We start from the raw sequence: 112,946 nt of genomic DNA, 5'->3' as shown, positions 1-112,946 counted from the left end.
ACCACCGGGGACCACCGCCCGCTGCGCCGCCTGCTCCGGCTGCGCCCCGAGGTCGACGTCACCGCCCGGGGAGCCGACGTCGAACTCACCCACCCGTGGGGCCGCCAGCGCATCCACGCCCTCGGCGAGCGCACCGTCGCCGCACTCGCCGAACTCACCCGCACCGACGCCGACCTGGACGAACTCGCCCTCGACCAGGTCCGCCTGCTCAAACTGCTCGAACGCTTCCCGTACCTGGTCAACACCACCGTCACCGACCCGCTCGGCGACCCGCTGGCCACCGCGGTACCCATCGCCCGCTCCGCCGACCTGCCCGGATTCGCCCGCCCCAGCGGACAGTTGGTGCTCTCCCGGTTCGCCTACCTGCGCCGGCTGCCGGACGGCCACGGCGAATCCTGCGTCCTCGAATCGCCGATGGCACCGTTCCGGCTGGTCCTGCACCGGGCCGCCGCCGGCGCCTTCGTCACCGCACTCAGCACCTCCCGCACCGCCGAGGACGCCGCACTGCTCGCCGGAATGTCCGCCGGCGAGGGCGAGGCACTCGCCGGACTGCTGGCCGGCGGCGGCTTCCTGGACGCCGGACAGGGCGCCGAAGCCCCGCTCTGGGACTTCCACGACCTGCTGTTCCACGCCCGCAGCCGCCCCGGCCGGCACGACTACCCGTCCGGCGGCGTCTTCGCCCACCAGGACGTCACGCGACTGCCCGTCGTCTCCGGCCCCGGCACCCGCGAGGAGGGCACCGGCATCGAGCTGCCGATCCCCGACTGGGACACCGTGGTCGCCCGCGACCCCGCCCTCAGCGAGGTCCTGGAGGGCCGCCGCTCGGTCCGCGCCTACGCCGAGACCCCGGTGACACTCGACCAACTCGCCGAACTGCTCTACCGGGTGGCCCGGGTCCGCCGCATCATCCCCGGCGACCCCGCCGACCCGCACGGCTACGACGGCGTCGACCGCCCCTACCCGGCCGGCGGCGCCACCGGCGAACTCGAGATCTACCTCTCGGTGGTCCAGTGCGTCGGCCTGGAACCCGGCGTCTACCGCTACGACGCCGCCGCGCACCGGCTGCGCCCGCGCCCGTTCCAGGACCCCGGCGAGAAGGCCGCGTTCAGCGAACTCGTCACCGCCGCCTGGCGGGCCACCGCCTGCATCGTCGAACCGCAGGTACTGCTCACCGTCACCAGCCGGTTCGGCCGGCTGTCGTGGAAGTACAGCCAGATCGCCTACGCACTGACCCTCAAGCACGTCGGCGTGCTCTACCAGACCCTCTACCTGGTGGCCACCGCCATGGGCCTGGCCCCCTGCGGCCTCGGCTCCGGCGACACCGACGCCGCCGCCCGCGCCCTCGGCCTGGACTGGGCCGCCGAATCCTCCGTCGGCGAGTTCCTGATCGGCAGCCGCCCCGCCGACCTGCCGCGCACCGCGCACGGCTTCGCCGACGTGGTCTCCGCCGCCCGGGCCGGGGAGGGCCTCGGCGGGAACTTCTGACACAGGCCTGTACGCACGCACGCCTGCGACCCGTCAGCGGGAATCTGACGGGTCGTCGGCGGGGCCATTCATGGGGTGTTACAACCAGCCGCACTCGCGGGCGATCCGGATCGCGTCGCACCGGTTGCGCGCCCCGGTCTTGGCGATCGCCGCCGACACGTAGTTGCGCACCGTCCCCGGCGACAGCGACAGCGCCGCCGCGGCCTCCTGCACCGTGCTGCCCTCGGCGATCTCGCCCAGTACCGCGAGCTCCCGGCGGCTGAGCGGACCCGGCTGCCCGGTGGTCCGCACCACCTCCAGCACCAGCCGCGGGTCGTACACCCGCCCGCCGCGGGCCAGTTCACGCACCGCCGCGATCAGCGCCGGCGCCTGCACGTCCTTCAGCAGCACCCCCGCCGCGCCCTCCACCAGCGCCCGCCGCGCCTGCGCCGTCCGCGGCAGGGCCGGCACCAGCAGCAGCACCGCGGTGCCCGGCGCGGCATGCTGCAGGCGCCGCGCGGCGGCCGTCGGATCCGGCTGCTCCTCGTCCACGCCGAGCACCGCGACCGCCGGGCGCACCCCGGACGCCGCCGCCGCGGCCTCCTCCCCGCCGACCGTCTCGGCGACCACCGCGAGGTCCTCCTCCCGGTCCAGCAGCGCCCCCAGCCCCGAACGGAACAGGTGGTGCCGGTCGGCCAGCAGCACCCTGGTCGGGCTCGCCGCCGCTGCCGCGGCGAGCGGGAACTGGTGGGGCACGGCCCGCTGCACCAGCGGGCGTTCCAGTGCGGTGGTCATCCGGACGCCTCCCCGGCTCTGCCGCCCGGCCCGATCAGCCCCAGCCCCAGGTGTCGTTGTGCGGCGGCTCGGTCGAGGTCGGGCTGCCGGACGGCGCCGGGGTGGGCGTCGGCCCGACCACGATCACCTGCGCACCCGCGTCGGTCGGCGGCTGCGGACCGCCCGCGACGGTGCCGTCCGCCGTGACCACCGCTCCCGGCCGGCTCGGCCCGGCCAACTCCGCGGCGGTGGCGATGCCGCCGACCACCATCGCACCCAGAGCGGCAATCGTGACAAAACGGATGTTCAGCGTCATGGGAGTGCCCGATCCTCTCGCGTTCGGCCGATCCCCGGGCTGCCGCCGGGGCATGTGTGGTGAACCGCCGTCAGGTCTCCGGTGCGATCCGCGGCCCCGCCGGGGGCTGCTCCCGCGGTCTCGCACCGCCGTCCTGCCGACATCACCAAGAGTGGCCCGGACGGCACCCCCGCGTCAGCACCCGGAGCTGGCACCAGAGTGCCGTGACACCGAACGGCCAGCTTCCCGCCGAGAGGTCAACTCCGTGCTCGGGCCTGCAACATGCCGAGCGCGATCCACGGATCCGCCTCGCAGCGCACCACCGCCCAGCCCGGCAACGGCCCGCCCGGCTCCGTCAGCGCACCCGCGCCCACCTGCAACGCCCGCTCCGCGGCCAGCAACGACCCGGCGGTCAGGAAACACACCGCCGCCAACCCGTCCGGTCCGGTCAGCACCCGGGCATGGCAGACCCGGGCCCCGATCAGCGGCAGCCGCAGCAGGGCCAGCCGGACCGGATCGGCCTCCATCGCCGGACCGCCCGGGACGGGCCGCGGCGGGATCAGCTCCAGGCGGATCGCGTACACCCCCCCAGCGTGACGGACCCGAGCCCCCGCCGGAGGGCGTCACGGGTGACAGATATCCGCCTGGCAAGAAAATGACAGTTGCCCGGCACCCTTCACGGGTTGCCCACCCGTCCGCCAGAATCTCCGCAAGTCAGTTCCAGACCTGACTCGGGTGGCAATAACCTGACGCCCGATCAGGACGCTACCCGGGGGCAGCGCCGCGAACCGGCGCATGGAGGCCGAGATGAAAAGAGCGACGCGCACCGGCACCGGACAGGACATACGGAAGACCGAACGTTGACCGCCGGCGGCCCGATCGGGCTCGACGCGTTCGGCGAAGCCGTCTACCGGGCAATGCTGCTGCACCCCGACCTCGACACCGGCGGCCTCGCCACCCACCTGGACAGCACCGAGACCGAGGTCTGCGCCGCTCTCGACCGCCTCGCCGACCTCGCCCTCACCCGCCCCACCAGCTGCGGAACCCGCTGGCGCGCCGTCAACCCGGAACGCGGCCTGGCCGCCCTGCTCGCCCACCAGGAGGCCGAGGCAGCCCGCCGCCACCGCGAAATGGAACGCAGCCGCGCCGCGATGGCCGGCCTGATCGCCGAGTACGCCCACCTGCACTCGCCCGGCGAACAACGCGGCGTCGAAATGCTCTTCAGCCTCGACCAGGTCCGCGACCGGCTGATCCAGCTCGCCTCCGACGCCACCGCCGAAGTGCTCTCCTTCGCCCCCGGCGGCCCGCAGCCCGCCCAGGTGATGGAGGCCAGCCGCGCCCTTGACCAGGAGACCCTGGAACGCGGCGTACGGATGAGAACGGTTTACCAGGACAGCGTCCGCAACGACCCCGCCACCGTCCAGTACGCCCGCTGGCTGCACGGCCTCGGCGGCGCCGTCCGCACCGCACCCACCCTGCCGCTGCGCATGATCCTGGTCGACAACGCCACCGCCATCGTCCCGATCGACCCCGAGGACCCCCGCAAGGGCGCCGTATTACTCCAGAGCCCCGGCGTGGTCGCCGCCCTGCGCGCCCTGTTCGACCAGGTCTGGGACCACGCCCGCCCGCTCGGCGAATCCACCCAGCGCGACCCGCACGGCCTCACCGGCCAGGAACGCGAACTGCTGCGCCTGCTCGCCGACGGCCTCACCGACGAACGCGCCGGCCAACGCCTGGGCGTCTCCCTCCGCACTGTCCGCCGCATGATGGCCGACCTGATGGTCCGGATGGACGCCCGCAGCCGCTTCCAGGCCGGCATCCAGGTCGCCGGCCTCGGCTGGCTCGAGGCCGCCGAGGACGCCCCCGCCTGACGCCGCGAGGCGGTGTCCCCGGCCAGGGCCTGTCTCCGAGATCCCGCCCGCCCCACCGCGCGCGCCCGGCGTTCGGCCGGAGGCGTCTCCGGGCGAGGCCTTCCACCTGGCCCGCCGAGAGCACGCACCGGACACCGCCCGGCACCGACGGCGGACCCTAGCGGCGGTGCTTGCCCCCGGCGGCCGGGGCCGGCGTCGGGTACGGGATCCGCAGCTTGCGGGCGAACGGCGCCACCGACGCGCCCACGCCCAGCGGACGGGCCAGTACGAACAGCGACACCAGCACCGCGAGTGAGCCCGCCGCCAGCCCCACCAGGCTGCCGAACAGGTTCTCGCCGAACCGCCCCGCCAGCCAGTGCGCCGCGAACGCACCCGGCAGGCACGCCACGATCAGGCCCACGTGCAGGGTCACCAGCCGGAAGCCCTCCAGCCCACTGCCGCGCCGACCACCGCGCCGCACACCCAGATCCATGGTGGCGTTCGCCCCCGGCGAGAAGGCGTCGGTGCGCAGCACCATCGTCGAGTCCAGATCCCCGTTCGATTCCGGGGCGGGCGCGGCGGCCGGGGGAGCGCCCTTCGCCAGGCGGCGGCCCAGCGCGACGCCGGTCACCAGCACCGACAGGATGGCGGCCGCGGTGTGCGCCACCGCCATGCCGATCACCTTGTCCTGCAGCGGCAACACCTCGTACGCCACCCAGCACAGCGCGGCGTTGGTGCCGGTGGAGATCAGGGTCAGCCAGAACGGAGTCTTGGCGTCGCCCATCGCGTAGAAGCCGCGGGCCAGGCCGTACTGGGCGCAGAACGCGGGCAGTCCGATCGCGAAGGCCATCAGCAGTTGGCCCACCACCATGGCGTCGTCATGCACGGTCGGCCCCGAGCCGTAGCCGTACGCGGCCATCGCGATCTGCGAACCCAGCGCGAAGAACAGCACGGCGGCGGTCACCACCATCGCCGCCGAGGAGCGCAGCACCGCCGACAGGTCCTCGCCGATCTTCCGGTAGTCGCCCGCCGTCGCGGACCGCGCCATGCTCGGCAGCAGCGCCGTCACCAGCGACACCGTGATCACGCCCTGCGGGACCACGAACAGCGCGTAGGCGTTGTTGTAGGCGAAGATGCCGCGGCCGCCCAGGATGCCCGCGTCATGCGCCGCCTTGCCCGCACCGGTGCCCAGGCTGCTGATCACCGCGAAGGACAGCTGGGTGGCCGCCACCAGGGCCAGCGCCCAGCCCGCCGCGCGCAGTGGCCGGGTGAGGCCCGCACCGCGCCAGTCGAAGCGCGGACGGTAGGTGAAACCGGCCTTGCGCAGTGAAGGAAGCAGCGCGGCAGCCTGTACCACGATGCCCATGGTCGAGCCGAGACCCAGCAGCAGCGCGTCGCCGCTGCTCACCTCCTCGGCCGCGTACGCGTGGTGCCCCATCGCCAGGTAGCCGCCGAACACGCCGATCGCCACCACGTTGTTCAGCACCGGCGTCCACATCATGGCGCCGAACCGGTCGCGGGCGTTCAGTACCTGCCCGAGCAGGGTGAACACGCCGTAGAAGAAGATCTGCGGCAGGCAGTACCGGGCGAAGGTGATCGCCAGCTCGCGTTGCACCCCGTCGAACGTGGAATAGAGGTCGACGATCTGCGGGGCGAACAGCCACGCACCGAGCGTCAGCACCACCAGGATCGTCCCGCACAGGGTCAGCAGCCGGTCGGTGTACGCCTTGCCGCCGTCCTTGTGGGTCTGCATCGCGTGCACCAGCTCCGGCACGAACACCGAGGCCAGCACACCGCCGATCAGCATCATGTAGACGATGTTCGGCAGCGAGTTCGCGACGTTGAACGCCTCGCCGGCCGGGCCGATGGTCAGCGCCGCCACGATCACCGCGCTGCGCACGAAGCCCAGCGCACGGGACGCCAGCGAGCCCAGCGCCATGATCAGACCATTGCGCCCGGTGGACGCGGCGGGCTTGGCCGCCGGCGTCTCCGCCGCCTGTTCTCGCTCCTGCTCCTCGCTCGCCCGCGGCGCAGGCACCGGCACCGGGGCCTGCGGCGGGGGCGGCGGGTATCCGATTTGGTCGTACTCGCCGAACTGGTCGGGGATCCGGCTGAACTGCATGGTCGGCGGATCCTGCGGAACAGCCGGCGGATCCTGCGGAACGTACGGCCCGCGCTGCCGGGGGTACTGGCCAGCCTGCTGAGGGTGCTGCGGGCCGCCGTGCTGAGGATGCTGCGGGCCGCCCTGCTGGGGGTAGTGACCACCCGGCTGCTGGGCGTACTGGCCACCCTGCTGCGGGTACTGGCCGCCCTGCGGAACGTACGGACCACCCTGCTGCGGGTACTGGCCGCTCTGCTGCGCGTACGGGTCGTACGGGTCGGTCGGGCCGTCCGCGGTGTGCGTGGTCATCGGACCCCCCGTCGATCGGTGCCCGTGCGGCGTTGCGTGGGAATGTGCGGGAGTTCCGGTCCGGCCGGGCTCCATCTGCCGGTTGCAGGGTGCATCCAGCCGCAGAAGTCTGCCGTAATTCGGCACCCGATGGGGAGTCGGGTGCCGTTCGGGGGCCGATCCGGCCCGTCGCGGTGGGCGTTCGGAGGCCGTGGCGGGTCGTCTGCCGAGCGCCGTTTCCGCCCGGAAACATGCGGAATGCCGCCCACGTCCGTTCCCTCCCCCGGACGGCCCGGATGCGGAGTGTGACCTTGCTCACGAACCGTCAGGAACGGCCCGGGTCGCCGTCCGCCTCGACCGGCAGCGGCGGGGCCAGCACTCGCTGCACTCGGGGCCGCAGGCGCCAGTGCAGTCGGCGGACGTCCCGGCCGAGCCGGCCAGGCAGCCAGAGTTCGACCGCCAGCGTCACCCCGGCCAGCACCGCGGCCGCCGCCGCCCAGCCGGCCAGCACGTCGCTGGGGTAGTGCACGCCCAGTGCGAGCCTGGTCCAGCCGACGCCCAGCACGGTGAGCGCCGCGCCGGTGCCCGCCACCGCCCGGACCGCCCGGTCCGCCCGCGGCCAGAGCAGGACCAGCAGCGCCCCGCAGGCCACCGCCGAGGCGATCGCGTGCCCGGACGGGAAGCCCGCGCCGGAGCCCACCGCGACCGGGTCGGCGAAGTGCGGCCGGGCCCGGCCGATCAGCGCCCGGCCCGCCCCGCTGACCGTCCAGCCCAGCAGGCCGACCGCGACCACCCAGCCGGCCAGCACCCGGGCGCGCACGCACCACAGCCACAGCGCGGCGGCGCCGAGCAGGGCGCGCATCGTCCACGGGGCGCCGATGTCGGCCAGCGTCTGCATGGCCGCCGTCCACACCGGGTGCCGCAGCGCGTACCGGTGCAGCGCCGCCACCCAGCCGTGGTCCAGTCGGTCCAGCGGCGACCAGCCGGTTCTCACCAGAACCAGCAGCACCGTGAACAGCAGCAGACCCGTCAGCCCGATCCAGGCACAACGGAGCAGTGTCCGGCGTTGAACCGGAGAGCGGCGGCGGCCGGCCGGGGGCCGGTCGACCGACGGGGAGCCATCGGTGGACTGGTGCATGACAGACACCTTCCCAACGGCGGGAGACCAGTCGGCCGTCCGTCGATAGCGATTCGGCATCAGTTGTGCGGATGTGTCGCGAAGACTCCGCACCGGTTCGGTGGCGGCGGGTGGATGCGGGGTGTGCGAGCTGCGTCACGCTGAGTGTATCGACGGATGAAAATCGGCAGGATACTGCATGGCTCACGAAAAACTGAGCCACTTGGGAATGTTGTCCGATTTCTGTGCGTTGGATCGTTACGTGTGAGCCGGGAACTGGCCCACACGGTTGTGCCAGGCGGCGGAACGGAGCGCCCCCGGCCTCGTCAGTGAGGGAGCAAGCATGGCCACCCGTGCCGTCGTACGCGACAGGGCCGATCGGACTCGCACCGCCCGACCGACCAACCTCGAAGCCGACCGCGATCTGGTCGGCATGTACCTCGACGAGATCGCCAGGACGCCCCTGCTCGACGCCGCCGAGGAGGTCGAGCTGTCCCTGCGCATCGAGGCCGGAGTCTTCGCCCAGCACCTGCTGGACGAGGAGGAGCAGCTCGACGGCGCCAGCACGGAGGAGCTCCGCGCGATAGCCGACGACGCCGAGCGCGCCAAGGACGTCTTCATCCGCTCCAACCTGCGCCTGGTGGTCGCCGTCGCCCGCCGCTACCCGCGCAGCGGCCTCCCCCTGCTCGACCTGATCCAGGAGGGCAACGCCGGCCTGGTCCGTGCGGTGGAGAAGTTCGACTACTCCAAGGGCTTCAAGTTCTCCACCTACGCGACGTGGTGGATCCGCCAGGCGATCACCCGCTCGATCGCCGACCAGTCCCGCACCATCCGGCTGCCCGTCCACCTGGTCGAGGAGCTCGGCCGGATCCGCCGGGTGCAGCGCGAGAAGGCCAAGGAGCTGGGCCGCGAGCCCGAGCCCGCCGAGATCGCCGCCGAGCTGGACACCACCGAGCAGCGGGTCAAGGACGTACTCGACTGGGCCCGTGACCCGGTCAGCCTGAACATGGCGGTCGACGACGAGGGCGAGACCCAGTTCGGAGACCTGGTGGAGGACACCGGAGCCGTCTCGCCGGAGGACGCAGTGCTGGTGATGCTTCGCCGCGAGGAGCTGGACGGCCTGATCGGCCGCCTCGACGACCGCACCGCCTCCATCATCCGCAGCCGCTACGGCATGGAGGACGGCCGCGAGCGGACGCTGACGGAGGTCGGCAAGCAGCACGGCCTGACGCGCGAGCGGATCCGGCAGATCGAGAAGCACGCGCTGGCCGAGCTGAAGAAGATCGCCGACCACGCGGGCTTCGAAGCCGCGTGACCATCGACGCACAACCAGTCCTTCGGGCGCCCCTGCGGGGGCGCCCGTCGGTTCTAGAGTGGACGAATGACCGAGCAGGACGAGACGAACAAGCCCAAGCCGCGACTGGTCTTCAAGGACCCGTTCGAGCAGCAGACCAGTGACGACACCGACCGCGGCTGGGGTGAGTCGCAGGGCGGGCGGGGGCTGGACTGGTACCTCGACCAGCGGCCCCCGCACCACGGCGAGAAGTAGCAGCGCAGCCCTCAGCGGCTGACCAGCGCGTCGCGGATCTCGGTGAGCAGTTGGACCTCCTTCACCTCGGCGCTCAGTACCTCTTCCTCGACCGTCTTCCGCTTCTCCATGTAGTGGTTCATCGGCAGGACGATCAGGAAGTACACAACAGCGGCGATGATGATGAAACTGATCACGGCACTGATCACCGAGCCCCACAGGATGAAGATGCCGGAGGTCACGTTGCCACTCGCGTCCATCGAGCACGGCCCCCGGAGGCAGGACGCGTAGCTGTTCAGGTCCTTGGTGCCGATCAGCCCGAGGAGCGGGTTGATGATGCCCTTGACGAACGCATTGACGACGTTGGTGATGGCCGCACCGATGACGACGGCGACGGCCAGGTCCACCACGTTGCCGCGGAGCAGGAATTCCTTGAAGCCTTTCATGCCGCGTCGAACGGCGGCAGTACGCGTAGGTCACGGGTGAATCCACAGCCCTCCGGTTGACGCCCGGGGGCATCCGGCGGCTCCCGGACCGGGCGGGGGAGCGGGCCGCAGCGGGCCCGAGGTGAACGCGGCGGCCAGCGCCAGGCAGGCCACCGCGAGCAGGCCCGGACGCCGGCGCACGGCCTGCCGCAAGCGGTGGCGGCCCCGCGCGGTGCCCCGGATCGGTGGAAAATCGGGCACTTCGCGGCGCGGCGGCACCGGCGCGGCGGGCAGCGGGGGAAGCACGAAGGCGGTCATGGCGGCAGGCCCTTCCTCGGGAACGGCGGCCCCGACCGGGGTCGCGGCAGCCATCCTGCGCCCGCCCCGCGGCCCGCGCCCGCCGATATCCCCACCCTGTGGATAACCCGGCCCTGTGGAAAACCGCCGTCACCCGCAGGGCTGAACCGCTGCGCCGTTCGGAGCACACCCCGCAGGCGCCGCGCCCCGCCGTCCGGAGGAACCCGCGTAACCGCCCCGGACACGCCGGCAGGCCCCGCCCGGTCGGTACCCGGGCGGGGCCTGCTGCGCTGCTGCTTCAGGCGATCAGCTTGCGGCCGGAGCCGAGCTGCTGCTGGTCGACGACGAGGCCGACGAAGAAGAGGTCGAGGTGCTCGACGAGGACGACGACGAGGCCGAGGACGAGGAGCTCAGCGAGCTGCTGGAGCTGCTGCGGCTGTCGGTGCGGTAGAAGCCGGAGCCCTTGAAGACCACGCCCACGGCCGAGAAGACCTTACGGAGCTTCCCCTGGCAGACGGGGCACGTGGTCAGCGCGTCGTCGCTGAACTTCTGCACCGCCTCGAGGCTGTTGCCGCACTCGGTGCACTGGTACTGGTACGTGGGCACTTTCCGCTTCCTCCTGCACTCCCCCTGGCACTCTCACGCTACGAGTGCTAACGACGGTCCATGATGCGGCATTCCGCTGGTGGAGTCCAGCGGCTCAGCCGCGCAGACCCGCTCCGGCCGGCTCCTGACGGGCGTCGGCACCGTGAACCACCGTACGGCCGGGGGCGGCCGGAGCGAGCAGCAGGCCGCGCATCGTGACCATCGCCACCAGGCCGAGGCCGGAGCCGATCAGCGCGACGGCGAAGCCCAGCGAGGGCCCGGAGTGGTCGATCAGCTGGCCTGCGGCGGTGGAGCCGACCGCCAGTCCGAGGCCGATGGCGCCGGTCAGCCAGGTGAACGCCTCGGTCTCGGCACCGTCCGCGACCAGGGTCTCCACCAGGGTGTAGCCGGTGATCAGGGTGGGGGCGATGGCCAGGCCGCAGAACAGGCCGGCGATCGCCAGCGAGACCAGGTTCGGCATCGCCCACAGGGTGGAGCAGCCGATCACCAGCAGCGCGTAGCAGGCGAGCATCCGCTGCCGGGCCGAGCTGCGCCACGGGATCAGGCCGTAGAGCACGCCGGCGACCATCGAGCCGGCCGCGAACAGGCCGTAGACCGGTCCGCTGAGGCCGGGGGTGCCGGCGTCCTCGGCGAAGGCGGTGATGGAGACCTGGAGCGCGCCGAAGACGGTGCCGAGGCCGAGGAACCCGCCGGCCAGCAGTCGCACGCCGGGGGAGGCCAGCGCGGAGGCGCGGCGCAGGCCGGGGGCGGCGGGGCCGCTGGGGGCGGGGGCGGTGCCGCGGCGGGCGGCGAAGGCCAGGCCGCCGATCACGGTGAGGGTGGCCTCGGCGATCAGCCCGACAGACGGGTTGACCGCGGTGGCGATGCCGGTGGCCAGCACCGGGCCGATCACGAAGGTGAACTCGTCGGTGACGGACTCGAAGGCGAACGCGGTGTTCAGCAGCGCGGGCCGCTGGTTCAGCCGGTTCACCCAGCGGGCCCGGACCATGGCGCCGACCTGCGGCACGGAGGCGCCGGCCGGGGCGGCGGCGAGGAACAGCGTCCACTCGGGGGCGCCGCCGTGGGCGAGCGCGATCAGCGTGCCCACCGCGGCGGCGTGCACCAGGACGGCGGGGACCAGCACGGCGGCCTGGCCGTGCCGGTCGGCGAGCCGGCCGGTCTGCGGGCCGATCAGGGCCTGCGAGACGGCTGCGGTCGCGGCGACGGCGCCGGCCAGGCCGTAGGAGCCGGTGGTGTCGCGCACCAGCAGCACGATGCCGAGGCCGAGCATGGCGTACGGCAGTCGGGCGACCAGGGCGGGGAGCAGGAAGGTCCAGGCGCGCGGGGTGCGCAGCAGGGCCACGTAGCCGTTGGAGGTGGTGTCGTCGACCGGTCGGCGGGCCGCCACGGTCGGTCCTCTCTGCTGCCTGGTAGCGCGGGACCGGGCAAGCGAAAAGGAACCGGGACCGGCGCCGAGAGTCGTCCTCTCGCGCGTCGACCGGGGTTGTTACCGGGCCCGGGCGGTGCGCCTCGGGGCCCGGCCGCCGAGCGGTCGCGCCGACTCTGCATCAGGCAGATGATGCGGGGGAATCGGGGTTTCAGCCTTCAGCTTAGCGGTTCAGCCCGCTTTCCTTCTGGGAACGGAAGGTGAAGCCTCGGCATTGTGCAACCAGCCGGCCAGCTTGCCGCCCTGGTCGACGGCGCGCAGCCGGTGTTCGGCGGCCTCCGAGACCTCGTCCGTGGTGACCACCAGCAGTTCGTCGCCCTCGCGTAGCACCGTCATCCGCTCCGGGACGAAGCTGGAGCCCTCGCGGACCACCAGGGTGACGGCGGCGCCCTTGGGCAGGCGCAGCTCGGAGACCTCGACGCCGGACATCCGGGAGCCGGCGGCCAGCTGCACGGACAGCAGGTGGCCGTGCAGCTTCTCCAGCGGGGCGGATTCGATGTCCAGGTCCTGGCCCATGTCGCCCTCGCCGATCTTCAGCCAGCGGGCGACCATCGGCAGCGTCGGGCCCTGGAGCAGGGTGAAGACCACGACCAGGATGAACACCACGTTGAACAGCTGCTCGGCGTCGGCCGCGCCGGACACCAGCGGGATGGTGGCGAGCACGATGGGCACGGCGCCGCGCAGTCCGGCCCAGGACAGCAGGGCCTGCTCCTGCCAGGAGATCCGGAACGGCGTCATGCTGACCATCACCGACAGCGGCCGGGCGACGAACACCAGTACGGTGCCGGCCACCAGGCCCGGAATGATCGCCGAGCCCATGCTCGCGGGGGTGACCAGCAGACCGAGCAGCACGAACATGCCGATCTGGCCGATCCAGGCGAGTCCGTCGGCGAAGCCGCGCACCGCGGGGCCGTGCGGCAGCTTGGAGTTTCCGAGGACCACCGAGGCGAGGTACGCGGCCAGGAAGCCGGAGGCGTGCAGCAGCGCGCCGCCCGCGTAGGCGAGCACGATCAGCCCGAGCACCGCGATCGGGTACAGGCCGGAGGAGGGCAGCGCGACCCGGCGCATCGCGTACGCGCCGAGCTTGCCGACCGCGAGTCCGACGGCCGCGCCGATCGCCAGTTCCATGGCGATGGTGCCGAGCAGCACGTACCAGGAGTCGAGTTCGCCGGTGGTGGCGAAGGCCACCACCAGGATCACCACGGGCGCGTCGTTGAAGCCGGACTCGGCTTCCAGCAGGCCGGTGAGGCGCTTGGGCAGCGGGACCGTCCGCAGCACCGAGAAGACCGCCGCGGCGTCGGTGGAGGAGACGATCGCGCCGAGCAGCAGCGCGGTGCGCCACTCCAGGCCGACCAGCCAGTGCGCGCCGGCGGCGGTGACGAACACCGAGACCGCGACGCCGACGGTGGCGAGCACGGCGGCTGCCGGTACGACCGGTTTGATCGCCTTCCAGCTGGTTTTGAGTCCACCCTCGGCGAGGATGACCACCAGGGCCGCGTAGCCCAGGACCTGAGTGAGTTCGGCGTTGTTGAAACTTATGCCGATGCCGTTCTGGCCGAGCAGGACACCGATGCCGAGGTACAGCAGCAGTGACGGCAGCCCTGTTCGGGTGGAGAGCCTGACGGCGCCGACGGCGACGAGCAGGATGACGGCGGACTCGAGAAGCAGCTCGTTCAGGTGGTCAACGGTCACGCAGGGGCACCTCGGGGCAGGAAGGGCGGCTGACGGATCGTTACTCAGTCTAACATTTTACTTGATCTTTACGCTAGTCCCTCCTTTCATCCAGGCCCGATAGGGTCCGAACGGCACCGGCGAAGCCCTGCCGGTGTCCCCCGTGCACAGCTGCCGCTGCCGTCGCCCTAATGTGGTGACCTGTTACGGCTGCACGCTCCCTCATACAAGGACTCGGATGCCCCGCTCGAAGAAGTTCCGGCGCGCACGTCTGATCGTGATCCTGCTGGCCGTGCTGCTGGTGGCGGGTCTGGCCGGCGGCGGCTGGTGGGCAGTGGACACCGTCCGCTCGTCGTTCCCGCAGGTCAGCGGCACCGTCAAGGTGCCCGGCATGTCCGCCCCGGTGGACGTGGTGCGCGACGACAAGGGCATCCCGCAGCTGTACGCCGACACCGACGCCGACCTGTTCCGCGGCCAGGGCTACGTCCAGGCGCAGGACCGGTTCTGGGAGATGGACGTCCGACGGCACATCACCGCCGGCCGGCTCTCCGAGATGTTCGGCTCCGGCACGGTGGAGAAGGACAGCTTCCTGCGCACCATGGGCTGGCGTCAGGTGGCCCAGAAGGAGTGGGACACCACGCTGTCCGAGGAGACCAAGCGCAACCTGACCGCGTACACCGAGGGCGTGAACGCCTGGCTGGCCGAGCACCCCGGCGGGGCCGGCGCCTCGGTCGAGTACGCGCTGCTCGGCGCCGTCAACTCCGGCTACACGCCCGAGAAGTGGGACCCGGTCGACTCGGTGGCCTGGCTGAAGGCGATGGCCTGGAGCCTGTCCGGCAACATGCAGGAGGAGATCGACCGCTCGCTGCTAACGCAGAACTTCACCACCGAGCAGATCGCCCAGCTCTACCCGGACTACCCGTACGACCGCAACGGCACCATCGTGAAGACCGGCAAGGTCGTCACGGACGGCACCTATACCCCCGGCGAGGGCGCCACCGTGCCCGCCCAGCCCGGCAGCGCCGCCGCGGTGACCACCGCTCAGGCCCGGGCCGTGACCCAGCAGCTGCTCGGTGACCTGTCCGGCAAGATGGGCGAGATGCCGCAGCTGCTCGGCCCCAACGGGCAGGGCATCGGCTCCAACTCCTGGGTCGTCTCCGGCGCCAACACCACCACCGGCAAGCCGATGCTGGCCAACGACCCGCACCTCGGCCCCGGTATGCCGTCGATCTGGTACCAGATGGGCCTGCACTGCCGCGCCGCCTCCGCCGCCTGCACCTACGACACGGCCGGCTACACCTTCGCCGGCATGCCGGGCGTCGTCATCGGCCACAACAAGGACATCGCCTGGGGCTTCACCAACCTCGGCGCCGACGTCACCGACCTGTACCTGGAGAAGGTCACCGGCCCCGACACCTACCTGCTCGACGGCAAGGACGTGAAGTTCACCGTCCGCAAGGAGACCATCAAGGTCGCCGGCGGCTCGGACCGGACCATCACCGTCCGCACCACGCAGGACGGCATGCCGATGATCTCCGACCAGTCCTCCGAGGACCAGAAGATCGGCAGCTACGCGCCCGCCGGCAACGCCGCCCCCGACCGGGCGGCCGGCTACGGCGTCGCGCTGCGCTGGACCGCGCTCGTCCCCGGCAAGACCATGGACGCCGTCTTCAAGCTCGACAAGGCCAGCGACTTCACCACCTTCCGGGCCGCCGCGCAGGACTTCGCCGTCCCCGCGCAGAACCTGATCTACGCCGACACCAAGGGCAACATCGGCTACCAGGCCCCCGGCCTGATCCCGGTCCGCGGCAAGGGCGACGGCCGCTACCCCGCCCCCGGCTGGGACTCCACCTACGCCTGGAACGCGAACTACCTGCCGTTCAAGTCGCTGCCCTACGCGTACAACCCGCCCGAGGGCTACATCGTCACGGCCAACCAGGCCGTCGTCGACGACACCTACAAGCCGCTGCTCACCAAGGACTGGGAGTACGGCACCCGCGCCAAGGAGATCACCGACCAGATTCAGTCGAAGCTGAAGAACGGCGGCAAGATCTCCCTCAACGACATGCAGTCCATGCAGCTCGACAACACCAGCGTGCTCGCCAAGGAACTCGTCCCGCTGCTGCTCAAGGTCCAGATCGACGACCCGTACGTGCGCGAGGCCCAGGACCTGCTGAAGGACTGGAACTACCACCAGGACGCCGACTCCGCCGCCGCCGCGTACTACAACGGCGTCTGGCGGAACCTGCTGATGCTCTCCTTCGGCCAGAAGTTCCCGGCCGACCTGCGGGTCGAGGGCGACTGCCTGCTGGTCCGCCAGAAGCGCGACAACACGCTCCCCGACGACGCGCTCGGCGGCGCCGCGCAGGCCGTCACCGAGTGCGGCACCCGCAAGCCCTCGCTGGCCCAGCCCGACGGCGGCGACCGCTGGATGGAGGTCGTCCGCCAGCAGCTCGCCGACCCCAAGTCGCCGTGGTGGGACTACATCGACTCCAACCACCAGCAGCAGCACGGCCTGGACAAGCTGCTCGCCGAGGCCCTCAAGGACGCCCGCCAGGACCTCACCTCGCGCCTCGGCAAGGACATCTCCACCTGGAGCTGGGGCCGGCTCCACCAGCTGACCCTGCAGGAGCCCACGCTCGGCACCGACGACTCGTCGATCGCCTCCACCGCCGTCCACAAGCTGCTCAACCGGGGCCCGTACAAGATGTCCGGCGGCAGCGCCGCGGTCGACGCCACCGGCTGGAACGCCGCCGCCGGCTACGACGTCGACTGGATCCCCTCGATGCGCATGGTCGTCGACCTCAGCGACTTCGACGCCTCCCGCTGGATCAACGTCGGCGGCGCCTCCGGCCACACCTTCCACCCCAACTACAACGACCAGACCGACCTCTGGGCCAAGGGCGAACTCCTCCCCTGGTCCTACACCAAGGACGCCGTCACCAAGTCCGGGAAGAACACCCTCACCCTGACCGCCGGCTGACAGCCCCTGCCCCAACGGAGGCGGACCCCCAACGACAAGGGGGTCCGCCTCCGGCGCGTTCCGGGGCGGAACTCCGGAGAGCGGGGCACAGCGGCGCCGCGGACGGTGGCCGCCTGGGGTGGGCCGGCAGGCCGGCTTCCGGTGGAACGGCGGCCCTGCCGACCTCCGTGCCACCCTGCCTCCGGCGTTCCCCGCGGTCAGTCCGCGAAGCGGGTCACGCCGGCCGGGGTGACCACGGCGTGGACCGGGAGGTCATGGGGTTCGGCGGGGACGGCGGGGAGAAGCTCGTGCGGGTAGAGCAGGGTGGCCAGCAGCGGGTGGGCGCCGGCGCGGGCGAGGCGGGCCAGGACGCGGTCGTAGGAGCCGCCGCCGCGGCCGAGCCGGATGCCGCGGGCGTCGACGGCCAGGCCGGGGAGCAGGACGACGTCGGCCTCGCGGACGGCGTCGGGGCCGAGGCGGTCGGCGAGCGGTTCGAGCAGCCCGCGGGTGGCGGGTGCCAGCCGGGCCTCGCTCTCGTAGGGGGCCCAGTCGAGGTCGTTGTCCGGCAGCAGGACCGGCAGCAGGACCCGCGCCCCGGCGGCCGCCAGCGCGGCCAGCAGCGGGCGGGTGCCGGGTTCGGCGCCGACCGAGACGTACGCGGCGACGGTGCCGCCCGGCGGCACCAGCTCCGTCGCGTGCTCCGCCAGCGCCCGGGCCGCCGAGGCCCGCTGTTCGGCGGTGAGGGCCCGCCGTTCGGCGAGCAGCCGTGACCTGAGCGCCGCCTTGTCGTTGGACAACTGATCCGCAGACACCATCCGTATCCCTTCGGCTCCGTCATTCGCAGTGACACGAGCCTGACACGTCGAGGCCGCCGCATGCCCACCCCGCTCCTGCTCCAGGCCCTGGCCGTGCTCGGCGCGGCCGCCCCGGTCGCCGCCGGCGTCGCGGCGCTGCGCCGCCGCGGGGCCGGGGCCGCGCCCGGCGGCAGGGAGACGGAACTTCTGGCGAAGATCGCGGAACTGACGGCGGAACGGGACGAGTTGCGCCGCACCGCGTCCTGCGACCCGCTCACCGGGGTGTGGAACTACCGGCACCTCCAGCTCACCCTGGACCAGGAGATCGAACGGGCCCGCCGGGCCGAGGCCACCGCCGTCGACCCGCGCCCGCTGTCGGTGCTGATGGTGGAGCTCGTCGGCTTCGACGCGCTGGTCGCCGAGCACGGCCGCTCGCGCGCCAACGGGATGCTGCGCGACCTCGCCCAGCGGCTGGCCGTGGAGATCCGCAGCTGCGACACGCTGGGCCGATACGGCGGCGAGGAGTTCCTGGTACTGCTGCCCGACACCGCCCCGGAGGGCGCCGCCCAGGTCGCCGAGCGGCTCTGCTGGTCGGTGCGCCGGCACCGCCTGACCGACCGTCACCCCGGCGAGCCGGCCGACCCGGAGGCCCGCAGCGGGCTGACCGCCGCGATCGGCCTGGCCGTACTGCCCCGGGACGGCGCGCACGCCGCCGTCCTGCTGCGGGCCGCCGACCGCGCGCTCGCCGAGGCCAGGGCGGCCGGCGGCGACTGCTGGCGCCCCGCTCCGTCCGGCCCGCCCGCGTCGAGCGGTCCGGACGCTTCACCGGTGCCCGGTAAGGTGTTTTCCGGCCCCGGCGGGAACCCCCTCGCCCCGCCCGTGACCACCGTCGGCCCCCATACGACCGGTGACCGGCCCTGACCGACGATTCATCCGCCTCTCAGCGGGGTGGAGTTCCTGCCTTAGTAAGGTCGACGCATGACGAACAAGCACGCCCGCACGCCGGTCACCAAGGCAGTCGTCCCCGCTGCCGGCCTCGGCACCAGGTTCCTCCCCGCCACCAAGGCCACGCCGAAGGAGATGCTCCCGGTCGTCGACAAGCCGGCCATCCAGTACGTCGTGGAGGAGGCCGCCTCGGCCGGTCTGTCCGACATACTGATGGTCACCGGTCGCAACAAGCGTGCTCTGGAAGACCACTTCGACCGCGCGTACGAGCTGGAGGAGCTGCTCACCCGCAAGGGCGACCACGACCGTCTGCGCCGCGTCCAGGAGTCCGTGCAGCTGGCCAACATGCACTACGTCCGCCAGGGCGACCCGAAGGGCCTCGGCCACGCCGTCTCGGTCGCCGAACAGCACGTCGCGGGCCAGCCGTTCGCCGTCCTGCTCGGCGACGACCTGATCGACCCCCGGGACCCGCTGCTGGCCCGCATGATCGAGGTGCAGCAGGAACTCGGCGGCTCCGTGGTCGCGCTGATGGAGGTCGACCCCGCGCAGATCCACCTGTACGGCTGCGCCGCCGTCAAGCCCAACGGCTTCGGCGAGGACGTCTTCCAGGTGACCGACCTGGTCGAGAAGCCCGACACCGCCGACGCCCCGTCCAACTACGCGGTCATCGGCCGCTACGTGCTCGACCCGGCCGTCTTCGACGTGCTGCGCGAGACCCCGCCCGGCCGCGGCGGCGAGATCCAGCTGACCGACGCGCTGCGCGAACTCGCCACCCGCGACGAGAACGCCGGCGGCCCGGTCTACGGTGTGCTGTTCAAGGGCCGCCGCTACGACACCGGCGACCGCGCCGACTACCTGCGCGCGATCGTCCGGCTGGCCGCCGAGCGCGAGGACCTCGGCCCCGAATTCCGGACCTGGCTGCGGCAGTTCGTCGCCGCCGAGATGCAGGGCTGACCCACCACGAAGGCGAGCGTGAGGCGATGACCGGGAAGCACGACCCCTGCGGAGAGGGCGCCGGCTCCCCGGCCTCGCCGCGCCTGTGGAGCGTCGACGAACACCTCGCCGACGTGCTCTTCGCGGCCGCCCCGCTGCCGCCCATCGAACTGCGGCTGCTCGACGCCCAGGGCTGCCGGCTCGCCGAGGACGTGCGGGCCGGCGCCGACCTGCCGCCGTTCGACAACAGCTCGATGGACGGCTACGCGCTGCGCACCGCCGACACCGTGCGGGCCACCGGGCAGTACCCGTCGGTGCTCGCCGTGGTCGGCGACATCGCCGCCGGGGCCGGCGACCTGCCCAAGGTCGGCCCCGGCCAGGCCGCCCGGATCATGACCGGCGCCCCCGTCCCGCCCGGCGCCGAGGCCGTCGCCCCGGTCGAGTGGACCGACGGCGGCACCGGCACCGGGCAGGCCGCCGACGCGATGGGCGGCGCCGACGAGGGCACCGAGGTGCGGGTGCTGCGCCCGGTCTCCGAGGGCGCGTTCATCCGCCGCCGCGGCAGCGACGTCACCGCCGGGGACACCGTGCTGGAGGCCGGCACCGTGCTCGGCCCCACCCAGATCGGCCTGCTGGCCGCGATCGGCCGGGCCACCGTCCGGGTCCGCCCCCGGCCGCGCGTCGTGGTGCTCTCCACCGGCAGCGAACTCGTCCAGCCCGGCGAGGAGACCGGCCCCGGCCGGATCCACGACTCCAACTCCTTCACCCTGACCGCCGCCGCGATCGCCGCCGGCGCCGTCGCCTACCGGGTCGGCGGCGTCCCCGACGAGGCGTCAACTCTCCGCGCGGTACTGGAGGACCAGCTCGGCCGGGCCGACCTGATCGTCACCAGCGGCGGCGTCTCCGTCGGCGCGTACGACGTGGTCAAGGAGGTGTTCGCCGACTACGCCGGCGTGGACTTCCGGCGGCTGAGGATGCAGCCCGGCAAGCCGCAGGGCTACGGCCGGATCGGCGGCGAGCGGGGCGTGCCGCTGCTCGCGCTGCCCGGCAACCCGGTGAGCGCGTACATCTCGTTCGAGTTGTTCGTCCGCCCCGTCATCCGCACCATGCTCGGCGCCCCCGACGTGCACCGCCCCGTGGTGCGCGCCACCACCACCGCCGCGCTGCGCTCCCCGGCCGGACGGCGGCAGTACCTGCGCGGACGGTACCGCCCGGCGGACGGCACGGTCGGTCCGGTCGGTGGCGAGGGATCGCACCTGGTCGGGGCGCTGGCCCAGGCCGACTGCCTGATCACGGTGCCCGAGGACACCACCGCACTGCCGGCCGGCAGCCCCGTCGATGTGCTCCTTCTCACGGACTGACCCGCGCGGGGCGGTACGGTAGCGCGAGATTCGCACCGTGTTACTGGAGCCCATTCGTGACCGACACACCCCCCGGCGACCGCCTCACGCACGTCGACCACACCGGCGCCGCCCGGATGGTCGACGTCTCCGAGAAGGCCACCACCACCCGGGTCGCGGTGGCGGCCGGCCGCGTCCGGGTCGCCCCCCGGGTGGTCGAGCTGCTGCGCGGCGAGGGCGTCCCCAAGGGCGACGCGCTCGCCGTCGCCCGGATCGCCGGCATCATGGGCGCCAAGCGGACGCCCGACCTGATCCCGCTCTGCCACCCGATCGCGCTCACCGGCACCACCGTCGACCTGACGGTCACCGACACCGCCGTGGAGATCACCGCCACCGTCCGCACCGCCGACCGCACCGGCGTCGAGATGGAGGCGCTCACCGCCGTCGCCACCGCCGCGCTCACCGTCATCGACATGGTCAAGGCCGTCGACAAGACCGCCGCCATCGAGGACGTCCGGGTGCTCAGCAAGACCGGCGGCAAGAGCGGCGACTGGGTGCGGGAGGACGCCCGATGAGGGCGCTCGCCGTCACCGTCTCCAACCGGGCCGCGGCCGGCGTGTACCAGGACAAGGGCGGCCCCCTGCTGGTCGCCGGACTGCGGGAGATGGGCTTCGCGGTCGACGGCCCGACGGTCGTCCCCGACGGCGACCCCGTCGAGGCCGTGCTCCGCGAGGCCGTCGCCGCCGGGTACGACGTGGTGCTCACCACCGGCGGCACCGGCATTTCCCCGCAGGACCTCACGCCCGAGATGACCGCCCGGGTGATCGACCGCCCGATCCCCGGCATCCCCGAGGTGATCCGCGCGTACGGCCGCGAGCAGGTGCCCACCTCGGCGCTCTCCCGCGGCCTGGCCGGCCTCGCCGGACGCACCCTGATCGTCAACCTGCCCGGCTCCACCGGCGGCGTCCGCGACGGCCTCGCGGTGCTCGCCCCGCTGCTGCCGCACGCCGTCGACCAGTTGGCCGGCGGCGACCACCCGCGCCCCGCGGGCGGTGCGCACTGAACGCGGGCTGGCCGGTCGAACTGGCCGAGGGCGACATCGTGCTGCGGCCCATCCGCCGCCGCGACCAGGCCGAGTGGCAGGAGGTCAGCCGGCGCAACCGGGAGTGGCTGCGCCGCTGGGAGGCCACCGTCCCGCCCGCCCCGCCCGGCCGCGTCCCGCTGCCCCGGCCGACCTTCCGGCAGATGGTCCGCTACCTGCGCGCGGAGGCCGCCGCCGGCCGGATGCTGCCCTTCGTGGTGGTCTACCGGGGCCGCCTGGTCGGCCAGTTGACCGTCGGCGGGATCACCTGGGGCTCGATGTGCTCCGCCAACGTCGGCTACTGGGTGGACGAGGCGGTGGCCGGCCGAGGCATCACGCCCACCGCCGTCGCGCTCGCCGTCGACCACTGCTTCCGCGACCTGGGCCTGCACCGCATCGAGGTGTGCATCCGCCCCGAGAACCGGCCCAGCCGTCGGGTGGTGGAGAAACTCGGCTTCCGCGCCGAGGGAATGCGCCCCCGCTATCTGCACATCGACGGCGACTGGCGCGACCACCTGGTCTACGCGCTCACCGCCGACGAGGCCGCCGACGGCCTGCTGCGGCGCTGGCACTCCCTCAGGAGCGGTCCTCCGCAGGAGAATTGAATATCTGTTCGAATAGTAGATATCGATATGGCATCGGCGGGGCGCCGGAGCCGGGGCGAGCCGCCACAAATGGCGGCAAAATAGTCTGAGAATCAGCTTGATCGGACGACACGCCGTCCCAAATTGCTGCAGCGCCTTACCCCGCGCCCGTACCGTGTGAAACGTGAGCAGCAGTGGCCTTATCTACGCGGTCATCGTAGGGGCCTGGGCCGCCTATCTGGTGCCGATGTGGCTCCGCAGGCAGGACGAGCTCAACGAGTCGCGTCCGACGGAACGGTTCAGTACCGCGATCCGCCTGCTGGCCGGGCGATCGGCCATGGAGCGGCGCGCGGCCCGAGCCCTCGGCGAACAGACCGCAGACCAGCAGCACCCCGCCGGGGAGCCGGACGGGGTCCTCGCCGACCCCGCGGACGTCCCCACCCGGCCCGCCGGATGGGACGGCGCCGAGGCGGCCCCGGCCTCCGGGCCCGGGTCCGAGCCCAAGGCGCTGGCCGAGCCGGTCGCGACTGCCGAGGAGGCCGCGCCCGCCGCTGCCGTCCAGCCGGTCGCTCCCGCCCCGTCCGCGCCGCCCGCCTCGGCGGTTCCGTCGGCCTCCCCGGCCGGGAAGGGCGCTCGTGGCGAGCAGGACGAGCGGCGCTCCGCAGAGCGGCGGGCCCGGCTGCTGGCCCGGCGGCGGCGGATGGTCTCGATGCTCTTCCTCGCCTTCGCGCTCGGCGCGGTGGTCGCCGCGGTGGCCGGTGTCGCGTTCCTCTGGGTGCCGGCCGTGCCCGGCATCCTGCTCACCCTCTACATCGGGCACCTGCGCCGCCTCGAGCGGCAGCGCTACGAGGTCAAGTTCGACCGGGTCCGGGCCGCGCAGGCCGCCGAGCGGCTGCGGGAACGCGAGCGGGCCCGGACGGCCGACACCGCGACCGCGCCGCACGGCATCGACGTCCCGACCGAACCCGCCGCCCGGGCCAGCGCCCTCGCCGACGCGACCGAGCACGAGGAGTGGGTCGACGGAGTCCGCGCCCGCGCCGCGGCCGGACCCGACTCCTGGGAGCCCGTCCCCGTCCCGCTGCCCACCTACGTCACCGCGCCGGTGGCCCCCCGGGTCAACCGCGGCCTCGACCTCGCCGCCCCGAACACCTGGGACTCCGGCCGTCCCGCCGCCACCCCGCTGTTCGACCAGTACGGCGAGCCCGGCCACCAGGCGGCCCCCGAGTACCGCCCCCGCGCCGCCAACGAGTAGCCCGCACCTCCGAGCGCCCCGCCCATCGATCCAGGTGGCCGGGGCGTTCGTGTTTTTCCGGGCTTCGAACGTCCAGTCACGGCCGCCCGGCGACCATGGTCATGAGTACCCCTCCAGGGGTGATAGAGTTTCTTCTTGTTGGGGCTGTGGCGCAGTCCGGTAGCGCACCTCGTTCGCATCGAGGGGGTCAGGGGTTCGAATCCCCTCAGCTCCACCCAACAGAAGTCCCGCCCGGGTCACCCGGGCGGGACTTCTGCGTTGTGCCGGCGCCGGACGAGAAGCGGAAGGTCTACCCGCTGGACGCCGACGGGCTGCTCCCGTGGCAGGACGGTCACCGGCTGCGGCGGACGAAGCCCGCGCCCGGGCACACCTGGCAGCACGGGTCTACGGCGGGCTGTTCCCGCTCGCGGAGGTGCGGCACACCTTGGTGGAGGTGTTCGGCCGCGACCCGGAAAGCCACGACGGGCGGCTGGACAGCGAGGGCGCGCTGTTCGCGCTCACCGTGGACGACCCCGGGTCGGTGCTGGCCGATTCCACCGTCATCTCGACCGCGGCTGGGCGGTCGGCCGGACCGCTGCCGGGGCCGGGGGCCGGGAAGGCGTGCTGACGGAGGGTGGTGTGCAGGCTACCGTTGGGCGCGTCGGGTGGAGTGGGCGGAGGTCGTCGTCTTCGCGCACGGTACTGAGGGGTGGGGGCATGATCGATCCGCTGTCGGTCTCGGCGGTCGCGGGGGTGCTGGGCACGATCGGCTCGGCGATGGCCGGGGAAGCCGGGAAGTGGGCCTGGGAGTCGATCGGGAACCTGGCCCAGCGGGTGACCGGCCGTCAGCTCGCGGCGCCCTCCGGGGCCGAGGAGCGGGAGGAACTCGCCCGGTTGCTGGTCGAGGGGGCGCGGCGCGATCCGGCCCACGCCCGGGCGCTGGCCGCGTGGTTGACGGGCCTGGCCGACGGGGAGTCCGAGCAGGCCGACGCGGTGCCGCGGCTGCTGCCCGTCTCCACCCGGTACTTCACCGACCGCAAGGGGCCGCTTGCCGCGCTCGACAAGGAAGCCGGACGGAAGGCGGACGGTCGGCCCCGGCAGGTGCTGCTGCACGGCCCGGACGGCATCGGCACCAGCGCGGTGGCGATCCACTGGGGCGGCCGGGAGGCCCACCGGTTCCCCGACGGACAGCTGTACGCCGACCTGCGCGCCGGCGGACCGCAGGGCGCGGCCGACCCGGCGACCGTGCTGCGGCGCTTCCTGCAGAAGCTCGGCGTCCCCGCCGACCAGCTGCCCGCCACCGTCGAGGACCGGGCCGAACGGTTCGGACAACTGCTCGCCGGGCGGCGGCTGTTGGTCGTCCTCGACCACGCGCACTCGGCCGCCCAGGTGCGGCCGCTGCTCACCGCCGCCCCCGGCGTCGTCACCGTCATCACCGCGCGCCGCCCGCTGGCCGGGCTGGACGCGCTGAACCTCCCCGTCGGACCGCTCGCCGACAAGGACGCCCGCCGGCTGCTCACCGACCTGGCCGGCAAACACACCGTCAGCGCCGCCAAGGCCGCCCTGCCCGGGGTGCTGGACCGTTGCGCCGGCTCACCGTTCGCGCTGCGCGCCGCCGCCACCGTGCTGGGCGAGACCGCGCCGCGGGCGCTCGCCGGGCAGGTCTTCGCCGACCCCGTGGAGGCCGCGACCGCCGACCGGTACGCCCGCCTCGCGCCGAACAGCGCCTCGGTGTACCGCAGTTGCGCGCTGCGCCGATGGCCCGCGATCGGGCCGGCCGCCGCCGCGGCCGCCACCGGACTGACCGAGGCGGAGGCCGCCGAGGCGCTGGACGAACTCGCCGCCGCCGGACTGCTGGAGACCGCCCTCGACGGCCGCCACCGCTACCGCCCGGCCGTCCGCCGGCACGCCGAGGCAGCAGCCATTCGGGAGGACGGGCTCGCGGCCTGCGCAACTGCCGTGCGGCGCACCGTCGATCACTACCTGCGGCTCGCCGTCCGCGCCGACTACGCGGCGCTCCCGCAGCGCTGGCACCTCGGCCCGCTGTACGCGGAGCTCGGACCGGACGGCTACCTCGGCGAGGCCGAGGCGCTGGCGGCGCTCGGGACGGAACTGCCCAACCTGGTGGAAGCCGTGGGCGCCGCCGAGGAGTTCGCCGCCCCCGACCTGGTCTGCCAGCTGGTCGAGGCGCTGTGGGCGGTCCAGTTGAAGGCCGGCCGGCACGACGAACTGCTGCCCGCGCTGCGGGCCGGTGCGCGGGCCGCATCCGCCGTCCGGCCTCCGGTCGCGGCCCGGATGCACGTCCAACTCGCGCTGGCGCTCACCGAGTTGCAGGAGTACGGCGAGGCCGAGCAGCAGCTGGTGCTGGCCGCCGAGGTGGAGGAGTCGGACGGTCACCTGCGCGGGCAGGCCACCGCCGTGGAGACGCTCGGCCTGCTGCGGCTGCGCCAGTGGCGCTGGGCCGAGGCGCTGGAGTGCTTCGACCGGGCCGTCGGACTGCTCGACGGCATCGGGGACGGTGACAGCGGGCAGGCCGACCTGCCCCGGGCCCGCGCCCTGCTCGCCCGGCACCGCGGCCGGGCGCTGCGCGGACTGGGCCGGTTCGAGGAGGCCCGGGCGTCGATCGAGCAGGCGGTGGCGTTCTTCCGCGGCACCGGCGAGGCCTACAACACCGCCCGCGCGCTCACCGACCTGGTCCAGACGCTCATCGACCAGGGGCACGGGGCGCAGGCGCTGCCGCTGCTGGACGAGGCCGGGGTGCTGCTGGAGCGCGGCGGCGCGGTGTTCCACCTGGTGCCGCTCGCGGTGCTGCGGTCGCTGTGCGGCGACGCGGGCGAGTGACCGAGTCGGGCGTCAACGGGGGCGAGTGACCGAGCCGCACATCAGCGGGGCTGAGCGACCGTCACCCGGTGGATCGCGGCGCCGGTGCGGACGGTCGGGGTGCCGGTGGTCGGGCCGAGAGTGAGCCTCCGGCGGTGGGGGGCTTCGTTGGACGTGCGTGGCGGAGCGGTTTGTCGAGTGGTTGTCCTCCGCTGAGCGGCTCCGCGGTGGTCCACCTGGCGCAGCTCGCGGTGCTGCGGCTGCTGTGCGTCAGCGGGGTTGAGCGACCGTCACCCGGTGGATCGTGGTGGCGGTGCGGACGGTCAGGGTGCCGGTGGCCGGGCCGAGGGCGAGCAGGGCGGAGGCGGCGGTGGCCGGGTCGAGGCCGTCGAGGGAGGTCAACTCCAGGTTCGCGCCAGAGCGGTGGCGGGCCGTGCAGGTGGTCGGGCCGGTGATCTGGACGGCCAGGGTGCAGGAGGCGTGGCGGGACAGGGTGTGATCGGCCCAGGCGAGTGGCGGGTCGAGCCGGGGGTCGTCGAGGGTGCCGTGGCGGACGATGACGTCGGCGAGGGCCAGGGTGCCCGGGTCCAGGGTGTCCTCGTGGGCGACCAGGTGGGCCGTGCCGTGGCCCTCCGGCTCGTGGCGGGGAGCGGCGAACCGGCGTATCTCGACCGTGCCGTCCTTGCCGGCGTGGGCCAGCACCCGGACGGGTGCCGTCACCAGGGGCGGCTGGTGGACGGGCAGGGGCAGCAGGTCGAGCAGTGCGGGGGCGGGCGGTTCGGGGAGGTCGAGGAGGCGGTGGAACAGCGCGCGCAGCAGACCGGCGGACTCGCCCGGGCGGGAGCTGGTCAGCTCGGCCGGTCCGGCCGGTGCCGTGCCGCGGGCGAGCAGCTCCACCAACTGCGGGGCCAGCGCGGCGTGCAGGTCGAGCTTCGGGGCCTCGCGGACGAACGCGGCGACCTGGGAGCCGTCGTCGAGGACGGACGCGCCGGCCGCCGCCAGCACCACCGGGGTGCCGAGGGCCGCCGCGTAGTAGCTGACCGAGCCGAAGTCGCCGATCACGGCGTCCGCGGCGATCAGGGCCTGCCGCCAGTCCGCGACCGGGTCGACCAGCGTCACGCCCGCCCGGCGGGCCCCGTCGAGCCAGAGCCGGACCTGGCCGGGGCCGTGGCCGTGCCACACGTTGGGGTGCAGGACGACGGCGACCCGGTACTCGTCCAGCGGCAGCTCCGGCAGGCGGGAGAGCAGCAGCGGCAGGACGTCCTCCGCGCCGCCGTCGCCGAACAGCGAGGTGGGGTTCCAGGTCGAGTTGAGGACGATCAGGCGCTGCCCGGGGCGGACGCCGAACGCCCGGCGGAACGCGTCGCGGCGGGGGCGGGCCGCGAGGATGCGGTCGAAGCACGGGTCACCGCCGAGCACCGCCGTGCCGGCCGCCTCCGGGCAGGCCGCCGCGAGCCGGTCGAGCTGGTCGGGGTGGGACAGCACCAGTGCATCGGCGACCGGGACCCCGTCGTGGAGCAGCCACTCGCGCGAAAGCCCGAACACCGGCGCTCCGGTGTCCGGTGTCCGGTGTCCGGTGTCCGGTGTTGCCAGCTTCTTATTGTAGCCAACGCCGTGCGAGAGGACGATCAACCGGCTTTTGAGCTCGTGCAGTTGACCGCCGAAGCTGGCCGAGATCGCCAGCTCGGGGGCGAGCTCGAGGGCCTGCTCCCAGGGGACGACGGGGACGCCCAGGGAGTGGAGGAGTTCGGGCAGTCCGGAGCGGAACGGGGAGCTGCCGGGGCAGGTGGCGAGCAGTTGGACGCGCAGGTCGTCGCGGAACAGGCCGACCACGTCGAGCAGCCGGGTCGCCGAGGTGACGTTGTGTGCCACCAGCAGGACCCGCCGGCACTCGCCCCGGGTGGTCCACCGTGCGGAGTCGTCGCCGACCGGCACCCTGATCCACTCGTCCCGCAAACCGTTCCTCCGTGATCGTTCCACCACCGCCCCGGCAGCTTAGCGATCACGGGCGGGCGGCGGACCGGCTTCCGGGGACAGGCTCTGGCGACGCAGCAGCAGGCCGAGTCGCGGGGCGAGCAGCGGCCGCAGCAGGCGGGCCACCGGGGGAGTGGACAGCAGCAGGGCGAGTGCGGCGGCCCCTTGCCGATGGCGGGCGGCAGAGGCGGCGCGGGGGAGGGTTCGGCGAGCAAAGAGGCACTCCAGGTTCGGCGGTTTCCTCAGGACCCTACGAGCCCGACCGCGCGGCGCCAGGGCGTCAGCGCTTCAGATAGGCGAGGACGGCGAGCACCCGGCGGTTGGCGTCGGGGGTGTTGTCGATCCGGAGCTTGCCGAAGATCGCGGCGGTGTGTTTGGCCACCGCGCTCTCGCCGATGTGCAGTTCGGCCATCACCGCGGCGTTGGAGCGGCCCTCGGCCATCAGGCGCAGTACGTCGAGTTCGCGGGGCGACAGGTCGGCGGTGGTGCCGCGGGCGGTGGAGCGGGCCATCAGGCGGGCGATCACCTGCGGGTCCATCACGGTGCCGCCGGAGGCGACGGTGCGGACGGCGTCGACGAACTGCGCGGTGTGGGTGACCCGGTCCTTGAGCAGGTAGCCGACCGCGCCCTCCCCGTCGGCGAGCAGTTCCTGTGCGTACAGCTGCTCCACGTACTGGGACAGCACCAGCACCGGCAGGGCGGGCCGTTCGCGGCGGACGGTCAGCGCGGCCTGCAGGCCCTCGTCGGTGTGGGTGGGCGGCAGGCGGATGTCGACGACGGCCACGTCGGGGCGCAACTCGCGCAGGGCGCGCAGCAGTTCGGGGCCGTTGTCGACGGCGGCGACGACGTCGAAACCGTGTTCGGCGAGGGTGCGGCTCAGGCCGTCACGGAGGAGGAAGAGGTCTTCGGCGAGGACGACGCGCACGGGAGCTCCAGGGTCGCGGTGGTCGGTCCGCCCGGCGGGCTGACCAGGGCGAGGGTGCCGTCGAAGGCGGCCAGTCGGCGGCGCACCCCGGCCAGGCCGCTGCCGCGGGCCGGGTCGGCGCCGCCCCGGCCGTCGTCGGTGACGGTGGCGCGCAGCAGGCCGTCCACGCAGCGCAGTCGTATCCGCACGGTGCGGCCGCCGGAGTGCTTGCCGGCGTTGGCGAGCAGTTCGGCGACCGCGAAGTAGGCGGCGCCCTCGACGGCGGCGGGCAGCCGGCCGGGCAGGTCGGCGTCCACCTCGACGTCCAGGAAGGCGTCCAGGGCGAGCGAGCGGACGGCGTCGGGCAGGCCGCGGTCGGCGAGTACCGGCGGGAGGATGCCGTGGACCAGGTCGCGCAGCTCCTGCAGGGCCCGCTCGGAGCTGGCCCGGACTTCGCCGAGCAGCCGGCGGGCGGCGGCCGGGTCGCTGTCGACCAGCCGGTCGGCCTGGTCGAGGGTCAGGCCGAGGGCGACCAGCCGGGCCTGCGCGCCGTCGTGCAGGTCGCGTTCGATCCGGCGCAGTTCGGCGGCCTGGGTGTCGAGGGCGTCGGCCCGGCTGTCCGTCAGCTGGCCGATCCGGCGCTCCAGCCGGGTCGCGTACGGGTCGCCCAGCAGCTTGCCGGTCCACTCGCCGTAGCGGACCAGCACCGGGACGGTCAGCCACAGGCCCCCCGCGACGAAGGCCAGGCCGAGCGCGGCGGCGGCGAGCGCGGTGCCGGTGGACTCCACCGGGACGAAGGCGTACCAGTTGTCCGGGCCGAGGTACTGCCAGATGAACGGCTGCACCAGCGCGCCGAACAGACCGAAGCCGACCAGCGTCGGCGGGACGGCGACCAGCAGGCCGGTGCTCCACGGGCCGAAGCAGGACCAGGCGAGGTCGCGCCAGAAGGCGTGCGAGCCGAGCACCGCCACCGCCCGGCCGGTGACGGTCGGGGCGGTGGGCAGCGGTTCGGGATCGTCGAGCACGGTGCCCGTCCAGCGGGCGGTGCGGTCGCGTTCGCGGTCGCTGCCGCGGCGCAGCAGGCCGGCCGCGGACGGCAGGAGCAGCAGACCCAGGCCGACCGGCAGCAGTGTCAGCGCGCCGAGCGCCGCGAGCCCCCGCAGTGACGTCACCAGGGCGTCCAGCGAGAGTCGTTGGCAGCGGGCCAGGGCGACCAGTGGTCCCCGGAAGCGCATCTGTCGGTCCGTCATGTCGTCGCGAGCCTATCCGCACGGGCCGGGCGGCGGTCGGCCAGGACCCAGGGCAGCGCGACCAGCACGCTCGCCGCGCCGAACAGCAGCATCGGCTCCACCGCGCCGGACTCCTCGTCCAGGAACAGCAGCATGCCCAGGTTCACCAGGGTGTGGAAGCCGCCGGCGAGCAGCAGCCGGTGGGCGCCGATCCGCTCCCAGGCCAGGCCCAGCAGCACCGACATGGCGACCGTCGCCGCCAGGAACCCGGCCGCGTACGCCGGGGCCTGCGCGAACACCTGCACGTGCCAGGCGCCCCAGAGCAGACCGACCGCGGCGGACGAACCGAGCGGGCCGAAACGGGTGCGCAGCAGCGGCTGCAGCAGGCAGCGCCAGCCGATCTCCTCGCCGCAGGCGCCCACGAACTGGGCGACCACCACCACGCCGAACGGGGCGGCCAGCGAACCCGGGTCGCGCACCGGGACGCCGCCGTGCAGCAGCAGGGCGCCGGCCACCGCCAGCGCGGTGATCGCCACGGCGCTGAGCAGCAGTGCCCCGCGCGGGCCGCGCGCCCCGCCGGCCGTCAGCAGGCCCCATACCTGCGACGGCCGCATCAGGGCGACCGCGGCCACGCCCAACGCCGGGCCGAACTGGGTCAGTTGGAGGACTTCGTCGGGCAGTCCGGTGAGCGGCTGGACCGCGCCCAGCAGGCCGGCGGCCGGAAAGGCCACCGCGAGGAAGAGCGCGGCGGGGCCGAACCAGCCGGTCCGGGTGGCCCGGGTGTTCCGCATGGGAGTTCGCCTCTCGATCGGGATCGTCGTGTCACCCATGACGATCCCGGGCGGCGCTTCTCGTGCCATTGCAGCCACCTGCCCGGCCGGGGTGCACCTAGCTGCACCCCCTCGCCTCTTCCTAGGCGGCTGCCGGCGTGGGCAGCCGGGAGGCCAGCAGCGCGAGCTGGACCTGCGAGCTGACACCGGACTTGGCGCGGATCCGGCGCAGATAGGTGTCCACGGTGTGCGGGCTGAGCCCCAGCCGGCGGGCGATCGTCGCATAGCTGGCGCCCTCGCCGACCAGGTGCAGGACCTGGAGCTCGCGGCGGCTGAACCCGACGGCGGCAGCGGGGTGCTGGACGGTGGAGGTGTGCATGGAGAACTCCCGGAGGTCGAGGTGGCAGCGGGGGTCAGTTCCAGGGCTGGCAGAGGGGGGTCTCGCAGGCGCCGCCCCACGAGGTGTCGCCGCCCATCGGGGTGTCCGGCAGGTCGACCGTCACCTGCTGCTGCAGCGTGGTGGAGCCGGTCGGGGCGGCGGTGTCGGCGGAGGCCGGGGAAACGGCGGCGAACAGGGCCGCGGCGGTGACGGCGGCGAGGGCGAGGGCGCGCTTCATGGGGGCCTCCGAGGGCGGTTGTGGGGTGGGGAGCGGGCCGGTCGGGCGGTGCTGCCCGGTGCTGTTCGGCCTGCATCCAGCATGTCCGCCGGGCCACCGCCGGACCACCGGGTGGCCACCTCATCAACTGCGCTGGCAGCAAAGTGACCAGGGGGCGAAACGGGTCAAATCGGTTGAAAGGCCATGTCCTGCCGGAATGGTTGTACGGGGTCGGGTGTCACGCGATCTCGTGACTGTCCATCAGGTTTGAGAGCGGCCCAGGATGGTTCGGCGGTGCCCGAGACGGCTCGGCGCCCGCTCCGGAGGGGGCAGTCGTGCAGTGGTACGAAGGGGAGGACCGGCGGTCTCCCGAACCTGACGGCCAGGTCGTCGAGTTGGCGGCCTTCCTGCGGGGCGGCACCGCCCGCTCCGGGCCGGCGCTGATGTGGAGTGAGCAGGAACCGGCCCCGGACTGCTCCGCCGATGCGCTGGCCGCCGCCCTGGAACGGGAGTTGGCCCGCCCCGTCCTGGCCGTCCCCGACCGCCTTGCCGGACCGTGGCAGCACGGCCATGCCGCCGTGCTGCTGGTGCAACGGCGCGGCGCTGCGGCGGTCCAGCTGAGCCCGCCCCCCGGCTCCGCCGCCGGCCGCAGCACGCTGCGCCTGCGCGCCGCCCAGTGCCTGCTGGTGCCTGCCGACTGGAGCTACCGACTCGACCCCGGCAGCCCCGTCCGGCCGCTCGTGCTCGCGCTGCCCTGACGCCCCGGCAGTCCCGTCCGGCCGCTCGTGCTCGCGCTGCCCTGACGCCCCGTCGGCCTCTTCGGCGGCGGAAGATACCCTGCGCTTGGTGTACGAAGATCGAACTGCAGTTCGGGGCGTGCACGGCTCGGCCCGGACGACGTGAGGACCCTGGAGGCATTCGGATGAGCAACTGGCACCCACCGGCCCCGCCCGGCCTCCGTACCGGCCCGCTGCCGCAGCGCTCTGCGTTCGGGCTGCGGCTCCAGTTCGGGCTGCAGTGGTTCTGGCTGCCGATCCGGGTCCTCTGGGACTTCCTGGACGGCTCGGTGGCGCTCGACGGCACGGCCGAGCCCGGTGCGTCCAAGTTCGTTCTCACGCCGAGCCGTTACCGCCTGGAGCGGCACGGCACCCGCGAGGAGTGGGAGGCGTGGGCCGCGCGGGCGCTCGACCGGGGCATCGAACAGGAGCTGGCCAGGGTGCGGTCGCGGCTGGAGCACAACAAGAAGTACCGCTACAAGTACAAGGGCAAGGACTTGATGCCCAGGACGAGCATCCGGCGGCGTTACTACCGGGGCATCGGCCTCGGCGGGCTGGCCGCCCTGGCCGCAAGCCGCGGCTGGCAGGTCGACTGGAGCAGCGACCTGGCGGAGGCCCAGATCTTCCGGCCACAGACCTGACGGGCGGTGCGTCAGTCGTCCTCGAACGGTTCCTCGCTGAAGCGGAACCACGCCTGCGGCGGATCGATGTGCAGCAGGAACTCGGCGACCGGGCCGTCCGGGGCGTGCAGGGTGCAGTTCTTCGTCAGCGCGGTGTAGAACGGGTCCCACGCCTCCCACTCCTCGGCCTCGACCAGCCGAAGGCTCTCGGCGAACCCTGGCTCGGCGGCCGGCCAGCCCGGGCCGGGCAGGAAATCGCCGGACAGCCACGGGAAGTCGGCTTCGGTGATGCGGATCTCGGCGACCAACTCCTCGCCGCGCACCAGGCGCCAGGTCTCGTCGGTGAACGCCATGCGAGGCTCCAAGGGGCGGGGGAGGCTGGCGGTGACAGTCTGGCGGAGGGGTCGGACACTACCCAATGTCACGCGATCGTCCCCGAGTTCACTCGTACGAGTGGATTGTGGCGTCGGGGCGGCGGAGCCGGGTAGCGGTGACCGAGGGTCGGAGGGCTCGTTAGGCATCGCGCCGATCTCTGTCGTCGAAAAGGGGCGGGACCCAGTGGCTCAGCCGTTCGAACTGCCGGACTTCTACGTGCCGTACCCGGCGCGCATCAACCCGCACTACGAGAAGGCGCGGGTGCACACCAAGGAGTGGGCACGCGACTTCGGCATGCTGGAGGGATCGGGCATCTGGGAGGAGCACGATCTCGACTCGCACGACTACGCGCTGCTCTGTTCCTACACCCACCCCGACTGCGACAGCGAGGCACTCGACCTCGTCACCGACTGGTACACCTGGGTCTTCTTCTTCGACGACCACTTCCTGGAGATCTTCAAGCGCACCCTCGACCGGGAGGGCGGCAAGGCCTACCTGGACCGGCTGCCCGCCTTCATGCCGATGGACCTCGCCGACGGCTTCCCCGATGCCACCAACCCGGTCGAGGCAGGCCTGGCGGACCTCTGGCAGCGCACCGTCCCGCACATGTCGGCCGACTGGCGGGCCCGGTTCGCCGAGTCCACCCGGAACCTGCTGAACGAGTCCCTCTGGGAGCTCTCCAACATCAACGAGGGCCGGGTCTCCAACCCCGTCGAGTACATCGAGATGCGCCGCAAGGTCGGCGGTGCCCCCTGGTCGGCCGGTCTGATCGAGTACGCCGCACACGCCGAGGTGCCCGAGGCGGTCGCGTACTCCCGTCCGCTGCGGGTCCTGCGCGACGCCTTCTCCGACGGCGTGCACCTGCGCAACGACCTGTTCTCGTACGAGCGCGAGATCCAGGAGGAGGGCGAACTCTCCAACGGCGTCCTGGTGCTGGAGACCTTCCTCGGCTGCTCCACCCAGCAGGCCGCGGACGCGGTCAACGACCTGCTGACGTCCCGCCTCCAGCAGTTCGAGAACACCGCGCTCACCGAACTCCCCGGCCTGTTCGCCGAACACGCGCTGAACCCGGAGGAGATCGCCCGCGTCCTGGCCTACGTCAAGGGCATGCAGGACTGGCAGTCCGGCGGCCACGAATGGCACATGCGCTCCAGCCGCTACATGAACGGCGGCGGCGCGGCAGCCCCCGTCCTCGGCCCCAAGGGCCTCGGTACCTCCGCCGCCAACATCCGCCTCGCGGCGGGCATCCGCGGCCTGCGCAGCTTCGCCCACACCCCGCACCGCAGGGTCGGGCCCTCGCGGATGCCCGACTTCCCGATGCCGTACGCCGTCTCGCTCAACCCGCACCTGGACGCCTCCCGCGAGAACGTCATCGACTGGGCCCGCGAGTTCGGCCTGCTCGACCCGGAGCCCGGCGTCCCCGCCTCCGACATCTGGAACGAACAGAAGCTCCGCGACTACGACTTCCCGCTGTGCGCCGCCGGCATCGACCCCGACGGCACCGCCGCCGAACTCGACCTCAGCTCCGCCTGGCTCACCTGGGGCACCTACGCCGACGACTACTACCCCCCGGTCTTCGGCCGCCCCCGCGACCTGGCCGGCGCGAAGGCCACCAACGAGCGGCTCTACGCCCTGATGACGCTCGACGGCAGCCTCCCCTTCGAGCCCCGCAACGCTCTGGAAGCCGGCCTCGCCGACCTCTGGCAGCGCACCAGCGCGCCCTTCTCCACCTCGGCCCGGGCCAAGTTCCGCAAGGCCGTCGGCGACATGATCGACAGCTGGCTGTGGGAGCTCGCCAACGGCGCGCAGAACCGCATCCCCGACCCCGTCGACTACATCGAGATGCGGCGCGCCACCTTCGGCTCCGACCTGACGATGAGCCTGTCCCGGCTCGGGCGCGGCGAGACCATTCCCGAGGCGGTGTACGAGAGCGGCACCATGCGGGCGATCGAGAACTCGGCGGCGGACTACGCCTGCCTGGTCAACGACCTGCACTCGTACCAGAAGGAGATCGAGTACGAGGGCGAGTTCCACAACCTGGTCCGGGTGGTGGAGAACTTCTTCTCCTGCGACTACCCCGTCGCGGTGGACATCGTCGCGGACCTGATGGGCTCGCGGCTGAACCAGTTCCAGCACGTGGTGCAGGGTGAACTGCCTTTGCTGAAGCAGGACTTCGGTCTGGATGGCGAGGCGTCGGAGGCGATCGACGGGTACGTCCACGAGCTGGAGGACTGGATGGCCGCCGTGCTGCACTGGCACCAGCAGTGCCGGCGGTACACGGAGGACGTCCTCGAGCGGCACTTCGCACCCAGCACGGCTGTCACGCCGGAGCTGGGGATGTCGGCGGTGCGGATTCTCGCAACGCTCGGGAAGTAAGGGGCGCTGGGGGTACCCCCAGGCGAAGCCGAGGGGGCGGAACTGCGCGACAAGCGCAGGCCCGTCCGCAAGGTCGCGAGCAGTGTTCAAGTCATTGCCTGCATCGCGATCTTGCGGACGTGGTGCCTTCCGCTTCGCGCAGTTCCCCGCGCCCCTGTATTCGCGCTCGCCTGCGTTCTTCCTACTCCACCGGGTGGTGATGGTGGTGCGGCCGGTGCCCTCGCGGGTGGCGGGTGAGGGTGTAGCCGAGGACGCCGGCGAGGGCGGCGAGGATGCCGCCGGTGGCGGTCCACCACCAGCGGGTGTTCCAGCCGGAGAAGAGGTCCGAGTACCAGTGGGTCTCTTCCGCGGTGGGGGCCGCCGCGTACGCGGCACTCGCGCTGGGGGCGGGCGTCGCCGCGGGGCCGCTCGCGGTGGAGCCGGCGTTGACCGGCGGGACGAGCGGGGCCTTGAGCGAGCCGCCTTCGGGCTGGGCGTCGTTCAGGCCGCCGGTGGTGGCGACGTGCACGTGGACCTGGGAGGCGAGGCCGAGGTCCTGCTGCGGGATGTCGCTGGTGGAGAGCCGGATGTAGTAGGTGCCGGGCAGCGGGTCGCCGGACCAGGGCTCGGCCCAGGAGCGGATCTGCCGCAGGGTGCAGCTCAGGGCGATGGTGGTGGCGCTCTGTTCGGCGGTGCCGTTCTGCGGTCCGGCGGTGCAGGCCTGGCGGCGGCGCAGGCCGTCGAAGAGTTCGACGGTCCAGGTCTGTGCGCCGTGCCGGTCGGCGGCGTCCGGGAGGGTGACCTTGACCTGGACGGTGGCGGTCTGGCCCTCGGAGGCCGGGAACGCCCAGTACAGGTAGTCGCCGGTGGAGACCGGGACGTCCGCGTCCTGGCCGGCGGCCAGCGTGGTGGCGGTCAGGAAGCTGGTGCCGACCGAGTTGAGCACCGGCTTGGCGCTGCCGCTCGCGGACGGCGAGGGCGAGGGCGAAGCGGCGGTCGCGGCGGGGGCCAGCAGGAGCAGGCCGGTGAGCGCGGCGGCCGGGGCCGCGAGGGTGAAGAGCTTGCGCATGGTCAGTTCTCCCGCCAGACGGCGATCCGCCAGCGTGCCAGCCAGCCGAAGATCAGACCGGCGAGCAGGCCGGCCAGGGTGAGCACGCCGAGCAGGATCCAGCCGCGGCCGAGGCCCATCGCGGCGCCGTCGGGCGCGGGGGAGGCGGCGGAGACGTCGACGGTCAGTTCCAGCGGCAGGCCGGGGTCGGCGGCCTGGGCGGCGGCCTGGCCGGCGAAGGAGTTGCTGACGATCAGGCAGACGGTGCGGTCGGTTTTCGACGCGCTGCCGGAGCTCGGCGACGGGGAGGCGGAGGTGTCGGGCGCGGACCAGCGGACGCCGGTGGACGCCACGTCGGTGCGGCCGGAGCCGGCGTCGCTGCCGCGGACCAGTTCCTGGCCGCTGCTGTCGGTGGCCTGCAGCAGGACCCCGTAGTCGCGGGCGACGGCCCGGTCGGGGGTGACGCTGACCGAGGCGCGCAGTTCCTGGCCGGCCTTCACCGGCACCCGGTACACCCGGTGCTCGGAGAACTTCTCCCGGTCGCTGTACACGCCGGGCGCCAGGATCGGCGCGTTGGTGCACTGTTCGGCGCCGGTCACCTTGGCGGGGGTGACGGTGTGGGTGTCCTGGGCGCGGGTGACGATCTGCTTGACGCGGGTGGTCAGCTGTTCCTGGGTGCGGACGTCGGTGAAGGTGCCGCCGGTCGCGTTGGCGATGCACAGCAGCTGCTGGCGGGTCTTGTCGTCGTGCGCCAGGCCGAGGGTGTCGACCACCAGGTGGATGCCCTGGCTGGCGAGTTCGCGGGCCACGTCGCACGGGTCGGGCGGGGCGCAGGTGTCCTCGCCGTCGGTGATCAGCACGATCCGGCGGGTGGTCGGGCCGGTGCCGAGGTCCTGGGCGGCGGCGCGCAGCGCCACGCCGATCGGGGTCCAGCCGGTCGGGCGGACGGTGGCGACGGCGGTCTTGGCCTCGACCTTGTTGGTCTTGCCGACGGGGAAGAGCTGCTTGGTGTCCTTGCAGCCTTCCTTCTGGTCGGCGCCGGGGTAGGTCGCGCCGAGGGTGCGCAGGCCGAACTCGGTCTCGTCGGGCAGGGCGTCGATGACCTCGTTGATGGACTGCTGGGCGACCGCGATCCGGCTCTTGCCCTGGATGTCGGCGGTCCGCATCGACCCCGACCCGTCCAGGATGAGGTCGACCTTGGGCGCTTCGGTCGCGGCGGCGGGCGGGGCCCCGGGCTCGTCGGCGTACGCGGGGAAGCCGACCAGCACCGTGGCGCCGACTATCGTCAGCGCCCCGAGCAGGGCGGCTCCGCGGGCCGTCCGTCGTTTCTTGGTAAGGGTGATCACCGCCGCATCCTATGAACCGTCAGTTCCAATCGCCCAATGCGCGTGGTGAGCGCGACGTACCCTGAACTGGTCGGCACAGCAGGCGGGGAGAGCGCATGACGGTGCGTCTGGAAGGCGTCGGAAAACGCTACGGACGCGGCGGTCCGTGGGTGCTGCGGGAGGTCGGGCTGACACTCCGCCCGGGCTCCCTGGTGCGGATCGAGGGTGCCAACGGCAGCGGAAAGTCGACGCTGCTGAAGCTGCTCGCCGGGATCGAGCGCGCCGGGCGGGGGACGGTCGAGGTGCCCGCGAGCCGGGCGTACGTCCCGGAGCGGTTCCCGCCCGCGCTGCCGTTCGACGCCCGCGACTACCTGTGCCACCTGGGCCGGATCCGCGGCCTGTCCGCCGGGGAGGCGCGGCGGCGGGCCGACCACTGGCTGGAGCGGTTCGGCATCACCGGGTACGCGGGCACCCCGATCGGCCGGCTCTCCAAGGGGACGTGCCAGAAGGTCGCGGTGGCCCAGGCGATGCTCGCCGAGGCCGAGTTGCTGCTGCTGGACGAGGCGTGGACCGGGCTCGACCAGAACGCCCGCGGCGAACTCGACAGCGCGGTCGCCGAACGGGCCGCGGCCGGCGGCCTGGTGGTTTTCGTCGACCACGACCCGACCCGGCTGGCGGGCCTGACCACCGAGGGGCACCGGGTCGACGGCGGCACCCTGCACCCGATCCCGCTGCCGCGCGTCGACGAGGACGGGCCGCGCACCGCGGTCGTGGTCGAGGCCGAGGCGCTGCCCGAGTGGCTGCCGGGCCGGCCCGAACGCAAACCGCTGGCCGACGGCGCCACCCGGCTGGACGTGCCGGCCGCGCACTCCGACGCGCTGCTGCGCCGGCTGCTGGCCGCCGATCCGCCGGTGCACATCCGTTCCGTCCGAGGGGAGCAGACGTCGTGACGGTGCGCATGCTGACGCGCTACCACCTGGAGCTGCTGGTGCGCTCGCAGCGCTGGCTGCCGCCCGGACTGGTGTACCTGCTGCTGATGGGCCTGGGGGTGTCGGGCGGCGACGAGGCACTGTCGGCGGCGGCGTTCTCGGCCGGTCTGCTGGTGCCGGTGACGGGCTGGCTGGTCCGGTCGGCGGTGACGGCGGAGCCCGCGCAGTCCCGGGCCTGCCTGGTGGCGGCCGCGGGCTGGCGGCGGGTGCACCTGTCGGCGCTGCTGGCGGCGGCGCTGGCCGGGCTGGCGCTGGGCGCGGCGGGCCTGGCGGCGGTGCTGCTGGTGGGCAGCGGCAGCTCCGGGCCGGCGGTGGCGGCCGGTCTGCTGGCCACCGTGGTGTGCGTGCTGACGGGCACGGCGGTGGGCGCGGTGTGCAACCGTCCGGTGGTGGCGGCCACGCAGTACGCGGTGCCGCTGGGGCTGGGCGCGATGGTGCTGGTGCTGCTGGTACCGGGCTCGCCCGCCAACGTCGTGGTGCGGGCGCTGGTGCTCGGTTCGCGGCAGCACACGCTGTCGGTGCCGTGGTGGACGTTTCCGGGCGCGGTGGCGCTGGCGGCGGCCGCCGGGTGGGCGGCGGTGGCGGTGGCGGAGCGCCGGGGCGAGTGAGCGCGGGGGAACCGGACACACCGCAGTAGATGGGATTAAATACCGCGAACCATGGCTAGGGTGCTGGTGACGTGCCCGATGCCCTGCCGGAAGGACCCTGCTGTGAGCAACCTGTTCGCGATCGCCTACCCCGATGTCGCCACCGCGCAGAAGGTCCGGGACGAGCTGATCGGTCTTCAGAAGCAGCGGCTGATCGACCTGGAGGACATCGTGGTGGTCGAGCGCCGCGCGGACGGGAAGATCAAGCTCCACCAGGCGGTCTCCAACACCGGCCTGGGCGCGGCCTCCGGCGCCCTGTGGGGCGGCGTGATCGGCCTGCTGTTCCTGATGCCGGTGATCGGCGCGGCGATCGGAGGCGCGACCGGCGCCGCCGTCGGAGCCTCCACCGACACCGGCGTGGACGACAACTTCATGCGGCAGGTCGGGCAGAAGCTGGCCCCGGGCAGCGCCGCGGTGTTCGCCCTGGTGCGCACCGCCACCCAGGACAAGGTGATCCCGGCGGTCGCGCAGTTCGGCGGCGAGCTGATCCAGACCTCGCTGAGCCACGACGAGGAGGAGCACCTGCGGGAGATCGCCCGCGCGGCGAACCCCACGTCCACGCTCTGACGCTGCTTCAAGGTCGCACCGGCGGGGTCGCTCGGACCCCGCCGTTCCTGCCCCTCCGAGCCGGCGAGGATGCCCGGTGGCCACTGACTACGCGATCCTCGCGGCCGGCGCGCGGCGGCCCCGGCGGTGGACCGAACTGCTGCTGGTGGTGGCCGCGGTGGGGATCGCGGTGTTCGGGTACGTCGAGGTGGGCGTCAACATCGACGGCAAGGCGCCGCCGGACGCCGCCCAGTACGGCGCCGCGTTAGGGGTGCTGGCGCTGCTCGCGCACGGCGCGGTGCGCTGGCGGGCGAAGTGGGCGGACCCGCTGCTGCTGCCGATCGCGGTGCTGCTGAACGGCATCGGGCTGGTCGTCATCTACCGGCTGGACCGTAACACCCCGCACCACGAGGCCGCCCCCACCCAGTTGCTCTGGTCCACCCTCGGGGTGGGCCTGTTCATCGCGGTGCTGTTCCTGCTGCGCGACCACCGCCGGCTCCAGCGTTACGCGTACCTCGGCGCGTTCGTGGCGCTCGTCCTGCTGGTGCTGCCGGTGTTCTTCCCGCCGGTGTACGGCTCGCGGATCTGGATCACGCTGGGCCCGCTGTCCTTCCAGCCCGGCGAGTTCGCCAAGGTGCTGCTGGCGATCTTCTTCGCCGCCTACTTGGCGCAGCACCGCGACGCGCTCGCCCTGACGGGCCGCAAGGTGCTGTGGTTCCGGCTCCCGCTCGGCCGGGTGCTCGGGCCGGTGCTGCTGATCTGGGCGGCGTTCGTCGGCGTGCTGGTGCTGGAGACCGACCTCGGTACCTCGCTGCTGTTCTTCGGCCTGTTCGTGGTGATGCTGTACGTGGCCACCGCCCGCACCGGCTGGATCGTCATCGGCCTGCTGCTGTCGGCCGTCGCCGCCGTCGGGGTGGGCTGGCTGTCGCCGCACGTGCACAGCCGGGTCACCGCGTGGCTGCACCCGCTGGCCTCGATCGAGGCCGGGCAGGGCGCCAACCAGATCGCCCAGTCGCTGTTCGCGTTCGCCTGGGGCGGCGAGCTCGGCACCGGCCTCGGCCTCGGCCACTCGGCGCTGATCGGCTTCGCCACCAAGTCCGACTTCATCCTCGCCACCATCGGCGAGGAGCTCGGCCTGACCGGCCTGCTCGCGGTGTTCCTGCTGTACGCGCTGCTGGTCTCCCGCGGCTTCCGTACCGGCATCGCGCTGCGCGACCCGTTCGGGCGGCTGCTCGCGATCGGTCTGGCCGCGCTGGTCGCGATCCAGGTGTTCGTGGTGGCCGGCGGCGTGCTCGACCTGATCCCGCTGACCGGAATGACGCTGCCGTTCATCGCGCAGGGCGGGTCCTCGGTGGTCACCAACTGGATCATCGTGGCGCTGCTGGTGCGGATGAGCGACGTCGCCCGGCGCCCCGTCCCCGAGGAGGCGGCGTGAGGTTCACCCGCCCCGAGGGCACCAACGGCGGGCCGCAGGGCCTGCCCGGCATCTCCACCACCGGCCGCCGGGCCGCCACCTTCTGCATGCTGCTGATCATCGCGCTGGCCGTCCAGGGCACCCGGGTCCAGGTGTTCCAGAAGCAGGAGCTGGACCACAACAGCGCCAACCAGCGCGCCACCATCCAGCGGTACGCGCAGCCGCGCGGCAATCTGATCGCCGGCCAGCCCGTCACCGGCTCGGTCGCCACCGGCGGCCGCCTGGCGTACAAGCGCACCTACACCGACGGCCCGCTGTACGCCGCCGTCACCGGCTACTCCTCGCAGCTCTACGGCAACACCCAGCTGGAGGGCGTCTACGACGACCTGCTCACCGGCACCGACCCCCGGCTGGCCGGCTGGGCGGTGTGGGACGCCATCACCCGCCACCAGCAGCCCGGCGGCGACGTGGTCACCACCATCGACCCGGCCGTGCAGCGCGCCGCCATGCAGGGGCTCGGCGGCCAGCAGGGCGCCGTCGCCGCGATCGAACCCGCCACCGGCCGGATCCTCGCGCTGGCCTCCACCCCCAGCTACGACCCCGGGGCGATCGCCGGCACCGGCTCCGCCGACCAGGCCACCTGGGAGAAACTCCAGGCCGACCCCGACCAGCCGATGCTCAACCGGGCGCTGCGGCAGATCTACCCGCCCGGCTCCACCTTCAAGGTGGTCACCGCCGCGGCCGCCCTCGCCAACGGCACCGTGACGGACATCCAGGCCCCCACCGGCGCGCCCTACCCGTACGTGCTGCCCGGCACCACCACCACGCTCAACAACGACACCAGCGGCTGCGACCGGGAAGGGCTGTCGCTGGACCAGGCGATGACGATGTCCTGCAACAGCGTGATGGGCTGGCTCGGCGTGCAGACCGGCCTCGACCGGATGGTCGCGATGGCGAAGAGCTTCGGCTTCGACGACGCCAGGCTCGACGTTCCCGTGCGGGCCGCCCGCTCCAACTTCGACACCACCATGAACAGCTCGCAGCTGGCGCTGTCCTCGATCGGCCAGTACAACACCGCCGCCACCCCGCTGGTGATGGCCATGGTCGCCGCCGGGGCCGCCGCCGACGGGCGGGTGATGTATCCACAGCTTGTGGACAGGCTCACCAAGGCCGACGGCACCCAGGTCCAGCTGATGCGCCCCACCCTGTACCGGCAGGCCCTCGGGCCCGGCGTCGCCGCCGAGCTGCGCACGCTGATGGTGAACGTGGTGAACAACGGCACCGGCGGCAACGCGCAGATCCCCGGCGCCGAGGTCGGCGGGAAGACCGGCACCGCCGAGCACGGCGTCGACAACACCGGAACCCCGTACGCCTGGTTCATCGCCTGGGCCCGCCCGGCCGGCTCCACCGCCACTCCGCCGGTCGCGGTCGCCGTGGTGGTCGCCGACAGCCAGGCCACCGACGTCACCGGCGGAAAGCTGGCCGCGCCGATCGCCAAGGCCGTCATGCAGGCCGCCCTGAACCGGTGACCGCCTCAAGGCTCCAAGGTCGCATAGTTATGCATAGCGGTGCATTTGATACAGTTCCTCCCTGATCCCCACCAGAAGGACAATTCGATGAGCACCACCCGCCTGCTGCGGCGCAAGCCCGTGGACACCCTGATCGCCGAAGCGGGCGGAACCGGAGCCGGGCACCTGCGCCGGTCCATCGGCCTGTGGCAGCTCTCCGCGATCGGCATCGGCGCCACCGTCGGCACCGGCATCTTCTTCGTCCTCACCACCTCCGTCCCCGAAGCCGGGCCGGCCGTGGTGATGTCCTTCGTGATCGCCGCCGTCACCGCCGGCCTCACCGCGCTCTGCTACGCCGAGCTCGCCTCCGCCATCCCGGTGGCCGGCTCCTCGTACTCGTACGCGTACGCCACCATGGGCGAGATCGTCGCGTTCGGCGTCGGCGTCTGCCTGCTGATGGAGTACGGCGTCTCCGCGTCCGCGATCGCCGTCACCTGGGGCCAGTACCTCAACCAGTTCGCCGACCTGGCGTTCGGCCTGCACCTGCCCGCGGCGCTCACCGCCCCGCCCGGCGAGAACGGCATCGTCAACCTGCCCGCCGTCATCCTGGTCGCGCTGGTCACCGTGCTGCTGATCCGCGGCGCCGGCGAATCCGCCAAGGTCAACGCCGTGATGGTGGCCATCAAGCTGGCCATCCTGCTGCTGTTCGTCGCCATCGGCCTGACCGGCTTCCACGCCGGAAACTTCACCCCGTTCGCCCCCAAGGGCTGGGAGGGCGTGCAGACCGCCGCCTCCACCATCTTCTTCTCGTTCATCGGCCTGGACGCCGTCTCCACCGCCGGCGAGGAGGTCCGCGAGCCGCGCCGCACGCTGCCGCTGGCCATCCTGATCTCGCTCGGCGTGGTCACCCTGCTGTACATCGCCGTCGCCGTCACCGCGATCGGCGCCCAGCCCTGGCAGCAGTTCGACGGCCAGAAGGCCGGCCTCGCGCAGATCCTGCAGGACGTCACCGGACAGTCCTGGCCCGCCCTGGTGTTCGCCGGCGGCGCGATCATCTCGATCTTCTCCATCACCCTGGTGGTGATCTACGGCCAGACCCGGATCCTGTTCGCGATGGGCCGCGACGGCCTGCTGCCGCGCCACTTCACCAAGGTCTCCCCGCGCACCGGCACCCCCGTGTGGAACACCGTCATGGTCGGTGCCGCCGTCGCCCTGCTGGCCGCCGTCTTCCCGCTCAAGCTGCTGGCCGACATGACCTCGATGGGCACGCTGGTGGCGTTCTGCGCCGTGTCCGTTGGCATCATCGTGCTCCGCCGCACCCGCCCCGACCTGCCGCGCGGCTTCAAGGTCCCGTTCTACCCGGTCACCCCCGTGCTCAGCGCCGCCTCCTGCGTCTACCTGATCACCAGGCTGCACCGCGACACCTTCATCGCCTTCGCGATCGCGCTGGCCCTGGCCGGCGTCCTCTACTTCACCTACAGCGCCAAGCACTCCCGGCTGGCCGCCGCCCGCAGCGAGGAAACTGACACTCCGTAGCCCACGTGCCGCTGCAATTCGGGCGGAAAGGGCGAAACCGGCCCGGGCTTCGCGACAGAGCGTGTACATCCCGCCTAGCCTTCGAGCCATGGCGAGCACCCGACGGGTCCTGCGCGTGTTCGGGCACCCCGTGGTGCAGGCCGGCGGGTGGCTGGCGGCAGCGGGCTGGGCGGGGGCGTTTCCGCTGGTGTCGCACCTGGCCAACCAGGTCGCCTGGGGGCGGTTCGCGGCGCCCGGGTACCTGCTCGCCGCGGTGCTGACGCTGACGCTGCCGCGCGGGATCGCGGCGCGGGCGGCCGCCGCCGCGGCGGCGCTGAGCGCGGTGCTGCTGCCGCTCGGGGCGCTGGCGCTGGCCGGGCGGCACCAGTCCGAGGTGACGGTGGTCGAACGGTCGGCGGCGCTGCTGCTGCACACCGGAAGCCCGTACCTGCCGCACCCGGTTCACGTCGTCGACTACAACCCCTACCTGCCCGCGATGTCGCTGTTCGGCCTGCCCCGGCTGCTGCTCGGCGCGGCCGGCGGCCCGGCGGTGCGGGTGCTGGGCGACGCCCGGCTGTGGTTCGCCGCGGCGTTCCTGGCCTGCCTGCTGGCCGGCTGGCGGCTGCTGCGCCCCGCCCCGGTGCGGACACCGGCGCTGCCGCTGACGGTGCTCACCGCCTCGCCGCTGATCGCGCCCGCGCTGACCGTCGGCGGCGTCGACCTGCCGCTGATCGGCGTCTGCTGCCTGGCCATGGCGCTCGCCGAACGCGGCCACCCGCTGCGCACCGGCCTGGTGCTGGCGCTGGCCTGCACGCTGAAGTGGACGGCCTGGCCGGCGCTGCCGATCGCGCTGCTACTGCTGCACCGCCGTCACGGCCTGCGCCCGGCGCTGCGGGCCGCCTGGCCGGTGCTGGCCCTCGGCGGGGCGGTGATCGGCCCGTTCGTGGTGCTCCACCCGCGCGAACTGTACGAGCAGGTGGTGCGCTTCCCGCTCGGGCTGACGGCCGTCCACACGCCGGCGGGCAGCCCGCTGCCGGGCAAGGTGCTGGCCGGTCTCGGCCCGCTCGGCCACACCCTGTCGCTGACCCTGCTGTGCCTGGGTGCGCTGGCCGTCGCGCTGTGGCTGCGGGCCCACCCGCCGGCCACCGCGGTCGCCGCCTGCGACCTGCTTGCGGCGGGCCTGACGGTGGCGTTCGCGCTGGCCCCGGCCGGGCGGTTCGGCTACCTGGCGCTGCCCGCCGTCCTGGTGCTGTGGCCGCGGCTGGCGGCGGCCCCCGGGCGGCCGTTTCCGGTGCCCCGGCGCCGGGCGACGCAGCGGCGGCCCCTCGCAGTGCCTATGGTGTCCCGGGACACCGTACGAACACGGGAGTGATCTTGGGCGCCACCGGACGACGCCGCTTCTTGGGCCTGGCCGCCGGCGCGGCCGCCGCCTCGCTCGCCGCCTGCGGCCCGAACCGCACCGCCACCGGAGGCAGCGGCGGGGCCGCCGCGCCGAGCCCCGCACCGTCCGCCACCGCGGCGGAGAACGCCAAACCGGGCAACGCCGACTGGGTGATCCGCAACGCCGGCCCGGCCGACGCGATCGAGGGCTGGGCGGACCGGGCCGGCGTGCTGCCCGGCGAACAGGTCGGTCTGCACGTCTCCACCACCGCGCCCGGCTACACCGTCACCGCCTACCGGATGGGCTGGTACGGCGGGGCGCGCGCCCGGCAGGTGTGGAAGTCGGAGCGGCTGCCCGGCAGCAAGCAGCAGCCGTTCACCGTCGAACAGCCCACCCGCATGGTGATCACCGCCTGGCCGCGCAGCACCGCCGTCGACACCACCGGCTGGCCGGAGGGCTGCTACCTGCTGCGGCTGGACGCGGACGGCGGCGCCGGGCAGCGGTACGTGCCGCTCACGGTGCGCTCGCGCAGCACCGCCGGCACGACCGTGGTGGTCAACGCGGTCTCCACCTGGCAGGCCTACAACGAGTGGGGCGGCTACAACCTGTACAACGGCCCGTCCGGCGGCCTGCCGACCCGCTCGCTCCAGGTCAGCTTCGACCGGCCGTACCAGTACGACGACGGCGCGGGCCTGTTCCTGGTCTACGAGGCCCCGCTGGTCGCGCAGGCCGAGAAACTCGGCATCCCGCTGTCGTACACCACCGGCATCGACGTCGCCGCCGACCCGAACCTGCTGCACGGCGCCAAGGCGGTGCTCTCGCTCGGTCACGACGAGTACTGGTCGCCCGAGCAGCGCGCGCACTTCACCGCCGCCCGCGACGCCGGATCGCACCTGGCGATCCTGGGTGCCAACTGCTGCTTCCGGCGGGTGCGGTACGAGCCGTCACCGACCGGGCCGGACCGCACGGTGGTCTGCTACAAGGGCGCCTGGAAGGACGACCCCGGGTACCAGGCCGGGCACCCGGCGACCACCGACTTCCGCTCCCCGCCCGGCGCCGACCCCGAGTCCTCGCTGCTCGGCGTGATCTACGACGGCTACCCGGTGGACGCCCCGTACGTGGTCACCGAGCCGGGCCACTGGCTGTTCGCGGGCACCGGCGCGAAGGCCGGCGACAGCTTCCCGCACCTGGTGGGCGTCGAGTACGACCGGGTCGACCCGTCCTTCCCGACCCCGCAGGGCATCGAGGTGCTGTCGCACTCGCCGGTGGTCTGCGAGGGCCGGCACTCGTTCGCCGACACCGCGCTGTACACGGCGGGCAGCGGCGCGCTGGTGTTCGCCACCGGCACCATGCGGTGGGTGGAGTCGCTGGAGGCGACCGGCCAGGGCGGCATCCACGGCATCGACGGGAAGGCCGGCGCGTTCACCCGGCAGGTCACCGAGAACCTGCTGCGGCGCTTCGCGCAGTAGCCCCCGCCGTCCCGCAGGCCGGGCGGGGGCCCCGCCCGCCGTCACTTGTGGTTGCCGACCCCCAGCACCTTGGACGAGGCCGGACCGGCCGCGGCCGAGCCGTGTCCGGCTCCCTGGAACTCGGCGGCGACGGCCAGATCGCCGGAGTAGGCGGTGAACCAGGAGTTCGCGTCGGCGGTGTTGTCGACCTCGGCGGTGCCGGTCTTCGCGCCGGAGCCGCTCGGCAGGGCCGGCTTCACGGCCGCGGCGGTACCGGACTTGACGGTCTGCGTCATCAGCGACCGCAGGCTGGAGAGCACCTCGGGGGAGAGCGTCCGGGCGGCCTTCACCTGGTCCATGCCGGGCACCAGGATCGGCTGCTTGAACACCCCGGACTGCACGGTCGCGGCGATCGACGCCATGCCCAGCGGATTGGCGCGCACCTTGCCCTGGCCGATGAACTCGCTGGCCGCGCCCGCCATGTTGGTCTCGGTCGGGATGTCGGTGTCGAAGTTCGACAGGCCGGTCTTCCAGACCAGCCCGATCCCGAACACGTCCTTGGCGAGCGAGGGCAGGCTGTTCGCCTTGAGGGTGTCCTTGCCCTTCTCGATGAACGAGGTGTTGCAGGAATTGATGAACGCGTCGGTGAGCGTGTACTCCGGGTGCGCGCCCTTGAAGTCGTTGCTGATGGACTTGCCGGTGACCATGGTGGTCTCCGGGCAGGGCATCGAGCTGCTCGGCGTGAGGCCGGCCTCCAGCAGCGCGGCGGCGGTCAGCACCTTCAGGGTGGAGCCGGGCGCGGTCGCCCCGGAGAACGCCCGGTTCTGGCCGTTCGTGGGGGAGAAGGCGTAGGCCAGGATGCCGCCGGTGCTGGGCTCGATCGCCACCAGCGAGCCCGGCTTGCCCTGGGCGGAGACCGCGGCCTCGGCGGCCGCCTGGAGGTCCGCGTCCAGGGTCAGCTTCAGGTTGGGGACGGCCTTGGGCTCCTTCAGCGTGAACAGCTTCTCGGAGGCGCCGTTGCCGGCGGCCGGGGAGATCACCACGGCGGTGCCGGCGTCCTCCGGGCTGCCCTGCGGGGCGGCGGCCTTCAGCTGGTTGAGCAGACCGGTGAGCGAGGCGTAGCCGGCCAGCGGCTTGCCCTTGCGGTCGGTGACGGCGGAGGGCGCGGCGAACACCGGCTTGACGCCGATGGTCTCGTTGGCGTCCAGCTTCGGGTGGATCACGGTGGGTGCCCAGTGCACGGCGGCGGTGCCGTCGCTCATCTTCACCACCCCGAGCACGCCGTCGTAGTTCCACGGGGTGCCGGTGTCGGCGAACTCCAGCGAGGCCTTGAAGCTCTCGAACACCCCGGTCGGACCGGAGTCCGCCGGAGCCGGCGCCGACGCGGATGCCGGCGCCGATGCCGAGGCGGCGGCGGACTTGGAGGCGGACGGGCTGGGCGCGGTGGTGGGGCCGCCGACGGTGAGGTGGACGGCGCTGGGCTTCACGCTGTCCTTGAAGGCCTGCATCGCGGCCTGCGCCTTGTCCGGGTCGTCGGTGAGTTTGGCCGCGGCGGACAGATCGCCCTTGCCCCAGGCGTCCAGGAACGCCTTGGCGCCGGACGCGGCGAGCTCGGGGCTGGGCGGTTCGGCGACCACGGTGCGGGGCTTCTTGGCGGATTCCTTGCTGTCCGAATCGCCGGAGACCAGGGCGTAGGCCCCGTAGCCACCGGCGAGGAGCAACACAGTGGCGGCCGAGGCGATGCCGATCTTCGCGCCGTTGTTCACGTGGAGCCCCCCGAGATGTGTCATGGCCGTCGGAATTCAGCGGCCACGACACCATAAGCAGACACCATCCGTGCACTCACGACACGCCGTCCGTTTGTGACAGATCCGGTACACGGTTTCCGGTGTGGTTCCGGTGGCTCAGATCCAGGTACTGAGCCACATTCGGCCGTTCCAGTCCGACATGGGGATCGTCTGGCCGGTGTAGATCGGATAGAAGTACAGGAAATTCCACATGATCGCTGTGATCAGCAGACCCGCACCCGTGGCCCCCGCCAGCCGGCGGTCCGGCGAGGCGTCGGCGGGGCCAAGCATCGCGCCGATCATCATCGTCACCGCCAGCACCATGAACGGCACGAAGCACACCGCGTAGAACAGGAAGATCGTGCGCTCCTGGTACATGAACCAGGGCAGGTAGCCGGCCGCCACGCCGCTCAGCAGCGCCGCCGCCCGCCAGTCGCGGCGCCACAGCCAGCGGTACAGGCAGTACAGCAGCGCGGCGATGCCCGCCCACCACAGCAGCGGGGTGCCGATCGCCAGCACCTCGCGGGCGCAGTCGGAGGTGGTGCAGCCGTCCTGGCCGTTCTTCGGCGACTCGTAGAAGAACGACACCGGGCGGCCCAGCACCATCCAGCTCCACGGGTTGGACTGGTAGGTGTGCGGGCTGTGCAGGTGGGTGTGGAAGTCCCACATCGTGTAGTGGTAGTGCCACAGGCTGCGCAGCCAGTCCGGGCCGAAGCCGCCCGGGTTCTGCACCGCCCAGTCGCGGAAGTAGCCGCCCTTGCCGGGCTGCGTCGAGGACATGATCCAGCCGGTCCAGGTGGCCAGGTAGGTGGCCAGTGCGGTGAGGCCGAGAGTCAGGCCGGACCAGAAGAAGTCCCAGGCGTGCCGCAGCAGCCGTCCGCCCTCGCCGATCGGCCGCCCGTCCGGGGTGCGGCGGATACCGCCGGCCAGGCGGCGGGCCGAGGAGTCCCAGAACGCGCTGAGCAGCAGGAACGCGAGGATCGCCGGGCCGCCGCTCCACTTGGTGCCCATCATCAGGCCGAGACTGACGCCCGCCGCCAGGCGGTAGGGCCGCCAGCCGAGGTGCCACCACTCGCCGCCGAGGCCCTGTTCGAGACGGGCGGCGACCAGGGCGCGGCTCCTGTCCCGGTCGATCAGCAGCAGGCCGAACGCGGCCAGGAAGAAGAACATCACGATCAGGTCGAGGATCGCGGCGCGGCTGAGCACGAAGTGCAGGCCGTCGACCGACATCAGCAGCCCGGCCACGCAGCCCAGCAGGGTGGAGCGGAACAGCCGCCGCCCGATCCGGGCCAGCATCAGCACCGACAGGGTGCCGAGCACGGCCATCATGAACCGCCAGCCGAACGGGTTCATGCCGTAGATCTGCTCGCCCAGGCCGATGATCCACTTCCCGACCGGCGGATGCACGATGTACGCCGGGTCGGTGCGGAACGGGACGGTCGGATTCGGGCCGGTGATCAGGTTGTTGGCGTCATCGGACCAGTTGGTCTCGTAACCGACCTGCCAGAGCGAGTACGCGTCCTTGGCGTAGTACGTCTCGTCGAAGATCAGCGCGTGCGGCCCGCCGAGATTGACGAAGCGCAGCACGCCGGCGAACGCGGCCACCGCGATGGGGCCGAGCCAGCCGGACCAGCGGCACAGCCACGCCCAGAGCGCGTCCGGCAGCCGGATGCCCAGCCGGGCCAGCAGCGGGGACGGCGCGACGCGCTCCGGAGTGACGCCCGGTCCGTCCGGCATCGGCGGCACCAACTGCTCGTCCACCGCCGTGCGCCGCGGCGCGCGGTAGCCCACGCCGGACAGCGCCCGGGCCCACCGGGAGTCCGGCTCCGGCTCGGCGCGCGGTGCCGGAACGGCGGCCGGATCGGCCGATTCCAGCACGCTCACGCCACCCCATTCGGGGTGGTCCATACCACTGTCCATGTCGCCGCTCACGGGCCACATCGTAGGGGCAACGGCTGAAGTCACAAGGGGTCCCCGCACGGCCCGCGCCGCACCGCGCCGCGTCCGTCCCGGTGAGGACCCCCCTCCGGTAGGGGAGGATGGTGCCGTGACTGGTGTTCTCGTACTGGCAGGTACCCCCATCGGCGACGTCGAGGACGCGCCGCCCCGACTGCGCTCCGAACTCGCCGAGGCGAACGTGATCGCGGCGGAGGACACCCGGCGGCTGCGCCGGCTGACCCAGGCCCTCGGCGTGACGCCGACCGGCCGGGTGGTGTCCTACTTCGAGGGCAACGAGGTCGCCCGCACCCCGGAACTCGTCGCCGCCCTCCAGGACGGCGCCCGGGTCCTGCTGGTCACCGACGCCGGCATGCCCTCCGTCTCCGACCCCGGCTACCGGCTGGTGGACGCGGCCGTCGCCGCCGGGATCAAGGTGACCGCCGTGCCCGGCCCCTCCGCCGTGCTCACCGCGCTGGCGCTGTCCGCGCTGCCGGTCGACCGGTTCACCTTCGAAGGCTTCCTGCCCCGCAAGGCCGGCGACCGCTCCCGGCAGCTCGCCCAGATCGCCGCCGAACCGCGCACCATGGTGTTCTTCGAGGCCCCGCACCGGATCGCCGAAACCCTCGCCGCGATGGCCGAGGCGTTCGGCGCCGAACGGCCCGCCGCGGTCTGCCGCGAACTCACCAAGACCTACGAAGAGGTCAAGCGCGGCCCGCTCGCCGAACTCGCCGCCTGGGCCGCCGACGGCGTCAAGGGCGAGATCACCGTCGTGGTGGCCGGCGCCCCGCCCGCCGCCCCCGAGGAGGTCGGCCCCGCCGAACTCGCCCGCCGGGTCGCCGCCCGCGAGGAGGCCGGCGAACGCCGCAAGGAGGCGATCGCCGCCGTCGCCACCGAACTCGGCCTGCGCAAGTCCGTCGTCTTCGACGCCGTGGTGGCCGCCAAGCACGGCGGCTGACCCGACGAGTTCGGTGCCGTGGTGGCTGCCGAGCACGCCGGCTGACTCGACGAGTGCCCGTGGCCGAAATCGGTCGTACGTTGGAATGAGCAACCCCAGCGGAGGGCCAATTCGGAACCAAGACTTGGCAAGCCGGGCATCGGACGGACCCTCCCGGGCATTCCCTGGGATGGAAAGACCCGCGCCGGGCCCGCCAGGTCGGGCGACGGGCTCCGAGCGAAGCGAGGTGGCGCATGAGCGACACGATCGACAGCCCCCTGGAAGGCGGAGCGCCCAGCGGCCTCGGGCTGACCACCCGGCCGCGAACCCCCGTGGAGACGGTCCGTGAGGCCTACTCCTTCGTCTGCCTCAACTGCGGCTACGGCTGGGAGCAGGCGTACGACATCGAACACCACATGGACCGGGACGGACACATCCTGGTCGAGTACAAGGCGAACGGCGTCAAGGTGCCGTCCCCGCTGCGTGAACTGGTCTGCCCCGGCTGCGGCGGCGAACGGGTCCGGATCATGCGGGCCGGCCGAGTGGCCGGACTGGCCGCCATGGCCGCCGCCCCCGGCTACGCCCCCACCGCTGAACCCGAGGGTCCGCAGAAGCCCCGCAAGCCGAGGGTCCTGCACTGGTGGAACCGCCTCTTCCGGAGCCACCGCCCCCGCTGAACCGACCGACCCCCGGCCCCGGACCGCCCATGCGGTCCGGGGCCGCGGCGTTCTCCGGTGACTAGGATTTCGTCGGGGGCCACCGCCGTGCCGCCGTCCGCCGCCTCGCCGACTCGAAGAGAAGATCGCCTCCTGATGGCCAGCAAGAAGAACGACGACCGCAGCACCCCGCCGCCGCTCCCCGAGCCGCTCGCCGTCCCCGTCGCCGACTCGCACACCCACCTCGACATGCAGTCCGGCACCCCCGCCGAGGGACTGGCCCGCGCCGCGTCCGTCGGCGTCACCACCGTCGTCCAGGTCGGCTGCGACGTACCCGGCTCGCAGTGGGCCGCGGACCTCGCCGCCGAGTATGAGCAGGTGCACGCCGCCGTCGCGCTGCACCCCAACGAGGCCCCGCGGATCTTCCTCGGCGACCCCGACGGCTGGTCCGGCCAGCGCCGTTCGCCCGGCGGCCAGGACGCTCTCGACAAGGCCTTGGGCGAGATCGACCGCCTCGCCGCCCTGCCGCACGTCCTCGCCGTCGGCGAGACCGGCCTCGACTACTTCCGCACCGGCCCCGAGGGCGTCGACCTGCAGAAGGAGTCCTTCCGCCGCCACATCGAGATCGCCAAGCGCCACGGCAAGGCACTCGTCATCCACGACCGCGACGCCCACGAGGACGTCATCGCCGTCCTGCTCGAAGAAGGCGCCCCCGAGCGCACGATCTTCCACTGCTACTCCGGCGACGCCGCCATGGCCAGGACCTGCGCCGAACACGGCTGGTACCTCTCCTTCGCCGGCCCCGTCACCTACAAGGCCAACCACCCCCTGCGCGAGGCCCTCACCGCCACCCCCCTCGACCGCGTCCTGATCGAGACCGACGCCCCCTTCCTCACCCCCCACCCCTACCGCGGCCGCCCCAACGCCCCCTACCTGATCCCGGTCACGCTGCGCGCGATGGCGGCCCATCTGACGCTGGGGGAGGACGAGTTGGCGACGGCGATCAGCGCCAACACGGCGCGGGCGTTCGGGTACTGACCGCATCCCGGTGCGGGGTCCGCTCGTTAGCATGGAGGCAGTGAGGAGGCTGTGATGAGCGCCGAACCGATCGACTTGATGTACCCGCCGGCGAATGGCTGGACGTACAGCGAGCTCAGCGTGATCGACCTGCCGTTCAAGTGGGAACTGGTGGACGGAGCGATCGTGGTCCGGGGGCAGACGAAGTGGTGGCACGACCGGGTGCGCAACGAGCTGTACTCGGCGCTTCGAGCGGCTCGGGTCGAGCCCTACGTCGCAGACGCAGAGCGCTGTGTGCTGATCGACGAGTACACCGTTCTCCTGCCCGATGTCGTCGTGTTCGACCGGACCGACCTGAACGTTTTCGAGTTGGAGTGCACTCCGCCCGAGTCGGTGGTTCTGGCCGTTGAGGTGGTGTCGCCCGGCTCACGTGTGGCAGACCGTTTCAGCAAGCCCGGGATCTACGCCGAGCAGCGAATCCCGTCCTACTGGCGGGTCGAGCGCGGCGACAACGACCTCCCCGTCGTGCACGAGTTCCGGCGTGACGAGCTGCAGGGCGTCTATCTTCCGGTCGCCGTGCACGAGGGACTGCTCCGTACCGACCTGCCGTTCCCGGTCGAGATCGATCTCAAGCAGTTGGTGGAGCTCTGACCCCCGTATCCTTGGCGGGTGAGCACCACCGAACCCACCTCTGACGGCCACCTGCTGGGGGCTGCCGACATTCGTGCGCTGGCCGAGGCGTTCGGCGTGAAGCCGACGAAGCAGCGCGGGCAGAACTTCGTGATCGACGGGAACACCGTGCGGCGGATCGTGCGGGCGGCGGAGGTGACGGAGAAGGACGCGGTGGTCGAGGTCGGGCCGGGGCTCGGGTCTCTGACGCTGGCGCTGCTGGAGGTGGCGCGGCACGTGACGGCGGTGGAGATCGACCCGCTGCTGGCGCGGCACCTGCCGGACACCGTCAAGGGCCGGATGCCGGGCAAGGCCGCCAATTTCGACCTGGTGCTGAGCGACGCGATGGACGTCACCGAGCTGCCCGGCCCCGCGCCGACCGCGCTGGTGGCGAACCTGCCGTACAACGTCGCCGTGCCGGTGCTGCTGCACATGCTGGAGACGTTCCCGAGCATCGAGCGCACGCTGGTGATGGTGCAGAGCGAGGTCGCCGACCGGCTCGCCGCCAAGCCCGGCAACAAGGTGTACGGCGTGCCGTCCGTGAAGGCCAACTGGTACGCGGACGTGAAGCGGGCCGGCGCGATCGGGCGGAACGTGTTCTGGCCCGCGCCGAACGTCGACTCCGGCCTGGTCTCGCTGATCCGCCGCGACCCGCCGTCCACCACCGCCACCCGCCGCGAGGTGTTCGCCGTCGTGGACGCCGCGTTCGCGCAGCGCCGCAAGACCCTGCGGGCCGCGCTGGCCGGCTGGGCCGGCTCGCCCGCCGCCGCCGAGGAGGCGCTGCGCGGTGCGGGCATCGACCACACGCTGCGCGGCGAGATGCTGACGGTCGAGCAGTTCGCCGCGATCGCCGAGCACAAGCCGAAGGCGCAGGAACAGTAATGGTGACGGTCCGGGTACCCGCCAAGGTCAACGTGCAGCTCGGCGTCGGCGGGGTCCGCCCCGACGGCTACCACGACCTGGCGAACGTGTTCTTCGCCGTCGCCCTCGGCGACGAGGTCACCGCCACCGCGGCCGACGGCGTCACCCTGACCTGCACCGGTCCCGACGCGGACGCCGTCCCGCTGGACGACACCAACCTGGCCGCCCGCGCCGCGCGCCTGCTCGCCGCGCACCACGGCCTCGCCGACCCCGGCGTCCACCTGCACATCGCCAAGGCCATCCCGGTGGCCGGCGGCATGGCCGGCGGCAGCGCCGACGGTGCGGCCGCGCTGGTCGCCTGCGACGCGCTGTGGGGCCTGGACACCCCGCTGGAGACCCTGCTGGAGCTGGCCGCCGAGCTCGGCTCCGACGTCCCGTTCGCGCTGCTCGGCGGCGTCGCGCTGGGCCGGGGACGCGGAGAGATCCTGGAGGCACTGCCCGTCTCCGGCACCTTCCACTGGGTGTTCGCGGTCGCCGACGGCGGACTCTCCACCCCGGCGGTGTTCCGCGAGTGCGACCGGATCCGCGAGGAGTCCGGCACCGGCGCCACCATCGACGACGTGCCCACCCCCGACGCCGACCCCGCCCTGCTCGCCGCCCTCGCCGACGGCGACCCCGTCGCGCTGGCCGACGCCCTCAGCAACGACCTGCAGGCCGCCGCCGTCTCCTTGCGCCCCTCGCTCGCCGACACCCTGCACGCCGGCACCGAGGCCGGCGCCCTCGCCGCCCTGGTCTCCGGCTCCGGCCCCACCTGCGCCTTCCTCGCCAAGGACGCCGACGCCGCCGCCCACATCGCCACCACCCTCCGCACCTCCGGCACCTGCCGCACTGCCCACGCCACGTACGGGCCGGTGCCCGGGGCGACGGTGGTCAGCGCACCCACGCCTTGAACGGTCCGGTGTCCAGGCTGATCCCGACCGGGTCGGGCAGCACGACGGTCTTGCCGAAGGGCCGCCGCACCAGGCTTGCGTACTGGCCGTCCTCGGGCTCGCTGTGGACCGACACTTCGCAGCTGTCCCGGTCAATGAGGAGATAGACCGGGATGCCAGTCTCCGCGTAGGCCCGCGGCTTCTCGTCCCGGTCGCGGCGGTCGGTGTCGGTGTCGTACGAGGTCACCTCGACCACCATGACGACCTGGTCGGCGTCGGCCCATTCGCCCTGGCCGGCGAAGCCGCCCGGCCGCTGCTTGACCTGGAGCGCGCTCCGGGTTCGAGACTCGTTGCCGCGGCCCGCACCGGGCGGGCCGCGGAGACGAGGGGAACCCGGATGCGCAAGCGCACCATCGGAACCGACCCGCGTACCCGTCGCGAGGTCAGCGTGCTCAGCCTCGGCGCGATGCTGTTCGGCACGCTCACCGACGAGGCCACCTCCTTCGCCGTGCTGGACCGGTACGTGGAGGCGGGCGGCACCTTCATCGACACCTCCAACAACTACGCGTACTGGCAGGACGGCAGCCAGGGCGGCACCAGCGAGGAGGTCCTCGGGCGCTGGCGGGCCAGCCGGGGCATCACCGACGAGGTGGTGATCGCCACCAAGCTCGGCGCCCGTCCGAAGGCCCCCGGCACCGGGTTCATCGAGAACGGGGAGGGCCTGTCCGCCGAGGTGATCCGCGCCTCGTCCGAGGCCAGCCGCAAGCGACTCGGCGTCGAGAAGCTCGACCTGCTGTACGCGCACATCGAGGACACCGCGGTGCCGCTCGCCGAGACCGTGCACGCCTTCGGGGAGCTCGTGAACGGGGGGACGGTCGGGCTGCTCGGCGTCTCCAACCACTGGTCCTGGCGGGTCGAGCGGGCCCGCCACATCGCTGCGCAGGCCGGGCTGCCCGGCTACGAGGTGCTCCAGTACGGCCACACCTACCTGCGCCGCCGCGGCGACCGGCCCGGCCTGCTCAGCCAGGACGGCGACCAGGCCGCCGTCCAGGGCGACCTGATCGCGTACCTCAAGGAGAGCCCCGAACTCACCCTGGTCGCCTACTCCCCGCTGCTCGGCGGCGCCTACGTCCGCGACGACAAGCCCCTCGGCCCGTCCTTCGACCACGCCGGCACCCCGGCCCGGCTCGCCGCGCTCGATGCGGTGGCCCGCGAGACCGGGGCGACCCGCAACCAGGTGGTGCTGGCGTGGCTGCTCGGCGGCGAGCTTCCGGTGATTCCGCTGGTGGGGGCGTCGTCGGTGGCGCAGCTGGAGGAGAGCTTGGGGGCGCTGGAGCTGGAGCTGACGGGCGAGCAGCGGGATCTGCTGGACCGGGCGCGGTAAGGCGAATCAGGGGCGCGTGGAGGCACCTCCCAGCCCCCCAGGGCTGGGGGAGAACTGCGCGAAGCGGAAGGCACCCAGCGGCAAGATCGCGACGCAGGGCCATGACTTGCACGTGGTCGCGACGTTTCGGACGTGGTGTGCGCTTGTCCCGCAGTTCTCCGCGCCCCTGATCGCTTGCTCGACGGCACTAGGCTGGGGGTTCGTTCCACCCCCCTTCCCCAGGAGTGCAGCTTCGTGGCCGTCAACCTCGCCACCATCGAGTCCGTCACCAAGGTGTACGGCACCAGGGCCCTGCTGGACGGGGTGAGTCTCGGCGTCAGTGAGGGGGACCGGATCGGTGTGGTGGGCCGGAACGGTGACGGCAAGACCACGCTGATCCGGATGCTGGCGAAGCTGGAGGAGCCGGACAGCGGGCGGATCACCCACTCCGGTGGGTTGCAGATGGCGGTGCTGACGCAGCACGACTCGCTGGATCCGACGGCGACGATCCGGCACGAGGTGATCGCGGACCGGGCCGACCACGAGTGGCTGGGCGATGCGCGGATCCGGGACATCATTCAGGGTCTGTTCGGCGGGCTTGACCTGCCGGGGTTCGCGAACGGGCTGGACACCGTGATCGGGCCGCTGTCGGGTGGTGAGCGCAGGCGAATCGCGCTGGCGAAGCTGCTGCTCGGCGAGCCGGACCTGATCGTGCTGGACGAGCCGACCAACCACCTGGACGTGGAGGGCATCGCCTGGCTGGCGAAGCACTTGCAGAACCGCCGGTCGGCGCTGGTCTGCGTCACCCACGACCGGTGGTTCCTGGACCAGGTCTGCACCCGGATGTGGGACGTTCAGCGTGGTGAGGTCCGCGAGTACGAGGGTGGCTACTCGGACTACGTGTTCGCCCGCGCCGAGCGCTCCCGGATCGAGGCGACGGAGGAGCAGAAGCGGCAGAACCTGGCCCGCAAGGAGCTGGCGTGGCTGCGTCGCGGTGCCCCGGCCCGGACGTCCAAGCCGCGGTACCGGATCGAGGCGGCGAACGCGCTGATCGCGGACGTGCCGGAGCCGCGCGACAAGTCCGAGCTGATGAAGTTCGCCAACGCGCGGCTGGGCCGGACGGTCTTCGACCTGGAGGACGTGACCGTCAAGGCGGGCGAGAAGCTGCTGCTGGAGCGGCTGACCTGGCAGCTCGGCCCGGGTGACCGGATCGGTCTGCTGGGTGTGAACGGCGCCGGCAAGACCTCGCTGCTGCGGGCGATGCAGGCCGCGTACGCGACCGAGGGCGACGTGCAGCCGGCCGGCGGCGTGATCAAGGTCGGCAAGACGGTGCGCCTGGCGTACCTCTCGCAGGAGGTGGCCGAGCTGGACCCGGAGACCCGGGTGCTGCAGGCGGTCGAGCAGATCCGCGGCCGGGTGGACCTCGGCAAGGGCCGGGAGATGAGCGCCGGGCAGCTGTGCGAGCAGTTCGGCTTCGGCAAGGACAAGCAGTGGACGCCGGTCGGCGACCTGTCCGGTGGTGAGCGTCGCCGCCTTCAGCTGCTGCGGCTGCTGATGGACGAGCCGAACGTGCTGTTCCTGGACGAGCCGACCAACGACCTGGACATCGAGACCCTCAACCAGCTGGAGGACCTGCTCGACGGCTGGCCCGGCTCGATGATCGTGATCAGCCACGACCGGTTCTTCATCGAGCGGACCACCGACACCTCGTACGCGCTGCTCGGCGACCGCCGGATGCGGATGCTGCCGAACGGCGTCGACGAGTACCTGGAGCGCCGCACCGCGATGGCGGAGGCCGCCGCCGCGGCCGCGGCCGCCCAGATCCCGGCCGCCGCGGAGACCTCCGGCCTGTCGGCGGGCGACCTGCGGGCGGCGAAGAAGGAGATGCAGAAGCTGGAGCGGCAGATCGCCAAGCTGGACCAGCAGGAGTCCAAGCTGCACGCCCAACTCGCCGAGCACGCCGCCGACTTCTCCAAGGTCGCCGAGCTGGACGCGCAGCTGCGCAAGGTCCGCGAGGAGAAGGAGGAGCTGGAGATGGGCTGGCTGGAGCTGGCCGAGCAGGTCTGAGCACGGCGAGGGCCGCGCACCCGCGGGTGCGCGGCCCTCGCGGGTCAGCCGAGCAGGACGTCCAGTTCGTCCGCGGCCCGGGCCAGTGCGCTGCGGGTCGGGTCGTGCGGGCCGGTCGGGCGGGCGGCGCGGCCGGACGGCGCGTGGTGGGCGCGGGCGGCGTCGGTGAGGCGGTCCAGCGAGTGCAGGACGCGTTCGATCACCTCCGGTTCGGGTTCCCGTCCGCCGTAACGGAGTTGGGCGGCGTACGCGGCGACCGCGCCGGCCAGCCGTTCCAGTGCGGAGGTGGCGGGCAGCCACTCCTCGGCGAGGCGTCCGGCGGGCGGGGGTTCGGCCAGGCCCAGGTCGACCTGACGGCGGGCGTCGGCCAGTGCCCGGTAGGCGGTGCGGCGCAGCCACACCTCGGCGACGGGTTCGACCCGGGCCACCGCGGCCAGGTACTCGTGGACGGTGGCGGCGGCCTTGACGATGCCGGGCTCGATCCGGTGCGGGGCGCGTTCGGGCCACAGCAGGTAGCCGAAGACCAGCACGATCGCGCTGGCCAGCGTGGTGTCCAGCACCCGCGGCCAGAACTCGGCGGCGCCGCTCTCCCCGCCGAGTTGCACCAGGATCAGCGCCACCGGCGTCATCACGGCGGTGTTCAGCCCGTAGTGCGCGGCCGTCGAGTACGGCAGCAGCGCCACGCACAGCGACACCGCGACGCTCAGCGCCCAGGACTCCGTGGTGACGGCCAGCAGGACCGCCGTCGCCGCGATGCCGAGCACGGTGCCCAGCACCCGGCTGACGGCCCGATGGAACACCGAGCCCAGATCCGGCTTCAGGACGAACGCCACCGTCAGCGGCACCCAGTAACTGCGGCTCAGCGTCAGCGCGTTGACGGCCGCCTCGGCGACCGCCACGCACAGCGCGACCCGCAGGCCGTAGCGCACCGAGCCGGGCGAGAGCAGACGGGCGCGCAGCCGCCACGGGTCGGGCGGCGGCGGGGCGGCGGTGTCCAGCGGCGCCCAGCGGCCCGAGACGGTGTCGGCGGCGGCCCGCAGCGCGGTGTCGAACGCCGTCCGGGACGGGGTGTCCGGCTGCCAGTCCGGGTAGGCGGGCTCGGGTCCGCCGGTGATCTGCCGGGCCAGCGCCGCCGGGAACTCCACCAGCTCCGGCGGCACCGGCCGCCATGCCCAGAGCAGTCCGGCGGCGGCCTCGGTGGCGCCCAGCGCGGCCTCGTACGAGCGGCGCAGCCAGCGCAGCCGCTCCGACTCGTGGCGGCCCGGGCGGGTCGGCGGCAGCAGGTCCTGCATCTGGTTGAGGCGCGCGGTCAGCACCCGGCGGGCCGCCGGTCCGTCCGGGGTGCCGAGGGCGGCCAGCATGCCGCCGAGCGCCCGGTAGACCTCCGCCAGCGCGACGGTGCGCGGGTCGGTGCGGACGTCGGTGCGGTAGCGCAGGCCCAGCAGCAGGACCAGCGCCGCGCCGCACGGCATCATCGCGGGCGCCGCCCACCATGGGTGGGGCAGCGCCATGCCGCCGCCGAGCGAGGCCGAGACCAGCAGCAGCATCCCGGCTGCCGAGCCGCGCGGGCCGGTCGCGGACAGGGCGCCGCCGGCGAAGCCGATCAGGGTCAGCGCGATGCCGACCAGCAGGCCGCCCGCGCCGAGGTGCTGGAGCGCCGCGCCGATCAGCATGCCGGTGGTGGAGGCGGTCAGCGCCAGCGCGATCCGCGGGGCGCGCAGCCGCAGCGGCTCCACCCGGTCGTTCATGGTGGCGTGCATCGCGCCCAGCCCCGCGAAGACGCCCAGGTCCAGGCGGCCGAACAGCAGGCCCGCCGACAGCGGCACCGCCATCCCGAGCGCCGCCCGCACCATCGGCCGCCACGGCACCGGCGGCCGGGCCGGCCGCAGGGCCAGCGCCCACCAGGCGGAACGGTCGGAAGAAGCACGACTGCGGCCGGGGGCTGACACGGGATCACGCGCTTTCGCTGAACGGGAGTTCGCGGCTGCTGGGCGACATTGCAGAGCAGATCGGGTCTTCTCGGGCAGTTTAGCCCGCCCACCTGGTCGAAGCTGATTTCCCAACCGGTCCGCCGACCATGTAATGTCTTCCTCGTCGCAAGGGGAACCGCAAGGAACCCGGAGCAACAAGCCCCTATAGCTCAGTCGGTAGAGCGTCTCCATGGTAAGGAGAAGGTCTGCGGTTCGATTCCGCATGGGGGCTCAGCAGACGAAGGCCCCGCCACTCGGCGGGGCCTTCGGCGTCTGCCCGTTTCCCGACTCTTGGCCAAACCGCGACGGCGGTTTTTCGGTACGTCCCCTGGCGGCCCGCGCACGAATGCGCTGTGATGGTGCGTCTGTCCTGCCGAACCGGGGAGGGGGCGGCATGAGCGTGCGGCTCGTAGTGGCGGACGATCACCGGCTGATGGCCGAAGCCCTGGGCACCGCCCTGCAACAGCGCGGCCACCGGGTGCTCGGCGTGGGTTCGCCGTGCGGCTCGGTGCTCGACCTGGTCGTCGGGCGGCGCCCCGAGGTGTGCTTGCTCGGGACGGCCGCCGGCCCGGACGACCCGTTCGACGTGCTGCGCCGGTTGCGCCGCGACCGTCCGGAGATCGCCGTGGTGGTGCTGGGGCCGCTGAGCGCGCCCGGCCGGGTCGCGGCCGCGTTCGCCGCCGGTGCGGCGGGCTACGTGCGCAGCGACGAGCGGATCGACGTGGTGGACCGGGCGATCGCCCGGGTCCGGGCGGGGGAGGCGGCCGTCGCGGTCGAGGTGCTGCGTGCCGCGTTCGAGCACCTGCTGTGGCCGGTCGTCGAGCCCGACGACGAGGCGGTGCGGCTGCTGCGGCTGCTGACCCGCCGTGAGGTGCAGGTGCTGGGCCGGATCGCCGACGGCGAGGACACCGCGGCGATCGCCGCCGCGATGCGGATCGCCCCGTCCACGGCGCGCACGCACGTCCAGCGGGTGCTGACCAAGCTCGGCGCCCGCTCCCGGCTGGAGGCCGCCGCGCTGGCCGCGCGGACCGGCATGCTGGATCAACTGGCCTGAGTTGCAGCGGTGTTCAGTGCGCCGCGTAGGCAGGGGGCGGGACGCCGACGGTGCGGGTGAACTCGCGGGTCAGGTGCGCGTGGTCGCGGTGGCCGAGCTCGGCGGCGAGCCGGGACCGGTCCGGGGCGTTCGGGCGCTGCGCCGCCTCCAGGGCCTCGTGGATCCGGTAGCGCAGGACCACCCACTTCGGGGGACGCCCACCCGGGCGGCGAACAGGCGCCGCAGGCCGCGCACCGTCAGGCCGCTGCGGGCGGCGAGGTCCGCGACCCGGGCGGACCGGGGCCCGGTCGGGGCGATGGGGATGTTCGCGGAGCCGGTCGGTTCGCCGGCGCTGACGGACCTGGTGGTGCACGGCTGGGACCTGGCCCGGGCCACCGGCCTGCCGTACGGGCCGGCGCCGGAGGCGGTCGCCGTGCTGGGCCCGCTGACGGCGGAACCGGTGCCGAACGGGCGGGCGATGGGGATGTTCGCGGAGCCGGTGGGCTATGCCGGGGACGACGCGTTCGAGGCGCTGCTGGCGCTCACCGGCCGGGGCCCCCGCTGGTCGGCCGGACCGGGCCTTTAGTGCAGGTGCCATATGCTCCGAGCGAGGAACACCGAGCGTTGCGGAGGTCGAGGGCATGAGCAAGTACCTGGTCACGGGCGGAGCCGGCTACGTGGGCAGCGTGGTGGCGGCGCACCTGCTGGAGGCGGGGCACCGGGTGACGGTGCTGGACGACCTGTCGACCGGTTTCGCGGAGGCCGTGCCGGACGGCGCGGAGTTCGTCCGCGGCCGGATCCAGGACGCTTCCCACGTGCTCGACGCGTCCTTCGACGGGGTGCTGCACTTCGCCGCGTCCTCGCAGGTCGGCGAGTCGGTGGCGGACCCGGAGAAGTACTGGCGCAACAACGTGGCCGGCTCGCTGGAGCTGGTGTCAGCGATGCGCAAGGCCGGCGTCGGCAAGCTGGTGTTCTCCTCGACCGCGGCCGTGTACGGCGAGCCGGAGGAGGTGCCGATCAAGGAGACCGCGCGCACCTCGCCGACCAACGCCTACGGTGCCACCAAGCTCGCCGTGGACCACCTGATCACCTCCGAGGCGATCGCCCACGGCCTGGCCGCCGTCAGCCTGCGGTACTTCAACGTGGCCGGGGCGTACGGCCGTTACGGCGAGCGGCACGAGCCGGAGTCGCACCTGATCCCGCTGGTGTTCCAGGCCGCGCTCGGGCAGCGCCCGCACATCGCGGTGTTCGGCGAGGACTACCCGACCCCGGACGGCACCTGCATCCGCGACTACATCCACATCGCCGACCTGGCCGAGGCGCACCTGCTGGCGCTGGACGCCGCCAAGCCCGGCGAGCACCTGATCTGCAACCTCGGCAACGGCACCGGCTTCTCGGTGCGCGAGGTGATCGAGTCGGTCAAGCGGGTCACCGGCCGGGAGATCCCGGTGCAGGTCGCGGACCGCCGCCCGGGCGACCCGGCGGTGCTGGTGGCCGCCGCGGACCGGGCCCGGGAGGCCCTCGGCTGGGCGCCGAAGCACCCCGAGCTCGACCGGATCGTCGCCGACGCCTGGGAATTCACCCTCGCCCACCGCGCCTGACCAGCCCCGCTCCCGGCCCGACTCCGACCCCCGAAGTCTCTGCGTACAGGAACTTCACCAAACCCCCACGCCGTACGGGCGGCCGCCCGTACGCTGATTGAGGCACCGGTGGGGGTCGGGCCAGGAGCAGGGGGGCAGGACGATGGGGCGGATTCGCGTCCTGGTGGTCGACGGCCACCGTATTTTCGCCGAGGCACTCGCCACGGCGCTCGCCGCCGAGCCCGATGTGGACGTCGGGGCGGCCGGCAGCGCCGCCGCGGCCGAACGCGCGCTGGAACGGGCGGCGGCCGAACGCCGCCCGTACGACGTGCTGTTGGTCGACGCCGACCTCGGCGCCGCCCCGGCACCACCACCCCGCCACCACCTCGGAGTGCCCCAACAGCGGCCAGCCGCCGGACAGTTGACGCGCCCACCGGCCGCCGCCCGGCCGCCCGCAGACGGGACGCGACCGGGCGACGGGATCGCCCTGGTCGGCCGGGCCTGCCGGGCCCACCCGACGCTGCGGGCCGTGATGCTGGCCGTCGCCGACGACCCGCAGCGGGCCGTCCGCGCCCTGCAGGCCGGGGCCAACGGCTGGGTGGCACGAGAAAGTTCGCTGGGCGCGCTGATGGCCGTGATCCGCGGCGTGCTGCGCGACGAGACCCACCTGCCGCCCGCCCTGCTGACCGGGGTGGTCCGCGAACTCACCTCCGCCCGCCGGGACCGCTCGGAGAGCGAACGCCTGGTCGCCGCGCTCACCCCCCGCGAGGAGGAGGTGCTGCGCTGCATGGTCGCGGGACTGGGCAGGCAGGCGGTGGCCGAGCGGCTGTTCCTCTCCCCGCACACCGTCCGCACCCACATGCAGAACGTCCTGGGCAAGCTCGGGGTGCACTCCACGCTCGCGGCGGTCGCCGTCGCCCGCCGTGCCGGGATCGCCCCCTCCGAGCCGCCCGGGCCGCCTGTCGTGCCCGCCCCCGCCCCACCGCCGACCGTCGCCTCGACCGCAGGCCCCGGCGCGGGCTGAACGAGCCCCGCCTTCCGAGCAGGTTTCCACTCCGTGAGTCAGCGAGACCGGAGGTCAGATGTCGTCGCACCGCGCTTCCGCACGCCCGCACGCAGCCCGCGCCCGCACCCGCATCCCCGAGCAGCGCGCCGGCTCGGCCGGCCTGCGCACCCTGGTCGTCGGGGCCGGCGCGGCCGGCACGGCACTGGTCCGCGACCTGGACCGGACCCCCGAGTTCGGCCTCACCCCCGTCGGGGTGCTGGACGACGACCCCGCCAAGGCCGGCCGGCACGTCTCCGGCCGCCCCGTCCTCGGCCCGCTCGCCGACCTCACCCGCCACGCCCTCGCCCACCGCGCCCAGGTGGTCGTCCTCGCCATCCCCGGCCTGCCGCACCAGCGCGTCCGGGAACTCGCCACCGCCGCCGCGGCGGCCGGCGCGGCCGTCCGCTACCTGCCGTCCTTCCTGTCCGCGCTGCGCCGCGCCGTGGTCGGCTCCGACCTGCGCACCCTGGACGTCAACCGGCTGATCGGCCGGCACGAGGTCCACGTCGTCTCGCCCGACGTCCGTACCGTCATCGAGGGCCGCCGGGTCCTGGTGACCGGCGCGGGCGGCTCCATCGGCAGCGAACTGTGCCGCCAGGTCCAGGCGTTCGGCCCCGCCGCGCTGTACATGCTCGACCACGACGAATCCAACCTGCACCGGCTCCAACTCGACATCTGGGGCGAGGCGTTGCTCACCGACGAGTCCCTGGTGATCGCCGACATCCGGGACCGCCCGCGGATCCAGCAGATCTTCCGCGACCTGCGCCCCGAGGTCGTCTTCCACGCCGCCGCGCACAAGCACCTGCCGCTGCTGGAACGCCACCCCAGCGAGGCCGTCAAGTCCAACGTCCTCGGCACCGACCACCTGGTCGAGGCCGCGCTCGCCACCGGCGTCGAACGCTTCGTCCTGATCTCCACCGACAAGGCCGCCGACCCCACCTCCGTCCTCGGCGCGAGCAAGCGTCTCGCCGAGCTGATCGTCCAGGCCAACGCGAAGGACGCCCGCAACCTCGGCACCGGCGTCTTCGCCGCCGTCCGCTTCGGCAACGTGCTCGGCTCCCGCGGCTCGCTGCTCTCCGTCCTGGAGGAACAACTGCGCAGCGGCGGGCCCGTGACGGTCACCCACCCCGACGTCACCCGGTTCTTCATGACCATCGAGGAGGCCGTCGGCCTGGTCCTGGAGGCCGGACGGATGGCCGAGGGCGGCGAGGTCTTCGTCCTCGACATGGGGGAACCGGTGCGGATCGTGGACCTGGTCCACAACTTCGCGGAACAGGTCCAACTGGACGCGGCGGAGGTCGAGATCCGGTACACCGGGCTGCGGGCGGGCGAGAAACTCAACGAGGCGCTGTTCTCCGACACCGAGGAGCGGCTTCCCACCGCGCACCCGCGGATCTACGCGACGGCGGCGAATGCGACTGGCGTCGAGGACCTGGCGGGGGGCCTCACCGCGTTGTACGGGGCCGCGACGGGCAACGAGGACTCTGCGGTTCGCGGCTGCCTGGCGGTGCTGCTGCCCGGCTACAAGAGTGCCCCGGACAAGCCTCCGGCGCTCTCGGCCCTGTATCCGGACGGCTTTTGAGTTTTTGTCTTCAGGGGCTCGGGGAACGGCGAGGCCGGGACTGCGGATGGTCGGACCTTGCGATGCGGTCGTGCTGCTTCGGGTGTCTTGAGGCACCGGGAGACCCGAAACGTATGAACGCTCAGCGCCCTGTTGATCAACCGCAGACTCGAACCCGCCGTTCCCCGGGCCCCTGAAGAGCCGATCTTCCGGCCCCTCGAAAAATCAGCCTGCCCGGTCGAAAGGGATGACCAACTGGCGGAGCAGGGACGCGAGTTCGGCGCGCTGGGTGGGTGCCAGCTGCGCGAGGATCTCGCGTTCGTGGGCGAGGAGGCCGGCCAGGGCCTGGTCGGCCTTGTCGCGGCCGGCGTCGGTGAGGCGGACGAGGACGCCGCGGCGGTCGTCGGGGTCGGGGAGGCGGACGACCAGGCCCTTGGTGGTGAGGCGGTCGATGCGGTTGGTCATGGTGCCGGAGGTGACCAGGGTCTGGGTGAGGAGCTGGCCGGGGGAGAGCTGGTAGGGGTCTCCGGCCCGGCGCAGGGCGGTGAGGACGTCGAATTCCCAGGGTTCGAGGCCGTGCTCGGCGAACGCGGTGCGGCGGGCGCGGTCCAGGTGGCGGGCGAGTCGGCTCACCCGACTGAGGACCTCAAGGGGCTCCACGTCGAGGTCGGGGCGCTCTCGGCGCCATGCTGCGACCAGGCGGTCGACCTCGTCCTCCATGACGATCAGTGTATCGGGGGATGTGTCGATGTGAAGTCTCTTGACATCAAGAGATAACAAAGGAACGCTCGGCGTCCGAAAGATATCTTGACATCGAGATACTTCTGGAGGTTCGCCATGCCCGCCGACTGGGACGCCCACCAGTACCTGCGCTACGCGGAGGAACGCATCCGGCCGCTCAACGAACTGCTCGCCCGGGTCCCCGAACTCCCGCCCCGCCCCACCGTGCTGGACCTCGGCTGCGGCCCTGGCAACTCCACCGCCGTGCTGCGCCGCCGCTGGCCCGAGGCCCGCCTGCTCGGCCTGGACACCTCGCCCGCCCTGCTGGAGACCGCCCGGGCCACCGGCGAGCCCACCGCCGAGTACCGGCTGCAGGACGTCACCGCGTACGACCCCGCGCCCGAGCGGCCCGACCTGATCGCGTCCAACGCCGCCCTGCACTGGATGGACACCCCGACCGCCGACCACCTCACCCTGCTGCCCCGCTGGGCGGCGGCGCTGCGCCCCGGCGGGGTGATCGCCTTCCAGCTGCCCGGCAACTTCGCCGCCCCCAGCCACACCCTGCTCGCCGAGCTGAGGCAGAGCGCCCGCTGGCGCGAGCGGCTGGGCACCGTCCGCCCGGACGCGTCCTGCCACGCCCCGGCGCGTTACCTGGAGGCGCTGCTGGCCGCGGGCTGCACGGCGGATGTCTGGGAGACCACGTACCTGACGGTGCTGCAGGGGCCGGACCCGGTGCTGGAGTGGGTCAAGGGCACCGCGCTGCGCCCGGTGCTGGAGCGGCTGCCCGATCCGGGCGAGCGGCAGGCGTTCCTGGCGGAGTACGGGGCGCTGCTGCGCGAGGCGTACCCGGCGGGCGAGTACGGCACGGTGTTCCCGTTCCGCCGGGTGTTCGCGGTGGCGGTCAGGCGCTGAGGGAGGGTCACTTCGCGCTGGGCAGGGCCGGGTGGCGGCCGAGCACCACCACGCCGACCACGATCGCGGCCATCCCGGCGCTCTGCCAGGCCAGCGCGGCGGGGGTGATCCGGACCCGGTCGCCGAGGAATCCGACCGCGCAGGCGATGCCGGCCAGCGGCTGGGCGGCGGTGAGCGCGGGCAGCGACATCCGCAGCGGCGCGGCCTCGAACGCGGACTGCACCAGCAGCAGCCCGACCACGCCGATGCCGATCACGGTGTACGGCTGCCAGGAGGCGAACGCGGCGGGGGCGCCGTGCTGGTCGATCAGGTCGAAGGTGGAGCGGGTGAGGGCGTCCTGGAGGCCGTAGAGCAGGCCGGCGGCCAGCGCGAGCAGGGTGGCCTCCTCGAACAGGGGGAGGCGGCGGGCCACCGAGACCAGCAGCAGGGCGAGGCCGGCGACGGTGCCGATGACCAGCCACTGCCGCACCGGTCCGACGCCGGGGCCGCCGCCCTGGGGCTGTCCGGCGGCGATGAACGCGGTGACGCCGAGCGCGATCAGGGCGACGCCGATCCAGCCGGAGCGGCCCAGCCGGGTGCCGGTGATCCGGCGGGCCAGCAGCATCGCCCAGACCAGGTTGGTGGCCAGCAGCGGCTCGACCAGGGTGACCTCGCCCTGGCTGAGCGCCAGCGCGGACAGCACCTGCCCGGCGATCATGAATCCGATGCCGAGCAGCCAGTCGGGCATCCGCATCAGGTCGAGCAGCAGCCGCCAGCGGAGCATGTCGCCCTTGGGGGCGCGCTGGGCGGCGTGCTGCTGCAGGACGAAGCCGAGTCCGAGGCAGCAGGCCGCGCCGAGGGCCAGCAGGAAGACCGTCAACGGGTTCTCCTGTCATGCGGGACGGCCCGGCGGCCCCGGTGACGGGGCCGGGCCGGTCAGTTCTTGCGGTCCCCGACCAGCTTGGGGTGCCGTTCCAGGCCCTCCAGGCCGTGCCAGGCGAGGTTGACCAGGTGGGCGGCGACCTCCGCCTTGGCGGGCTTGCGCACTTCCAGCCACCACTGGCCGGTCAGCGCCACCATGCCGACCAGCATCTGCGAGTACATCGGCGCCAGCCGGGCGTCGAAGCCGCGGGATTTGAACTCCAGGCCGAGGATGTCCTCGACCTGGGTGGCGATGTCGCTGATCAGCGAGGCGAACGAGCCGGTGGACTGGGCCACCGGCGAGTCCCGGACCAGGATCTTGAAGCCGTCCGTGGAGGTGTCGATGTAGTCCATCAGCGCGAACGCGGCCTGTTCCAGCAGCTCCCGGGAGTGCCCGCCGGTGAGCGCGCCGGTGACCATGTCCAGCAGGAGCTGCATCTCGCGGTCGACGACCACGGCGTACAGGCCCTCCTTGCCGCCGAAGTGCTCGTAGACGACCGGCTTGGAGACCCCGGCGCGTTCGGCGATCTCCTCCACCGAGGTGCCGTCGTAGCCGCGTTCGGCGAAGACCGTTCGGCCGATCTCCAGCAGCTGCTCGCGGCGCTGCTTGCCGGTCATCCGCACCCGGCCACTTGTCTTCGCGGCGGCGCCGCGGGCCGCGCCGCGCCGCGAAGGCTGCTGATGGCCGGCGCTGTCTCCGTTGGTCCCGTTCACCCCTCCATCATGCTGCAGGCGCTGCCTCATGCGGCGCGGCGGGCGGCGATCCGCTCCGCACCCGGCCAGCGGACGTCGGTGGCCCAGCCCGCCTTCTCGAACCAGCGGATGACCCGCGCCGAGGAGTCGACCTGGCCGCGCAGTACGCCGTGCCGGGCCGAGGTGGGGTCGGCGTGGTGCAGGTTGTGCCAGGACTCGCCGCAGGACAGTACGGCCAGCCACCACACGTTGCCGGACTTGTCGCGGGACTTGAAGGGGCGTGAACCGACCGCGTGGCAGATCGAGTTGACCGACCAGGTGACGTGGTGCAGCAGGGCGACCCGGACCAGCGAGCCCCAGAAGAAGGCGGACAGCGCGCCCTGCCAGCTCCAGGTGGCCAGGCCGCCGATCACCGCGGGCAGCGCCAGCGAGAGCGTCGTCCAGAGCCAGAACAGCCGGGAGATGCGCCTCATGGCCGGGTCGCGGACCAGGTCGGGCGCGTACTTGAGCTGCGGGGTCTGCTCCTCGTCGAACATCCAGCCCATGTGCGCCCACCACAGGCCCTTGAGCAGGGCGGGCACGCTCTCGCCGTAACGCCACGGGGAGTGCGGGTCGCCCTCCTTGTCGGAGAAGCGGTGGTGCCTGCGGTGGTCGGCGACCCAGCGCACCAGCGGGCCCTCGACGGCGAACGAGCCGAGCACGGCGAGGCCGATGCGCAGCGGCCGCTTGGCCTTGAACGCGCTGTGGGTGAAGTAGCGGTGGTAGCCGATGGTGATGCCGTGGCAGGTGAGGAAGTACATGGCGACGGCGAGGCCGGCGTCCAGCCAGGACAGGCCCCAGCCCCAGGCGATCGGGACGGCGGCCAGCAGGGCCAGGAACGGCACCGCGATGAACAGGGCGAGGGTGACCCGTTCCGCGGGGCCCTGTTTCTCGCCGCCCCTGGTGGCGGACAGACGGGGGAGAAGGTCCTCGGCGGCGCTCGGCGGCGCCTGCCCGGCCTGGATGGTCATGGCGCTTCCCGGGGGAGGAGGGTGGTGCCAGCGGATACCTACGTTTCCGTAACCTACGGCATCGTAGGTATCGGACGGCGGTAAGCGGAAGGCTCGCGCGCGGACGTGTCGCGGTGTTCGTCCGTCGGATTCCGGCAGGACGGCCGCCCGAGTCGGGTGTGTCGTTCGTGTGCTTCGCGGAAGGTGGTGGAGCTACGGGCCGTCAACCCGTAGGCTGTGCTGGGCGCGGCAACCGCGCCTTTCCGCCGTGGTGTAATGGCAGCACAGGGCCCTTTGGAGGCCTTTGTCTGGGTTCGAATCCTAGCGGCGGAGCCTCCACGACCGTTTCGGTCGTTTTCCGCCCGTCTCGTCTCGGTATTCTCGGTGCACCCTCACCCCGCATCGACCGAGGAGTCTTCCCGCGTGAGTGCAAACCAGCCCGCTGCCGTGATCGTGCTCGCCGCCGGGGGCGGTACGCGGATGAAGTCCAAGGCCCTGCCGAAGGTGCTGCACGAGATCTGCGGCCGCTCCCTGGTGGGCCACGCGGTGTCCGCCGCCCAGGAGTTGACGCCCGGTCAGCTGCTGGTGGTGATCGGCCACCTGCGCGAGCTGGTGCAGGCGCACCTGGCCGAGCAGTACCCGGCGGCCCGCCCCGTCGTGCAGACCGAGCAGCTCGGCACCGGCCACGCGGTGCGCACCGCGCTGCAGGCGCTGGCCGCCGACGGCGTGGAGCTGGACGGCACCGTGCTGGTCACCACCGGCGACGCCCCGCTGCTGACCGGCGGCACGCTGTCCGCGCTGGCCGCCGCGCACGCCGAGCAGGGCAACGGCGTCACCGTGCTGACCGCCCTCGTCCCCGACGCCACCGGCTACGGGCGGATCCTGCGCGAGAGCGACGGCGCGGTCGCGGCGATCGTCGAGCACAAGGACGCCAGCCCCGAACAGCTGGCGGTCAACGAGATCAACTCCGGGGTGTTCGCGTTCAACGCCAAGCTGCTGGCGCACGCGCTGTCGCTGGTCGGCACCGACAACTCGCAGGGCGAGGAGTACCTGACCGACACCCTGGAGATCCTGCGCCGCGAGGGCCACCGGGTGGGCGCGGTGGTGGCCGCGGACCACCGCGAGATCGTCGGCATCAACGACCGGGTGCAGCTGGCCGAGGCCCGCCGCCTGCTCAACGACCGGCTGCTGGAGCGCGCGATGCGGGCCGGCGTGACGGTGGTCGACCCGGCCACCACCTGGATGGACGTCCAGGTCGGCTACGAGCCGGACGCGCTGGTGCACCCCGGTACCCAGCTGCTCGGCGCGACCCACCTGGGCGAGGGCTGCGAGGTCGGCCCGAACACCACGCTGACCGACACCTCGGTCGGCGCGGGCGCCCGTGTGAGCAACACCACGGCGGAGCGCGCCGAGATCGGCCCGGAGGCCTCGGTCGGCCCGTACGCGTACCTGCGGCCCGGCACCGTGCTGGCCCGGAAGGCGAAGGCCGGCACGTACGTGGAGATCAAGAACTCCCAGCTGGCCGAGGGCGCGAAGGTGCCCCACCTGTCGTACATCGGGGACGCCTCGATCGGTGAGGGCACCAACGTGGGTGCGGCGTCGGTCACAGTGAACTACGACGGTGTGAACAAGCACCGCACGGTCATCGGAGCCCACTGCCGCACGGGTTCCGACAACATGTTCATCGCCCCGGTGACGATCGGTGACGGCTCCTACACCGCCGCCGGATCCGTGATCACCAACGATGTTCCGGCCGGTTCGCTGGCCGTCGCGCGGGCCCAGCAGCGCAACATCGCAGGCTGGGTTGAGCGGAAGCGGCCCGGTTCGGCGTCCGCCCGGGCCGCCGCCGAGGCGTCCTCGCCGGAGTAGCCGGACCGGACGGCCGGGGATCTTGAACGGAGGTCCCCGGCCGTCGGTCACGGTCCGGGGCGCGTAACCTGAAGTACATACGTGCGCCATCGGGCCTGCTGGGCCGTGCCTCGGCGTACTCACTCAGAGTGGCAAATACACGAGGAGACGGTGCAGTGAGCGGGATCACGACCTCCGGTGAGAAGAAGCTCAAACTCTTCTCCGGTCGAGCCCACCCGGAACTTGCCGAGGAGGTTGCCCGCTCGCTGGGCACCGAACTCGTCCCGACCAAGGCCCTGGACTTCGCCAACGGCGAGATCTACGTCCGCTTCCTGGACTCCGCGCGCGGCGCCGACTGCTTCGTGATCCAGAGCCACACGGCTCCGATCAACCAGTGGATCATGGAGCAGCTGATCATGATCGACGCGCTGAAGCGCGCGTCGGCCCGCAGCATCACCGCGATCCTCCCGTTCTACGGCTACGCCCGGCAGGACAAGAAGCACCTCGGCCGCGAGCCCATCTCGGCCCGCCTGATCGCCGACCTGCTGCGCCAGGCCGGTGCCGACCGCCTGATGGCCGTGGACCTGCACACCGCGCAGATCCAGGGCTTCTTCGACGGCCCGGTCGACCACCTGTTCGCGCTGCCGATGCTCGCCGACTACGTCGGCGACCGGGTCGCCGACCGGTCCAAGCTGACCATCGTCTCGCCGGACGCCGGCCGGGTGAAGGTCGCCGACCAGTGGTGCGACCGCCTGGACGCCCCGCTGGCGATCATCCACAAGCGCCGCGACATGACGCAGGCCAACACCATCCTCTCCGCCGAGGTGGTCGGTGACGTCCGCGGCCGCACCTGCGTCCTGGTCGACGACATGATCGACACCGCCGGCACCATCTGCGCCGCCGCCGACGCGCTGTTCGACGCCGGCGCCGCCGACGTCATCGTGGCCGCCACCCACGGCGTGCTCTCCGGCCCCGCCGCGGACCGGCTGAAGAACTCCCGGGTCAGCGAGTTCGTGTTCACCAACACGCTGCCGACCCCGGCCGAGCTCCAGATGGACAAGATCACCACGCTGTCGATCGCCCCGTCGATCGCCGCCGCCGTGCGCGAGGTGTTCGAGGACGGCTCGGTCACCAGCCTGTTCGAGGGCGTGCACTGACCTCTCGCGGGCGCTGACCCCTTGTCAGCCCCTTGATCGGCCCCCGGTTCCGCCTGGAACCGGGGGCCGATTTCACGTCCGCGCCACCGCCCGGTTAGTCTGGGGAGACTGCTCGGCGAGGGATGCCCGTTTTCGGTGCTCCGTGATCGACGCGCGAGAACGATGCGCTTTGATCGAACCGCCGAGTGTCCCCCCAAACGTTATTGAGGGTGTGGCCCGGCGGTTCTGTCGTTCCTGCACCCCTGCGCATTTCCGAGGAGTGCAGTCGTGTCCGAGATCCGCATCGCCGCTGAGTCCCGCACCGAGTTCGGCAAGGGTGCCGCCCGTCGCGCCCGTCGCGCCGGCTTCGTCCCCGGTGTCGTCTACGGCCACGGCCACGCCCCGGTTCACCTGAACCTGCCCGGCCACGACCTGATGATGGCCCTGAAGACCCCGAACGCCCTGCTGGTCCTGCCGATCGACGGCAAGGACGAGTACGTGCTGCCGAAGGCCGTCCAGCGCGAGGCCATCAAGCGCTCCATCGAGCACGTCGACCTGCTGCTGGTCAAGCGTGGCGAGAAGGTCACCGTCGAGATCCCGGTCCACACCGAGGGCGAGCTGGCCCCCGGCGGCAACCTGGTCGAGCACGTGCTGAACGCGCTCCCGATCGAGGCCGAGGCCACCCACCTGCCCGAGTCGGTCACCGTCTCGATCGAGGGCCTGGAGGCCGGCGCCTCCATCACCGCCGGTGACATCGCCCTGCCGGCCGGCGTCGCGCTGGCCGTCGAGGCCGACGCCGTCGTGCTGCAGGTCATCGGCGCCCAGGCCCCCGAGGCCACCGAGGAAGAGGCCGAGACCGAGGCCGTCGAGGGCGAAGAGGCCGCTGTCGAGGCCTGATCCTCGCGATCTCTCCGTCGCTGCCCCGGCCGCCTTCCGCTTCGTGCGGGCGGCCGGGGCAGCGGCATGTCCGGGATGATGGACGACGCAACGACACCCGCGTGAGGAGCGGCATGAGCGAGTACGACGGCCCCTGGCTGGTGGTGGGCCTCGGCAACCCCGGCGAGGGCTACGCCCGCAACCGGCACAACATCGGCTTCATGGTGGCCGACCTGCTGGCCCAGCGGATGGGCGCCAGGTTCAAGGCCCACAAGAGCCGCGCCCAGGTCGCCGAAGGGCGCCTCTCGGGCAAGCGGGCGATCCTCGCCAAGCCGATGACCTTCATGAACCTCTCGGGCGGTCCGGTCACCGCACTGCGCGACTTCTACAAGGTGCCCGCCTCGGCGATCATCGCCGTCCACGACGAACTCGACCTCGACTACGCGGCGTTGCGGATCAAGCTCGGCGGCGGCGACAACGGCCACAACGGACTGAAGTCGATCACCAAGTCGCTCGGCCCCGACTACCACCGGGTGCGCTGCGGCATCGGCCGCCCGCCCGGCCGGATGGAGGTCGCGGACTTCGTGCTCAAGGACTTCTCGTCCACCGAGCGCAAGGACCTCGACTGGTTCGTCGACCGCTCCGCGGACGCCGTCGAGGCACTGCTCGCCGACGGCCTGGAGCGCGCACAGCAGAACTACAACTCCTGACCTGCTTCGACCACCCTCCGTACACAACATTCATGCAACGCTTGCCTCGTGGAAGCTGACTGGTGGTCAGAACACGCCAGGAATCGGATACCGTCGGACCCGGTGCAAGGATTGAAGTGCCGTCACTGGGGGTATGGAGCGTGATCCGCTCGAAGCGTGTGGGCAAGGTCGTCGGTGGCACCGTGCTGTGCCTGGCCGCCGGAGGATGGGCCGCTGCGCCGGCGCTGGCCGCCGAGCCTGTTGTCGCGGTCACCCCCGAGCCGGCCGCGGCCAAGCTCGCCCCGCCCACCGGCTCCGTCGGCTCGGCCGGCGTGTACGCCGTCGGCGGCGGCCTGGTGGTGGTGGCCGGCGGTGCGGCGACCTGGCTGCGCAAGCGCAAGAAGGCCTAGCGGGAGTCCACAAACGGACGAGGTCCGCTCCGCCGGGGAGTTCCCCCGCGGAGCGGACCTCGCTGTTTCGGTGCGTCAGCCGGTGTTGCGCAGGCCGGCCGCGATGCCGTTGACGGTCAGCAGCAGCGCGCGGGCCCGCAGCGGGTCCTCGGGGCGGCCGTGGGCGACCTCCTCGCGCTGGCGGCGCAGCAGCGCCACCTGCAGGTAGGAGATCGGGTCGAGGTAGGCGTCGCGGACGGTGAAGGTCTGCTTCAGGACCTCGTTGTGCTCCAGCAGCTCGGACTCGCCGGTCAGCCGCAGCACCTCCCGCAGCGTCAGTTCGTGCTCGGCGACGATCTGGTCGAAGACGTGCCGCAACTCGCCCGGCACCAGCTGCTCGACGTAGTGGCGGGCGATCCGCAGGTCGGTCTTGGCCAGCGTCATGGCGACGTTGGACAGGAAGTTGCGGAAGAAGTGCCACTTCCCGTACATCTCGTCGAGCACGTCCGCCAGGCCCGCCGCGCGGGCCGCCGCCAGGCCGGAGCCGACGCCGTACCAGCCGGGGACGATCTGCCGGGACTGGGTCCAGCCGAACACCCACGGGATGGCCCGCAGGCCGTCCAGGCCCGCGCCGCTGTCGGGGCGGCGGGACGGGCGGGAGCCCAGGTGCAGCGAGGCCAGCTGGTCGACCGGGGTGGACGCGAAGAAGTACTTCGGCAGGTCCTCCTGCTCCACCAGCCCCCGGTAGGCGGTGTGCGCGGCCTCCGAGACCCGGTCCATCGCGGCGTCCCAGCGGGCCAGCTCCTCCGGGGCCTGGCGCGGGGCGGTGTGCAGCGCGGACGCGGCCAGCGTGGCGGAGAGGGTCAGCTCCAGGTTCTCCCGGGCCAGCGACGGCAGCAGGTACTTGTCGGAGATCACCTCGCCCTGCTCGGTGACCTTGATCTCGCCCTCCAGGGTGCCCCACGGCTGGGCGAGGATCGCCTCGTGCGAGGGGCCGCCGCCGCGGCCCACGGTGCCGCCGCGGCCGTGGAACAGCCGCAGCCGGATCCCGTACCGGTGCGCGACGTCGCGCAGCCGGCGCTGGGCGCGGTGGATCTCCCACTGCGAGGTGGTGATGCCGCCGAACTTCGAGGAGTCCGAGTAGCCGAGCATGACCTCCTGGATGTCGCCGCGCAGCGACACCAGCAGCCGGTACGACGGGTCGGAGAGCATCTCCTCCAGGATCCGGTCGGCCTGCTGGAGTTCGTCGGTGGTCTCCAGCAGCGGCACGATGCCGATCTTGGCGATGCCCGCGTGCAGGTCGATCAGCCCCGCCTCGCGGGCCAGCACCACGGCCGCGAACACGTCGTCCGCGCCCTGGCACATCGAGATGATGTACGACTCGACGATCTCGTCGCCGAACCGCTCGAAGCCCTGCCGGATGGTGCTGAACACGCCGAGCGTCTTCGCGCCCGCCGCGTCCAGCGGGGCCGGGGTCGGGGCCAGCGGGCGGCGCGAGCGCATTTCCTTCGACAGCAGGCGCTGGCGGTACTCGCGCGGCATGTCGGTGTAGCGCCACGCCTCCTCGCCCAGCCGGTCGAACAGCTGGCCCAGCGCGTGGTGGTGCGCCTCGGCGTGCTCGCGGACGTCCATGGTGGCCAGCTGGAGGCCGAACGCCTCGATGGTGCGGATCGCCCGGGCGAGCCGGCCGTCGGCGATCAGGCCGCCGCGGTGGGCGCGCAGCGAGTCCTGGATCAGCTTCAGGTCGGCGATCAGGTCCCGGGTGCCGACGTAGTCCCGGCCGGGGACGTGCGGGGTGCCGGCGGCCAGCCGCTCGCGGGTGTTCTCCAGCTTGATCCGGATGCAGGTGGCCTTCAGCCGGTACGGCTCCTCGGCGTTCATCCGCTTGTAGCGCGGGCTCAGCTCCGGAAGGTGCGTCAGGTCGGCGTCCAGCGAGGCCAGCAGCTCCTCGGAGGCGCCCGCCAGGCGCACCGAGGTGGACAGCGAGGCGCGCAGGTCGTCGATCGCCGCCAGCGCGTCCTTGATGCCGTACTCGTGCTGCAGGTTGAGCACGTCCCAGGTGACCTGCGGGGTGACGTTCGGGTTGCCGTCGCGGTCGCCGCCGATCCAGGTGCCGAAGGTCAGCGGGCGCACCCCCTCCGGCAGGGCCAGGCCGACCCGGGCGAGCTCCTCGTGCAGCTCCTCCAGCACCGCCGGCACCGCCTCGCGGTACAGCTCGTCCAGGTAGTAGACGGCGTTGCGGGCCTCGTCGGTCGGCTCCGGGCGGGCGATCCGCAGCTCGTCGGTCTGCCACAGCAGGTCGATCACCTCGGCCAGGCGGCGGTCCGCCTGCCGGCGCGCGGAGGTCTGCCGGGCCGAGTCGACCTGGCCGGTCGCCGCCTGCTCGCGGTGGATCCGCTCCAGCAGTTCGCCGACCCGGCGCAGCTTGTTCAGCACGCTGCGGCGGGCCGCCTCGGTCGGGTGCGCGGTGAAGACCGGACGCACCGCGAGGTTGGCCAGCGTGTCGGCCAGGTGCTTCGGGTCCGCCTCCTTCAGCTGGTCGGCGGTCTGCGACAGCACCGAGCCCTCACGGGCCCGGCGGGACGCGAACTCCCGTCCGCGGTGCACCTGTTCGGTGACGTTCGCGAGATGGAAATAGGTCGAGAACGCGCGCACCAGCTTCGCGGCGGTGTCCAGATCGATCGACGCGAGCAGCTGGGCCGTCGCCTCGCCGTCGGTACGGCTCAGCAGGCGCACCTGTTCGACCAGGCCCAGCAGTTCCGGGCCCTCCTGACGCACGAGGGTCTCTCCGAGCAGGTCGCCGAGGCGGCGGATGTCCGCACGCAGCGCGGCATTGTCTGCCTGGTCGGCGGTCGGGGATGGGTTGTCCGCCGAAGTGGGGACCGGAGCGGTCACGGCTGGCTCCCTGTGGTGGTGGGGTGTTCGGCAACGGCTCTGCCATCACCGCGATGCGGGTGACGGGTGCGGACCGCGCTGTCCGACGGGCAACAGCATAGGTGGCACCCGGTGCCAGAACGGAGAGGTGGCCGGATGGCGGACAGGGGGGGGCGCGAGCGCAGGCGGGCGAACAATCAGGGGCTCGGGGAACGGCCCCGCCGTTCCCCGGGCCCCTGCTTTCGCACCGGCCTGCGTAAGGTGTCCGTTATGAGTAATCAGCCGGCGGGGGACGGCGTGTGGTGGTGGGCGCGGAGACGCAGCGCGGCGCTGGACGTGGGATTGGCGTTGGTGGCCGCGTCGGAGTGTGCGGCCGGGGCGTACGGGCTGGTGAGGATCCGGCTGGAGCTGGGCCTGGGGCCGGCCGTGGTCGGGATCGTGCTCGGGGCGCTGGCCGGGCTCTCGCTGGTGGTGCGGCGCAAGTGGCCGGTGCTGCCGGTGGTGGTGGCGCTGGTGTTCGTGCCGGGCTTCTTCGGCGTGATCCTGCTGGTGGTGTCGTTGTACACGCTGGCGGCGACCTGGGAGTGGCCGGTCAGGCGGGCCCGGGTGATCGTGCTGTCGGCGGTGGCCGCGGTGGAGACCTTCGGCATGGTGGTGCTGGCGATGTTCGCGCCGAACCCGTCGCCGCCGCAGGAGCCGTTGCCGCCGGCGTGGGTACTGGTGATCGCCTCGGCGTTCGTCGCGGTCGGCATGGCGGTGGCCCCGGTGGTGACCGGCCTGTACATCGGGGCGCGGCGCCGCCTGGTGGAGTCGCTGAAGGACCGCGCGGAGGGCCTGGAGACCGAGCTGACGCTGCTCGCCGAGCAGGCCCGGGAGCGGGCCTGGCGGGCCAGGGTCGAGGAACGCACCCTGATCGCCCGGGAGATGCACGACGTGGTCGCGCACCGGGTCAGCCTGATCGTGGTGCACGCGGCGGCGGTGGAGCGGATCATCCCCAAGGACCCGGCGAAGGCCCAGCAGTCGGCGAACCTGATCGGCGAGGTCGGCCGGCAGGCGCTGGACGAGCTGCGGGAGATCCTCGGCGTGCTGCGGATGACCGAGGCGCAGGACCAGGTGGAGGCGCCGGTCGGCGGTCTCGGGGAACTGCCGGAGCTGGTGGACCAGTCCCGGGCGGCCGGCATGGCCGTCTCGCTGACCGTCAGCGGCGAGCACCTGGTGTACGTCGCGGAGGCCGAGCAGACCGCGTACCGGGTGGTGCAGGAGGGCCTGACGAACGCCCACAAGTACGCCGGCGGGGCGCGGGTGGCGGTGCTGCTGGCGTACGTGCCGAACGGTGTGCGGGTGTCGGTGGTCAACGACTGCCCGGGCGGCGCGGCCGTGCCGGTGGCGCTGCCCAGCGGCGGCAACGGGCTGGTGGGGATGCGCGAGCGGGTGCTGGCGCTGGGCGGGATGTTCCACGCCGGGCCGGAGAGCGACGGCGGCTTCCGGGTCGAGGCGGTGCTGCCGTCCAGGCTGCGGCTGGCCGTCGCACCGCTGGACTGACCTCCGCCTATGCCCCGGCGGTGCGCAGCCGGTGCGGGGCCAGGCCGAGCACCAGGGTGGCCAGCGCCTGGTCGACGCTGTGGCCGAGGAACCATTCGCCGGTGTGGTCGAGGCTGTAGACCCGGCCCTGCTCGTCGATGGCCAGCAGCGCCTGCCCGTGCAGCTCCTCGCCGAGCGGGGCGAGCCGGGTGCCCAGGGCGCGCCCCAGGTCGGTGAGGGTGCGCGGGGCGTGCAGGCCGCAGCGCGGGTCGAGCAGGAACGGCGTACGGGCCATCGTCCGCCCGGGGCCCGGGACGTCGAAGGCCAGGCCGCCGAACTCGGCCCAGGCCTCGACCGCGGCGGGGAACACCGTGTGCTGCGGGTCCGTCGGACCGCCGTGCGCGACCATCGCATCGGCCCACTGCTCGGCCTGGCGGATCTCCCACCGGCCCGGGTGCCAGCCGGCCTGCTTGAGGGCGGCGGCCACGTCGGCCGGGAAGCGGGGTTGGGTACGGACGGTGCTGGCGTTCAGGACGTGCTCCGGTGGTTCGGGGACGGGGAACAAGAGGGTCAGCGGCGGCCGGGCGGCCCGACCGCGACGCTGGCCACGCTCAGATGATCCAGCAGCGGAGCGCAGGAGCGGCAAGGCGGTGCGTGCGTGCCGTGCGCCGGGTCGCCCTCCTCGCGGATCCGCACCGTGGTCATCCGGGCGCCCTTCAGCGCCTTCCGGGCCTCCTGCACCGTCATCGGCTTGCGCGAGGCACGCTTCGAGCGGGACGCGTCGACCTGCCCCAGGTACTGCGACAGCAGTGCCGGCTCCGGGCAGCGGCCGAGGAAACGCTCCCGCTTGTCGACCGGCAGCGCCGCCAGGAACTCGCCGACCAGCGGGTGCAGCATCGGCGACAGGTCGGACTTCTCCCCGGCCAGTGTGTGCACCTCGCCGCCGCGCAGCATCAGCGCCGCGGCCACCGCGGGCAGCAGGCTGTCGCGCTGGTGCCGCAACACGGGCGGCGGGCCCGACTGGTCCATGACTGCTCCTCGACGTTGTACGGCGCACCGGCAGTTTTCCGCTGCCGGGGGTCTGCTGACGGACGGTGAATCCTCACCCCGAAGCATCCAGCCTGCCAAACGGATCCGACTTCTGCCGAGCCGGGGTGCGACACGGGGGCGCGCGGAGGTGTACGGAGGGCTCAACTCCCGTACCGCACGCTCCTGGTGGCGTTCACCGGGTTTTCCGATTGTGCCTCGACCGGCCCGGCCGGGCCGGTACCGTTCGAGCGACGCGGCGGCAAGGGGGGTCTTGCGATGGGGTCGAACGTCGTGGCGCACGAGGCGCCTGGGGAACACGTGCCCACACCGGGCAGTACCGACCGAGAATCCGACCGGCGGATCGGACTCGCCGTCGTCGGAGCCGGCTACTGGGGACCGAACCTGGTCCGCAACGCCCAACAGACCGCCGCACTGCACCTGCACTGGCTGTGCGACCTGGACGAACAGCGCTCCCGCAAGGTCCTCGGCGAGTACTCCACCGTCACCGCCACCACCTCCTACGAACAGGTGCTCGCCGACGAACGGGTGCAGGCCGTCGCCATCGCCACCCCCGCCGCCGCCCACCACCGCCTGGCCCGGGCCGCCCTGGAGGCCGGCAAGCACGTCCTGGTCGAGAAGCCGATCACCACCACCGTCGAGGAAGCCGCCGACCTGGTCGCCCTCGCCGAGGAACGCGGCCTGGTCCTGATGTGCGACCACACCTTCTGCTACACCCCCGTGGTGCGCCGGATCCGCGAGTTGGTGCACAGCGGCGACATCGGCGACATCCAGTTCTTCGACTCGGTCCGGATCAACCTCGGACTCGTCCAGCCCGACGTGGACGTGCTGTGGGACCTCGCCCCGCACGACCTGTCCATCCTCGACTTCGTGCTGCCGCCCGGCGTCGAACCCGTCGGCGTCAGCGCCCAGGCCGCCGACCCGATCGGCGCCGGCCGCGCCTGCGTCGCCTACCTGACGGTGCGCCTGTCCAACGGCGCACTCGCCCACTGCCACGTCAACTGGCTCTCCCCGACCAAGGTCCGCACCACCCTGATCGGCGGCTCCCGCCGCACCCTGGTCTGGGACGACCTCAACCCGCAGGCCCGCCTCGCGATCCACGACCGGGGCGTCGACCTCACCCCGCCCGAAGAACTCACCGACGCCATCCGGCACCGCGCCCTGATCTCCTACCGGGTCGGCGACATGGTCGCCCCCGCCCTGGTCGAACAGGAAGCCCTGCGCAACGTGATGGCCGAATTCGCCGCCGCGATCGACGAGGGCCGCACCCCGCTCACCGACGGCCGGGCCGGGCTGCGCGTGCTGCGACTGCTGCACGCCGCGTCCCTCAGCCTCGAACTCGGCGGCTCGACCGTCCCCGTGGAGACCACCCGTCAGACTGCCGTGTTGGAGAGGGCCACCGTCCGATGAACGCCGCCGCCCAGCTGGAAGGCTCGCGCTGTGTGGTCACCGGCGGCGCCGGAACCATCGGCTCCACCGTCGTCGACCAACTGATCGAGGCCGGCGCCCGCGAGGTCGTCGTACTCGACAACTTCGTCCGCGGCCGCACCGAGAACCTGGCCCGCGCCCGCGAGATCGCCGCCCCCGGCCAACTGACCGTGGTGGACGGCGACATCCGCGACCGCGCGCTGCTGCGCGAACTCCTCGCCCCCCGCACCGACGTGCTGTTCCACCTCGCCGCGATCCGGATCACCCAGTGCGCCGCCGAACCCCGGCTCGCCCTGGAAGTCATGGTCGACGGCACCTTCGACGTGGTGGAGGCCGCCGCGGAGACGGGGGTGGGAAAGGTGATCGCCTCCTCCACCGCGTCCGTGTACGGGCTGGCCGACACCTTCCCGACGCCGGAGAACCAGCACCCCTACAACAACGACACCCTGTACGGGGCCGCCAAGGTCTTCAACGAAGGCCTGCTGCGCAGCTTCCACAGCATGTACGGCCTCGACTACGTCGCCCTGCGGTACTTCAACGTGTACGGCCCCCGGATGGACGTCCACGGCCGCTACACCGAGGTCTTCATCCGCTGGATGGAACGCATCGCCGCCGGACAACCACCACTGATCTTCGGCGACGGCGCCCAGACCATGGACTTCGTCTACACCGAGGACATCGCCCGGGCCAACCTGCTCGCCGCCACCGCACCCGCCACCGACCGGGTCTACAACATCGCCTCCGGCACCGAAGTGTCGCTGCGCGGCCTCGCCGACGCGCTGCTGGAGGCCATGGAATCGGACCTCGACGTCGAACACGGGCCCGCGCGGGACACCGCCGGGGGCGTGGTCCGGCGGCTCGCGGACATCTCGGCGGCCGAGCACGACCTGGGCTGGAAGCCGGAGTTGGGGCTGGCGGACGGGCTGCGGAAGCTCGTCGCCTGGTGGCGCGAGCAGGTCTGACAGGGCGGACTCGAACGTCGGAAAGATCGCGGCAGGACGAGTGACTTGCACGTGGGCGCGACCCAGCGAAGGAGCAACCCGATGTCCACCATTCCCGTGATGATCCCGTGGCTCGGCGAGGAGGAGGCCCGGGCCGCGGCGGATGCCGTCCGTTCCGGGTGGGTCGCGCAGGGCCCGCGCGTCGCCGAGTTCGAGCGGGCGTTCGCCGAGGCGGTGGGCGTGCCGCACGCCGTCGCGGTCTCGTCCTGCACCACCGCGTTGCACCTGGCGCTGATCGGCGCGGGCGTCGGGCCCGGTGACGAGGTCGTCGTCCCGTCGTTCTCGTTCATCGCCACCGCCAACGCCGTCACCTACGTCGGCGCGACACCCGTCTTCGCGGACGTCGACCCGGCCGGCGGCAACCTCACCCCCGAGACCGTCGCCCCGCTGCTCACCGACCGGACCCGGGCGGTGATCGCCGTCGACCAGGGCGGTGTCCCCGTCGACCTGGACGCCATCGAGGAGCTGGTCCGGCCGCGCGGCATCGCCGTCGTCGAGGACGCCGCGTGCGCCGCCGGCTCCGTCTACCGGGGCCGCCCGGCCGGCGCGGGCGCGGACATCGCCGCGTTCTCGTTCCACCCGCGCAAGCTGCTCACCACCGGGGAGGGCGGCATGGTCACCTGCCGGGACGGCGAACTCGCCGCCCGGCTGCGGCGGTTGCGGGAGCACGGCATGAGCGTCTCCGCCGCCGAGAGGCATTCCGGGGCGGGCGGGGCGGCCGTGCTGGAGACGTACGACGAGATCGGCTTCAACCACCGGATGACGGACGTCCAGGCGGCGATCGGGCTGGTGCAGCTCGGGAAGCTTCCGGCGATGGTGGCTCGGCGGCGCGAACTCGCTTCTGCGTACCGGGAGTTGCTGGGGCCGGAGCTCGGGGGGCGGCTGGTCGGTGATCCGGCGCACGGGACGTCGAACTTCCAGTCGCTGTGGCTGCTGCTGCCGGAGGGCGCGCCGGAGCGGGGGCAGGTGCTCGCTTCGCTGGCGGCGGAGGGGGTTTCGGCGCGACGGGGGATCATGGCTGCGCATCTGGAGGCGCCGTACAAGGGTTCTTCCCGAGTGGGGTTGCCTGTCACGGAGTTGCTGACTTCGAGGACGTTGATTTTGCCGCTGTACCACTCGTTGACGGGGGAGCAGCAGGAGCGGGTGGTTGAGGCCTTGAAGGGAGCGCTCTGAGTGCTCGTGGCGCTCTCACGTGCAAGCCGTTCTCTCTGACGCGATCTTTCCGATGTCCGTCTTCCGGTTCTCGCAGTTCCCCGAGCCCCTGGTTGGTGATTTTCAGTGAACGACATTCCGCTGGTTGACCTGCACGCCGCGCACGCGGAAATCGCCGATGAGGTCCGGGAGGGCTTCGCGGCGGTGCTGGCGAGCGGGGCGTACATCAAGGGCCCCGACGTTGCCGCGTTCGAGCGGGAGTTCGCGGCGTTCTGTGGGGTGGGGCACGCGGTCGGGACGGCGAACGGGACCGACGCTCTCGAACTGGCGTTGCGGGCACTCGACTTGGCGCCGGGGGGTGGGGTGGTGCTGCCGGCGAACACGTTTGTGGCCACGGCGGAGGCTGTGGTGCGGGCGGGGCTCAGGCCGGTGCTGGTGGATGTGGACGAGGAGTGCTTGCTGATCGATGTGGAGCAGGTGGCCGAGCGGGTGGCGGGGGCCGTCGCGGTGGTGCCGGTGCATCTGAATGGGCAACTCGCGCCGATGGAGGCGGTGTTGGAGGTTGCCGGCGGCTTGCCGGTGGTGGAGGACGGGGCGCAGTCGCAGGGGGCGGCGCGGCACGGGCGGGTGTCGGGGAGTTGGGGGCGGATCTCGGCGACCAGTTTCTATCCGGGGAAGAACCTGGGGGCGTACGGGGACGCGGGTGCGGTGGTGACGGACGACGCGGAACTCGCCGGGGCGTTGCGGCTGATCGGGGACCACGGGTCGGCGCGGAAGTACGTGCATGAGCGGTTCGGGTTCAACTCGCGGATGGACACCTTGCAGGCGGTGGTGCTGCGCAGCAAGTTGCGGCGGCTTCCGGCGTGGAACGAGGCCCGGCGGGCGGCGGCCGAGCGGTACGACAAGCTGTTGGGCGGGTTGGAGGGGGTGACGTTGCCGCGCACGCTGCCCGGCAACGAGCACGTCTGGCACCTGTACGCGGTACGGGTGGAACGGGACCGGGAGCGGGTGCTCGCGGAGTTGCAGCAGGCCGGGATCGGGGTGGGCGTGCACTATCCGGTGCCGGTGCACCTCCAGCCGGCGTTCCGTGAACTGGGATACCCGGAGGGCGCTTTCCCGGTCACCGAGCGGGCCGCCGGGCAGTTGCTGACGCTGCCGATGTTCCCGCAGCTCACCGAGGGGCAGCAGGTGCGGGTGGCGGAGACGCTGGTGCGGGCGGTGCGCCGGAGCTGACGTGGTGTCGGTCCCGGTCGGGCGGTACCCCGGCCGGGTACCCCCGTGACCCTTAACGTGGTCGGTCGTTGCCCTACGCTGGTCCCCGAGGATTTCGGCTTCTGCTGTGGGGGACCCCAGATGACGACAGGTCGGCCCGGCACCGCTGCCGTGCCCAACGCGGCGTACGCGGGCCAGGTGGTGCAGTTCCCGGACCCGGTCCGGGCCGAGCGGCACCCCCAGGGCGTCCGCATCGACGAGCACGGGTTCCCGGACTTCTCGCCGTACGCGGTCGCCGCCGCCGAGGTCGCCGACCCGCCGGAGGGCTTCGGCGTGGACGAACTGCGGCTCACCGACTACGTGTCGGCGAACGCCGCGCTCTACACCCAGGGCCACGAACTGTGGGCCGACCTGGACACCGCCGTCGCCACCCCGCAGGGCTGGACCTGGCACCACGTGGCCGGCCGCGCCCCGGCGGGCTGGCGGCGGATGGAGCTGATCCCGGTCGAGGTGAAGGCTCTGCTGCGGCACCACGGCGGCCTGGCGGTCTCCACCGCCGACCACGCCCGGCGCGGCACCCGCCCGCTCCAGGAGCGCCGCCCCGTGCACCTCCCGCTGGCGAAGGACGGCGGCGACCCGCTGGCCGTCACCGAGGACCTGGTGCAGCGCGCCGAACAGCGCCTGGGCCACCCGCTGCCGCCCGTCTACCGCGACTTCCTGAAGCTGGCCGGCGGCCGCGCCCCGGCCGGTGCCGCGCTGGACGTCGACCTCGGCCTGCTGGTCGACCAGCCGTTCCTCACCCTCAGCGAGGAGTACGGCACCCAGGACCTGGTGTACGCCAACAAGTGCCTGCGCGACCACCTGACCAAGGACTACCTGGCCATCGCCTACCAGCAGGGCGGCCTGCTCACGCTCAAGGTCCGCGGCGAGCAGACCGGTTCGGTCTGGTTCCTGCCCTACGACGACGCCCGCGACCAGGGCGCGGACGAGCCGCCGGAGCAGCGGGTGGCCCGGCTGCTGCTGCCCTGCGGCGACAGCTTCGACGCCTTCCTGCTGCGGCTCGCGGGCAGCCCCCCGGAGCTGGAGACCGTCGCCGAACTCATGGTGGACGGTGGCTTCGCGCGCGCCGTCCCGGTGAACTGACCGAACGACAGGGGTGGGACGAGACGTGGTGACCACGTACGCGCAGGCGCAGGAGACCGCCGAGGACTGGATCAACGCCGGCGTGCCGCGCTCGCTCCAACGCGAGGTGCGGGTCCGGGAGTTCGACCTCGGCTACGTCTGCTGGGCGGTGGACGGCAGCGAGCACGGCGGCGGGCCCGGCACCTCGCCGCGGCTGGTGATCGCCCGCGACAGCGGCGCCAGCATGCTCTGGCCGCCGCTGCCGATCAACGAGGTGGTCCAGCAGTTCGAGGAGCTGTACGGGAGCCCCGCCGAACCCAACCCGGCCGGCGCCGCCAAGCCGGTGCGCGGGGCGGTCGAGGCCACCTCCTTCCTGCTCAGCCCCCCTCAGTGGCTGCAGGACGCCGGTGCCGCGGCGGTGGCCGCCGAGGCCGCGCAGCTGTCCGGGTCTGCGACGCCGCCGCCCGCCGCGGTGCCGGCTGCGCCGGTGCCGACGCCGCACGTGCCGGTGCCGCCCGCGCCGGTGGCTGCTGCTGCGCCGCCGGTGCCGCCGATGCCGTCCGTGCCGGGTGAGGAGGGCCCCAACTACTTCGACGCGTCCGGGATGCCCGTCCCCGGCGCGCCCGTTCCGCCCCCGCCGGGCGCGGAGGCTGCGACCGTGCTGGCGCCGGCCCAGCCGTTCCCGGTCGGTGGGACGCCCGTTCCCGGGACGCCGGTGCCGGTCGGGGCGACGCCGCCGTTCCCGCTCGGCGGGCCGGCAACTCCCGCGCCCGTCGGGGCGACCCCGCCGTTCCCGCCCGGCGGGCCGGCAACTCCCGTGCCCGGTACGCCCGTTCCGCCGGACGGGCCCGCGCCGTCGATCGACTACGCGCCGACCATGCTGGCCACCGACGGCCCGCCCGGGCTGATGGGGCTGCCCGGTGCGCCCGGTACGCCCGGCACGCCCGCGCATGGAGTACAGCTCGGCCGGTCCGGTCCGACCGCTCCGCCGCCGCCCCCGCCGAACGACCTGCTGCCGCCGACCGGCGGCCCCGCGCACGTCGGCCTCGGCCGGTCCGGTCCGACCGCTCCGCCGCCGCCCCCGCCGAACGACCTGCTGCCGTCCACCGGCGGCCCCGCGCAGGGCCCCGGCGGCCGCACCGGCCCCGGTGCCCCGCCGCCGCCCGCGCCCGCCGAGCTGAGCGGCGCCGCCGGTGCGCCCGCCGCGCCGCCGGCCGCTCCGGCGCCCGAGGCCGCCGCCGTCGCGTACCAGGCGACCCAGCTGGCCCCGGCGATCGAGATGCCGCCGACGGGTGGCCCGGCGACGCCGCCGTTCCCCGTGCCCGGGCCGCAGCAGGGTGCCCCGTTCCAGGCCCCGCCGCCGTTCCCCGGTCCGCCGCAGGGCATGCCGCCGCAGCCGTTCCCGGGCGCCCCCGTGCCGCCGCCGCAGCCGGGCCCCGGCCCCGCGCCGGTCGCGCCGGTGCCGCCGTCCGGTGTGCCGACCACCGGCCCCGGCACCACCGCGGTGGTCAACTACCGGGCGCCGGACGGCTCCGAGCGGAGCCTGGTGATGATGTCCGAGCTCGGCACCCCGCACCCGGAGTGGAAGGCGCTGCAGGAGCTGCGCCGGATCGGCGTGCCCGCCGACCAGGTGCTGGAGGTGCACACCGACCTGGAGCTGTGCGACCTGCCCGGCGGCTACTGCGCCCGGATGGTGAAGGCGTCCTGGCCGAACGCGCGGATCAGCCACACCGCCCCGTACGGCCGGGACACCGCCGCCCGGCAGGCCGGCATGGCGGTGCTGAGCGAGCACGTCGAGCAGCTGCACCAGCTGGTGTCCGCGCCGCCGCGCCCCCGTACCCAGCGGGTGCCGCTGCCGCCGCCCGGCTCGGTGCCGCCGATGCCGCCGATGGTTCCGCAGCAGCTGGCCGCCGAGCTGGGGCAGCTGTTCGGCCCGGGCGTGTTCCGGTTCGAGCAGCGCGCGGTGGCCCGGCAGGGCGTGCCGGACGCGGTGGCCCAGACCCTGATGTGGGTCGGTCTGCCGCGCGAGTTCCCGCCGTTCTTCTGGGCGCAGGCCCAGGAGGGCCGGCCGATCCCGACGCTGGCCGAGCTGGCCGCCGAGCGCGGCCTGCCGCCCGGCCCGGACTTCGGCGGCTACCTGGTGCTCGGCAACGACTACGGCCGCCAGCTGTGCGTCCAGTACGGCACGGCCGCGGTGGTCGCCGTGGACATCGAGAACCCGGCCGAGCCGCCGCGGTTCGTCAACAGTGGTGTCCCGGAGTTCGTCCGCTGCCTGACCGTGCTGGCCCGGATGTGGCACCTGCGACACGGCCTCACGCCCGAGCAGGCCGGCCGCTGGACCACCGACTTCCAGGCCCAGCTGCTGGCGGTCGATCCGGCCGCCGTGCACACGCCCGAAAGCTGGTGGGCCGTGCTGGTCGAACAGCTCTGGGACGGACTGTTGTAGCCCCTCCCGCGCGGCCGGTTCCCCCGGCCGCGCGGCAGCGGCCTGTTTGGTTTGCGTTCGTATCTGCGCAAAATAGGTCAATGGGACGGACGATTCCGCCCACCGAACCACGCACCCGGCGGGGCTGCGCAGCCCGCGAGCACGAGGAGAACAGCCGAATGAGCGACGCCGTGTCCCAGTACGGCTTCACCGTCTCCCGGCGCGGTTACGCGCCCGAACAGGTCGACGCGGCCGTGTCCGCGCTCAGCCGCGAACGGGACGAGGCCTGGGAGCGCCTCAGCGTGCTCGGCTCCGGGCTGCGCGAGATGGAGAAGCGCCTCACCGACATCCAGCAGGCCGCCGAGGACGCCCCCGACCCCGACTTCGGCGAGCTCAGCGAGCAGGCCGCCGCCCTGCTGAAGATCGCCCAGAACGAGGCCGAGGCGATCCACAACAAGGCCAAGCGCTCCGGCGAGGACGCCCGGGACGCCGCCCACGAGGCCGGCGAGGCCGCCGCCCGGGACGCGAAGCAGTACGCCGCCAAGCAGCGCGAGGACACCGACCGGTTCGCCCGCAGCACCGACGAGCGCAGCCGCGCCGAGGCTGAGCGGATCCGCGCCCAGGCCGACGCCGAGGCCCGCGCCGTCGTGCACGCCGCGACCGGCCACGCCGCCCGGATCCGGGTCTCCGCCGCCGACGCCTCCGAGCAGTCCGAGGTCACCCTCGCCGAGCGCCGCCGCAAGGCCGACGAGGAGTTCGCCACCGCCGAGGCCGACGCGGACGCCGCCGTCGCCAAGATCACCCTCGCCGCCGAGACCCGGGTCAAGGAGGCCGAGCAGCACCGCGAGGCGATGCTCGCCGAGGCCCGCCGCCTCGACACCCAGGCCCAGGTCAAGGCCGACGCGGAGATCGCCGCCGCCAAGGAGAAGGCCGCCCGGATCAAGCTCGCCAGCGAGCGCGAGCAGGCCGACTTCACCAAGCGCCTCGACAAGGTGCAGACCCACCTCGACCACATCAAGGGCACCCTGGCCTCGCTCACCGGCGCCGCCGTCGGCGCGATCGAGGACCCGGAGGACGGGACGCCGGCCGCCGCCGCGAAGAAGGCCGACCTCACCAAGGGCCCCGTCGGTACTGCCACGGCCACCAAGCCGGCCGTCGAGAAGCTCTCCGAGAAGCCCGTCGCCGAGAAGGCCAAGCCGGTCGACCAGCCGACCGCGGTGCTGCTGGGCCCCGTCAAGGGAGAGTCGGCCGCCAGGCCCGCGGCCGCCGACCCCCGCAAGCCGTACACCCCGACCCTGGCCGAGCCCCCGGCGCCGCCCACCAAGCCCGCCAGCTTCGCCAAGGACCCGCTGCCGCCCAAGCCCGCGACCCCGCCCGCCGCGTCGTCCGAGCCGGCTGCGCCTGTGGCGTCTGTTGCGTCTGTTGCGTCGGCCGCGCCCGCGGCGCCCGTGACCGCTCCGGAGGCGGAGACCAAGATCGTGCCCAAGATCGTCATCGTCGACGACCTCGGCCTGAACCACGACACCCGCCCCAACCGCGACCGCATCCAGCGCCGGGGCTGAGCGCCCGGAAACACCTCCGCCCCGTTCGGCAGCAGGCAGCTGTCGGACGGGGCGGAGGTGTTTCGTCCGGCGGTCAGCCCAGGAGGGTCTCGCCGATCCAGCCGCCGGGTGCGCAGCCGGGCGGGATGGCGAAGACGGCGGAGCCGATCGGGGTGGTCCACTGGTTGAGCAGGTCGGATGCGGCGAGGGCGCGCTGGATGGGCAGGAACTGGGCGGCGATGTCCCGCTGGAACGAGGCGAAGAGCAGGCCGGTGTCGGGGGTGCCGTCGGCGGCCGGGGCGTCGTCGTAGTTGAACGGGCGGCGGAAGATGCGCTGCCGGGGGTCGCTCACGTGGGCGCGCCGGACGTGGGCGAAGTCGGAGATCACCGGGAAGCCGAGCCGGTCCTTGGCGTCGAAGTCGGGCGGGTCCTTCTCGGCGGTGCCGGTGAGCGGGGCGCCGGTGTCGAGGGTCCGGCCGATGGAGAACTCCTTGGCCTTGGAGTCGGCGGCGTCCCAGGTCTCCAGCTCCATCCGGATCCGCCGCAGCACCATGGTCGTGCCGCCGCGCAGCCAGTCCGGGCCGTCCTCGGCCCACACCGCCTGGGCGAAGATGTCGCTGCCGAGCTCCGGGTTGACGGTGCCGTCGATCTGGCCCATCAGGTTGCGCTGGGTGACGCCGTCGGCCTGGACGCCGCGGCCCCGGCGGAAGCCGCGCTGCGCCCAGCGAAGCCGGGCGAAGGTACGGGCGTCCTTGATCAGCATCCGCTGGGCGTGGGCCACGGTGAGCGGGTCGTCGGCGCAGATCTGGATCAGCAGGTCGCCGCCGCACCAGTGGTCCTGGAGCCGGTCGATGGAGAACACCGGCAGCTGTTCGACCGAGGCGGGCCGCCGGTCGTCCAGCCCGGCGGCCTTGAAGAAGCCCGGGCCGAACCCGAAGGTGACGGTCAACCTGGCGGGCAGTTCGGCGAGTTGGGCCTCGGTGTCGGCGAGCGCCGGCTCGCCCTGGGTGAGCCGCACGGCGTCGTCGGTGAGCAGCCGCATCATGCGGCCCAGCGCGGCGCGGTCCGTTCCGGTGTCCAGGTCGAAGCCGAGGAACACGCCGTGGGCCTGGGCGGGGGTGTCGATCCCCGCCTGGTGCGGCCCGTGGAACGGGATCTTCTGGACGCCGTACGCGGGCGCTGCCGACCGCTCCTCGCCGGGGCGGCGGGGGCTGTCGGCCACGGCGGCGCCGATACCGCCGCCGGCCAGCGCCCCGCCGAGGGCGAGCGCGCCGCCGGTCAGCAGCCGGCGGCGGCCGACCGCAGCGGTGGCGGGTGCAGCGGCTTCGGTGGGGCTGGTGTCCATCGGGAGCTCAGCCCTTCGTCATGCCGGAGTTGTAGTCCTCCTTGCCGCCCGCGAACGCCTTGGCGACAGCGGTGAACTTCAGCGTCTTGCCGTCGTCGAGGGTCAGCGTGACGGTGACCTCGTCGCCCGGCTTCACAGGCTTGGACAGGCCCATCAGCATCACGTGGTCGGCGCCCGGCTTGAGCTCGTGGCTGCCGTTCGCCTCGATGACGAAGCCGCCTGCCTTCGGGCGCATGGTGGGCTTGCCGTCCACGTCCGCGACCTCGTGCAGTTCGGTCTTCGCCGAGACGGTCGAGGTGCCGGACACGACGGTGACCTTGGCGCCGGTGTTGTTGACCAGGGTGGCGAACACGCCGGTCATCTCGGTGTCGGACGCCTTCACCCACGGGTCCTTGACGGTGACCGGTGCCGAATCGGCCTTCGCGGTGGCGCTGGGCGAGGTGCTGGCCGCCGGGCTCTTGGCCGAGCTCTTGTCCGAGGAGGACGAGTCGCTGCTGCCACAGGCGACGAGGGCGGTGAGGGATATCGCCCCGACCGCCGTGGCGGCGACGAGGCGGCGCAGGCGGGGGGAACGGGCCGGGGCGGTGGTGATCGGCATGGGGGTGCATCGGCTTTCGACTCGGGTGCGGGCGTGGTTGTGTGCCGCAGTTACCGCAGTGGTCGGACCGGGTGGGCGGGAAGTTCCCGCGATGTGCCGGGAACTTCCGGGAGGCCGGCGACGACGACTGAGAGGTGAAGCCCCGAGTCTTTTTTCGCCCGGCGGCCGTGCCGTTGCTCTTGGCACTGCTGCTGGCCGCGCTGTCCGTCCTGGTGTCCGCGCCCCGGGCGGCGGCGCACGCGCAGCTGCTCGAATCCAGCCCGGCCGCGGACTCCGTGGTCGCCGAGTCGCCGACCTCGATCACGCTGACCTTCGACAGCGCGGTGCAGGCCGGCTACACCACGATCGTGGTCGCCGGCACCGACGGGACGTCCTACAGCGACGGCGCGCCGACCGCGACCGACCGCGAGGTGCGGCAGAAGGTCGGCCGCCTGCCGAAGGGCCTCGTCCAGGTGACCTGGCGGGCGGTCGCTGCCGACGGGGCGCCGCTCCAGGGGCGCTTCAGCTTCACCAACGACGACCAGACCGCCCCGACCCAGCCGCCGCCACGGCCGTCGGCGTCCGCCCCTGCTTCCGGGGCTCCGTCCGCAGCCGCCGGAGCCGACGCCGGCGACAGTGCGGACTGGGTGTGGTGGGCGGCGGCCGGCGGTCTGTCGGTCGTCGCGGCGGCGGCCGTGACCGTCCTCGTGCGCCGGTCCGACACCCGCTCGCGAGGCTGACTCACAGCACCTCGACCGAGGCTCCCGTCAGGCGGTGGCGGCAGTCCAGGACGTACTGGGCGTGGGTGGTGACGGCGGTGTAGTCGAACTCGTCGTGGTCGGCGAGCAGGATGACCGCGTCGGCGGCGGCGAGTTCGGCGGGGGTGGCCTCGACGCGGTGGACGGTGGCGAGCGGGCCCGCGTCGTGGGGTTCGGCGACGTGGACGCCGGCGACCACGTGCGGGTCGGCGGCGCGGACTTCGGCGCCCTGGCGGGTGAGGAGTTCGACGATCCGGGCCGCCGGGGTCTCGCGGGCGTCGCCGGTGTTCTTCTTGTAGGCCAGGCCGAGCAGCAGCACCCGGGAGCCGTTGACGCTGCGGCGGCGCCGGTTGAGCGCGTCGGCGAGGCGGCGGACCACGTAGTCCGGCATGTGGCTGTTGACGTCGTTGGCGAGCTCGACGAAGCGGAAGGACTGGCCGAGCGCGCGCTCCACCCGCCAGGACAGGTACGAGGGGTCGATCGGCAGGCAGTGGCCGCCGACGCCCGGGCCGGGCGTGAAGCGCAGGAAGCCGAACGGCTTGGTGGAGGCCGCGTCGATGGCCTCCCAGACGTCGATGCCGAGGTCGTGCGCGAACATCGCCAGCTCGTTGACCAGCGCGATGTTGACGTGCCGGAAGGTGTTCTCCAGCAGCTTGGTCAGCTCGGCCTCCTTGCAGGAGGAGACCGGCACCGTCCGTTCCACCAGCTGTCCGTAGAAGTCCGAGACGGCCGCGAGCCCGTCCGGCGTGGTGCCGGAGACCACCTTCGGGGTGTTCTCCAGCTTCCACACCGGGTTGCCCGGGTCGATCCGCTCGGGGCTGTAGCCGAGGTGGAAGTCGTCCCCCGCCCGCAGTCCGGAGCCGGCCTCCAGCAGCGGGGCGAGCAGCTCCTCGGTGGTGCCCGGGTACGTGGTGGACTCCAGGACGACCGTCGCACCGCGCTTCAGGTGCCGGCCCAGCAGCTTCGCGGACGCCTCGATGTAGGAGAGGTCGGGCGCGCCGTCCCGCAGCGGGGTCGGGACGGTGATTACCGCGATGTCGAACCCCGCCACGTCGGCCGGGTCGGCGGACGGCAGGTACCGGCCGCCGTCCAGCAGCGGGCGCAGCCGGTCGCCGGGGATGTCCTCGACGTACGACTCGCCGACCGCGAGCCGCTTGATCCGGCGGTCGTCCACGTCGTACCCGATCACCTGATGGCCCACCTCGGCGGCGCGGACCGCGAGCGGGAGACCGACATAGCCCTGACCTGCGATGACAACGCGCATGACGAACCCAACCCCCTGGAAATCCCCCGGTGTCCCCACACCTTCTTCACAAGAGAGTACGGAGGCGCGACCGCCGCGCGGGCGGCTTCGCGGGAAGTGGCCGGAGACGGGCGGGTGACTGAACTCGGCCACCCCGCAAGGCCGGTGGATATCGGCGGACAGCGCGCCGACGCCGAGATCTCGCGGCGCAAGCCCCAGGCAAGCGCCGCGAGTCCCGGCGTGAGTGGCGCGGGCGCCCCCACCCAGGGTCGCCCGGCCTTCGCACTCCCGACCCCCATCGAGGTGCGATCGCGCTTCCGCAGCCATCCCCCACGGTTGGATGCGGCCTGCGCTGTGCTCCATCCTGCGCCGCCACCATGGACAGACAGTGACAGGAGTGTGTCGGCTGCATGATCTCTGGACGAGCCTGTACGAATACCGGTAAGTCGCCCCGGCGCCGCCGGTCCAAGACGCCACGCCACGTGCGGGGCCCCCGCGCGGCGTAGGCTGGACACCCCCCGGGCGCACCGCGTTCCGGGACTGTCGCGCTGCCCGGCGGCCGTCTGCTTCCGGGCCAACTCCCTGCCGTGGAGAAATTGACGTATGAGCCTGTCCGGACTGCTCGATGTCGTCGTACGGGACGCCGCAATCGCCGAGGCGATCGAGGCGGCGGCCACGGGGCACAGGCAGCACCTCGACCTGGTCGGCCCGCCCGCCGCCCGGCCGTTCGCGATCGCGGCGCTGGCCCGTTCGCTGGCCGCCCGGGCCGGTGAGAGCGGCCGCCCGGTGCTGGCGGTCACCGCCACCGGCCGGGAGGCCGAGGACCTCGCCGCCTCGCTGCGCTCGCTGCTGCCGCCCGACGCGGTCGCCGAGTTCCCGGCCTGGGAGACGCTGCCGCACGAGCGGCTCTCCCCCCGCTCGGACACCGTCGGCCGTCGCCTCGCCGTGCTGCGCCGGATCGTCCACCCGCGTGCCGACGACCCCGCCGCGGGGCCGGTGCAGGTGGTGGTCGCCCCCGTGCGCAGCGTGCTGCAGCCGCAGGTGAAGGGCCTGGCCGAACTGGAGCCGGTGGCTCTGCGGCGCGGTGAGCAGCACGACCTGAACGAGGTCGCCCACAGGCTCGCGGCCGCCGCCTACGCCCGGGTCGAACTGGTCGAGAAGCGCGGCGAGTTCGCCGTCCGCGGCGGCATCCTGGACGTCTTCCCGCCGACCGAGGAGCACCCGCTGCGGGTGGAGTTCTGGGGCGACGACGTCGAGGAGATCCGCTACTTCAAGATCGCCGACCAGCGTTCGCTGGAGATCGCCGAGCACGGCCTGTGGGCGCCGCCCTGCCGCGAGCTGCTGCTGACCGGCGAGGTGCGCGCCAAGGCCGCCGAACTGGCCGCCCGGCACCCCGAGTTGGGCGAGATCCTGGACAAGATCGCGCAGGGCATCGCGGTCGAGGGCATGGAGTCGCTGGCCCCCGTGCTGGTCGACGACATGGAGCTGCTGCTCGACGTGCTGCCCACCGGCTCGATCGCGGTGGTCTGCGACCCGGAGCGGGTCCGCACCCGGGCCGCGGACCTGGTCGCCACCAGCCAGGAGTTCCTGGCCGCGTCCTGGGTGGCCGCGGCCGCGGGCGCCGACCGGCCGATCGACCTGGAGGCGATCGACGTCTCCGCCGCGTCGCTCCGGTCGCTGGCCGACGTGCGCGAGCACGCCGCCGGGATCGGGCTGCCCTGGTGGTCGGTCAGCCCGTTCGCGACCAGTGACTCGACGGTTTCCGAGATCCTCGCCCGCGGCGGAGCCGCTGATTGGCACGGCGACGCCGACACGCTGACGCTCGGCATGCACGCCGTCGAGGCGTACCGGGGCGACACCGCGCGGGCGATCACCGACGCCCGGGAGCGGCTGGCCGCCGACTGGCGCGTGGTGCTGGTGACGGAGGGCCACGGCCCGGCCGCCCGACTGGCCGAGGTGCTCGGCAACGAGGGCATCCCGGCCCGGCTGGTCGCCGACCTCGGCGAGGCCCCGACCCGGGACGTCGTCTACGTCTCCTGCGGCTCGATCGAGCACGGCTTCGTTGACGAGGCCCTCAAGCTCACCGTCATCACCGAGACCGACCTGTCCGGCCAGAAGTCCTCCACCAAGGACATGCGCCGGATGCCGTCCCGCCGCCGCAACGCCATCGACCCGCTGGCGCTGGCCGCCGGCGACTACGTGGTGCACGAGCAGCACGGCGTCGGCCGGTACGTGGAGATGGTGCAGCGCACCGTGCAGGGCGCCACCCGCGAGTACCTGGTGCTGGAGTACGCGCCCGCCAAGCGCGGCCACCCCGGCGACCGGCTGTTCGTGCCCACCGACCAGCTCGACCAGGTCACCAAGTACGTCGGCGGCGAGGCCCCGACCCTGCACCGCCTCGGCGGCGCGGACTGGGCCAAGACCAAGCAGCGGGCCAAGAAGGCCGTCAAGGAGATCGCCGCCGACCTGATCAAGCTGTACTCGGCCCGCATGGCCGCCCCCGGCCACGCCTTCGGCCAGGACACCCCCTGGCAGCGGGAGCTGGAGGACGCCTTCCCGTACGCCGAGACCCCCGACCAGCTGACCACCATCGGCGAGGTCAAGTCGGACATGGAGAAGTCCGTCCCGATGGACCGGCTGATCTGCGGCGACGTCGGCTACGGCAAGACCGAGATCGCCGTCCGGGCCGCCTTCAAGGCCGTGCAGGACGGCAAGCAGGTGGCCGTCCTGGTGCCGACCACGCTGCTGGTGCAGCAGCACTTCTCGACCTTCGCCGAGCGGTACGCGAACTTCCCGGTCAACGTGAAGGCGCTGTCCCGCTTCCAGACCGACACCGAGGCGAAGGCCGTCCTGGAGGGCCTGTTCGAGGGCTCGGTGGACGTCGTCATCGGCACGCACCGGCTGTTCTCCTCGGAGACCCGGTTCAAGGACCTCGGCCTGGTCATCGTCGACGAGGAGCAGCGCTTCGGCGTCGAACACAAGGAACAGCTGAAGAAGCTCCGGGCCAACGTGGACGTGCTCACCATGTCCGCCACCCCGATCCCGCGCACCCTGGAGATGGCGGTCACCGGCATCCGCGAGATGTCCACCATCACCACCCCGCCCGAGGAGCGCCACCCCGTCCTCACCTTCGTCGGCCCCTACGACGAGAAGCAGATCTCCGCCGCGATCCGGCGCGAACTGCTGCGCGAGGGCCAGGTGTTCTACATCCACAACCGGGTCGAGTCGATCGACAAGGCCGCCGCGCGGCTCAAGGACCTGGTGCCCGAGGCGCGCGTCGCCACCGCGCACGGGCAGATGGGGGAGACCCAACTCGAAAAGGTCGTCGTCGACTTCTGGGAGAAGGAGTTCGACGTCCTGGTCTCCACCACCATCGTCGAATCCGGCATCGACATCTCCAACGCCAACACCCTGATCGTCGAACGCGGCGACACGTTCGGGCTCTCGCAGCTCCACCAGCTGCGTGGCCGCGTCGGCCGAGGGCGGGAGCGTGGCTACGCGTACATGCTGTACCCGCCGGAGAAGCCGCTCACCGAGACCGCGCACGAACGCCTCGCCACCATCGCCCAGCACACCGAGATGGGCGCCGGCATGTACGTCGCCATGAAGGACCTGGAGATCCGCGGCGCGGGCAACCTGCTCGGCGGCGAACAGTCCGGCCACATCGCCGGCGTCGGCTTCGACCTCTACATGCGGATGGTCGGCGAAGCCGTCGCCGACTTCCGCCAGTCCCTGGAGAGCGGCGGCGCCGAACCGGAGGAGGAGCCGCTCGAAGTCAAGATCGAACTGCCGGTCGACGCACACGTCCCGCACGACTACGCCCCCGGCGAGCGGCTGCGCCTCCAGGCGTACCGGTCGATCGCGGCCGTCAACTCGGAGGCCGACATCGCGCAGGTCCGCGAGGAACTGACCGACCGCTACGGCAAGCTCCCCGAACCGGTCGAGAACCTCCTGCTGGTGGCCGGCCTGCGACTGTTCGCGCGGCGCTGCGGCATCGGCGACATCACCCTGCAGGGCAACTTCGTCCGCTTCGGGCCGGTCGACCTGCGCGAGTCCCAGCAACTCCGGCTGAACCGGCTCTACCCCCGCACCCAGATCAAGTCCGCGGCCCAGCAGCTGCTGGTGCCCCGGCCCAGCTCCGGCGGACGCATCGGCGGCAAGCCGCTGGTGGGGCGGGAGTTGCTGTCGTGGAGCACGGAGTTCCTGAGCACCATGTTCGACGACCTGAAGCGGTAACGCAGGGGGACTCGCGCGAAAGCGGGGGCGCGGGGAACTGCGCGAAGCGGAAGGATCCGACCGCAAGATCGCGACGCAGGACAATGACCTGCACTTGATCGCGACCTTGCGGACGTGGTGTGCGCTTGTCGCGCAGTTCCCCGCGCCCCCGGTTTCGCGCCCGTCTGCGTTTCGCACCCACCTGCGTTTCGCGCCCGCCTGCGTGCCCTTACAGCTTCCACTGCCCCGTCTGCTGCGCGAAGCCGCTGTCCAGCGCGAACTGGATCTTGTCGAGCTTGGCGTCCGCCGGGATCTCGAAGGTGATGAAGCCGAGGGCGGTCTCGCCGGGGGCGATGTTCGCGGGGACGGGGAACTCGGGGCCGGCCTTGGTGTCGGCGACGGTGGAGCTGTAGCCCTGGCCCTTGTCGTCGAGGACCTTCGCGCTGTTGGCGGGGGCGTCGGCGTAGGCCGCGCTGCCGGTGGCCTTGATCCGGAACTGGACGGAGACGAAGCGCTTGCCGTCGGCGGGCTTGGTGTACTCGTCCGCGCCCTCCGAGTTGTCGACGACCTTCACCAGCGTGACGTCCGCGGTGTTGGACTTCTCCACGCCCTTCAGGCCGATGGTGTCGCCGGGCTTGGCCACCGAGGAGCCGGCCGCCTTGCCCTGGTCGCCGCCGGCGCTGGAGGCGCTCGCGGAGTCGGCGGCCTTGGGGGCGGTGGAGACGGAGTTCTTGTCGGGGCCGCAGGCGGTCGCGGCGGCGAGCAGGCAGGCGCCGAGGAGGACGGCAGCGGTGCGGCGGGTGCTGATGCGGATGGACATGACGGGCTCTCCCCCAGGGATTCTGCGGTGGGCCGGGGTTCCGGCGATGACTCCAGTAAAGCCCCGGGTGTGAACAGTGTCAATGCGAGTTCACGAAACGTCTCTGTTCACGTGTGAACGCGTCGGGGTGGCCTCCTGGCTATGCTGTGTGGCCACACCCAGCTGCTGAGGAGCCCGCGCATGTCGGAAAGTCCCGAGGTCACGGCCGCCGAGATCGCCCGGCTCGCCGGGGTCGGCAGGGCCGCCGTGTCCAACTGGCGCCGCCGCCACACCGACTTCCCCCGGCCCGCAGGCGGCACCGAGACCAGCCCGACGTTCCGGCTCGACCAGGTCGAACACTGGCTCCGCGCGCAGGGGAAACTCGCCGAACTTCCGCTGCTGGAACGGGTCTGGCAGCAGCTGGAGCTGCTCCGCGACCCGTCCGGCTCGGCCGTCGCCCCGCTGGTGACGGCCGGTTCGCTGCTGCTCCTGCTGCACCGCGCCCCGTCCGCGTGGGCCGAACTCGCCGAGCAGCCGGACACCCGGCTGGCCACCGCGCTGCCCAAGGCGCTGCGCCGCACCGTCGGAGCGCTGCTCGGCCCGGACGCGCCCGCGACGCTCGACCTGCCGCTGATCGCCGGTGCCACCCACCTGGACCTGGCCCGGCTGCTGGCCCGGCTGACCGCGGAGAGCGCCCCCGCCGCCGCGTACGAGCAACTGCTGACCAGGTACACCGAGGCCAACCCCCGCCTCCAGCAGCCGATTCCGGCCCAGACCGCCGCCCTGCTGGCCGCCCTCGCCGGACCGCCGGGCAGCGACCAGGCGGTGCTGGACCCGGCGTGCGGCACCGGCGGGGTGCTGCTCGCCGCCGCGCCCGCCGCGCGCCGCGGGCAGGACGCCGACCCGGGCCTGGCCGGCGTCGCACTGCTGCGCCTCGCGCTGGCCGCCCCCGCCGACCTCCCCGGCCCGCTGCCGGTGGACGTCCGGGCCGGGGACGCGCTGCGCGCCGACGCCTTCCCGGGCCTGGCCGCCGACGCCGTGCTGTGCCGGCCGCCGTACAACGAACGCGACTGGGGCCACGACCAGTTGCAGTACGACAGCCGCTGGCCCGGCGGGGTGGTGCCGCCGCGCGGCGAGTCCGAACTGGCCTGGGTGCTGCACTGCCTGGCGCACACCCGCCCCGGCGGGACGGCTGTCCTGCTGCTGCCGCCCACCGTCGCGTCCCGCCGGGCCGGCCGCCGGGTGCGGGCCGAACTCGTCCGCTCGGGCGCGCTGCGAGCCGTGATCGCGCTGCCCGCCGGCGTCGCCCCGCCCTATGGCGTGCCGCTGCACGTGTGGGTGCTGCGCGGGCCCGAGCCCGGCGACGACTTCCGGCACCTGCTGCTGCTGGACGCCGCCGCCGACGGAGGCCGGGAACGGATCGACCGCACCGCGCTCCAGCAGGACGTCCTGACGGCGTGGCAGGCGTTCGACACCGCCGCCCGCACCGGCGGCCCGCTGCCCGCCGACCGGCCCGGCCGCTCCCGGGCCGTGCCCGCGCTCGACCTGCTGGACGACGAGACCGACCTCACCCCCGCCCGCCACCTGCCCGCCCTGCCCGCCGAGGCCGCCCCCGACGCACTCACCGCCCTGCGCGAACACCTGGCCGCCGAACTCGCCCGGCTCGCCGACCTGGACGCCGCCCTCCCCGCCCTCGCCGCCACGGGCGTGGGCGCACCCCCGCAGGTCAGCATCGGCGAACTCGCCCGCTCCGGCGCGCTCGAGGTGCACTCCTCCGGCCAGGGCGCCCCCGCCCGCCCCGGCGGCCGCACCCCGCTGCTCACCGACCAGGACCTCCAGACCGCCGCCCCACCGAGCGTCGCCACCGACGCTTCGGACGCGCTGACGATCCGCCACGGTGACGTGCTGGTGCCGGCGTTGGGCGGCGAGGGCGCACAGGCGGTGCACCCCGGCAGCCCCTACGCGGGCGCCGCACTCGGGGCCCGGCTCCACCTGCTCCGGCCCGACCCCGCACTGCTCGACCCCGACTTCCTGGCCGGCCAGCTCCGCGCCACCGGCGCCGGCCGACGCGCCAGCAGCTACGCATCCACCACCAGCCGCCTCGACATCCGCCGGGTCGAAGTCCCGCGCGTGCCGGTCGAGCAGCAGCTCGCCCTGGGCGCCGCGTTCCGCCAACTCGCCGACTACGAGGCCGCCCTGACCCGCACCACCACCGAGGCCCGCACCCTGACCCGCGCCCTCACCGACGCCCTCGCGGCCGGAACGGCGAAGCCATCCTGACGCGCGCTGGGGAACGGCGAAGCCGTTCAGCGGCTCGTGGGGGCACCTCCCAGCCCCCAAGGGCTGGGGGAGAACGGCGAGGGCGAGTCTGCGGAGGACCAGCGGGGCGTGTGAGGTCCCCCGTTTCCGGTCCCCGTCTTTGACCCGCCATCAGTCGTGGCAGCCGCTTCCGGTGGGGGTAGCGTGTGCGCAGCACATTCCCGTCGTCGAGGAGCGTCCATGCCCGCCCGCGCCGTCTCCGGCCCGCCCCGGATCTGGGTGACGCTGCTGTGCGCGGCGGTGCCGGTGCTGACCCTCGGGATGCTCGGCATGGTGCCCTCGCTGGTGCTGGCGGTGGGGCGGCGGCGCCGGGCCGACATCGTCGGCGCGGTCGTCATCGGGCTGATGCAGCTGGGGTTGTACGTGGGTGCCGGGCTGACCCCGGAGGGCGGGACGATCAACAACCTGGTGGGTCTGCTGCTGCTGCTCCCGCTGTTCCTCGGTACGCCGGTGCACTACCTGCTGATGAACCAGCGCCGGTTCTGGCCGCAGGCCGTCGCCACCCCGCCGCCGTACCCGTACCCGGCGTACCCCGGGTACCCGGCGTCGGCCCCGACGTACCCCTCCGGCACCAGCACCCCGTACCCCTACCCGGCCCCGGTCGCACCGTCCGCCGCCACCCCGCACCCCGCCACCCCGCCGCCCGCCGCCGCACCGGGTGGCGCGACCGGCACCGCCGAGCTGCGCGAGCTCGGTGAGCTGCTGCGCCGTCAGGCCGGGGACGGGCAGCCGTGAGCCGCACCGTCGGTGGGCGGTACGTGCTCGAGGAGAAGATCGGGCACGGCGGGATGGGGCAGGTCTGGGCGGCCCGGGACCAGCAGTTGGGGCGGCAGGTCGCGGTGAAGCTGCTGCGCGCCGACGCGGTGCCGGACCAGGCCGGGCGCGGCGACAGCCAGGGCGAGCTGCTGCGGCAGCGGTTCCTGCGCGAGTGCCGAATAGGGGCGTCCCTCGACCACCCGGGCCTGGTCACCGTGTACGACGCGGGCGCCGACGGGGACGAGCTCTACCTGGTGATGCAGCGGGTCCCCGGGATGAGCCTGGCCGACCTGATCGCCGAGGAGGGCCCGCTCGACGTCGTTCGGGCCGTCGCGGTCGCCGGGCAGCTGTGCGCCGCGCTGTCCGCCGTGCACGGGGCGGGGGTGGTCCACCGGGACCTGAAACCGAGCAATGTGATGGTCCGTCCGGACGGGCGGGTGATCCTGCTCGACCTCGGCATCGCCGCCGCCATCGACCCCACCGCCACCCGGCTCACCCTCACCGGCAGTCCGATCGGCAGCCCCGCCTACATGGCCCCCGAGCAGGCCATGGCCGCCGACACCGACCGGCGCAGCGACCTGTACGCGCTCGGCTGCATGCTGCACGAGATGCTGGCCGGCGGCCCCCCGTTCCCGGCGCCCACCGCGCTCGGCGTGCTGCGTCGCCAGCTCGACGACCCGCCGCAGCCGTTGCGCGGGCTGCGTCTCGAAGTCCCGCCCGCGCTGGAGAAGTTGGTGCTGTGGCTGCTCGCCAAGCAGCCCGACCACCGGCCGGTCGACGCGGCCGAGGTGCACGCCCTGCTGATGCCGCTGCTGCCCGCCCCGACCGGCCGCCCGCGCACCCGGCTGCCCGCCGTCCCCGACCCGGCGGACCCGTACCGCTACCCGCACCATCCGGAGCCCGCAGGGGGAGCCGAACTGCCGCCGCCGGAGCCGGTGTTCATGCCTGCCGTGCCGCCGCCCGTCCGGTTCGAGCAGCCGCCCGGGCAGGAGACCCTGGCCGTGGCCTGTGCCCGGCTCTCCGACCTGGTCGCGGCGGGCCGGCACGGCGAGGTGCTCGAGCTGTCCGCACGGCTGCTGCCCCGGGCCGTCGCCGAGCAGGGCGAGGCCGCGCCGCTGGTGAAGACGGTGCGGGCGATCCGGGCCCGCACCCTGCTCGCCGAACGGCAGTGGGCCGAGGCGCTGCCCGAACTGCGGGTGCTGGCCGCCGCCGCGGCGGCCGAGCGCGACCCGGCCGCGCTCGACCACCGCCGCCACGCGGCCCGCTGCCTGGAGCAGCTCGGCCTCACCCGCGAGGCCCTCGCCGAGTACCAGGCCGTCCTCGCGTCCCTGCCGCTCGGCTCCGCGCACGCCCCTGAACTGCGCGAACGCATCGGCCTGTTGCTCGCCGCCACCGGCCACGTCGAGGCGGCCTGGCAGAGCCTGCTGGAACTCCTGCTGGAGACCGAGCGCCGTCAGGGCCCGCACCACCCCGACGTCCGCCGGCTGCGCGCGCACCTGGAGCAGCTCGGCAGTCACCGCACCACCACCAACCCGTACGCGACCTGACCGAGGAGCCGGCCCTGCGGCGTGTATCGGAAGTGGATCCCGGGCGGTGAAGAATCGCGGTGCGGGCCGACCGGGCACACACTCGCGACGGTCCTCAGACGACGTCGAACTCGTTGCCCTCGGGATCCCGCATGGCCGCGGCGTACAGCCCCATGCTCGGCTCGTCCCTGATCTCCAGCACGGTGGCACCGGCCTCGACCAGCTGATCCACCGCGGCCCTGACCCGCTGCGCGCGGACGTCCAGCGGGACGTCACGACCGCCACCGACCGTGAGGTCGAAGTGCCACCGGTTCTTGACGGTCTTCGGCTCCGGCACCTGCTGGAACCACACGCGCGGTCCACGACCTGCCGGATCGACGATCGACTCCGGAATGTCGCCGGCCCCGGCCGGCAACTCCTCCGCAGGCACCCCTATCGCCTCCCAGTAGGCGCGCCACGTGGCGTGCCCGTCGGGCGCGGGCTCGGGCACATAGCCCAGGGCCTGCGCCCAGAAGGCCACCATCCGCTGCGGATCGGAGCAGTCGATCGTCAGCTGCATTGTCATCTCCATGCCCGGAGCCTCCCAGGCGGATCTGACGGATCTGACGGTCGATTCCGGCGTCGCCGCTGTGGGCGCCGAGATCGACCGCGACGATCCGCCGTCGCCGCGGCGGGGGCTGTCAGCCCGCCGGGGGGATGCGCCATTGCTGGGTGGTGTTGCCCGGGGTGCAGTTCTCCATGGTGGCCGCGTTGCCGGAGCCGTTGTCGGTCAGGCAGAGGCTGGCCATGTAGTCCTTGAGGTAGTACGCGCCCGGCGTGGGCGCCTGGACCACCGACCAGCTGGTCAGGACGTTGAATCCGGAGCGGAGGGTGACTGCCGTCCCGGTGGCGTTCTGGACCAGGATCGGCTTGCTCATGTTGCAGGGGTACAGCGTGTACCAGCCGCCCGGGTCCGGGCCGGAGCGGTACCAGCCGAACGAGGTGTTGCGGTCCATCACCGCCGCCGTGCCGCCCGCCAGGGTGTTCGCCGCCAGGCCGAGCCGCTGTCCGCTGCCCACCGAGGTCAGGTATCCCCAGCCGGCGCCCCCGCAGCCTGCGGGGGGTCCGGGGGTCGTGCCGCCGTTGGCGGGTGGCGTGTTCGGCGGGGCAGTGGTGCCGCCGGGTTGCTGATTGCCACCACCGTTGCTGCCACCGCTGTTGCCACCACCGCCGTTGCCACCGCCACCGTTGCTGCTGCCTCCGCCGCCGGTTCCGCCGCCGGTTCCCCCGCCGCCCTGGGCCGGGCGGGTGTCGGTGGTGCCCGGCTGGTCGGACGAGGGCTGTTGCGGGCCGGGGGAGGGCGAGTCGGAGGCCGGGGCTGGGGCGGAGGCGGACGGCGAGGCGGACCCGGGCGGGCCGCCCGACGTCGACGCCACCGGGAGGGGCGATCCGCCGCCGGGTGCCGAGACCGGGCCGGAACCCGTCTGCGAGGTGTCGGACTTCCACGGCGCGGCCTGGACCAGGAAGACGCCGCCCGTGCCCAGGGAGATCACCACCGGCACGACGATCGGCAGCAGCAGCCGGCGCCGCCGGCTCTCCGGGGGAGGGGTCTCCGCGGTCCGCGCGCCGGTGTCCGCCGGAGGGGCGGCCGGGACGGTGCTCGGCGTCGGGCTGTCCGGCACGGTGGCCAGCAGCGTGTCCGCCGCCACCGCCTTTGCCGAGGCCGGAAGTTCGGCCGCCGAGCGCGCCGCCGCGGCCATCGCCGCCGCGTCCGGGAAGCGGTCCGCCGGGTCCTTGGCGAGCGCCCGCGCGACGAACGCCCGCACCGGCGCCGGGAACGCCTCGGCCAGTCCCGGCGGCGGCTGCTGGAGGTGCTTGACCACCACCTCCAGCACTGTTTCACCCGTGAACGGCGGTTGCCCCGTGAGCAGTTCGAAGCAGACCACACCGATCGAGTACAGGTCGGAGCGGGGCGTGACGGCCTGGCCGCCGGCCTGTTCCGGCGCCGCGTACAGGGCCGTGCCCAGCACCGAGTGGGTGGTCGTCAGCCGGGTGCCCGCCAACGCCCGGGCTATCCCGAAGTCCGTGACCACCACGCCGCCGTCGTCCCGCACCATCAGGTTCGACGGCTTCAGGTCCCGGTGCACGATGTCCCGCGCGTGCGCGGCGTGCAGCGCGTCCAGCGCCTCCGCGACCAGCCCCAGCGCCCGGGCCGGCACCATCGGGCCGTCCTGCGCCAGCACCAGGTGCAGCGGGCGGCCCTCGATCAGCTCCATCACGATGTACGTCGCCCGGACGTCGGTGGTCTCGGCCGGCTCGCAGTAGTCGATCACCTGGACGATGCCCGGATGCCGCACCGTCGCCAGGATCCGGGCCTCGCGCCGGAACCGCTCGATGAAGTCCTGCTCGTCACCCAGCCCCGGATGCATCACCTTGATCGCGACTGCCCGGCCCAGTACCCCGTCCTCGGCCCGCCAGACCTCGCCCATGCCGCCACTGCCCAGCCGCTCACCGAGCGTGTAGCGCCCGCCCAGTACTGTGCCCGGTCCCCACATCCCGCTTCCCCCATGAATCGGGCTGACATGACATCTCGTCAAGAGTCCCAAGCTTTCCGGACCTGCGACACCCGCCCGCCGTCAATCCCGCTCCTCGTTGCCGAACTGCGACCTGCGACCTGCGATGTCCGCGTCCGACCGGACCGAAGCCGACCACCAGGTCGACGGAGTGCGGTCTACCGCAGTGCCACCCAGAACGAGCTGGTCGAGTTGGCGGCCTGGCCGAACGTCACCTTCGCGGGCAGCCCGGTCTGGCCGGTGCCGTACTGGCCGTAGCGCGGCGGCTGGCCGGGGAGGCCCACGTTGATGGCCGTGGTGGAGAGGAAGGAGCCGCGGCCGAAGCCGGGGCTTGTGGCGCCGTTGGTGAGCAGGGCCACCCAGTACGAGCCGGCGGGCAGGACGGCGGGCACGCCGGCGGTCCTGGTCAGCGGGACGGTCTTCAGGCCGGTCCCGGTCCAGTCGGCACTCTGGTCCGCGCTGCTCGCCAGCAGCGACCCGTCCGCCCCGTACAGGCCCACCAGGTTCTGGCCGGCCGTCAGCCCGGCGCCGGCGCCGGTGACGGCGACCAGCGCCGCGGAGACCTGCTGCGGGGTGCGCAGCAGGACCCGGACCAGCTGGATCGTCCCGGGCGTCGGCACCCCGGTGCTGCCGAGCGAGGACGGGTCGAACGCCCAGGTCAGCAGCCCCTGATCGGCGGGCTGCGGGGTCGGGTCGAGCAGCGGGGTGACGACTCCCGCGCTCGCGAAGGACAGCTGGTCGGGGCCGCTGCGCAGCCCGTCGGAGGGGTTCCAGGCGGTGGCGTTGTTCTGATACGTGCCGGTGATCAGGTTCGGTCCGGTGCTCAGCCGGCCCTGCCCGTCCCAGTTGACCGCCTGCCCGCCCGCGATCGTGGACAGCGCCGCGGCCTGCAGGCCCACCGAGGACGAAGTGGCCACGGTGAGGCCGTAGTACGGGGACTCCTTCGTCGCCTTGTCGTCGCGGAACGCCGTGACCACCATGCCGGTCAGCAGGACGGGCGCGGTGCAGCCGGTGATGCTGACGCCGGAGAACCGGCCGCCCGCGGTGCTGCCGTCCCGGCGGGCGCAGCAGCCGTCGAACTGGACCGCGGCCACGCCGCCGATCCGCTCCAGGTGGAAGCCGTCCTGCTCGTTCTGGTCGGTGGTGCAGGCGGTGAGGACGACCGCGCCGATCGGCTGGTCGTCCGTCCACTCGAAGCCGTGCCGCGCGCTGTGTTCGGAACGGCACTGCGCGAACTGGTTGTTGCTGGACCGGACGAGCCGCCAGCCGGACCCTCCGCTGCCGTACGCCAGGCAGCCGGTGAACTGGCTGTCCCGGGCGTCCAGTTCGAAGCCGTTCCCCTGGGTGCCCCAGGTGCCGACCTGGCGGAACCGGACGGTGGTCGGGGCCTTGCCGTTCGCCGCGAGCAGCCGGATCCCGGCGCCCTTGGTCTGCGTCACCTGGACGTTCTCCACCAGCAGTTGGGAGACCGCCCCGACCACGTCCAGGCCGACTGCCGTCCCGGGCGGGGCGTCCGCCGCGCGCAGCGTGAGGTCGCGGATCGACACCGCGATGTTCTCGCCCCGGCTGTCGTCGACCAGCATCAACTGGTTGCCGGAGAACGACGGCGAGGCGTTGATCACCGTCTCCCGGGAACCGCCGCCCGAGTACCAGGACGAGCCGCTGCCCTGGATCCGCACGCCGGTCGGTACCACCAGCGGCGACGAGATCAGGTAGTTGCCGGTCGGCAGGACCACCACGCCGCCCGGACCGGCATCGTTCAACGCCTTCTGCAGCAGCGGCGCGTCGTCGCCCGTGCCGTCGCCCTTGGCCTGGTAGGCCACCTTGACGTCGATCCAGCCCAGCGGCCGGGCCGGGTCGGCGACGGCCGCCGCCGCACTCCCGGTGCCCGCCATCGTCGCCGCGCCGACTCCCGCGCCGGCCGCGGCGACCCGCAGCAGGTTCCGTCGAGTGGTCATGTTCCGTGTCCCCCAGGTGAGTAGGCCGAATCGCGGCAGATCCTAGGCGAACGTTCGTCCACCCCGGGGAGCGGTGGACGATCTCGGACGGGGACCTGCGCGCGGGGTCTGGCACCAGGGGACGGGGCTCCCTATTGTTCGTCCCAGCCACGTACGCGAAGCACCACCGGAACGCGCTCCATCGACCAGGAGGCCCCAGTGACCCGCACCAGCTCCGTCCGCCGACTGCGCGCCGCACTCGGCGTGACAGTCGCCGCCGCCGCGCTCTCCGCCTGTGGCGGGGCACCGGCGCACCAGGGGGCCGCCGCCGTGGTCGGCGACGAGCGGATCACCATCGCGCAGGTGCAGGCCAGGATGTCGGCGGTCCGCGCGGGCGGTGCCGGGCAGGCCGGCGGGCAGGCGGCGAACGAACAGTCCGGGCTGGTCAGGCACACCGTCAACGAGCTGATCTTCGACAAGGTCATCGGCCGGGCGCTGGCGGACCGCCGGCTGAAGGTCGACGCGAGCGAGATCGGCGCGGCCCGGGCCGCGGACAGCCGCACCGTGGGCGGCGACGCCAAGTTGGCCGAACTGCTGCGGGTCAAGCAGGGCGTCCCGGCCGACGGGATCGACGACTTCTACCGCCAGCAGCTCGGCCTTACCAAGCTGGCCGGCGGCCAGGACCCGACCGGCGCCGCCGGTGACGCCGCGATCCGCAAGGCCCTGGTGGACGCGGGCACCGCGCTGCACATCCAGGTCAACCCGCGCTACGGGACGTGGGACACCGCCCGGATCGGACTCACCGACACCAACGACAACTGGCTGCCGATGAACGTCCGCCCGCTCTGATCCGGGCCCATTCCGCTCCGGGCCCGCTCCGGGCCCGCTCCGCTCCGGGCCCGCTCCGCTCCGGGCCCGCTCCGGGCCCGCTCCGCTCCGGCTCAGTACAACTCGGGCTGGCACAGCGGCAGTTCGCAGCTGCCGCCCCAGGAGGTGTCGCCGGTCGGGCTCGCGCCGTCGGCCCGCACGGCCGCCGCCGGGCCGGACTGGGTCGCCGCGATCACCGCGGGGGCCGCGCCGGCCAGGGCGAGCAGCAGACCGGCGAACGCGACGGTGCGAGCGAACCGCTTCATGGCAGAGTCCTCCTGAGGACGGGAAGAGACGGGGATCTCGGTGTCCGGGCTTTCGACCAAGGCCCGGCGCCTGGGAACTAGCATGACGACCGCCGGGTGCCCGAACCATCGTGCAGCCACCTCACCAACTGCTCTGGCAGCAAGATGACCGAGGGACGAAAATGGACCTATCGGCCCAAGCTCCGTGCGCCGGAGCCGAGTTCGCGCCCGATCCGGCCGATGCCGCGGCCTACTCCTGGGTGCTGGAACACGGCCGCCTCGACCCCGACGCGCTGGCCGGACACCTCGCCCGCCAAGGGCTCGACCCGGCCGCCGCCACCACCGCCCTGGACCGCCTGGCCGCCTGGCAGCTGCTCCAGCCCGACCCGGCCGACCCCGCCCGCTGCCGGGCCCTGCCCCCGCAGACCGCGATCGCCGCACTCGCCGCCCCCGTCGAGGCCGAGATCCAGCGCAGCCGCGCCGAACTCGCCCACCGCCAGGCCCAGGTGGCCGGTTTCCTGGCCTACCACCGGCAGGTCCGGGAGACCGGCGGAGCGGGCGAGATCGAGGTGATCGGCGACCTCCAGGACGTCCGCGACGCCCTCGACCGGGCCTCCGCCGAATGCCGCAGCGAAGTGCTCACCAGCCAGCCCGGCGGCGGCTCCCGCGTCCCCGCCGCGATGGAGGAGGCCCTGCGCCGCGACCGCGCCCTGCTCGGCCGAGGGGTCCGGATGCGCACCCTCTACCACCACACCGCCCGCTTCAACGGCCCCAGCCAGGCCTACGTGGAGGCCGCCACCGCCCTCGGCGCCGAATACCGCACAGCGCACGAGCTGTTCGGCCGCCTCATCGTCTTCGACCGCGAACTCGCCTTCCTCCCCCTCAGCGACGGCACCTGGGGCGCGCTGGTGGTCCGGCAGGAAGCGCTGCTCGCCTACCTCTGCGGCATCTTCGAACAGGCCTGGTCGCTTGCCCGCCCGTTCGCCGCCGCCGCCGAGGACGGCCTCGAACAGGTCTCCCAGGAACTCGACCGCACCATCGTCCGCATGCTCGCCGCCGGCCTCAAGGACGAGGCCATCGCCCGCCGCCTCGGCATGTCACTGCGCACCGCACGCCGCCACATCGCCGACATCATGGACGAGTTGGGCGCCGAGAGTCGCTTCCAGGCCGGCGTCGCCGCCGCCCGGGCCGGCCTGCTCGACGACTGACTCACCCCACCTCCGCGTGTCACGCGGTCCCGGGACCGGCCACCCGTTACCGGCCGCCCGGGACCGCCAAGCCGTGACTGTCCGTCAATTCCGCCGCACCGCACTATTGATGTCAGCGGGGCACACCGGGCCCCACCGGACAGCGGAACGGAGGTGGCGACAGTGCACTGGGGACAGGACGAAGACCGTCCGGCCGACCAGGAACGCGAGGTCGTCGCCTTCCTGAACCGCCGACTCGGCACCGGCCCGGCACTCCTGTGGACCGAGGGCGAACACCCCGGCGCCAACCCGCCGGACGCCGCCCCGACGCACGGCGCGACCCACTGGGCCGACACCCTGCGTCACCACCTCGGCCGCCCCGTCGAACCCGCCCCGAGCCGGCCCGTCCGGCGGCTCGCCGCCCCGGAGGACAGCAGTCTGCTGCTCTTCCAGCACCACGGCGGAAGCCGGGTCCACCCCACCGGCCTCGGAACCCACCAGGGCGTCCGGCTCCTCCCCGGCCACTGGCTGCTGCTGCCCCCCGGCTGCGGCTGCGACCTCCAGTGCCGCCCCGGCGCCGAACCCCTGGCCCTGCGGATCCCGACCGTCTGACCCCCCCCGTGCCGCACCCGTGAGCGGAACGTGCCCCGAGCGGCCCGATTTATCCCGATTCGTCCCCCTCCCCGAAGGAGTCCTGTCATGGGTGTTCAGAGCACCGAGTCCGCTTCGAAGTTCGCCGCGCTGGCCCGTCAGGCCGCGCTGTCGGTGGCGGTTGCCGCCGCT

98 protein-coding genes, 3 tRNA genes and 1 pseudogene (1 of these 102 running past the window's edge) are annotated in these 112,946 nt (G+C 73.1%); 63 read left to right on the top strand and 39 right to left on the bottom strand.

From position 1 onward, the window contains the following. A protein-coding gene (locus ACGFWJ_RS22645) for a SagB family peptide dehydrogenase (RefSeq protein WP_392952330.1) crosses the window boundary here: on the top strand, positions 1-1,485 show its 3' portion. 33 nt of this gene lie to the left of the window's left edge; the window shows 1,485 of its 1,518 coding nt (coding positions 34-1,518); its start codon lies off the left edge, out of view; the stop codon is at positions 1,483-1,485. A gap of 78 nt (positions 1,486-1,563) precedes the next feature. Here the strand turns inward: ACGFWJ_RS22645 and ACGFWJ_RS22640 are convergent, their stop codons facing one another. The 3 genes from ACGFWJ_RS22640 to ACGFWJ_RS22630 form a co-directional block, all read right to left on the bottom strand. Next, complete coding sequence (locus ACGFWJ_RS22640; protein WP_392952328.1) at positions 1,564-2,259, bottom strand: LuxR C-terminal-related transcriptional regulator; 696 nt, start codon at positions 2,257-2,259, stop codon at positions 1,564-1,566. Positions 2,260-2,293: 34 nt separating this feature from the next. Then, complete coding sequence (locus ACGFWJ_RS22635; RefSeq protein WP_387865199.1) at positions 2,294-2,554, bottom strand: hypothetical protein; 261 nt, start codon at positions 2,552-2,554, stop codon at positions 2,294-2,296. A 236-nt stretch (positions 2,555-2,790) separates the two neighbouring features. Next, on the bottom strand, positions 2,791-3,117 hold the full coding sequence (locus tag ACGFWJ_RS22630) for a hypothetical protein (protein ID WP_392952325.1): 327 nt from the start codon (positions 3,115-3,117) through the stop codon (positions 2,791-2,793). 276 nt (positions 3,118-3,393) lie between these two features. Here ACGFWJ_RS22630 and ACGFWJ_RS22625 point away from each other — a divergent pair, with 276 nt between their 5' ends. After that, the gene (locus ACGFWJ_RS22625; protein WP_392952322.1) at positions 3,394-4,404 is read left to right on the top strand and encodes a LuxR C-terminal-related transcriptional regulator; all 1,011 of its coding nucleotides are present in this window, start codon (positions 3,394-3,396) and stop codon (positions 4,402-4,404) included. 157 nt (positions 4,405-4,561) lie between these two features. Here ACGFWJ_RS22625 and murJ read toward each other — a convergent pair whose 3' ends face one another. Together murJ and ACGFWJ_RS22615 are read right to left on the bottom strand one after the other, a co-directional pair. Next, entirely contained in the window at positions 4,562-6,793 is a 2,232-nt protein-coding gene (gene murJ / locus ACGFWJ_RS22620) for a murein biosynthesis integral membrane protein MurJ (RefSeq protein WP_392952320.1), read from the bottom strand. 304 nt (positions 6,794-7,097) lie between these two features. Then, positions 7,098-7,910 (bottom strand): phosphatase PAP2 family protein, encoded by an 813-nt coding sequence (locus ACGFWJ_RS22615; protein ID WP_392952317.1) that lies wholly within the window; start codon positions 7,908-7,910, stop codon positions 7,098-7,100. A 322-nt stretch (positions 7,911-8,232) separates the two neighbouring features. On the opposite strand from ACGFWJ_RS22615, the gene ACGFWJ_RS22610 reads away from it, so the two are divergent. Then, positions 8,233-9,204 carry a sigma-70 family RNA polymerase sigma factor gene (locus ACGFWJ_RS22610; RefSeq protein ID WP_387638242.1) on the top strand — a complete coding sequence of 324 codons (972 nt, stop codon included), beginning with the start codon at positions 8,233-8,235 and terminating at the stop codon, positions 9,202-9,204. Between the two features lie 66 nt (positions 9,205-9,270). Continuing rightward, positions 9,271-9,438: a hypothetical protein gene (locus ACGFWJ_RS22605; RefSeq protein ID WP_387638240.1), complete on the top strand. Its 168-nt coding sequence runs from the start codon at positions 9,271-9,273 to the stop codon at positions 9,436-9,438. A gap of 11 nt (positions 9,439-9,449) precedes the next feature. On the opposite strand, the gene mscL is transcribed toward ACGFWJ_RS22605, so the two are convergent. The 4 genes from mscL to ACGFWJ_RS22585 all read right to left on the bottom strand — a co-directional run bounded on the left by mscL (position 9,450) and on the right by ACGFWJ_RS22585 (position 13,863). Next, the gene (gene mscL / locus ACGFWJ_RS22600; RefSeq protein WP_392952312.1) at positions 9,450-9,863 is read right to left on the bottom strand and encodes a large conductance mechanosensitive channel protein MscL; all 414 of its coding nucleotides are present in this window, start codon (positions 9,861-9,863) and stop codon (positions 9,450-9,452) included. Between the two features lie 582 nt (positions 9,864-10,445). Continuing rightward, a complete protein-coding gene (locus ACGFWJ_RS22595; RefSeq protein WP_387638235.1) occupies positions 10,446-10,745 on the bottom strand; it encodes an FmdB family zinc ribbon protein in 300 nt (99 codons plus the stop codon). A gap of 94 nt (positions 10,746-10,839) precedes the next feature. Next, positions 10,840-12,132: an MFS transporter gene (locus tag ACGFWJ_RS22590; RefSeq protein WP_392952310.1), complete on the bottom strand. Its 1,293-nt coding sequence runs from the start codon at positions 12,130-12,132 to the stop codon at positions 10,840-10,842. A gap of 210 nt (positions 12,133-12,342) precedes the next feature. Further along, complete coding sequence (locus ACGFWJ_RS22585) at positions 12,343-13,863, bottom strand: potassium/proton antiporter (RefSeq protein WP_392952307.1); 1,521 nt, start codon at positions 13,861-13,863, stop codon at positions 12,343-12,345. Between the two features lie 217 nt (positions 13,864-14,080). On the opposite strand from ACGFWJ_RS22585, the gene ACGFWJ_RS22580 reads away from it, so the two are divergent. Beyond that, positions 14,081-16,825, top strand: a complete 2,745-nt coding sequence (locus ACGFWJ_RS22580) for a penicillin acylase family protein (RefSeq protein ID WP_392952305.1) — start codon at positions 14,081-14,083, stop codon at positions 16,823-16,825. 197 nt (positions 16,826-17,022) lie between these two features. On the opposite strand, the gene ACGFWJ_RS22575 is transcribed toward ACGFWJ_RS22580, so the two are convergent. Continuing rightward, positions 17,023-17,619, bottom strand: a complete 597-nt coding sequence (locus ACGFWJ_RS22575) for a 5-formyltetrahydrofolate cyclo-ligase (protein ID WP_392952302.1) — start codon at positions 17,617-17,619, stop codon at positions 17,023-17,025. A gap of 60 nt (positions 17,620-17,679) precedes the next feature. On the opposite strand from ACGFWJ_RS22575, the gene ACGFWJ_RS22570 reads away from it, so the two are divergent. The 10 genes from ACGFWJ_RS22570 (at position 17,680) to ACGFWJ_RS22525 (ending at position 26,553) form a co-directional block, all read left to right on the top strand. Then, positions 17,680-18,519 (top strand): GGDEF domain-containing protein, encoded by an 840-nt coding sequence (locus ACGFWJ_RS22570; RefSeq protein WP_392952299.1) that lies wholly within the window; start codon positions 17,680-17,682, stop codon positions 18,517-18,519. 57 nt (positions 18,520-18,576) lie between these two features. Beyond that, a complete protein-coding gene (gene galU, locus ACGFWJ_RS22565; protein ID WP_387638219.1) occupies positions 18,577-19,497 on the top strand; it encodes a UTP--glucose-1-phosphate uridylyltransferase GalU in 921 nt (306 codons plus the stop codon). 26 nt (positions 19,498-19,523) lie between these two features. Then, positions 19,524-20,837, top strand: a complete 1,314-nt coding sequence (gene glp / locus ACGFWJ_RS22560; RefSeq protein ID WP_387638217.1) for a gephyrin-like molybdotransferase Glp — start codon at positions 19,524-19,526, stop codon at positions 20,835-20,837. Between the two features lie 116 nt (positions 20,838-20,953). Continuing rightward, positions 20,954-21,391 carry a cyclic pyranopterin monophosphate synthase MoaC gene (gene moaC / locus ACGFWJ_RS22555; RefSeq protein ID WP_392952450.1) on the top strand — a complete coding sequence of 146 codons (438 nt, stop codon included), beginning with the start codon at positions 20,954-20,956 and terminating at the stop codon, positions 21,389-21,391. Beyond that, on the top strand, positions 21,388-21,879 hold the full coding sequence (locus ACGFWJ_RS22550; protein ID WP_392952295.1) for a molybdenum cofactor biosynthesis protein B: 492 nt from the start codon (positions 21,388-21,390) through the stop codon (positions 21,877-21,879). Before moaC ends, ACGFWJ_RS22550 begins: the two co-directional genes overlap by 4 nt. After that, a complete protein-coding gene (locus ACGFWJ_RS22545; RefSeq protein WP_387638878.1) occupies positions 21,876-22,502 on the top strand; it encodes a GNAT family N-acetyltransferase in 627 nt (208 codons plus the stop codon). The genes ACGFWJ_RS22550 and ACGFWJ_RS22545 overlap by 4 nt, the downstream gene beginning before the upstream one ends. Positions 22,503-22,665: 163 nt before the next feature. Then, complete coding sequence (glpR, locus tag ACGFWJ_RS22540; protein ID WP_392952292.1) at positions 22,666-23,733, top strand: gephyrin-like molybdotransferase receptor GlpR; 1,068 nt, start codon at positions 22,666-22,668, stop codon at positions 23,731-23,733. A gap of 140 nt (positions 23,734-23,873) precedes the next feature. Continuing rightward, positions 23,874-23,947, top strand: a tRNA-Ala gene (locus ACGFWJ_RS22535). Positions 23,948-24,052: 105 nt separating this feature from the next. Continuing rightward, on the top strand, positions 24,053-24,340 hold the full coding sequence (locus tag ACGFWJ_RS22530; protein ID WP_392952289.1) for a hypothetical protein: 288 nt from the start codon (positions 24,053-24,055) through the stop codon (positions 24,338-24,340). A gap of 89 nt (positions 24,341-24,429) precedes the next feature. Then, positions 24,430-26,553 carry a tetratricopeptide repeat protein gene (locus tag ACGFWJ_RS22525; protein WP_392952286.1) on the top strand — a complete coding sequence of 708 codons (2,124 nt, stop codon included), beginning with the start codon at positions 24,430-24,432 and terminating at the stop codon, positions 26,551-26,553. A 249-nt stretch (positions 26,554-26,802) separates the two neighbouring features. Here the strand turns inward: ACGFWJ_RS22525 and ACGFWJ_RS22520 are convergent, their stop codons facing one another. From ACGFWJ_RS22520 to ACGFWJ_RS22495, 6 genes are all read right to left on the bottom strand, one after another. Beyond that, positions 26,803-28,488: a hypothetical protein gene (locus ACGFWJ_RS22520; protein WP_392952283.1), complete on the bottom strand. Its 1,686-nt coding sequence runs from the start codon at positions 28,486-28,488 to the stop codon at positions 26,803-26,805. 298 nt (positions 28,489-28,786) lie between these two features. Then, positions 28,787-29,431 (bottom strand): response regulator, encoded by a 645-nt coding sequence (locus tag ACGFWJ_RS22515; protein ID WP_392952281.1) that lies wholly within the window; start codon positions 29,429-29,431, stop codon positions 28,787-28,789. After that, a complete protein-coding gene (locus ACGFWJ_RS22510) occupies positions 29,383-30,660 on the bottom strand; it encodes a sensor histidine kinase (RefSeq protein ID WP_392952278.1) in 1,278 nt (425 codons plus the stop codon). Before ACGFWJ_RS22510 ends, ACGFWJ_RS22515 begins: the two co-directional genes overlap by 49 nt. After that, positions 30,657-31,430 (bottom strand): CPBP family intramembrane glutamic endopeptidase, encoded by a 774-nt coding sequence (locus ACGFWJ_RS22505; protein ID WP_392952275.1) that lies wholly within the window; start codon positions 31,428-31,430, stop codon positions 30,657-30,659. The genes ACGFWJ_RS22510 and ACGFWJ_RS22505 overlap by 4 nt, the downstream gene beginning before the upstream one ends. 121 nt (positions 31,431-31,551) lie before the next feature. Then, positions 31,552-31,788, bottom strand: coding sequence for a response regulator transcription factor (locus ACGFWJ_RS22500; protein ID WP_392952273.1), 237 nt, complete (start codon positions 31,786-31,788; stop codon positions 31,552-31,554). Positions 31,789-31,822: 34 nt separating this feature from the next. Then, a complete protein-coding gene (locus ACGFWJ_RS22495) occupies positions 31,823-32,026 on the bottom strand; it encodes a hypothetical protein (RefSeq protein ID WP_392952270.1) in 204 nt (67 codons plus the stop codon). A 314-nt stretch (positions 32,027-32,340) separates the two neighbouring features. Here ACGFWJ_RS22495 and ACGFWJ_RS22490 point away from each other — a divergent pair, with 314 nt between their 5' ends. Continuing rightward, a complete protein-coding gene (locus ACGFWJ_RS22490; RefSeq protein ID WP_392952268.1) occupies positions 32,341-32,763 on the top strand; it encodes a hypothetical protein in 423 nt (140 codons plus the stop codon). Positions 32,764-32,927: 164 nt separating this feature from the next. Next, complete coding sequence (locus ACGFWJ_RS22485) at positions 32,928-33,422, top strand: hypothetical protein (RefSeq protein WP_392952266.1); 495 nt, start codon at positions 32,928-32,930, stop codon at positions 33,420-33,422. Between the two features lie 11 nt (positions 33,423-33,433). On the opposite strand, the gene ACGFWJ_RS22480 is transcribed toward ACGFWJ_RS22485, so the two are convergent. Further along, positions 33,434-33,754, bottom strand: a complete 321-nt coding sequence (locus ACGFWJ_RS22480; protein WP_392952265.1) for a hypothetical protein — start codon at positions 33,752-33,754, stop codon at positions 33,434-33,436. Positions 33,755-33,959: 205 nt separating this feature from the next. Here ACGFWJ_RS22480 and ACGFWJ_RS22475 point away from each other — a divergent pair, with 205 nt between their 5' ends. After that, positions 33,960-36,152 carry a germacradienol/geosmin synthase gene (locus tag ACGFWJ_RS22475; protein ID WP_392952263.1) on the top strand — a complete coding sequence of 731 codons (2,193 nt, stop codon included), beginning with the start codon at positions 33,960-33,962 and terminating at the stop codon, positions 36,150-36,152. A 181-nt stretch (positions 36,153-36,333) separates the two neighbouring features. On the opposite strand, the gene ACGFWJ_RS22470 is transcribed toward ACGFWJ_RS22475, so the two are convergent. Both ACGFWJ_RS22470 and ACGFWJ_RS22465 read right to left on the bottom strand, forming a co-directional pair. Further along, complete coding sequence (locus ACGFWJ_RS22470) at positions 36,334-37,200, bottom strand: peptidase (protein WP_392952260.1); 867 nt, start codon at positions 37,198-37,200, stop codon at positions 36,334-36,336. Between the two features lie 2 nt (positions 37,201-37,202). Further along, positions 37,203-38,525 carry a VWA domain-containing protein gene (locus tag ACGFWJ_RS22465; protein WP_392952258.1) on the bottom strand — a complete coding sequence of 441 codons (1,323 nt, stop codon included), beginning with the start codon at positions 38,523-38,525 and terminating at the stop codon, positions 37,203-37,205. Between the two features lie 95 nt (positions 38,526-38,620). Between ACGFWJ_RS22465 and ACGFWJ_RS22460 the strand changes: the two genes are divergently transcribed. The 8 genes from ACGFWJ_RS22460 (at position 38,621) to ACGFWJ_RS22425 (ending at position 47,973) form a co-directional block, all read left to right on the top strand. Continuing rightward, positions 38,621-39,454: an ATP-binding cassette domain-containing protein gene (locus ACGFWJ_RS22460; protein WP_392952255.1), complete on the top strand. Its 834-nt coding sequence runs from the start codon at positions 38,621-38,623 to the stop codon at positions 39,452-39,454. After that, on the top strand, positions 39,451-40,101 hold the full coding sequence (locus ACGFWJ_RS22455) for an ABC transporter (protein WP_387638163.1): 651 nt from the start codon (positions 39,451-39,453) through the stop codon (positions 40,099-40,101). The genes ACGFWJ_RS22460 and ACGFWJ_RS22455 overlap by 4 nt, the downstream gene beginning before the upstream one ends. A 102-nt stretch (positions 40,102-40,203) precedes the next feature. Continuing rightward, positions 40,204-40,707 (top strand): DUF1269 domain-containing protein, encoded by a 504-nt coding sequence (locus ACGFWJ_RS22450; RefSeq protein ID WP_387638161.1) that lies wholly within the window; start codon positions 40,204-40,206, stop codon positions 40,705-40,707. A 76-nt stretch (positions 40,708-40,783) separates the two neighbouring features. Then, entirely contained in the window at positions 40,784-42,121 is a 1,338-nt protein-coding gene (locus ACGFWJ_RS22445; RefSeq protein ID WP_392952252.1) for an FtsW/RodA/SpoVE family cell cycle protein, read from the top strand. Positions 42,122-42,207: 86 nt separating this feature from the next. Further along, complete coding sequence (locus tag ACGFWJ_RS22440) at positions 42,208-43,629, top strand: penicillin-binding transpeptidase domain-containing protein (protein ID WP_392952446.1); 1,422 nt, start codon at positions 42,208-42,210, stop codon at positions 43,627-43,629. Between the two features lie 87 nt (positions 43,630-43,716). Further along, a complete protein-coding gene (locus ACGFWJ_RS22435; RefSeq protein WP_392952249.1) occupies positions 43,717-45,144 on the top strand; it encodes an amino acid permease in 1,428 nt (475 codons plus the stop codon). Positions 45,145-45,232: 88 nt separating this feature from the next. Then, positions 45,233-46,495 carry a glycosyltransferase 87 family protein gene (locus tag ACGFWJ_RS22430; RefSeq protein WP_392952246.1) on the top strand — a complete coding sequence of 421 codons (1,263 nt, stop codon included), beginning with the start codon at positions 45,233-45,235 and terminating at the stop codon, positions 46,493-46,495. After that, complete coding sequence (locus ACGFWJ_RS22425; RefSeq protein WP_392952243.1) at positions 46,492-47,973, top strand: N,N-dimethylformamidase beta subunit family domain-containing protein; 1,482 nt, start codon at positions 46,492-46,494, stop codon at positions 47,971-47,973. Before ACGFWJ_RS22430 ends, ACGFWJ_RS22425 begins: the two co-directional genes overlap by 4 nt. A 41-nt stretch (positions 47,974-48,014) precedes the next feature. Here the strand turns inward: ACGFWJ_RS22425 and ACGFWJ_RS22420 are convergent, their stop codons facing one another. Together ACGFWJ_RS22420 and ACGFWJ_RS22415 are read right to left on the bottom strand one after the other, a co-directional pair. Continuing rightward, complete coding sequence (locus ACGFWJ_RS22420; RefSeq protein WP_387638149.1) at positions 48,015-49,742, bottom strand: penicillin-binding transpeptidase domain-containing protein; 1,728 nt, start codon at positions 49,740-49,742, stop codon at positions 48,015-48,017. A 114-nt stretch (positions 49,743-49,856) separates the two neighbouring features. After that, a complete protein-coding gene (locus tag ACGFWJ_RS22415) occupies positions 49,857-51,647 on the bottom strand; it encodes a dolichyl-phosphate-mannose--protein mannosyltransferase (protein WP_392952443.1) in 1,791 nt (596 codons plus the stop codon). A gap of 139 nt (positions 51,648-51,786) precedes the next feature. Here ACGFWJ_RS22415 and rsmI point away from each other — a divergent pair, with 139 nt between their 5' ends. From rsmI to ACGFWJ_RS22385, 6 genes are all read left to right on the top strand, one after another. After that, positions 51,787-52,632, top strand: coding sequence for a 16S rRNA (cytidine(1402)-2'-O)-methyltransferase (rsmI, locus tag ACGFWJ_RS22410; RefSeq protein WP_392952240.1), 846 nt, complete (start codon positions 51,787-51,789; stop codon positions 52,630-52,632). 233 nt (positions 52,633-52,865) lie between these two features. Next, positions 52,866-53,288: a hypothetical protein gene (locus tag ACGFWJ_RS22405; protein WP_387638144.1), complete on the top strand. Its 423-nt coding sequence runs from the start codon at positions 52,866-52,868 to the stop codon at positions 53,286-53,288. Between the two features lie 135 nt (positions 53,289-53,423). Further along, a complete protein-coding gene (locus tag ACGFWJ_RS22400) occupies positions 53,424-54,305 on the top strand; it encodes a TatD family hydrolase (RefSeq protein WP_392952238.1) in 882 nt (293 codons plus the stop codon). A 54-nt stretch (positions 54,306-54,359) separates the two neighbouring features. After that, positions 54,360-54,935, top strand: a complete 576-nt coding sequence (locus ACGFWJ_RS22395; RefSeq protein WP_387638140.1) for a Uma2 family endonuclease — start codon at positions 54,360-54,362, stop codon at positions 54,933-54,935. Between the two features lie 18 nt (positions 54,936-54,953). Further along, positions 54,954-55,835 (top strand): 16S rRNA (adenine(1518)-N(6)/adenine(1519)-N(6))-dimethyltransferase RsmA, encoded by an 882-nt coding sequence (gene rsmA, locus ACGFWJ_RS22390; RefSeq protein ID WP_387638138.1) that lies wholly within the window; start codon positions 54,954-54,956, stop codon positions 55,833-55,835. Continuing rightward, on the top strand, positions 55,835-56,764 hold the full coding sequence (locus ACGFWJ_RS22385; protein ID WP_392952234.1) for a 4-(cytidine 5'-diphospho)-2-C-methyl-D-erythritol kinase: 930 nt from the start codon (positions 55,835-55,837) through the stop codon (positions 56,762-56,764). Before rsmA ends, ACGFWJ_RS22385 begins: the two co-directional genes overlap by 1 nt. Here the strand turns inward: ACGFWJ_RS22385 and ACGFWJ_RS22380 are convergent. Then, positions 56,745-57,044, bottom strand: a pseudogene (locus ACGFWJ_RS22380) (Uma2 family endonuclease); the annotation flags it as partial. The gene ACGFWJ_RS22385 and the pseudogene ACGFWJ_RS22380 overlap by 20 nt on opposite strands. Before the next feature lie 96 nt (positions 57,045-57,140). On the opposite strand from ACGFWJ_RS22380, the gene ACGFWJ_RS22375 reads away from it, so the two are divergent. Both ACGFWJ_RS22375 and ACGFWJ_RS22370 read left to right on the top strand, forming a co-directional pair. Beyond that, positions 57,141-58,127, top strand: a complete 987-nt coding sequence (locus ACGFWJ_RS22375; RefSeq protein ID WP_392952231.1) for an aldo/keto reductase — start codon at positions 57,141-57,143, stop codon at positions 58,125-58,127. Positions 58,128-58,361: 234 nt separating this feature from the next. Next, positions 58,362-60,173, top strand: a complete 1,812-nt coding sequence (locus ACGFWJ_RS22370; RefSeq protein WP_387638129.1) for an ABC-F family ATP-binding cassette domain-containing protein — start codon at positions 58,362-58,364, stop codon at positions 60,171-60,173. 44 nt (positions 60,174-60,217) lie between these two features. Here ACGFWJ_RS22370 and ACGFWJ_RS22365 read toward each other — a convergent pair whose 3' ends face one another. Further along, positions 60,218-62,122, bottom strand: a complete 1,905-nt coding sequence (locus ACGFWJ_RS22365) for an FUSC family protein (protein ID WP_392952228.1) — start codon at positions 62,120-62,122, stop codon at positions 60,218-60,220. A 180-nt stretch (positions 62,123-62,302) separates the two neighbouring features. On the opposite strand from ACGFWJ_RS22365, the gene ACGFWJ_RS22360 reads away from it, so the two are divergent. Together ACGFWJ_RS22360 and ACGFWJ_RS22355 are read left to right on the top strand one after the other, a co-directional pair. Continuing rightward, positions 62,303-62,375: transfer RNA gene (locus ACGFWJ_RS22360), tRNA-Thr, on the top strand. Positions 62,376-62,537: 162 nt separating this feature from the next. Further along, positions 62,538-63,197: a LuxR C-terminal-related transcriptional regulator gene (locus tag ACGFWJ_RS22355; RefSeq protein WP_387865306.1), complete on the top strand. Its 660-nt coding sequence runs from the start codon at positions 62,538-62,540 to the stop codon at positions 63,195-63,197. 13 nt (positions 63,198-63,210) lie between these two features. Here ACGFWJ_RS22355 and ACGFWJ_RS22350 read toward each other — a convergent pair whose 3' ends face one another. Then, positions 63,211-63,378, bottom strand: coding sequence for a hypothetical protein (locus ACGFWJ_RS22350; protein ID WP_392952225.1), 168 nt, complete (start codon positions 63,376-63,378; stop codon positions 63,211-63,213). 114 nt (positions 63,379-63,492) lie between these two features. Here ACGFWJ_RS22350 and ACGFWJ_RS22345 point away from each other — a divergent pair, with 114 nt between their 5' ends. From ACGFWJ_RS22345 to ACGFWJ_RS22330, 4 genes are all read left to right on the top strand, one after another. Beyond that, the gene (locus ACGFWJ_RS22345) at positions 63,493-63,762 is read left to right on the top strand and encodes a hypothetical protein (protein ID WP_392952222.1); all 270 of its coding nucleotides are present in this window, start codon (positions 63,493-63,495) and stop codon (positions 63,760-63,762) included. Positions 63,763-63,817: 55 nt separating this feature from the next. Beyond that, a complete protein-coding gene (galE, locus tag ACGFWJ_RS22340; RefSeq protein ID WP_392952221.1) occupies positions 63,818-64,777 on the top strand; it encodes a UDP-glucose 4-epimerase GalE in 960 nt (319 codons plus the stop codon). 142 nt (positions 64,778-64,919) lie between these two features. Beyond that, a complete protein-coding gene (locus ACGFWJ_RS22335; protein WP_392952218.1) occupies positions 64,920-65,780 on the top strand; it encodes a LuxR C-terminal-related transcriptional regulator in 861 nt (286 codons plus the stop codon). A 58-nt stretch (positions 65,781-65,838) separates the two neighbouring features. After that, positions 65,839-67,383: a polysaccharide biosynthesis protein gene (locus ACGFWJ_RS22330; RefSeq protein ID WP_392952216.1), complete on the top strand. Its 1,545-nt coding sequence runs from the start codon at positions 65,839-65,841 to the stop codon at positions 67,381-67,383. A 204-nt stretch (positions 67,384-67,587) separates the two neighbouring features. Here ACGFWJ_RS22330 and ACGFWJ_RS22325 read toward each other — a convergent pair whose 3' ends face one another. Further along, positions 67,588-68,082 (bottom strand): MarR family winged helix-turn-helix transcriptional regulator, encoded by a 495-nt coding sequence (locus tag ACGFWJ_RS22325; protein WP_392952213.1) that lies wholly within the window; start codon positions 68,080-68,082, stop codon positions 67,588-67,590. 117 nt (positions 68,083-68,199) lie between these two features. On the opposite strand from ACGFWJ_RS22325, the gene ACGFWJ_RS22320 reads away from it, so the two are divergent. Next, a complete protein-coding gene (locus ACGFWJ_RS22320) occupies positions 68,200-68,994 on the top strand; it encodes a methyltransferase domain-containing protein (protein WP_392952210.1) in 795 nt (264 codons plus the stop codon). Positions 68,995-69,001: 7 nt separating this feature from the next. On the opposite strand, the gene ACGFWJ_RS22315 is transcribed toward ACGFWJ_RS22320, so the two are convergent. The 3 genes from ACGFWJ_RS22315 to ACGFWJ_RS22305 are packed head-to-tail and all read right to left on the bottom strand — an operon-like array spanning position 69,002 to position 71,597. Continuing rightward, complete coding sequence (locus ACGFWJ_RS22315) at positions 69,002-69,853, bottom strand: DMT family transporter (RefSeq protein WP_392952208.1); 852 nt, start codon at positions 69,851-69,853, stop codon at positions 69,002-69,004. Between the two features lie 56 nt (positions 69,854-69,909). Further along, entirely contained in the window at positions 69,910-70,608 is a 699-nt protein-coding gene (locus tag ACGFWJ_RS22310) for a TetR family transcriptional regulator (protein ID WP_387638102.1), read from the bottom strand. 26 nt (positions 70,609-70,634) lie between these two features. Next, the gene (locus tag ACGFWJ_RS22305; protein WP_392952204.1) at positions 70,635-71,597 is read right to left on the bottom strand and encodes an acyl-CoA desaturase; all 963 of its coding nucleotides are present in this window, start codon (positions 71,595-71,597) and stop codon (positions 70,635-70,637) included. Between the two features lie 241 nt (positions 71,598-71,838). On the opposite strand from ACGFWJ_RS22305, the gene ACGFWJ_RS22300 reads away from it, so the two are divergent. From ACGFWJ_RS22300 to ACGFWJ_RS22275, 6 genes are all read left to right on the top strand, one after another. Then, positions 71,839-71,909 (top strand) — tRNA-Gln (locus tag ACGFWJ_RS22300). A gap of 90 nt (positions 71,910-71,999) precedes the next feature. Further along, entirely contained in the window at positions 72,000-73,445 is a 1,446-nt protein-coding gene (gene glmU / locus ACGFWJ_RS22295; protein ID WP_392952201.1) for a bifunctional UDP-N-acetylglucosamine diphosphorylase/glucosamine-1-phosphate N-acetyltransferase GlmU, read from the top strand. A 155-nt stretch (positions 73,446-73,600) separates the two neighbouring features. Continuing rightward, positions 73,601-74,581, top strand: coding sequence for a ribose-phosphate diphosphokinase (locus tag ACGFWJ_RS22290; protein ID WP_392952199.1), 981 nt, complete (start codon positions 73,601-73,603; stop codon positions 74,579-74,581). 267 nt (positions 74,582-74,848) lie between these two features. Next, a complete protein-coding gene (locus ACGFWJ_RS22285; protein ID WP_387638090.1) occupies positions 74,849-75,457 on the top strand; it encodes a 50S ribosomal protein L25/general stress protein Ctc in 609 nt (202 codons plus the stop codon). A 113-nt stretch (positions 75,458-75,570) separates the two neighbouring features. Next, positions 75,571-76,146, top strand: a complete 576-nt coding sequence (gene pth, locus ACGFWJ_RS22280; protein WP_392952197.1) for an aminoacyl-tRNA hydrolase — start codon at positions 75,571-75,573, stop codon at positions 76,144-76,146. A 140-nt stretch (positions 76,147-76,286) separates the two neighbouring features. Further along, positions 76,287-76,535: a hypothetical protein gene (locus tag ACGFWJ_RS22275; protein ID WP_387638085.1), complete on the top strand. Its 249-nt coding sequence runs from the start codon at positions 76,287-76,289 to the stop codon at positions 76,533-76,535. Positions 76,536-76,610: 75 nt separating this feature from the next. Here ACGFWJ_RS22275 and ppc read toward each other — a convergent pair whose 3' ends face one another. Beyond that, complete coding sequence (gene ppc / locus ACGFWJ_RS22270; protein ID WP_392952195.1) at positions 76,611-79,409, bottom strand: phosphoenolpyruvate carboxylase; 2,799 nt, start codon at positions 79,407-79,409, stop codon at positions 76,611-76,613. A gap of 249 nt (positions 79,410-79,658) precedes the next feature. Between ppc and ACGFWJ_RS22265 the strand changes: the two genes are divergently transcribed. Beyond that, the gene (locus ACGFWJ_RS22265) at positions 79,659-80,930 is read left to right on the top strand and encodes a sensor histidine kinase (RefSeq protein WP_392952194.1); all 1,272 of its coding nucleotides are present in this window, start codon (positions 79,659-79,661) and stop codon (positions 80,928-80,930) included. 7 nt (positions 80,931-80,937) lie between these two features. Here ACGFWJ_RS22265 and ACGFWJ_RS22260 read toward each other — a convergent pair whose 3' ends face one another. Together ACGFWJ_RS22260 and ACGFWJ_RS22255 are read right to left on the bottom strand one after the other, a co-directional pair. Next, positions 80,938-81,441, bottom strand: coding sequence for an SUKH-3 domain-containing protein (locus tag ACGFWJ_RS22260; RefSeq protein ID WP_392952440.1), 504 nt, complete (start codon positions 81,439-81,441; stop codon positions 80,938-80,940). Positions 81,442-81,479: 38 nt separating this feature from the next. Further along, positions 81,480-81,938: a YwqJ-related putative deaminase gene (locus ACGFWJ_RS22255; RefSeq protein WP_387638074.1), complete on the bottom strand. Its 459-nt coding sequence runs from the start codon at positions 81,936-81,938 to the stop codon at positions 81,480-81,482. Positions 81,939-82,214: 276 nt separating this feature from the next. Here ACGFWJ_RS22255 and ACGFWJ_RS22250 point away from each other — a divergent pair, with 276 nt between their 5' ends. The 7 genes from ACGFWJ_RS22250 to ACGFWJ_RS22220 all read left to right on the top strand — a co-directional run bounded on the left by ACGFWJ_RS22250 (position 82,215) and on the right by ACGFWJ_RS22220 (position 91,858). Continuing rightward, positions 82,215-83,366: a Gfo/Idh/MocA family protein gene (locus ACGFWJ_RS22250; protein ID WP_392952192.1), complete on the top strand. Its 1,152-nt coding sequence runs from the start codon at positions 82,215-82,217 to the stop codon at positions 83,364-83,366. Further along, positions 83,363-84,346, top strand: coding sequence for an NAD-dependent epimerase/dehydratase family protein (locus ACGFWJ_RS22245; protein WP_392952190.1), 984 nt, complete (start codon positions 83,363-83,365; stop codon positions 84,344-84,346). The genes ACGFWJ_RS22250 and ACGFWJ_RS22245 overlap by 4 nt, the downstream gene beginning before the upstream one ends. A gap of 81 nt (positions 84,347-84,427) precedes the next feature. Continuing rightward, the gene (locus ACGFWJ_RS22240) at positions 84,428-85,558 is read left to right on the top strand and encodes a DegT/DnrJ/EryC1/StrS family aminotransferase (RefSeq protein WP_392952188.1); all 1,131 of its coding nucleotides are present in this window, start codon (positions 84,428-84,430) and stop codon (positions 85,556-85,558) included. A 105-nt stretch (positions 85,559-85,663) separates the two neighbouring features. Continuing rightward, complete coding sequence (locus ACGFWJ_RS22235) at positions 85,664-86,770, top strand: DegT/DnrJ/EryC1/StrS family aminotransferase (RefSeq protein WP_392952185.1); 1,107 nt, start codon at positions 85,664-85,666, stop codon at positions 86,768-86,770. 120 nt (positions 86,771-86,890) lie between these two features. Further along, positions 86,891-87,892 (top strand): SMI1/KNR4 family protein, encoded by a 1,002-nt coding sequence (locus ACGFWJ_RS22230; protein ID WP_392952182.1) that lies wholly within the window; start codon positions 86,891-86,893, stop codon positions 87,890-87,892. A 25-nt stretch (positions 87,893-87,917) separates the two neighbouring features. Continuing rightward, positions 87,918-90,317, top strand: a complete 2,400-nt coding sequence (locus ACGFWJ_RS22225) for an SUKH-4 family immunity protein (protein ID WP_392952180.1) — start codon at positions 87,918-87,920, stop codon at positions 90,315-90,317. Positions 90,318-90,475: 158 nt separating this feature from the next. Beyond that, a complete protein-coding gene (locus tag ACGFWJ_RS22220) occupies positions 90,476-91,858 on the top strand; it encodes a hypothetical protein (protein ID WP_392952178.1) in 1,383 nt (460 codons plus the stop codon). A 73-nt stretch (positions 91,859-91,931) separates the two neighbouring features. Here the strand turns inward: ACGFWJ_RS22220 and ACGFWJ_RS22215 are convergent, their stop codons facing one another. Together ACGFWJ_RS22215 and ACGFWJ_RS22210 are read right to left on the bottom strand one after the other, a co-directional pair. Next, a complete protein-coding gene (locus ACGFWJ_RS22215) occupies positions 91,932-93,182 on the bottom strand; it encodes a Dyp-type peroxidase (RefSeq protein ID WP_392952175.1) in 1,251 nt (416 codons plus the stop codon). Between the two features lie 7 nt (positions 93,183-93,189). Beyond that, positions 93,190-93,780 carry a copper chaperone PCu(A)C gene (locus ACGFWJ_RS22210; protein ID WP_392952172.1) on the bottom strand — a complete coding sequence of 197 codons (591 nt, stop codon included), beginning with the start codon at positions 93,778-93,780 and terminating at the stop codon, positions 93,190-93,192. A gap of 167 nt (positions 93,781-93,947) precedes the next feature. On the opposite strand from ACGFWJ_RS22210, the gene ACGFWJ_RS22205 reads away from it, so the two are divergent. Further along, complete coding sequence (locus ACGFWJ_RS22205; protein WP_392952169.1) at positions 93,948-94,499, top strand: copper resistance protein CopC; 552 nt, start codon at positions 93,948-93,950, stop codon at positions 94,497-94,499. A 1-nt stretch (position 94,500) separates the two neighbouring features. On the opposite strand, the gene ACGFWJ_RS22200 is transcribed toward ACGFWJ_RS22205, so the two are convergent. Next, the gene (locus ACGFWJ_RS22200) at positions 94,501-95,781 is read right to left on the bottom strand and encodes a nucleotide sugar dehydrogenase (protein WP_392952166.1); all 1,281 of its coding nucleotides are present in this window, start codon (positions 95,779-95,781) and stop codon (positions 94,501-94,503) included. A gap of 582 nt (positions 95,782-96,363) precedes the next feature. Between ACGFWJ_RS22200 and mfd the strand changes: the two genes are divergently transcribed. Then, positions 96,364-99,996 carry a transcription-repair coupling factor gene (gene mfd / locus ACGFWJ_RS22195; RefSeq protein WP_392952164.1) on the top strand — a complete coding sequence of 1,211 codons (3,633 nt, stop codon included), beginning with the start codon at positions 96,364-96,366 and terminating at the stop codon, positions 99,994-99,996. Positions 99,997-100,204: 208 nt separating this feature from the next. Here the strand turns inward: mfd and ACGFWJ_RS22190 are convergent, their stop codons facing one another. Next, complete coding sequence (locus ACGFWJ_RS22190) at positions 100,205-100,795, bottom strand: DUF4352 domain-containing protein (RefSeq protein ID WP_387865340.1); 591 nt, start codon at positions 100,793-100,795, stop codon at positions 100,205-100,207. Between the two features lie 180 nt (positions 100,796-100,975). On the opposite strand from ACGFWJ_RS22190, the gene ACGFWJ_RS22185 reads away from it, so the two are divergent. The 3 genes from ACGFWJ_RS22185 (at position 100,976) to ACGFWJ_RS22175 (ending at position 105,396) form a co-directional block, all read left to right on the top strand. Next, positions 100,976-103,054 carry an N-6 DNA methylase gene (locus ACGFWJ_RS22185; RefSeq protein ID WP_392952161.1) on the top strand — a complete coding sequence of 693 codons (2,079 nt, stop codon included), beginning with the start codon at positions 100,976-100,978 and terminating at the stop codon, positions 103,052-103,054. Between the two features lie 219 nt (positions 103,055-103,273). Beyond that, entirely contained in the window at positions 103,274-103,828 is a 555-nt protein-coding gene (locus tag ACGFWJ_RS22180) for a hypothetical protein (RefSeq protein ID WP_392952158.1), read from the top strand. After that, a complete protein-coding gene (locus ACGFWJ_RS22175; RefSeq protein ID WP_392952155.1) occupies positions 103,825-105,396 on the top strand; it encodes a serine/threonine-protein kinase in 1,572 nt (523 codons plus the stop codon). The genes ACGFWJ_RS22180 and ACGFWJ_RS22175 overlap by 4 nt, the downstream gene beginning before the upstream one ends. Before the next feature lie 94 nt (positions 105,397-105,490). Here ACGFWJ_RS22175 and ACGFWJ_RS22170 read toward each other — a convergent pair whose 3' ends face one another. The 3 genes from ACGFWJ_RS22170 to ACGFWJ_RS22160 all read right to left on the bottom strand — a co-directional run bounded on the left by ACGFWJ_RS22170 (position 105,491) and on the right by ACGFWJ_RS22160 (position 109,885). Continuing rightward, positions 105,491-105,946 (bottom strand): VOC family protein, encoded by a 456-nt coding sequence (locus ACGFWJ_RS22170; protein WP_387638023.1) that lies wholly within the window; start codon positions 105,944-105,946, stop codon positions 105,491-105,493. A 109-nt stretch (positions 105,947-106,055) separates the two neighbouring features. Then, positions 106,056-107,909 (bottom strand): protein kinase, encoded by a 1,854-nt coding sequence (locus tag ACGFWJ_RS22165; protein WP_392952152.1) that lies wholly within the window; start codon positions 107,907-107,909, stop codon positions 106,056-106,058. A gap of 176 nt (positions 107,910-108,085) precedes the next feature. Next, positions 108,086-109,885, bottom strand: a complete 1,800-nt coding sequence (locus ACGFWJ_RS22160) for a glycosyl hydrolase family 28-related protein (RefSeq protein ID WP_392952149.1) — start codon at positions 109,883-109,885, stop codon at positions 108,086-108,088. 198 nt (positions 109,886-110,083) lie between these two features. Between ACGFWJ_RS22160 and ACGFWJ_RS22155 the strand changes: the two genes are divergently transcribed. Continuing rightward, positions 110,084-110,713 carry a hypothetical protein gene (locus ACGFWJ_RS22155; RefSeq protein WP_387638014.1) on the top strand — a complete coding sequence of 210 codons (630 nt, stop codon included), beginning with the start codon at positions 110,084-110,086 and terminating at the stop codon, positions 110,711-110,713. Between the two features lie 92 nt (positions 110,714-110,805). Here ACGFWJ_RS22155 and ACGFWJ_RS22150 read toward each other — a convergent pair whose 3' ends face one another. Further along, positions 110,806-110,997, bottom strand: coding sequence for a hypothetical protein (locus tag ACGFWJ_RS22150; RefSeq protein WP_392952147.1), 192 nt, complete (start codon positions 110,995-110,997; stop codon positions 110,806-110,808). A gap of 161 nt (positions 110,998-111,158) precedes the next feature. On the opposite strand from ACGFWJ_RS22150, the gene ACGFWJ_RS22145 reads away from it, so the two are divergent. Together ACGFWJ_RS22145 and ACGFWJ_RS22140 are read left to right on the top strand one after the other, a co-directional pair. Beyond that, positions 111,159-112,184: a LuxR C-terminal-related transcriptional regulator gene (locus ACGFWJ_RS22145; RefSeq protein ID WP_392952144.1), complete on the top strand. Its 1,026-nt coding sequence runs from the start codon at positions 111,159-111,161 to the stop codon at positions 112,182-112,184. 162 nt (positions 112,185-112,346) lie between these two features. After that, complete coding sequence (locus ACGFWJ_RS22140; protein WP_392952141.1) at positions 112,347-112,775, top strand: hypothetical protein; 429 nt, start codon at positions 112,347-112,349, stop codon at positions 112,773-112,775. Positions 112,776-112,946 lie beyond the last annotated feature (171 nt).

Origin of the sequence: Kitasatospora sp. NPDC048407, from assembly GCF_043200475.1 — a bacterium.
In the GTDB taxonomy this organism is placed as follows: Bacteria; Actinomycetota; Actinomycetes; order Streptomycetales; family Streptomycetaceae; genus Kitasatospora.
The sequence above is the reverse complement of the archived record's forward strand: the minus strand, read 5'-3'. Positions and strand labels throughout refer to the sequence as shown.

Excerpts from the sequence above, each read along its gene's own strand:
- ACGFWJ_RS22640 (WP_392952328.1), bottom strand. The coding sequence starts at position 2,259 with ATGACCACCGCACTGGAACGCCCGCTGGTGCAGCGGGCCGTGCCCCAC.
- ACGFWJ_RS22635 (WP_387865199.1), bottom strand. The coding sequence starts at position 2,554 with ATGACGCTGAACATCCGTTTTGTCACGATTGCCGCTCTGGGTGCGATG.
- murJ (WP_392952320.1), bottom strand. The coding sequence starts at position 6,793 with ATGACCACGCACACCGCGGACGGCCCGACCGACCCGTACGACCCGTAC.
- ACGFWJ_RS22615 (WP_392952317.1), bottom strand. The coding sequence starts at position 7,910 with ATGCACCAGTCCACCGATGGCTCCCCGTCGGTCGACCGGCCCCCGGCC.
- ACGFWJ_RS22610 (WP_387638242.1), top strand. The coding sequence starts at position 8,233 with ATGGCCACCCGTGCCGTCGTACGCGACAGGGCCGATCGGACTCGCACC.
- ACGFWJ_RS22605 (WP_387638240.1), top strand. The coding sequence starts at position 9,271 with ATGACCGAGCAGGACGAGACGAACAAGCCCAAGCCGCGACTGGTCTTC.
- mscL (WP_392952312.1), bottom strand. The coding sequence starts at position 9,863 with ATGAAAGGCTTCAAGGAATTCCTGCTCCGCGGCAACGTGGTGGACCTG.
- ACGFWJ_RS22580 (WP_392952305.1), top strand. The coding sequence starts at position 14,081 with ATGCCCCGCTCGAAGAAGTTCCGGCGCGCACGTCTGATCGTGATCCTG.
- ACGFWJ_RS22575 (WP_392952302.1), bottom strand. The coding sequence starts at position 17,619 with ATGGTGTCTGCGGATCAGTTGTCCAACGACAAGGCGGCGCTCAGGTCA.
- ACGFWJ_RS22570 (WP_392952299.1), top strand. The coding sequence starts at position 17,680 with ATGCCCACCCCGCTCCTGCTCCAGGCCCTGGCCGTGCTCGGCGCGGCC.
- galU (WP_387638219.1), top strand. The coding sequence starts at position 18,577 with ATGACGAACAAGCACGCCCGCACGCCGGTCACCAAGGCAGTCGTCCCC.
- glp (WP_387638217.1), top strand. The coding sequence starts at position 19,524 with ATGACCGGGAAGCACGACCCCTGCGGAGAGGGCGCCGGCTCCCCGGCC.
- moaC (WP_392952450.1), top strand. The coding sequence starts at position 20,954 with ATGGTCGACGTCTCCGAGAAGGCCACCACCACCCGGGTCGCGGTGGCG.
- ACGFWJ_RS22550 (WP_392952295.1), top strand. The coding sequence starts at position 21,388 with ATGAGGGCGCTCGCCGTCACCGTCTCCAACCGGGCCGCGGCCGGCGTG.
- ACGFWJ_RS22525 (WP_392952286.1), top strand. The coding sequence starts at position 24,430 with ATGATCGATCCGCTGTCGGTCTCGGCGGTCGCGGGGGTGCTGGGCACG.
- ACGFWJ_RS22510 (WP_392952278.1), bottom strand. The coding sequence starts at position 30,660 with ATGACGGACCGACAGATGCGCTTCCGGGGACCACTGGTCGCCCTGGCC.
- ACGFWJ_RS22505 (WP_392952275.1), bottom strand. The coding sequence starts at position 31,430 with ATGCGGAACACCCGGGCCACCCGGACCGGCTGGTTCGGCCCCGCCGCG.
- ACGFWJ_RS22500 (WP_392952273.1), bottom strand. The coding sequence starts at position 31,788 with ATGCACACCTCCACCGTCCAGCACCCCGCTGCCGCCGTCGGGTTCAGC.
- ACGFWJ_RS22495 (WP_392952270.1), bottom strand. The coding sequence starts at position 32,026 with ATGAAGCGCGCCCTCGCCCTCGCCGCCGTCACCGCCGCGGCCCTGTTC.
- ACGFWJ_RS22485 (WP_392952266.1), top strand. The coding sequence starts at position 32,928 with ATGAGCAACTGGCACCCACCGGCCCCGCCCGGCCTCCGTACCGGCCCG.
- ACGFWJ_RS22480 (WP_392952265.1), bottom strand. The coding sequence starts at position 33,754 with ATGGCGTTCACCGACGAGACCTGGCGCCTGGTGCGCGGCGAGGAGTTG.
- ACGFWJ_RS22470 (WP_392952260.1), bottom strand. The coding sequence starts at position 37,200 with ATGCGCAAGCTCTTCACCCTCGCGGCCCCGGCCGCCGCGCTCACCGGC.
- ACGFWJ_RS22460 (WP_392952255.1), top strand. The coding sequence starts at position 38,621 with ATGACGGTGCGTCTGGAAGGCGTCGGAAAACGCTACGGACGCGGCGGT.
- ACGFWJ_RS22440 (WP_392952446.1), top strand. The coding sequence starts at position 42,208 with ATGCTGCTGATCATCGCGCTGGCCGTCCAGGGCACCCGGGTCCAGGTG.
- ACGFWJ_RS22435 (WP_392952249.1), top strand. The coding sequence starts at position 43,717 with ATGAGCACCACCCGCCTGCTGCGGCGCAAGCCCGTGGACACCCTGATC.
- ACGFWJ_RS22430 (WP_392952246.1), top strand. The coding sequence starts at position 45,233 with ATGGCGAGCACCCGACGGGTCCTGCGCGTGTTCGGGCACCCCGTGGTG.
- ACGFWJ_RS22420 (WP_387638149.1), bottom strand. The coding sequence starts at position 49,742 with ATGACACATCTCGGGGGGCTCCACGTGAACAACGGCGCGAAGATCGGC.
- ACGFWJ_RS22415 (WP_392952443.1), bottom strand. The coding sequence starts at position 51,647 with ATGGACCACCCCGAATGGGGTGGCGTGAGCGTGCTGGAATCGGCCGAT.
- ACGFWJ_RS22405 (WP_387638144.1), top strand. The coding sequence starts at position 52,866 with ATGAGCGACACGATCGACAGCCCCCTGGAAGGCGGAGCGCCCAGCGGC.
- ACGFWJ_RS22400 (WP_392952238.1), top strand. The coding sequence starts at position 53,424 with ATGGCCAGCAAGAAGAACGACGACCGCAGCACCCCGCCGCCGCTCCCC.
- ACGFWJ_RS22395 (WP_387638140.1), top strand. The coding sequence starts at position 54,360 with ATGAGCGCCGAACCGATCGACTTGATGTACCCGCCGGCGAATGGCTGG.
- ACGFWJ_RS22385 (WP_392952234.1), top strand. The coding sequence starts at position 55,835 with ATGGTGACGGTCCGGGTACCCGCCAAGGTCAACGTGCAGCTCGGCGTC.
- ACGFWJ_RS22375 (WP_392952231.1), top strand. The coding sequence starts at position 57,141 with ATGCGCAAGCGCACCATCGGAACCGACCCGCGTACCCGTCGCGAGGTC.
- ACGFWJ_RS22355 (WP_387865306.1), top strand. The coding sequence starts at position 62,538 with ATGAGCGTGCGGCTCGTAGTGGCGGACGATCACCGGCTGATGGCCGAA.
- ACGFWJ_RS22345 (WP_392952222.1), top strand. The coding sequence starts at position 63,493 with ATGGGGATGTTCGCGGAGCCGGTCGGTTCGCCGGCGCTGACGGACCTG.
- galE (WP_392952221.1), top strand. The coding sequence starts at position 63,818 with ATGAGCAAGTACCTGGTCACGGGCGGAGCCGGCTACGTGGGCAGCGTG.
- ACGFWJ_RS22335 (WP_392952218.1), top strand. The coding sequence starts at position 64,920 with ATGGGGCGGATTCGCGTCCTGGTGGTCGACGGCCACCGTATTTTCGCC.
- ACGFWJ_RS22330 (WP_392952216.1), top strand. The coding sequence starts at position 65,839 with ATGTCGTCGCACCGCGCTTCCGCACGCCCGCACGCAGCCCGCGCCCGC.
- ACGFWJ_RS22325 (WP_392952213.1), bottom strand. The coding sequence starts at position 68,082 with ATGGAGGACGAGGTCGACCGCCTGGTCGCAGCATGGCGCCGAGAGCGC.
- ACGFWJ_RS22320 (WP_392952210.1), top strand. The coding sequence starts at position 68,200 with ATGCCCGCCGACTGGGACGCCCACCAGTACCTGCGCTACGCGGAGGAA.
- ACGFWJ_RS22305 (WP_392952204.1), bottom strand. The coding sequence starts at position 71,597 with ATGACCATCCAGGCCGGGCAGGCGCCGCCGAGCGCCGCCGAGGACCTT.
- pth (WP_392952197.1), top strand. The coding sequence starts at position 75,571 with ATGAGCGAGTACGACGGCCCCTGGCTGGTGGTGGGCCTCGGCAACCCC.
- ACGFWJ_RS22265 (WP_392952194.1), top strand. The coding sequence starts at position 79,659 with ATGAGTAATCAGCCGGCGGGGGACGGCGTGTGGTGGTGGGCGCGGAGA.
- ACGFWJ_RS22255 (WP_387638074.1), bottom strand. The coding sequence starts at position 81,938 with ATGGACCAGTCGGGCCCGCCGCCCGTGTTGCGGCACCAGCGCGACAGC.
- ACGFWJ_RS22250 (WP_392952192.1), top strand. The coding sequence starts at position 82,215 with ATGGGGTCGAACGTCGTGGCGCACGAGGCGCCTGGGGAACACGTGCCC.
- ACGFWJ_RS22245 (WP_392952190.1), top strand. The coding sequence starts at position 83,363 with ATGAACGCCGCCGCCCAGCTGGAAGGCTCGCGCTGTGTGGTCACCGGC.
- ACGFWJ_RS22240 (WP_392952188.1), top strand. The coding sequence starts at position 84,428 with ATGTCCACCATTCCCGTGATGATCCCGTGGCTCGGCGAGGAGGAGGCC.
- ACGFWJ_RS22230 (WP_392952182.1), top strand. The coding sequence starts at position 86,891 with ATGACGACAGGTCGGCCCGGCACCGCTGCCGTGCCCAACGCGGCGTAC.
- ACGFWJ_RS22220 (WP_392952178.1), top strand. The coding sequence starts at position 90,476 with ATGAGCGACGCCGTGTCCCAGTACGGCTTCACCGTCTCCCGGCGCGGT.
- ACGFWJ_RS22215 (WP_392952175.1), bottom strand. The coding sequence starts at position 93,182 with ATGGACACCAGCCCCACCGAAGCCGCTGCACCCGCCACCGCTGCGGTC.
- ACGFWJ_RS22210 (WP_392952172.1), bottom strand. The coding sequence starts at position 93,780 with ATGCCGATCACCACCGCCCCGGCCCGTTCCCCCCGCCTGCGCCGCCTC.
- ACGFWJ_RS22200 (WP_392952166.1), bottom strand. The coding sequence starts at position 95,781 with ATGCGCGTTGTCATCGCAGGTCAGGGCTATGTCGGTCTCCCGCTCGCG.
- mfd (WP_392952164.1), top strand. The coding sequence starts at position 96,364 with ATGAGCCTGTCCGGACTGCTCGATGTCGTCGTACGGGACGCCGCAATC.
- ACGFWJ_RS22190 (WP_387865340.1), bottom strand. The coding sequence starts at position 100,795 with ATGTCCATCCGCATCAGCACCCGCCGCACCGCTGCCGTCCTCCTCGGC.
- ACGFWJ_RS22185 (WP_392952161.1), top strand. The coding sequence starts at position 100,976 with ATGTCGGAAAGTCCCGAGGTCACGGCCGCCGAGATCGCCCGGCTCGCC.
- ACGFWJ_RS22180 (WP_392952158.1), top strand. The coding sequence starts at position 103,274 with ATGCCCGCCCGCGCCGTCTCCGGCCCGCCCCGGATCTGGGTGACGCTG.
- ACGFWJ_RS22170 (WP_387638023.1), bottom strand. The coding sequence starts at position 105,946 with ATGGAGATGACAATGCAGCTGACGATCGACTGCTCCGATCCGCAGCGG.
- ACGFWJ_RS22165 (WP_392952152.1), bottom strand. The coding sequence starts at position 107,909 with ATGTGGGGACCGGGCACAGTACTGGGCGGGCGCTACACGCTCGGTGAG.
- ACGFWJ_RS22160 (WP_392952149.1), bottom strand. The coding sequence starts at position 109,885 with ATGACCACTCGACGGAACCTGCTGCGGGTCGCCGCGGCCGGCGCGGGA.
- ACGFWJ_RS22150 (WP_392952147.1), bottom strand. The coding sequence starts at position 110,997 with ATGAAGCGGTTCGCTCGCACCGTCGCGTTCGCCGGTCTGCTGCTCGCC.
- ACGFWJ_RS22145 (WP_392952144.1), top strand. The coding sequence starts at position 111,159 with ATGGACCTATCGGCCCAAGCTCCGTGCGCCGGAGCCGAGTTCGCGCCC.